The sequence below is a fragment of the Clostridium sp. MCC328 genome, from assembly GCF_018785465.1.
GTDB lineage: Bacteria > Bacillota > Clostridia > Lachnospirales > Lachnospiraceae > Pilosibacter > Pilosibacter fragilis.
The window spans coordinates 1-86,640 of record NZ_WQPW01000016.1 but is presented as its reverse complement, the minus strand read 5'-3'; the positions used below and the strand labels follow the sequence as shown (position 1 = coordinate 86,640).

Genomic DNA, 86,640 nt, shown 5'->3' with positions numbered 1-86,640 from the left:
CTCGCCATCAACCATCATCCAGGTTCCCTTGGAAGCTGCGAAAGATGTCATGGAAGCGCCTAATGCTAACAGAGCTGCTGCGGATACTACTGCAGCAATTTTAGTCTGCTTTCTCATAATTAATGCACTCTCCTTTTGTTTTTTTGAAACGCTTTTTGAAATTCCTAATTGCATTACGAAGCCATTATACTTCCGATAAGTAAAATTATCAATAGTTTTTTTACAAAAAATGAAGATTTTTTAATAAAGGGAACTATCTTACTTCGCTTCCAGAAATACTCTGTACCTCGAATACACTGGTATTATAGTATATTTTCTTAAGAATTTCCATATCTTTTTTGTTTTTATTTTCTTACGAAACTCTTACACGAATGCTGTTTTTAGCTGATATTGTATATATATTAATACAATATGCCCATTTTTACACTTTGTGGCAGCTTTGTGGCAAGGATGTGTCATTACGCAGCGTTCATTTTGATATGATTTTTAAGATATTTTGAACGTGATAATTCCATGTTCAAAATATCTTCTTGTATTATCAGAAGTACGTGTTATAATGTTCATATATATCTATTTATTTTTTCGTTTTGAACATGTTCATTTTTATCAGTTTCTTCCTTATTATTAAACAGTAATAATAAGCGATGCAAACATCTTTGATTCGGAGGACGACTATGGATCGTTTGGGATTACTCTGCAGGAATATTTATGAGAACAACAAGATGACACAGCGGGAGCTGGCGGCGGCGATGGATATTTCCCTTGGGACCTGCAACCATCTCGTGAAAGAAGGTCTGGACCAGGAGCTTTTTTCTTTTGATCCGGTGGACGGATCTTATTCCTTATTAAAAGGCGGTGTGGATCTTTTAAGAAATTACCGGATGGACAGCGCCGTGATCCTCGCGGCGGGATTCGGGTCCAGATTTGTACCGCTGACCTTCGAGACGCCGAAGGGACTTCTTGAGGTCTACGGCGAGCGTATGATCGAGCGGCAGATCAAGCAGCTGCATGAAGCGGGCGTCACGGATATCACCATCGTTGTGGGATATCTGAAGGAGAAGTTCGAGTATCTGATCGACAAGTTCGGCGTGAAGCTTCTCTACAATCCGGAATATCACAATAAGAATACGCTGACGACACTCTACCGTGCCCGGGAGTGTTTTATCGGAAGGAACACTTATCTTCTCTCTTCCGACAACTGGATGCGCAACAATATGTACCACACCTACGAGTGCGGCGCATGGTACTCTTCTGTATATATGAAGGGCGAGACTTCCGAGTGGTGTCTTGAGACAAGCAAAAAGGGGCTGCTCACCGGCGTGAAGGTCGGCGGCGAGGACTCCTGGGTCATGTACGGACCAGTATTCTTCTCGAAGGAGTTTTCGGAAAAGTTCTTCCCTGTCCTCGAGGAGTATTACCATACTCCCGGAACGGAGCAGATGTACTGGGAGCAGGTTCTGGCGGACCTCTTAAACGGCGAGGTCGACAGTCATCTTCCCGGAAAGCACCATTTCCCGGTTCCTGAGATGTATATCAACAGACAGCCGGACAACCAGGTATACGAGTTCGAGAATCTTGAGGAGCTCCGCCTCTTCGATGAGCGCTACCAGAACCATTCCGACAATATCGCCATGGAGCTGATCTCCGAGGTGCTGCAGGTTCCGGAGTCTGAGATCACGGGCATTAAATGCCTGAAGACCGGCATGACGAACAAGTCTTTCCTGTTTAAGGTTCACGGCAAGTCCTATATCTGCCGGATTCCTGGTCCGGGAACCGAGCTTCTGATCAACCGGAAGCAGGAAAAGGCGGTCTATGACGCAGTACAGGATTACGGCATCACCGAACATGTTGTATACATGAACGGGGAGACCGGCTACAAGATTTCCGAGTATTATGAGGGGGCGCGCAACAGCGATCCGCGCGACTGGGATGATGTGGCACGGTGCATGGCACTTGTGGAGAAGCTCCATGATTCGAAGCTCCATGTGGACTATTCTTTTGATATCCGGGAGCGGATCACCTTCTATGAGGCACTGTGCCGTGGATACGAGAAGAAGCTTTTTGAGGATTATCCGGAAGTAAAGTCCCATATGATGACACTGCTTGACCGCCTCGACCACCTGAACCGGCCGAAGGTCCTGTCCCATATCGACAGCGTGTGCGACAACTTCCTGTTCCTGCCGGACGGGGATCTCCGCCTGATCGACTGGGAGTACTCCGGCATGTCTGATCCGCTGATCGATGTGAGCATGTGCGCGATCTATTCCTATTATAATGATTTTGAGGTCGAGAAACTGATCAAGCTCTACCTGCACCGGGAGCCGACTTCCGAGGAGCGGTTCGTTTACTACGCTTATATTGCCCTCGGCGGATTCTTGTGGTGTTTGTGGGCGGTGTATAAGAGCAGTGTCGGCGAGGAGTTTGGCGATTATACGATCGTGATGTACCGGTATGCGAAGCGGTTTTATAAGAAGATTATTACCTCGCCGGAATTTCTTGGAATCGGAGACGGCGGGACACTGAGATAACCGTACTGGCGGTCTGCGGCTTTCCTGGTGCGGCATTCGGAAGAACGCAGGTCAGGGAACTGGTCCGGAAAAGCCGAATAATCGCCACATTTTCAATTGAATTTTTGCAAGACGTATGTGTATTTTTATGCTATACTGAAAATACGCAGATAACGTCCATAGAGTCCCGGGATGAAGCTGTGACAGAAATACAGTTATCCCGGGATCTTTTTTATAGCTGGTCGACGGTTTCGGAAGTACAGCGCTGCCTGGTACCGGCAGCTACATCCGGCATCAGGTCTGTCAGCTTGTAAGATAAGAATTTTAATGTACAACTTTTAAAGGGGGATTTCCATGAGACAAAAGAAACGGGCGGCGGCGGTTCTTTTAAGTGCCGTCATGGCTTTTTCCGCGGTAAGTCCGGCGGTTCCGGTATGGGCGGCTTCCTGGCAGAAGAACGCGTCCGGCTCCTATATTGGAAGTGATGGTTCCGTGCTTACCGGTATCCTGTCCCGGGGCATCGATGTTTCCCAGTGGCAGCAGAATATCAACTGGTCCGCGGTCGCCGATGATGATATCCAGTTCGCGATGATCGGAACGCGGTACAACAATGCGGTGGATCCGTATTTTGATACGAATGTGCGTGGGGCAGCGGCGGCGGGACTCCGCGTCGGTGTTTACCTTTATTCCTACGCGACGACTACAGCGATGGCGGAATCCGACGCGGATTTTGTCCTGAATCTCATCAAGGATTATCCAATCTCCTACCCGGTGGTCCTCGATGTGGAAGCGCAAGAAATGAACGGGCTGACGCCGTCCCAGATCGCGGATATCATAAACGCGTTCTGTAAGAAGGTTGAGACGGCCGGATATTATCCGATGGTGTATACCAACGACTACTGGATCAGCAATAAGATCGATATGACGAAGGTCCACTATGATGTCTGGATTGCCCGTTATAACTCGAAGCCGACTTATCAGGGTGCTGCCCTCTGGCAGGCATCAAATCAGGGTACTGTAAACGGCATCAACGGAAATGTGGATATCAACTTTACCTTTAAGGATCTGAGCAGCAAGCTTCCGGCGAACCGCTGGCGTCTCATCGGGGACAAGTGGTACTATTACAAAAACTATGTAAAGCAGACCGGTTGGATCAACGATGGCCAGAGCTGGTATTATCTGAACGCGGACGGAACCCAGTTTAAGGGCTGGCTGCTCCTTGACAACCAGTATTATTATCTTCTCCCGACTACCGGTCAGATGAAGACCGGCTGGCTGAAGGCGGAGGATGCGTGGTATTACTTAAACTCCGACGGCACGATGGCGAAGGACTGGATCCAGGTCGACGGAACGTACTATTATCTGTTGAACGGCGCGATGGTGACCGGTTGGCTGCGGATCGGAAACGATTATTACTATATGCGCGGCAACGGCTCTATGGTGACCGGTTGGCGGAAGATGGACGGGAAGTATTACTACTTTAACGGCAGCGGAAAGCTTGTCCGTGGATGGGCGGATATCGATGGAAAGCGGTATTTCCTCCAGCAGGACGGGACTATGGTGACCGGATGGCAGACGATCGACGGACTGCTGTACTACTTTGATGCCAGCGGCGCGATGGCGGCCGGGTGGACGAAGCTTGACGGTTACTGGTATTACTTCAATAACGAAGGAAAGCTGATGACCGGATGGATGCAGCTTGACGGAAAGTTCTACTATCTCCACACTGACGGGCGGATGGTCATCGGATGGCAGAGTGACGGAACGAACAAGTATTATATGGACACCGTGTCCGGTGTGATGGCGGTGGGCTGGAAGCAGATCGATAAGAGCTGGTATTATTTCAATCAGGCCGGACATATGATCACGGGCTGGCTGAATGACGGCGGAAAATATTATTATCTGAATCCGGCAGATGGAAAGATGATCGCCAACGGATCGTTTGTTGTAAATAATGTAAACTATACCTTCAATCAGAGCGGTGTGTGCCTGAGCGAGACATCCGCGATCGACGGTGGTTCCGCGGGAAGTGTTTATACGCCGGGAACGGGCGGAACTGTGGCAAACGGAAATTATACCGGTACTCCGGCGGCTGGGAATGCGCAGAATGGGATTACTACGGGTAATAGCGGAAGCGGAAATGCTGCGGCTGGATCCGCGCCGGGTGGTTCGACAACCACTGCGACCGGAGCCACGACCCCTGGATCTTCCCAGACGAATACGGGTATGTCGGCTGGTAATTACCAGACCGGCGGTCCGGGAACTTCAAACAGTGCATCTACTTCCACTTCCAACAGCGGAACAAGTACCTCCGGCAGTTACCAGACCGGCGGTCCGGGATACTCCAACAGCAGCTCAGGTTCCGGAAGCTCCAGCTCTGGCTCTGCATCAACTACAGCGCCGGGCGGCAATACAGCAGGCAGCAAGAACAATTATTATACAGACACCGGCAGCGTGACCGGACCGGGAAGCGCCAATGCGTACTATAACTATGGTTCCGGTTCTTCCAGTACGACTGTGCCGGGAAGTTCAAATTCTTCTTCTACTTCTTCGAATCTGTCTGAGTATCAGACTGCTGGACCGAAGTAAAACTGTAATATCAGACTCTGTGTCAGTAAAAAACACGCCGCCCCGCAGGATCTTCTCCCGCAGGGCGGTGCTTTTATTCTCATACTATGTATTCTTATCTATTCTCTCTTACACCTCAAAAATCATATCCCCATAGCTCGGAATCGGCCAGTATTCCTTATCTACGATCATTTCCAGCTGATCTGCCGGGTCACGCAGAGCCTGCATCGCCGGGATGATCTCGTCGTAGCAGAAGTGGGCGCGTTTTTCCATGCTGTCGATGTGCTGGTACTCTTCTACGAGATCCTCGAGCTTCGCGCGGGCAACCTTCATGTCGGAGAGGAGGTCGGAAACTTCGATGAGAAGCTCTGTCTGAACGCTGTTATCAGCTTCCGGGCATGCAGCCTTCACGGCGCTTAAGGACTGGGCGAGGACGGTTGTGTAGCGGACAACAGCCGGGATCAGCTGCTTTCCTGCGATATTGATCATCGCCTTCGCCTCGATATTTACGGATTTCGCGTAGGACTCATACTCGATCTCCGCTCTTGCCACCAGCTCTTCCTTCGTGTATACACCAAAGTCACCGAACAGCTTGAACGCTTTCTCGGTAACGAGGGACGGGATCGCGTCTACCATGCACTTTAAGTTCGGGAGTCCGCGGCGCTCTGCCTCTTCTACCCATGCCTCGCTGTAGCCGTTGCCGTTGAAGATGATGCGGCGGTGATCAGCGAGAAGCTTCTTGATCATATCATGGACAGCGAGATCAAAATCTTCTGCCTTTTCAAGCTCGTCAGCCGCCTCCTTGAATGCCTCAGCGACGATGGTATTTAATACAACGTTTGCGGAGGAAACAGAGTCGGAGGAGCCGACCATACGGAACTCGAACTTATTTCCGGTGAACGCAAACGGTGATGTACGGTTTCTGTCGGTTGCGTCCTTATCAAAGTCCGGAAGCGTGGTAACACCGGTCTTTAAGGTACCGCCGGTCTTGGAGTGGGTCGCGGAACCTGTGGAGATCAGCTGGTCGATCACGTCCTCAAGCTGCTCGCCGACGAAGATGGAGATGATCGCAGGCGGCGCCTCCTGAGCGCCAAGGCGGAAATCATTTCCCGGAACAGCCGCAGACTGACGGAGCAGATCCGCATGGCGGTCAACTGCTTTCATAATGCAGGCAAGAACCAGAAGGAACTGGATATTCTCATGCGGTGTTACACCCGGATCCAGCATATTGATGCCGGTGTCGGAAGCCAGGGACCAGTTGTTATGTTTACCGGAACCGTTGACGCCCTGGAACGGTTTCTCGTGGAGCAGGCATGCCATACCGTGACGGTTTGCAACCTTTTTCATTGTCTCCATAACAATCTGGTTGTGGTCAACAGCAAGGTTTGCCTTTGTGTAGATCGTTGCCAGCTCGTGCTGTGCCGGAGCAACCTCGTTGTGCTGGGTCTTTGCGGTAACTCCCAGCTTCCAGAGCTCTTCATTTAACTCTTTCATATAGGAACCGATCCGCTCGCGGATAACGCCGTAGTAGTGGTCATCCATCTCCTGTCCCTTCGGCGGCATTGCGCCGAACAGGGTACGTCCGGTGTAGATCAGGTCTTTTCTCTTTAAATATTTGTCGCGGTCGATCAGGAAGTACTCCTGCTCCGGTCCTACGGACGGGGTGACACGCTTTACTTCTGTGTGTCCGAAGAGGTGGAAGATTCTTGTCGCCTCTTTATCGATGGCCTGCATGGAACGGAGAAGCGGGGTCTTTTTATCGAGTGCTTCGCCTCTGTAGGAGCAGAACGCGGTCGGGATACAGAGTGTTACGCCAGTTGCGTCTTTCTTTAAGAACGCCGGGGAAGTGCAGTCCCAGGCAGTATATCCGCGGGCCTCGAATGTGGCGCGCAGGCCGCCGGACGGGAAAGAAGAACCGTCGGTCTCACCTTTGATCAGCTCTTTTCCTGAGAGATCCATTAAGACTTTGCCCTGGGAATCGAAGTTTCCGATAAAGGAATCGTGTTTCTCAGCGGTCACGCCGGTAAGGGGCTGGAACCAGTGGGTATAGTGGGTCGCGCCGTTGTCGACTGCCCAGTCCTTCATCGCGTGGGCAACCACGTCCGCGATCGTCGGGTCCAGCTCACTGCCATCCTCGATGGTCTGCTTTAATTTCTTGTAGACGCTTTTCGGAAGGCGTTCCTTCATCACGGAGTCATTAAAGACATTCTCTCCGAAGATTGCCTCCACATTGATAGTTTCGCTCATAGTTTTCCTCCTCAATTCTGTATAAGCTGCCCGTTATGGCATGGGGTGAAATCGTACTTTAAAAAGTATGAGAATTACCTGTAAATATTCAGCCTGTTCCAATCATGGTCTGCCAGGGTATTTCGGCTGAATTTCAATTTTAGCTTGAAAAAATGTTCTCCCTGATACTAGGGAGAACATTTTTAACTGCATGATAATGCAAGCTAAACGGCTTAGTCAGCTTTGCCGACAGAACCGAATAACTCCATTTTTGTCTTTACGGTCGCCTTGATCGCTTCTGCACCCGGCGCAAGGAGTTTTCTCGGGTCGAATCCCTTTCCTTCAAGGTCTTTTCCTGCTTCGATGTACTTTCTTGTAGCGTCTGCGAACGCGAGCTGGCACTCGGTGTTAACATTGATCTTTGCTACGCCGAGGGAGATCGCTTTCTTGATCATGTCTTCCGGAATACCGGTACCGCCGTGGAGAACGAGCGGCATATCGCCTACAGCCTCTTTGACAGCTGCAAGTGTCTCAAAGCTTAAGCCCTTCCAGTTTGCCGGATATTTTCCATGGATATTTCCAATACCTGCTGCTAACATATCAACTCCGAGGTCAGCGATCATCTTGCACTCGTTCGGGTCTGCACACTCGCCCATACCGATAACGCCATCTTCCTCGCCGCCGATCGCTCCAACCTCTGCCTCGAGGGACATTCCCTTTTCACGGCAGATACGGATCAGTTCTTTTGTCTTCTCAACGTTCTCTTCGATCGGGTAGTGAGAACCGTCGAACATGATGGAGGAGAATCCAGCATCGATGCACTTTAGGCATCCCTCGTAGGTACCATGGTCTAAGTGAAGAGCTACCGGAACAGTGATCTTCATCTCTTCCAGCATACCGTTTACCATACCTACTACGGTCTTAAAGCCTGTCATGTATTTTCCTGCGCCCTCTGAAACACCCAGGATAACCGGGGATCTCAGTTCCTCTGCTGTCTGCAGGATCGCTTTTGTCCACTCAAGGTTGTTGATGTTGAAATGTCCTACTGCGTACTTGCCGTCTCTTGCTTTCTCAAGCATTTCTTTCGCTGTTACTAACATATAGGCCTCCATTTGAATCGTTATTTTGACAGAACAGCCTGTCCCGCCGGATCTGCCGTCTGTTTCCATTTATATGCGGAGCAGACGCCATCTATTCCCAACAGGTACTGTTGTCATGATAATTTTATTATAACCGATTTACCCTACTTTGAAAAGGTTTGTTTCACAGTTTCTTCCATTTCCTCCGGCTTGCACTGACGGTTGTGGAGGATCTTCGCGTCGCGGATCTCCTCGATGGCCTGCGGGATCTTCACGCCGGAAATGCGCTCCATCTCATCGATCAGGGCGAACTCATCGGCATCCTCTTTCTTTCCGAGGACTGCCTCCATAACGCTTCTGGAGAACTTGTACGGGCTTGCTGTGGACGCGATCACAGTCTTTGTGGTATCGCCGGTCTTCGCCTTATACTGCTCGTAGACGGCTGCTGCAACGCCTGTATGGGTGTCGATCAGGTATCCGGTATCATCGAACACTTTCCGGATCTCCTTCGCATTCTCTTCCATATCTGCGTAGCCTGCGGCAAAGTCCTTCATGAATTCCTTCATGTCCTCAGTGATCTCGTATTTTCCGTTTGTGGAGAGCTGCTCCATCATCGCCTTTGTCTTTGCGGCATCTCTTCCGCAGCTTAAGTAGAGCAGGCGCTCTAAGTTGCTGGAGACGAGGATGTCCATGGACGGGGATGTGGTCAGGATGAACTCACGGTTCTTATCGTATGTGCCTGTCCGGAAGAAGTCATACAGGACCTTATTGTCATTGGACGCGCAGATCAGCTTACCGAACGGAACACCCATCTGTTTTGCGAAGTACGCTGCCAGGATGTTTCCGAAGTTTCCGGTCGGAACTACGACGTTGACCTTCTCATTTTTTTCGATCTCACCGTTTGCGAGAAGCTTCGCGTAGGCGTATACATAGTAAACGACCTGTGGAACAAGGCGGCCGATGTTTATGGAATTTGCAGAGGAAAGCTGGAATCCCATAGCATCCAGTTCTTTCGCGAATTCTTTATCGCCAAAGATCTTCTTTACACCTGTCTGGGCATCATCAAAGTTTCCTTCGATTCCGACTACAGATGTGTTTGCGCCCTTCTGGGTCAGCATCTGAAGCTCCTGAACACGGCTTACTCCGTTCTTCGGATAGAAGACGATGATTCTTGTTCCCGGAACGTCAGCGAATCCGGCCATAGCTGCCTTTCCGGTATCTCCGGATGTAGCGGTCAGGATCACGATTTCGTTCTTCGCATGGTTCTTCTTTGCAGCCGTTGTCATAAGGTACGGCAGAATGGAGAGTGCCATATCCTTGAAAGCGATCGTCTTTCCGTGGAACAGCTCCAGGAAATACATGCCGTCCGCCTTTGCGAGCGGTGCAATCTCCTCTGTGTCGAATTTCTCATCGTATGCATGGGAAATACAGTATTTCAGTTCTTCTTCCGTGTAATCGGTCAGGAACTGTTTCATAACTGCGTATGCCGTCTCCTGATATGTCATTCCGGCAAGCTCGTCCATCGTCACGTCCAACGTCGGGATGCGCTCCGGAACGTAGAGACCGCCGTCATCTGCAAGTCCTTTTAACACTGCCTGGGATGCTGTCACGCCAGTCTCCCCGCCGCGGGTACTTCCATATAATAATTCCATCGTTTTTCCTTCCTCTCTTTACGCAGATACAGTGGTAAACTTTACGGAAAGTGTAGCATACTTTAATGTCGCTTGCAAGATAAAATCAATGAAAACAGGGATCTCCTCATACACAAATATTCCTCACAAAAGTCTATTTTTTATCTCTGTTTTATACTGGAGTAACTATCAATTTTCTCCTGCCTATGATATACTCGTCTCGTTACCCACTCCAATCTGGTGACAGAAAGGAGGTGTAAATTTGGATTATGTTTTTTCTTTTATAGTTGCTGTCATGGCTGGTGTGGTGTGTCACTACATCATCAAATGGTTAGACAGTAAACTGGATCGGTAACTAACCTGTAGATGCTCAACTACATAAAACGAGAAGAAACCCCTCAGAGATGCCGCTCTGAGGGGTTTCATTTTGTGTAAATTTGAACTATGTTCTATTTCTTTCTTAGCCATTATATCATATGCAAATTTCCTTTGCAATATACTCCGATATAACTTTCATCCATTTCTTCTATGCCACAGCCGCTTTCTTCTTTTTCATCATCTGCAGTGCCGCGGAGACACCAACAAGGACGATACCGACAAGGTCTGTCACGGTTCCCGGAATGATCAGGCAGAGACCTCCGACGATGGATAAGAGTCTCTCGATCACATTCAGGTTCGCGAACATATAGCCTTCAAGACCGGCTGCAACGCCGAACAGACCGATCAGGGATGTTACGATGATCGTTACAACACCGAGAACGCCTGTATCGATAAATAACATTGCCGGGTTAAACGCGAAGATATACGGTACGATGAACGCTGCGATCGCAAGACGGGATGCGTTTAACGCGGTCTTCATCGGGTTGGATTTCGCGATCGCGGATCCTGCGTAAGCTGCAAGAGCAACCGGCGGTGTGATATCTGCTACGATACCGAAGTAGAATACGAACATGTTGGCAGCGATCTTGTTGATTCCCATACCGTTTACGAGGATCGGTGCACATGTGGTAGCCATAATGATGTAGTTTGCAGTTGTCGGAACGCCCATACCAAGAACGATACAGGTTAACATAGTAAGGAATAATGCTACGATCACGCGGTCACCGGCAACGCCGACAATTGCGGAGATCAGGAGCTGTCCAAGACCGGTCATTGTTACGACACCGGCGATGATTCCGGCAACGCCGCAGGCAACAGCTACGGAAAGTGTATTCTTACCGCCTGCCTCCAACGCGTTGATGAATCTTGTCGGGTTCATTCTTGTTTCTTTATTCGGCATGCTGACAAGGATTGCAAGGGCGGTAGCGATGATCGCTGCACGGGACATCGTGTAGCCCATCATAACCATTGCAACAAGGGCAACTAACGGAATAAGAAGATAACCCTGACGGACAAATAACGGTCCGAATTTCGGAAGCTCATCCTTCGGGATACCCTTTAAGCCAAGTCTCTTTGCCTCAAGGTGTACAGTAATGAAGATACCTGTGAAGTAGAGGAGTGCCGGGAAGATCGCTCTCATCGCGATCTCGCCGTACTGAACGCCTACCATCTCAGCCATTAAGAATGCGGCGGCGCCCATGATCGGCGGCATGATCTGTCCACCGGTGGAGGAAGCTGCCTCAACGGCACCTGCGAATTCACCCTGATAACCGGTCTTCTTCATTAACGGGATCGTTACGGAACCGGTCGTTACTGTATTACCAACGGAGCTTCCGGATACCATACCGCAGAGAGCAGAGGAGATAACCGCTACCTTTGCCGGTCCGCCTGTGGAAGCGCCTGCCAGAGAGTTTGCCAGCTGGATAAAGAATTCAGAAATACCGGTCGCCTCAAGGAAAGCGCCGAACAGGATAAACAGTGCGATATACGTGGAGCAGACACCAATCGGAGTACCGATAACACCACTCGTCGTATAGAACAGGTTGTAAACGATGGACTTTAAGACTACCGCGAAGGCTCTGCCCTGTCCAAGTCCGTTATAAAACGCGTAACCCACAAAGAATGTCGCCACACAGAGGATCGGAATACCTACAACGCGGCGGCATGTTTCTGCTAAGATCAGGATACCGATCACGCCAACGATAACCTCTGTCTGGCTGATTCGTGTCGCGTGGCCGATAATTGTTTTAAAGTTAAATACGAAATAGAAGTAAGCACCGGCTCCGAGTACCATAAGGATAATATCGTAGATCGGAACGGAATTCTTTTTTGAGCTTCCCTTTTTCATCGGATATACCAGGAATGAAAGGATAATTACAAAACCGACAAACAGGGAACGTCTTACACGCTCATCCCAGTTTGCAAACAGGTTCATATAGAGCATTAAAACTGAAAACGCTGCCAGAAGGAAACGAATGACCTGCTTCGGGGTGCCTTCCCAGATTCGGGTATTCGATTCACGGTCGTACTTTTTCATGATGGCTTCGACATCTTCGGCGGTACCGGTCTCCACATCAGCCACCGGAGATGTGTTGACTTTCATGTTGTCTTTCTCTGCCATACCAATCCCTCCTTTATATTTCGTTTCCGGCGCTGCCCCTGTATACCCCCTATACAAACAGGCGCCGGATATGTCCGAAACTCTTTTAACGCTTAGAATCCTTTATGTTCACAGGAGAACTCTACTTTGCTGTTTCGTCCGCAGAGATCCCTCAAACTGATTTCTTTTCCGTGAAGTGTGAGTGTGTGGTCCGAGACCGTACCCACAATATATGAGAGATACGGCATTTCCTTGTCAAACCCGGAAACAACCATCTCCCCGTTTTCATCATACGTAAGCGTCTGCCCATCCTCGATCTCTGTCTGCACGCCCGCACCGAAATTATTGTAGATCGTGCGGATCACGTAGATCTTGTGGTCGCGGATCTCGTAAACGTCCGTCAACGGATACTTATTTACCGAGTGGATGAACGTTACAGAAAACTCATCCCCCTCTTTTACCCGGAAGCGGGCATATTCTGCGTTTGTGTCTCCGTTCCTCAGGACCAGATAGTCTCCGCTTCGTAAGGTATAGGCAAGAGTGGCAGCAATAATTGCCGTGATTATTGCTGCCACTGTAAAGAATCTTACTTTCCTGTTTTTCAAGGTAATTACTTGATTGCTCCTACTTCCTTGAAGTACTTCTCAGCACCCGGATGGAACGGAACAGAAATACCGGAAACCGCATATTCGAGATCAAGCTCTTCGCCCTTTGCATGTGTGGAAGCGATCTCATCTTTGTTATCGAAAATAGCCTTTGTGAGGTTATAAACTGTTTCTTCGGAAAGCTTCGGGGATGCGATCAGAGTAGCTTTGATAGCAACTGTCTGAACATCATCGTCAACGCCCTTATAGGAGCCGCCCGGGATTGCGTATGTTGTGTAGAACGGATGTGCATCCGCAAGCTTCTTCGCATGCTCGTCATCGATCTCAAGAAGGTTGATCGCGTTTGTTGTAGCGAGCTCTACGATCGCTGTTGTCGGTGCGCCTGCTGTACAGAAGAAAGCATCGATCTTGCCGTCTTTTAACGCATCTGCGGAATCACCGAATCCGAGGTTGTTGACCTGGATATCATCGAAGGAGATGTCATAAGCCTCGAGGATCTGACGTGCGTTGAACTCAACACCAGAGCCTGCGTCACCAACGGATACTCTCTTGCCCTTTAAGTCAGCGACAGATTTGATATCGCCGGAGGATACGATCTGGCAAACCTCAGCGTAGAGGGCTGCAACTGTTGTGAAATCTTTTGCTGCGCCTTCTTCTGCGAAGAGGTCAGTTCCGTTGTAAGCATAATCCATAACGTCGTTCTGTACGATCGCGAGGTCTGCTTCACCGTCGTTTACAAGGTAGATATTTGCTTTGGAAGCACCAGTAGACTGAACGTTAATGTTCACTCCGATGTCTTTGCTGTTTAATACATTCGCGATTACACCACCGAATGCGTAATATGTACCGGTGGTTCCGCCAGTACCCATTGTTAACTTCTGGGCATCACCACTCGGGGCTGCTGCTGCGGCTGCTGTTGTTTCAGCTGCTGCCGCGGTAGTGTCGGCTGCTGCTGCGGCTGTGGTCTCTGCCGGTTTGCTGCCGCCGGAACAAGCGGTCAGTACCATTGCACAGGATAATGCGAGTGCCATTGCTGCGGAAAATCTCTTTCTCATATCTTTCTACCTCCTTTTTCTGTTCCTTTGCACAATGTTTCAGCAAAGGAAGCTTACGAACATATTATACATCTCTATTGTTACTTTTGCAACAAATATTAGTAATTTTTGTAAACGTCTGAAATCTTTCAGCTATTCGTTGCTTTTCTCATAATTGCAGTTGTTCACTTCCGTGATGTAAAGTTTTGACGCACAATTGCTTGAAATTCAAAAATTGTATCAGCTATTTTGTGTCTCTTTTATCAGTATATGCGTCATTTTTTCGCTAAATTCCTTGATCCTGTCTTCGATACCCGGAAGCTTCATGGCAGCACCGGCGTTGTTGGCTGTCTCCATCATGCAGAAATTGCCCGGGAGGTAGAAGGTCTTGTTCATATTGAGGGCTGTTACGAGCTGCCCAGCGAGAAGGTCACTGCCGGAATAGCCGGATACGATAATTCCGAACAGGGCTTTGTCGTAGAACCGTGTGGTCCGGAACAGGGCTGTCAGGCGGTTGATAAACGCCGTCATATTCGCGGACAGGGCATCGTTGTAGTTTGGACAGAGGAGCAGGATCGCGTCAGCCCACTTGACCGCCGGGTAGATATTTTCCACCATGGCTCCGCCGTAGAAGCATTTTCCCTGCTCACCAAAGTGCAGGCACATCTGGTATGGACATCCCGAACAGTCCACGAGAGTGCCGTTTCGCAGGTTGATCTCCTGAATCCTGATCCGTTCATCCAGGCACTCCTTTACTTTCTGCCAAATCGCCAGGGTATTGGAGGTCCTGTGGTTTGAGGCGTGAAGGACCAGAAGGTGCGATTCTTCTTTCGGCTGCCATGTTTCTTCCAGAATTTGATGTGCCAGGATCGCAGCGCTCTTTTTATAAGCGCCGAACCGATCGGTGTTCATATTGGCAGCCTGGATCAGGTAGTTATCGAGGGAGGCGGTTCCTTCCACCAGCGGGCGGCCGACAAAGGCACATCCGGCGCGGTTTGCCGCCACCGCAAGCTCTCTTGCCGTCGCTTTCGTGTAGAATTCGCTCTCCGCGTCGATGATCATCCCAGCAGTCGCCCCCGCGAGGACCTGGTCACCGCCCCGCAGCCAGGCGAGAACTTCGTAGTAACCGCGGTTGATGCCATTTCTCCCAAGTGGAACTGCAAACAGGAGTCTGCGTCCACGATATTTGAAGGGATCCTGCTCCAAAATTTCCATATCTTCCACGATCTCGGTATCGATCCCGTCAAGCGCCGCCCTCAAAACCTCGTCCATACGCGACCGTTCTTTCTCCGGGCCTCGTTTTTGCGGATATAGAACTAACAATCTGTCACTCTCCATGATGTATCACTCTCCCTGATAAATCTGCTTCACTCAATATACATGATCACTGATATTTTTATAACAACGGCTTTCCATCCTCAACACGGCACGTATAAAAATCCCGGCAGTTCTCCCCGACATACGGGAAACCTGCCGGGACAAATCAGATCAGCATTTTTCTATATTCTAGCCTTCGCCGCAGAAACAACCTCTACACGATCTTCGCAAGATTTTCAGCCGCGAACACGATCCTCTCATACAAAGCGTCCGGCAGCGCCAGTGCCTCCGTCTCGAGGCCCTGTTCTGTATAGCGGTTCTTCACGCCCATGTAAACGCCGCCGAGAAACACGGAACCGCAGTGCCACTGCTTTCTGAGCGTCATCAGGATCGAGATCGCGCCGGATGAGAACGCCGGGGCAACGAACGGTTTGTAGCCGATGGCGCGCATGTGGAGGTTTGCGGTGACGGTGAGGTTTGTCAGTTCTTTTGAGAGCTCATCGTTGTAGTTTTCGATGGAATCCGCGATAACGAGATCCTGTCCGTGCGGTCCGAAGGAACGGCCTTCCGTCAAAAACTGCTTAAACCTCGGATCACGTTTTGCATAATATGCAGCTCTCGCATTCATAACACCGAGGCCGAATCCCTGTATCTGCTCCGGGAGAAGCCCCATCCAGTCGTACTCTCCTGCCTCATTCTTGTTGCTCTCAAGGAACGCGGTCTTCGCAAGCGGGTCCACCGGATCGGAGACGGCGCAGAATAAGCCCTTAAAGTTCTTTTCTCTCGCCATCTTCGCGTAATGTCCGATGATCTTTGAGTTGTTCTCGAACTGGTACATGCGGACATCCTTGACACCGGAACCGACCGGCGGGATTCCCTTTGAGGCCACGAATACGAACACATCACAGTCAAAGAGGTGATCCTGGTCCACAACGTCCACCTCCGGCATCGCGTCATAGTCCCACGGATAGGCGATCTGGTTCTCCTCAAACTCCCAGCGGGCAGTCACCTTGTCGGAGATATCACAGATTCCGATGGAGGAGATCACATCTCCGCCGAGAAGATGGAGACCTGTTAAGAGCATGCTGCCCACATCGCCGATCGCCAGAACATGGACACGCTTTTTGCCCTCTTTCGGCTTATATGCCAGGATCTCCTCAAATTTCGGGTGGGACGCGTTTACCGCGCGGAGTGTTCCGGCATCGAGCTGCGCGAGGAGATCCGCCGGGAGTTCCCTGGTCTGTCCGTCGTATGCGGACGCATTTAATCTGTTTGTGTTTAACCAGCTGACATCCTCTTTCTCCATGAAGAGTTCTGCCGGATGGTTTACAAGAAATGAGGCGCGGCGGCTGCCAGGTCCGCCGGTAAAGAGCCAGGTGAGCTTTGTTCCTGCTGCCGGTTTCTCTGTTTTCTCATATGGCAGATCACCGTGCGCGGACGCGCAAAACATGTCTCCGATTTTATAATAGGTTACCATAATTTCATTCCCCCTGATTTCCATATTTTACTGCCATGCACCAAAGCCATTCAGGTCTGCCGACCTTACGGCTTTGATACACAGCCCACGATTATCGCAGATCTTCCTTTTAAGCCCTCAGCCTCTCGAAATTCCAGACGGCGTTCAGCATTTTATCCCTTGATCAGAAACTCTTTCATCCTCCACAGCGTCTCCAGATCATTCTCCAGATATACTGACGCCGCCAGGTTCTCATCATACTCCATACAGCTTCCCTTATCCGGGCAGAGCGGCAGGATGACGGCCTCGGAGAGGCGTGAAAGGGTAAGGTTTTTCGCGTACATTTTCCGGTATTCCGCTTCAAGGACCTGGAAAAGATCCCTGGAATTCTCGATACAGCAGGCCGAGAACTCCACAAGCGCCTCCCGGCTGCAGCCGGAAAGTCTCGGCGTCGCGTAGGGCAGAATCATGTTGATGGACGGCTGAAGTCCCGCAACCTTCATCTCCTCACGGCGCACGGTATCGCCACCGATAAACGGATACAGTGTAGACTCCACGAACCACTGGCGCAGGTTCGGCATCGAGTAGATGCTCTCCACCGGCACCTTCAGGCACTGCATCAGGTCGCGGCCGTAGCCGGACAGGACGCCCACGACGACCTTCTTGATGGGGATCCCGTCTTCCCTGAGCTGCGGAACGAGCACCTGGAGCCGGTTCGCCGTGTGGACGAGGTCATCCACCAGGATCACCGGCCGATCGAAGGACTTGATGGTCTCGATCTGGCTTTTTAACGGTGAGTAGTACGGGAACGGCTCGATCGTAAAGCTGTTCAGATCCGGCTCATAGACCTTATCGGTATGCAGCGTCTTCGTCACCGTATTCGGCACAACCTTTCCACGCAGGATCTTACCGAACGGAACGCACATGTTCTTTCCGAGTCTTCTCGGCACCAGCGGCTCTCTCGGAACATCGTTGAGCGCCGTGATCCGGTCCACAAGACGATGATACATGATGCCGGATGACAAGGACAGTACAAGATTTCCCGGATACAGCTTCGTCATAGCGATCTGAAGCTTTTTGTGGTTTTTCTCCACAGCATCCAGAACCGCCGGATTGCTGGCAAACGGCTCCTTGATCGTAGTATCCAGGTTATGCAGGAACATTAACGGCTCATGCATGTCGACCATGTAGATCGTCCGCTTGTCGTTCTCGTCCGCCATATGCGGACGGATAAAGCCCTGTCTCTCCAGCACGTACACGACCTCTTTCGTCGCTGTGCCGCGCTCCGCGACAAACAATGCGAAACTGTAGTTTTTCTCCAACTCTTTCGCCAGCACTTCAACGAGAAGCTGCTGCGGGGCATCGCGGATCACCCCGCTGTCCCCGGTGCCGTCCTCTCTCGCATAGATGCCTGTGATCAGAAGGATCTCCCGGCTGCTCTTTCCGCGGACCAGGTTTGCCAGCTCCATGTCCTTTAAGACGCCGAACAGATCCTCGTTTCCGATCTCCCGGTAGCTCACAAAGCCCGCCGGGCGCTCACCTTCCACGGTATTTCTTAAGATCAGCAGGCGGTCATTCTCCACCTGGATCTTTGTCAGGATCGCCTGGGCGTCCGGATGTCCGTAGAGAACGGTGTTTCCAAGCTCGTCCAGTACCTCACGGTCCCTGCCCGCCGCGTTCTCGAAGGCGATAGCTTTCGCCCGTAAGATCGGCTTGAATTCCGGCTCGCGCAGGTACATGCCCTTGTGGTAAATGTATTCTTGGACTACCGGGTCGATGAGGCTGGAAATATCGCGGTGGTTATCAATATTTTCACGGATCTTCGTGGAGCTGATATCCTCCAGCTCCTGCGGGAGCTCCAACTGCACGACTTTTCCGGTGATCTGCTCGTAAACCTCCGTCGGATGTGCCTCACCAGGGCGCCGGAAGACGATGTGGTTGAAGGAATGGATGGAATTCTCCTCCGGATCCTTCTTGTAGGAGCTCGCGTTGTGGATCACGTCGGATCCCACAACGATATAGAGTTCTTCCGTCGGGAACATCTCCCTCAGGCGGCGCAGATCCGCCGGGTTCGCGATGTTGACCGGCGTGTTGTCCGGGAACAGATGAACATAAAACTCATCCGCGATGGACATGTTTACGATCTGTCGGCGCACCAGATGCGGCTGGGTCTTCTTCGACCAGGAAAACTCATCAATGGCAAGAAATACGGTAAATCCGAGCTCCTGGATCTTCTTTGCGATCTCCTTGTGGGATAAGGTAAACGGGTCAAAGGTTCCCGGGAAAAATGCGATCTTCTCCCGCGTCCTGGTCTCCACCAGACCGCCGAACAACTGGTAGTGGGCGATAAAACGGTCGATATGGGACAGGGTCGCGGCACGGTAGTAGAGACTCAGCTCGCCGCCCTTATTCTCATTTAACAGGAACAGGAGTTTCTTTGCGCAAAGGGAGAACATTCTGCTCTTGTCCCGCTCCGCAAGGATCTGGGAGCCGAAAATATGCTGTCCGATGACAAGCAGTGCTTCCTGACGGACCTGCTCCCGGTAGTTTGCAAGACAGCTTAAAATCAGGCCGAGAAGCTTCATGCGGCGTTCTTCCGATACTTCCTCGGACTCATGGAAACGGACGGTATACCGCGAATAGCACTCCAAAAGGACTCCTAACGTATCGAGGGCAACGGACACGATCCGTTCATTTCCGTTCGCCAGCAGGATGTGCAGTCGCTCGATCATGTCATCAAGCTGTTCCGGCGGCAGCCATAAGGCGAACTCGCCGAGGTATTCCGGAATGTATTTGGAGAACTCGTACTCTCCCACTTCCAGTCCCTTTAAGAGTTCCACCGCGATCTCGTTTCTCTGGTCTGTTGCCAGCAAATGGGCAAGACGCAGGAGCGCGCGGCCCGCGTCATGGCGGACACCGACCTGCTCGCTGACCTTAATAAGGTTCGAAAAGTGCGCGCAGATGTGGAGCAGGTGATCCCTCTTTCCGTGATCGACCTGATCCGCAAGAAGCTTGATATTTACGGACTTCAAGATCCACGGGGTCGCGGATTTTAAGTTTTCAAGGAAGATATCGCTGACCACATCGTGTCCATAGAGAACTTCCCGTTGGGCAGTGGTGTCCAGGCGCAGGTTCGTATAGATCCGGTACTGTAAAAACAGCAGCGTGATCGTCCTCGGATTGATCCGGTGCGCCGCGTCGCAGACGATCTCGTAGCAGGCGCTTTCCGGCGGCACCGCCTGGGTCAGAACCTTTAAGACGCGGACGGCCGCGATCTGCACCTTCTCATCCGGGTCGTCCATATGGCTGATGGCAAAGCAGATCAAACGTTCCAGACGACTCCCCTTGCTGCAAAGATCCAGAGGCAGGGAGAATATACAGTCTAATAGGTAGAATACCGGATCACCCACAAGGCGGTGGTGTCCGTCAAACCACTTCATGAAGACTTCGAACAGCTCTTCCCGGACCTTCTCCGAACTCCGTTCCATGGCGGATACCATGACAAATTTCAGAGAATTCTGAATTCGGTTCTTCTGCTGCAGTGTCAGGCGATAATCCGGGCATATGAGCTGTCCAAGATACTCCTCCCAGAGCGTCAGTGCCGTCTTAGCGTCCGGATCCGGCATATTTTTCGGCAGCTCTTTCCGGTATCCGGCGTTGAAATCTGCGAACATTTTTCCGATGAGCGCCGCCGCCTGTCTCCGGATATCGCCCTCGCGGTTTAAGAGGAGCTCATACAGGAAGCTGATGGTCTGCTCTTTCTGGCGGTGGTTCAGGTGGATCGAATATTCGTTGAACATATTTAAGTACGCGCGGACATTCTTCCAGTCTTTTTCGCTTCTCGCCGCCTCCAGGATATTTCCGAACTGGCGCTCGGTTCCGAGACGATGCATCACGTCGATGTTATGCTCGATTCCCCAGAATACGAAGGAGCGGACCACCTGTTTTCCGGTCTGTACGACAATATCTACCGGCTGCTCCGCCGGATCCGGGTTTCCTGTCAGATCCACATCCACGCCTTTGGAACGCATGTAACGCTCGAATTCGTAGAGGCGGGAGTAGACGACACGGTAGCGGTTCCGTTTTGCCTCATCCACATTGTCAAGCTTTGACAGGATCACATCAAAGGAATCTTTTAACGTGTAGATCTTCGTGATCTCGCGGCCATCCTCGCCGCGCATCTGTTTTACGCGGAAATCGGCGTAAATCAGAACCAGGGACTCCACAGAGATATTGTCGAGCTCCAGATCCCAGGTGGAATGGTTCGCGGCGATGTGGCCGATTCCTTCCATATTGTAGGCGGTAAACCACTGGTTCGTATAAAAATAGTGAAGGTACGGAACCCGCTCATCCGGCTTACAGCCAAATTTTCCGAGGTCATGTCCCGCTGCTGCGCCCGACGCCAACGCCAGGTCAATTGGCACCCCCGCCTCATAAAGCCCCCGGGCTGCCACCATCGCAACATAGTGGACACCCGCGATATGTCCCAGCGTCTCGAACGGGGTCGCCTCACGGTTTAACCGCATCATCTCGTATATGTACTGATCACGGAACTCACGGATAAAGTGGGCATACTCACCGGCACGCTCAAAACCGGCATATTCTTCTTCTGTCAGAAAGCGGAAATCATCATATGGATCGAACGGCAGAACCTTCCGTTCTTCATCAAAGAAGTACTGGAGAACATTCAGGAAATAGAGCGCAGACGGCGCATAAGGAGCTGCGGACACAGCGAAATCCGCATCCGGGTACAGAATGTGGGTCGAATATTTATAAGCGAAGGAAAGCCATCCCTCCTCCGGTTCATTGCTGAGTTTTTCCATATCTACGCGGCAGAATTCCAGAATCTCCGCGCAGGAAAAACGTCTTGTTACCGGGAATGCCTTCTCGAAGATCACTTCCCAGCGGTCTTTATCAAAGAGCTGCTGCATGCTGCGGCGGCTGAGACCGATCTTTTTTAAAAATTCTTTGTCTGACAGACGGTTTCCAAGCTCTGTCACAAGGTGGCGGATGTGTCTGTTATACATGGATATACCTCCGTTTCGAGGATGTTAAGGGCGGGCTGCGCGGAAATTTCTGTCCTGCCGCTGTATCGGTTTCCGGATTAATCCGGGAACATCGGACGGGCTGGGGAGAGTTTTCCGGCTGTCCACAATTATAAGACCAGTATAAACATTTCCTGAGGTGTTTTCAAGAAATTTTCTTTTCAGATCGTGCACCGATGATTTTTCTTTTCAGATCGTGCTTGGATCGTTTCTTTTCACATCATACTCGAACCGCGGCTGGTAAAAGAATCTGTCACTTTGCACTTGACAGTTGATGTATCTGATGGTATTATTTCAGTAACAATTATCATTATTATTGTTTATTTGATCTCTACACTCCGGAAAGGAGGTGCACCATGAAAGCATTAAAATTCAGCCGCCAGCGTGAATCTATCCGGGAATGTCTGAAAAACCGCAAGGATCATCCTACCGCGGATGCCGTCTATGTGACGATCAGCAAAGATTACCCGAAGATCAGTCTGGGAACTGTATACCGCAACTTAAATCTTCTGGCAGATATGGGCGAGATCCAGCGTTTTTCCAGCGGAGACGGATCGGAACATTTCGATTATAATATCGATCCCCATTACCACTTTGTGTGCAAGGCCTGCGGGGCGATCATCGATATGCCTCTGGATCTGGTCTGTGACACTTCGGACCTTCTCACCGCTCCGTTCCCGGGACGGGTTGATTCCCACACGGTTTTCTTTTACGGTGAATGCGAGGACTGCCTGAAAAAGAAAAACGAAAAAGTTTAAAATTCTATTGACATTCGTTGTCAATTAGAATATAATAACGATAACAGTTACTATTATTTAGATCAACTGACCGGATTACGATCCGTCAGTGACTATCTTTCAAAAGAACTGTGATCCATATTACAACCGTCAATTGATCAGGGATCTCTATATTTCAAGATCCCTGACCCCTGATAAAATTTTAAAAAGGAGAAAAATACTATGAAGAAATTTGTATGTTCTGTATGTGGTTATGTATACGAGGGCGAGGCTGCTCCGGAGAAATGTCCGCAGTGCGGCGCACCGGCTTCCAAATTCGTTGAGCAGAGCGGCGAGATGAACTGGGCTGCTGAGCATGTAGTTGGTGTTGCACAGGGCGTTAGCGAAGATATCCTTGCTGATTTAAGAGCTAATTTCCAGGGTGAATGTTCTGAGGTTGGTATGTACCTCGCTATGGCAAGAGTTGCTCACAGAGAAGGTTATCCGGAGATCGGTCTTTACTGGGAGAAGGCAGCTTACGAAGAAGCTGAGCACGCTGCTAAATTCGCAGAGCTCCTCGGCGAAGTTGTTACAGACAGCACAAAGAAGAACCTCGAGATGAGAGTTGAGGCTGAGAACGGCGCTACTGCCGGTAAGACAGACCTCGCTAAGAGAGCAAAAGCTGCTGGTCTTGATGCGATCCATGACACCGTTCACGAGATGGCAAGAGACGAGGCTAGACATGGTAAGGCATTTGCTGGTCTCTTAAAGAGATATTTCGGCTAATTTTTGAAGAAAATAGTTAAAATTAAACTGGAGCGGCTTGTTTTTTCAGGCCGCTCCAGTTATAATGAAGTCAGAAAGGTACTCGGATATACGTTCGATGCCCTCAGTATGTTATAGTATAAAAAGAACTAGCAAGTTACTGTGGTAGGTAGGATGCTAGTTCTTTTTGTCTCTATGGTTATCGATGTATGACAATGCTGAAAATATAACTAGTAATAATGTTAGGACTTCCATTGTATTCATACGCCATCACCCCCTTTACGATCAGAGGGCACCAGACATCAGAAACGCATCCCCGCTTTCCGCTCCATTACAGGATAATTTTACCATATAAGTCGACGGATGTCGATTGAACTATTTGGTCACTTTCTAATCGCGTTCTTCTTGCGCATATTTCACATAATCTTCAAAGAATTCCCTCACATGTCCATTTTGGTTCTCTTTATGGCATAAGGCATAAAAACATCTGGAGATATACGGCGGAGCAAATTCTTTCATCTTAATTTTCTCATATCGCACCAGACGCACAAATGCCGGTACAAGTCCAAATCCGAGATTTGCGTTGACCATCATAAGCTTTGTATTATAAGAATTCACATGAATGATATCCCTGAATTTAAACGCTGTTCGGAAATGATCCGCAATCTGTGAAACACTTCCCTCGTACATGGTGATCATAATCTCATTCTTCAGATCTTCCGATGTTACAGCAGTTCGTTCTGCCAACGGATGTTCACGATTCAAAATAATCTTCCATGGCTTATCATAAATCAACTCCATGTCAACATTTTCCACCGGATATCCCGACAGGAACTGATCACTTGTCACAATAATATCGAGCAGTCCCTGCTCAAACCGTTTCAGCAATTCCCGATAACTATACTGCAGACAGGTAATCCGCACATCCGGATGTGCCATAACATACTGGCCAAGAAATGTATCTAAAAGCTCATCTTCATAGATTCCAACACCAATTTTCAATGATCTCGCATATCCCTGCTCCACATTCTGCACCAACCGCACCGTCGATTCATAAACATCCAGAAGTTTCTGCGCCTGAACATAGAACTCACTTCCCGCATCTGTAAGAATTACCTGATGATTGTCGCGATAAAAGAGCCGTACCCCGAGTTCTTCCTCAAGTCCACTAATCTTCCGGCTCATGGATGTCTGCGTCATGTGCTCTTTTTCAGCAGCTTTCGTAAAATTCAGGCATTCCGCCAGACTGATAAAGCATTTTACATTGTCTAAATTCAAACTTCCACCTCCGTTAGACAAACTTTTTTTTGCATAACGCGACACTTTTCTTTCATTTCCATTTTGTGCACTCTGATGCTACAATAATTTCATCGAAAGCCGGCCGGTTTGCAAGTGAAAACATATGTATTTGTAAAGGAGACTGAATTTATGACAAATTATATCAGAAAAATGAGTGGAAAGCAATATATGAAGCGCCTTGCCGAGAACCCAACCGTCATCATCCCGACTGGTGCATGTGAGATCTATGGACCGCAGCTCCCAATGGGAAGTGACCTGATCGCAGCTAAAAGAATTGCTGAACTTGTGGCTGAAAAGACCGGTGCGCTGATTGCTCCGACGATTGAAGCCGGCGAATCCTCCGCACTCGCTTCTTTCCCATGCACATTCGCAATGCCAAGAAAGATCCTGGAAGACTGGCTTGACTGGCTTGTCGGAAAACTGATCAAAGACGGGGCCAAGAATTTCGTTTTCATCACAGGTCATGCAGGAAATGTTGATACTGTAAACTACATCGGTAAGAAATATATGAATGAGCATGATATCAAGCTCGTCCAGATCGACTGGTGGAGATTTACAAATGCAAACGGAAGTGATATCTTCCAGTACAGCGGCCAGATGGCTCACGGACACGCAAGTGAGTGCGGCACATCCGTATTTATGTACCTTTTCCCGGAATTAGTAGACATGGACGAACTCTCCAGAGTAGAACCGCTTCCGGCGAGCGAATTCCCGGATTTCATTGGTTTCCAGAGATTCACTGAGAAAACACCGAACGGAACCATCGGCGATGCTACCGTCGCTACAAAAGAAAAAGGTGAAAAGATTGTCACCCGCTGTGTAGACCGAATCGTTTCCTATATGGAGAAAAAATTCTAAGCTTACCCAAAATCACACGCCTTACCTTACAAGGGGGATACTACTATGGCAGAAACCATGACTCTAACAACTGTTTTAATCGATATTTCGACTATCAGTACGCTGCTTTTTGTGGGCTTTCTGATCCGTCAGAAAATACCATTCTTTTACAAATACTATATTCCAACTTCTTTAATCGCAGGTATTTTAGGACTGCTCCTCGGTCCTCAGGTCCTCGGACAGTTCTCCCCGATCCACCTACACTTCAGCCAGTGGATTTCACAGTGGACAAATTTCCTGTTCGCATTTATCTTTACGACATCGTTCCTTGGAACTTCCACCGGAAAATTCGGACGTGATGTACTTTCTACCACCTGTGTAACTCAACATCATAAACTTAAGGAAAAAATGGAAAGGAATCTGTTCGCAGGTTCCTTTCATTGTGTTAAAATATAGGCAGGGGTGTATATGATTAAATCTTATAAAACAAGATTTCAAAAGTTTTCTGCATTATTATCTGATCCGGAAATTGCAAAATATGCGAGACAGAATGGAAAACATGCTTTTTCGAGAAAGCGAAAAATGCCCCTAAAAGACATGTTGCTATGCTGTCTTTCAAAAAAGGGGCTTACCACGACATTTGAACTTAGAAACTATTTCAAAGAAAAAGGAGACTTGTCTATGCAGTTATCTGTCCAGGGATATCTACAACAGAGAAAACGTCTAAATCCGGAAATTTTTCCCTATCTGAATCGTAAATATCTTATGGATTTTTATCGTTCTGACGAACCCAGACTGTGGAAAGGATATTTGTTAATCGCGATTGATGGGAGCAAGGCGGAAGTTCCAAACTCAAAGGATAACAGGGAAGCATTTGGAAACAGCGGCAACCAGCATTCCGGGAAAGGGCAGGTACGGGCACTGGTAAGCGGAATGTATGATGTTTTGAATCATTTTTACCTGGATATTGAAATTGAACATATTTGCATCAGTGAAAACGAACTGGCAAAAAGAAACTTAAAACAATTAAAAAAAATGGGAATCAGGAAGCCGGTTGTTGCAGTTTTTGACCGCGGTTATCCTTCCTTAGAGTTTATTGACTTTCTGGAAACGGAAGGGATTCATTATCTGATCCGTCTTTCATCCAACGATTATATGGCAGAACGTAAACGGATGCAGTCGGCAGATGAAAAAGTCATTTTAAAACATTCATCTGCACGCCTACAAAAAATACGAAAAAAACATCCGGAACGATATGAACAGATGCAAAAGAAAGGGAGCACGCTGGTAAGAATATCAAAATTGACTCTTCCCTCCGGGAATGAACTTGCGCTGATGACAGATCTTCCGGATACAATTACCGCAGAAGAATTAGCGGATTTATATTACCAAAGATGGGAAATTGAGAAAAAATACAATACTCTAAAAAACAAAATGAAATTTGAAAGTGTAACAGGGAAAGCCACAGTATATGTGCACCAGGATTTTTGGGCGCAGGTTTTAGTATATAACATGGTTCAGGACATTCGAAACAGTGCGGACGAAGAGACCGCAGCAGCAGGACGAGAAAACAGGAATAAATATCCCATGCATACCAATGAAAATGTAGCCATCGGTCTTTTCAAAGAGACTATGCTAAAAATCCTTTTGGAGCCGGAGGAAAAGAAGCGGATCAAAAAACTTGGAGAACTACAGGAAGAAATGGAGCGCTATGTACTTCCCATAAGGGAACTACCTGGAAAAGAGCGTAGAAAAAACATCTCAAATAAATATAAAAACAATCAAAAGAGTAGCTTTTAAAATGCCCATTCTCCGTTTAAAGGGAGATTATGGGCATTTTTAAGTTGTTAAAGTATACAGAAGGAGCTCTGTGAAGATTTCTCTTCGTTTTAATCTGCTCTTTTGAAATGAGTTTTTAGCAGGATAATATAAATGTGTAATATCTAATCTTAAGTTTATGATGTTGTGTGTAACTGGCGCTGTATTTATGGCACAGGTTCTCGCAGGACTTGGAATCGCTTTTCTCCTCTCCAAGTTCATGAGCAATGTTCCTTACGCAATGGGATTCCTTCCGGTATCCGGTTTCTATGGCGGACACGGTTCTGCCGGTATCATGGGCGGCTGCTTCGCTACTGAAGGCTGGGAGGACGCTACCGGTATCGCTCTGACATACGCAACCATCGGTATGTTCATGGCGGTGATCGGCGGTATGTGGATTATCAACTGGGGCGCTAAAAAAGGTTATACAAGAAAGCAAATGAGTTCCGTCAACCTCGACCAGAAAGATATCACCGGTATCGTACCGAAGGAAGAGCGCAAATCCATGGCAACTGCAATTTCCAGTTCCTCCGTTATCGATCCTCTGGCATTCCAGATGATGATTGTCGGAACAATTATTGCAATTTCCCATATTCTCCGCGAGGCGATCATTAAAGTATTCCCGTTCTGGAGCAAAATCCCGCTCTACACCATGTGCCTGATCATGGGTGCGATTATTGGTATTGCTTTAAGCAAGACAAAATATAGCCAGTATATTGACCGTGGAAGCATGAAACGTATTTCCGGTGTCGCTCTTGAATACGTAATCGCTATGAATGTTGCGACCATCAAATTAAGTGTTCTGGCTTCCTTCCTGGTTCCAATCCTCGTTACTTCTATCGCAATCACCATTCTCACAGCGGTCATCTGTATCATTCTTGCCAAGAAGTGGTATGGAAAGGACTGGTTTGAAATGGCAATGGGCGCTTACGGACAGTGTACAGGAAGTCTGGCTACCGGTCTTCTCTTAATCAAGGTTCTTGACCCGAACGGTGATACACTTGCCGCAGAGAGTGTTTCCGGTTCCAGTACTCTCGGTTCCTTCTGGCAGCAGCCGTATAACACGATCGGCCCTATGCTGATCCTCTCCAGCCCGCTGCTCACGACTCTCGGAACCGCTGGATTCCTCGTCGCATTTCTGATCGTCGGCACCGTATTATTTGGACGCACTGTAAAGAAGGCATAAGTTATGAGTAAAGTAAACGAACTGATCCAACAATATACAAGTGATGCCCTCGAGATCCGGCGTCATATCCACCGCCATCCGGAGCTGTCCATGGAGGAAAAAAACACAACGGAATTCATAAGTCAGCAGCTTCTCAAATATGGCATTGAAATTTCCGATATCCCGTTTAAATCTGGTGTTCTCGGTATTTTAAAAGGCGGGGAGAATGGACATACCATTCTTCTCCGTGCCGACATTGATGCACTTCCGATGGTCGAAAAATCAGGACTTCCCTTTACTTCAGAAAATACCGGAGTCTGCCACAGTTGCGGACATGACATCCATACGACCGCCCTACTGTTGGCTGCACGGGTTTTAACTTCCCTTCGCGATGAACTTAAAGGAACGGTTCTGTTCCTGTTCCAGCCTGCCGAAGAACGCTTAAGCGGATCTCAGATGGTTATTGATTCCGGCGTTTTTGAAAATTATCACCCGGATTTCGCTGTCGGTCTTCATTGCTGGCCGGACATTCCGGCGGGAACCATCGGCATCCGCCGCGGCTCCTTTATGGCTTCCTCTGACACAGTAAAGCTCACGATCCGCGGAAAAGGCGGACACGGCGCACACCCCCACAAGAGCATCGATCCGGTCATGACATCCGCATACATTCTAACGGAGTTACAGACCATTATTTCGAGAACAATCGCACCTCTCGATTCAGCAGTCCTCACCATCGGAAAGATCACCGGCGGTACTGCAGCCAACATTATTCCTGACGAAGTCGTTATGGAAGGAACTGTGCGCACTGTCAGCAACGAGACCCGTGCCCTGATGGAAGAAAAGATCCGGCAGATCGTTTCCCACGGCGCTGCAGCCATGGGGGGAGAATGCGACATTGTTTACCAGAAAGGCGTCCCTGCCGTTGTCTGCGACAACCATGTTGTGGATCTCATTGAGCAGGCGGCTACTGAAGAACTCGGCGCTGACCATGTAGTCACTCTCGCCACTCCATCCATGGGATCTGAGGATTTCTCCAGATACCTTGAAAAAGTTCCGGGCGCTATGTTCCGGATTGGAACAAGAAATGATGATCCGGCATCTTCCCGCCCACTGCACAATGCCGGAATCGTATTTGATGAACAGGCAATTACCTCCGGTGCATCCGTTTTCGCAGGACTTGCGCTGAGATACCTGCATTGACATACCATCTCATACCCCTCCTTCCTCCGGGGCACGGGTGTACGCCAGAAGTTCAGAATTATCCGGACTTTACCTGATACCCCTATAGACGAAGAAGAGCGATCCGCCAGGGTTGCTCTTCTTCGTCTTATTATATTCTATTTACCAATCAGTTTTTTCGCATCCTCTAACGACATCCCCTGCTCTCTCGCGATCTTTGCAAGGTCTTCGTACTCCAGTTTTCCGCGGCATACGCCGTAGCCTTCAGAAACCTTCTCATGGACCACGCCATACGGGGTCTCGTGTTCTTTCATGGTTCTTGTCAGGGTATAGCGTTTGCTGATACTCTCACGAATGCCAAGCGTTGTTGTGTGCTTAAAGAGCAGAGATACCATCTTTTCTTTGTCATTGCAGCGGCACATGCAGGTTAAAAGGATTCCCGGGCGGCTCTTCTTCATGCCGATCGGGATCGTGTAGACCTCAAGGGCACCTGCGGCAAAGAGGATCTCCTGAACGAAGCCGAGGGCTTCCGGAGTCATATCATCGAGATTACAGGAGAGCTCTGCCACTTCACTTCCTGTCTCCTCCGTTTCACCAAGGAGAACACGGACACAGTTGGCACGTTCAAAGTCTTTCTTTCCCATACCGTAACCGATCGCTGAGGTCCGCATGACCGGCATTTCCTTAAATTCTGTCACAAAGTGCTTTAACAGTGCCGCTCCGGTCGGGGTGCAGAGTTCTCCTTTGATGACTCCGCTGTAAATCGGAAGTCCCTGTAAAATAAAGGCTGTCGCAGGTGCCGGAACCGGAAGGATTCCGTGGGCACAATGGACATTTCCGCTTCCGACATGGATCGGGGATGCGATAACCTTTTTCGGAGCGATCATGTGCATTAAGAGGCAGACTCCGGCGATGTCCGCGATCGCGTCGGCGGTGCCGACCTCGTGAAAGTGGATCTCCTCGACAGTCTTTCCATGGACGTGGGATTCCGCCTCGGCGATCAACTGATAAACGGCTACAACATCCGCTTTAACCTCTTCCGGAAGGTTTAAGTGCTCGATAATGTGAGAGATGCCCGCCATGCTGGCGTGATGGTGGTGGGTGTGACCATGATCGTGGGTATGGTCATGTCCGCAATCATGATCGTGGTCATGGGGGTGGGTGTGCTCGTGAATGGTCTGCTCTGCTGCTAATTCTGCCAGTTCATGGGAATGGTGATGTGCTTCATGGCTATGGTCATGATGGTCACCTTCATGGTCGTGGTGATGATCATGGGTATGATGACTGTCTTCATGGTCATGAGTATGATGGTGATCTTCATCATGATCGTGGTGATGCTCATGCCCCTGCAGGTCGACGTCTACACTCTCCTCTTCTTCCCCATGGATCGTCACTTTCATATGCGTCCCGGTGATCCCACACTTTACTGACGGTTCTGCTTCGACGGAAAGCCCCGGAATCCCCATCCCATTCATCATCTTTAAAAACTTCTCTTTATCCGGGCAGATTTCGTAGAGAGATGCCATCAGCATATCTCCGGCAGCGCCCATTCCGCAGTCAAAATATAATGTTTTCATATCAGTTCCACCTCATTTAAAAATTACGCAAATTATTTTCTTGCATTTCGCCCGCTGCTGGCATCTTCCTCCAGCTGCACAGCAGCGCGGACTGATTTTCAAGCTTTTATCCACGCATATGGTTCATCATGCTCGCCAGATACCCGGCTCCAAAGCCGTTATCGATATTCACCACACTGACACCGCTGGCGCAGGAATTCAGCATGGAGAGCAGCGCTGATACACCGCCGAAGGACGCGCCGTATCCGATGCTGGTCGGCACCGCGATCACCGGGCAGTCGGCGAGACCACCGATGACGCTGGCAAGAGCGCCTTCCATACCCGCGATGGCGATGATCACTCGGGCGTTCATGATGGAGTCCATGTGGGAGATCAGGCGGTGAAGTCCCGCGACACCCACGTCATAAAGACGTTCCACCTGATTCCCCAGAGCCTCCGCCGTGAGTGCCGCCTCCTCCGCAACCGGAATATCACTGGTTCCGCCGGTCGCCACCACGATCGTCCCAACGCCGTCTTTTTCCGGGAAGCTTCCGCAGATCGCAACCTTCGCTTCCTTAAAATATTGATATCCGCTGCCGGTCGGATACAGTTCTGCCAACAGCTGCTCCGTCTCCCGGCTCTTTTCCTCGTCAACACGCGTGATCAGGATCGTCTCCTGCTTCCGCTTTTTCATTGCCTCCACGATTCCGGCGATCTGTCCCGGAGTTTTTCCCGCGCCGTAGATCACTTCCGCCGCACCCTGACGCAGCTTCCGGTGGGTATCCAGCTTCGCGAATCCCAGATCATCGTATCCTGCTGCTGTAAACGGCTCTTTCTTCAGCTCCAGAACAGCGTTATCCACAGACAGCTCTCCCGCCGCTACCTTTTTCAACATTTCGCGTATATCTTCCATGTATAATAAAATTCTCCTTTTTCTAAAAAGTGCCGCTGCTCATGTCCGCACCGGCGCAGCCGTCTGCCTCCATCTGAATTTTCAGCCGCTGAAAGCTTCCTTGAATTCCAGGTGCGCGGTACACGGCAACAAAAAGCCATGAAAAGAGCAGCCCGTCCTTCTGACCGGCTTTCTGCTCCCTTCATGGCAACTATTCTGATCTTATCTTATTTTTGCGGCACAGCTCCTCCATGTCTATATCCTGTATCGCATACCGCCCGATCATTTATTCTCCGACCGTATTTCTAAGTGTACCGATTCCTTCAATAATACACTCCACAACGTCCCCGGTCTCAAGGAATTTCGGCGGAACGAATCCCATGCCGACTCCTGCCGGTGTTCCTGTTGCGATGATCGTTCCTGCTTTTAATGTCATGCCCTGTGTAAGTTCACAGATCACTTCCTTGATTCCATGGATAAAGAGCCCTGTATTGGAATTCTGGCGGAGTTCTCCGTTTACCTTTGACTGGATCTTTAACACCGGTGGAAACGCAGTGGTATCCGCAGTCATAATACACGGGCCGAGCGGTGTAAATCCGTCCAGACTCTTTCCGAAATACCACTGCTTATGTTCCGTCTGCACCTCTCTGGCGCTGACATCATTCATGATCGTATAGCCGAAAATATAGTCCTTTACTTCGCCAGGTTTTACGTCTTTTGCGTCTTTTTTGATAATAACGGCAAGCTCTGCCTCATAATCCAGCTGATTTGTCAGATTCTTATGTGCCGGAATGATTCCATCGGGATCATTCGTGCGGTTCACGCGTTTTGAGAAATAGATCGCTTTCTCCGGTTTCTCAAATGCACGTTTTTCAAATCTCGCAGATTCCTCCGCGTGATCCATATAGTTGATTCCCAGGCAGATAATATCCTGATCCGGCTCCGCGATCGGAGATACGACCCGGATCTCGTCCACCGGGGCCGCTCCCATAACATCACCCGGGGCTTTCTTTGAAATATAATCCAGCATTTCCATCTCAGACGGTCCCGCTTCACGGATCAGGTCCTTCATGGACCGATATTCCATTCCCGCAGCAGAAACCGGATAAACCCAGGTTTCATCCTCATTTAATACACCTAAAAAAGATCTTTTGTCTACTTCATATGCCAATAATTTCATAACCGCTCCTTATGGGATATATTTCAGTTCAAAAATCCCGTTACACGTTATTATAGTACAAATCAAAAAGTGAGACAAGAATAAATTGACAATTGAAGGGGCAGAACTGCTGAACAGGTACTGACAATTTACAAATTTCATCTTGTAACCACACGGTATCCCCTTTATAATAAAAGTTGATACAGTCAGACGGCATCTGCCTCTGTATTGTACAGAATTTTCAGTTCGGAAAATTCCAACCTGTGTCCAACAACAAACAGCAAAACTCACGAAAGGGTGTATCTGATTATGGAAAAGATCACAAGCTTCACTGTCAATCATCTGAAACTGATTCCCGGTGTTTATGTTTCCCGAAGGGACATTGCCGGAGACAGCCATGTTACGACCTTCGATATCCGTATGACCCGTCCGAACTTTGAGCCGGTTATGAACACTGCCGAGGTCCATACGATCGAACATCTCGGCGCAACCTTCTTAAGAAATCATCGTCTTTACAAAGATAAAGTTCTCTACTTCGGTCCGATGGGATGTCGCACCGGATTCTACCTGCTTCTCTCCGGCGATTATGAGTCTGCGGACATCATCCCGCTGCTTCAGGAGATGTTCCTCTTTATCCGCGATTACGAAGGTGAAGTTCCGGGTGCCGCTGCCCGCGACTGCGGAAACTACCTTGACATGAACCTCCCGATGGCAAAATATCTTGCCGGAAAGTTCTATGATGAGGTACTTGAGGATATCCGCGAGGAACAGCTTGTTTATCCGGAATAATCAACACCGGGCGCAGATTCCGACAAGCGCAGATTCTGGCAGACACTGATCCCGACAGGAACAAAACAAATATGTGTAATTTTCTTATATCATGCAAAATCCCCATCCTTCAGGCCGATGTCTCTATCTTCTGACCTGTGATGGGGATTTTTTCAGCTATTTTTCCGAAAAGCTCTCAAGAATCACGATCCCGCGCGGCGGTACCGCCAGCATCATCTGGTTTTTCGGAACTTTACCGGTTCCATCCGTTGGAAGGTCGGCCGCATCCGGGGCGCCCGTATTGCAGATCACACGCCACTTTGCTCCCTTCGGGAGATGCGGAAGTCCAAACATATGCGGCTCCCAGTGCATGTTATAGGCTACATAGAAGTTCGCGTCATCACTCCCGTCCGGGCGTTTCGCGTAGGCACCCCAGTAGAGGATCCCGAACTGGCGGCGGAAATTTTCAAACTCCGGCTTCCAGGCGTTTTCCCCGTGATAGGACACATCCGGTCGTCCACAGGACTTATAATCCATGATCCGCGGTTCCCGGTCCATATGGAACATCTTGTGGGCTTTCCGGAAGGCAATGAGGCGTTTCACAAAGTCTACCTGATCCTTGTGGGTCTCCAGAAGCTTCCAGTTTAACCAGGAGACCGCATTGTCCTGACAGTAGGCGTTGTTGTTTCCGTCCTGACTGTTCCCGAACTCGTCGCCCGCCATGAGAAGCGGAACACCCTGACTTAAAAACAGGAGCAGATACGCATTCTTTAAGAGCTGTTTCCTCAGCTCCACGATTTTTTTCTTTCTCGTCGGACCTTCCGCGCCGCAGTTCCAGGAATAGTTGTAGTCGCTTCCGTCCCGGTTCTCCTCGCCGTTTTTTTCGTTGTGCTTCCGGTCATAGGAGACGGTATCCATCAGCGTAAAGCCGTTGGTGTTCGCCATGTAGTCGATCACAGCATACTCCGCCGGGTTTCTGCGGTTCCGGAACTCAAAGGCCGACAACATTCCCTCATCGCCCTTCAGGAACCGGCGCATGTCCTCCATGAACTGCATATTGTATTCCGCGAGATTCTTTTCCTCCACCGATACCGCGCCATCTCCCGGAGTCACATAGCCCTGTTTCGGCCGGCGGTTCATGACCTCATTCCAGTTTTCCGCAAAAAGCTTCGTCCGCTTTAAAAACGGATCCTCCGCTGCCAGAGAAAGATCCGGGAATCCGGTCAGATGGAAACCATCCACATGATACTCTTCCACCCAGTACCGGAGCACGGAAAGGATCTCCCCCGGAAGCTCTTTTCCTGTAAAGTACATCTCCGGGATACACTCGATCCCGGCCTTATGCAATTCTTTGACTAATGTTTTGAACTCACCTTCCGCCGACATTGTCTCACGGGAGGCATACGCCGTCTTCACCGCGTAGAGATAGGACGGACCATATCCCCAGTAATTTAAGTATCCTGTCGGCTCCTGTTTCGCGTTATGGAAGCTGCTTCCGGAGGATGACATCATGATCTCATCGAACTCTGTCACCGGCATCAGCTCCACCGCCGTGATCCCGAGTTCTTTTAAATATGGGATTTTCTCCATGACACCGGCATACGTTCCTCGGGCAGATACCCCGGAGGACGCATGCGCCGTAAATCCCCTGACATGGAGTTTGTAGAGGATCGTTTCTGCATAAGGGGTTTCCGGGTTTACATCATCCTCCCAGTCAAACTCCTCCGACAGTATCCTGCCACGCACCGGTTTTCCGGCACGTTTCCGGTCTGCCCATTTCTCCCGGCCTGTGATGACGCGCGCATTAGGATCTGTCACAATTTTTCCATCTATCATGAAATTATATTCAAATGATGCAAAATCTGTCCGATCCAGCGCCAGCTCCCACACATCTCCCATCCGGTATTTCGGATCAAACGAGATCTCCTCGCATGGCTTTTTCTCTCCTGGCCTGTACAAGAGCAGCCGAACCTCCCCGGCACGTCCCTGTACAAGGATGTGGACGCCGTTCTCTTCCTGCGTGACACCAAGTGGATACAGGATTCTGTTTCTGTTTCGATATTCTGCCATTCTAAAATCCCCCGTTTTCCCCGACATGTTCTATTTACTGATTTCAGCAACGGTTACCTGCGGTCCTGAGTTTCCGATAATCAACATCAGTAAAAATATATTTTTGAACAACTGCCGCTCTGGCCTTTTCCTGCTGCTAGGTCTCGCATAACTGGCACAACAAATACACAAGTCCGCTGACAGTTATCATATTACCTGTTCTTCTGCGCCTCGATCTGCTCCGCCAGATCGTTTAAGTAGACCCAACGATCCATCTTTTCTTCGAGCTGCGCTTCCTTCTCTTCTTTTTCTTTCATAAGCTCATTGAGCTTTGTAAAGTTCGTCGCAGAGGCCGCGATCTCCTTCTCAAGGTTCTCTACTGCCTCTTCCAGAGCGGCGATGTCATCTTCGATGGTATCCCACTCTCTCTGCTCTTTGTAGCTGAATTTCAGTTTTTTCTCCCTTGGCTTCGCGTTCCCGCGGGATGCGCTGTCTGTCTCAGCCGCGTCATTTCCCTTATCCGCAGACTTCTTCACTGCCGCCGGATTCTCCGCCGTGCTCTCCGCAAGCTTCGCTTCCCGCTCCGCCTTCGCTACCTGGTAATCCGTAAATCCGCCCTCGTACTGCTGAAGCTTTCCATCTCCCTCGAAGGCGAAAATCCTGCCGACCACGCGGTCCAGGAAATACCGGTCATGGGATACCGTGATGACGATTCCCTGGAAGCTGTCAAGATAGTCTTCCAGGATCATCAGCGTCTGAATATCAAGGTCATTCGTCGGCTCGTCCAGGATCAGGACATTCGGTGCACTCATGAGGATCTTCAAAAGGTAAAGGCGTCTTCTCTCGCCGCCGGACAGCTTCTCGATCACGGTGTACTGGACAGACGGCGGGAATAAAAACCGCTCCAGCATCTGGGACGCGCTGATGCTGCCGTCCTTTGTCTTCACATACTCCGCAACATTCTTAATATAGTCGATGACCTTGAGGCTCGTGTCCATGTCCTCATTTTCCTGAGAAAAATATCCAAGCTTTACGGTCTGTCCGATCTCGATCGTTCCGGAATCCGGTTTGACCCAGCCGGCAATCATCTTCATCAGCGTCGATTTTCCGCTTCCGTTGGGACCAATATAGCCGATGCGGTCATCTTTCAGGAAGAAGTAGGTGTAGTCTTTCACAAGCACCTTGTCCCCGTAGGATTTGCAGAGATCCGAAATCTCAATGGTAGTCCGCCCGAGGCGGCTGGAGATGGACTCCATCTCGACTTTTCCATCCTCCACCGGTCCCTTTTTGTCCCGCAGTGCCTCGAAACGCTGGATCCGGCCTTTCTGCTTCGTGGAACGGGCTCTCGCGCCGCGCTGCATCCAGGCAAGCTCGGTCCGTAAAATGGACTGGCGCTTGCGCTCGGATGCCTTTTCCATGTCCACGCGCTCTGCCTTCAGCTCCAGGAATCCCTCGTAGTTTGCCTGATAGCTGTAAAGCTTTCCGTTGTCCAGCTCCACGATCCGGTTTGTCACGCTGTCAAGGAAATACCGGTCATGGGTGATCATAAGGAGTGCGCCCTTAAATTTCTTTAAATAATCTTCCAGCCAGTCCGCCATCTCACTGTCCAGATGGTTTGTCGGCTCGTCTAAGATCAGAAGCTCCGCCGTCGATAATAGCACGGATGCCAACGCCGCACGTTTCTTCTGTCCGCCGGATAAATGCTCCACCTTCTCGTTGAAATCCGGGATTCCGAGGCGGTTTAACATGGATTTTGCCTGACTTTCGATATCCCAGACATGTTCATGCCCCTCATTTTCCCTTAAAACGCTCTCCAGTACGGTCTCACCCGGGTGGAATACCGGGTTCTGCGGAAGATAGCGGATATCAAGATTTCTTCCGCGGACGATCCGTCCGGAGTCCGGCTCCTCGAGTCCCGCTACCAGTTTCAATAAAGTGGATTTTCCCGTTCCGTTGATTCCGATAAGGCCGATCTTGTCACCCTCGTTGATGGAAAAATCGGTATCGTCAAAGAGCAGCCGCTCCGTATATGATTTCGTCAGATGTTCTGCCGTCACTAAATTCATGTTATGTCAACCTACTATCTCTTTCTAAAATTAATATCTGCACCAGGTATGTTCCAGGCACATTGATTTTCTAAATCTGAAAATACGTATTTTTGTGCAGATAACTGCACAAGGCTTTTACCCATATATACAATTTTGCCTTAAGCCGATCACTGCACAAAATCTATTCTACTGGATATCTAATTCCACCGGACAATGATCGCTGCCTAATACTTCCATATGGATCTTCGCGTCCACAAGCCTGTCCTTCAGACTTTCTGAGACACAGAAGTAGTCGATCCGCCACCCCGCATTCTTCGCTCTTGCCGAGAACCGGTAAGACCACCAGGAGTAGATCCCTTCCTGATCCGGGTAAAAATACCGGAACGTATCAACAAATCCCGCCTCTAAAAGCTCCGTAAATTTCGCTCTTTCCTCATCAGAGAAGCCTGCATTCTTCCGGTTCGTCTTCGGATTCTTTAAGTCGATCTCCTGATGTGCCACGTTCAGATCACCGCAGAAAATTACCGGTTTCTTCGTCTCCAGCGCTTTTAAGTACGCCCGGAACGCGTCCTCCCACTGCATCCGGTAATCGAGACGCTTTAAGCCGTCCTGGGAATTCGGGGTATAGCAGGTAACCACATAATACTCCGGGAATTCCGCCGTGATCACCCGGCCTTCATGGTCATGCTCCTCAATCCCAAGACCATAGGTCACCGCGATCGGCTCTTCCTTTGTGAACATCGCCGTTCCGGAATATCCCTTTTTCTCCGCGTAATTCCAGTACTGGTGATATCCCGGAAGCTCCAGCTCTACCTGCCCTTCCTGACACTTGCTTTCCTGAATACAGAAAATATCTGCATCCGATTCCTTCACATATTCTAAAAATCCTTTTCCCAGGCAGGCACGAAGCCCGTTTACATTCCAGGAAATCATTTTTTTCATAGACAACTTCTCCGTTTCTATCGCACTTTTTCGGCCACTGGACTGCTCCGGATTTTCTTCGATAAATGTCGGAACATTCAGAAAATGTGTGGCCCGCATATAGGTTCAGTATAACATTATTCCTAATGTTTTACCATCGAAAAAATAATTCCACATTCCTGTTACATAAAAAAACAGGTCCCCACACAGCATACTGCCATATGAGGACCTGTCTATCTTCAGCCTACCACACTCTTATCGATCACTTTCCAGTAAAGCGCCTTCTTCTCGATCAGCTCCGAGATCAGGTAAAGCGCCAGACCGATCACACTTAAAAGAATGACCGCATTCAGGATCATCTTGATATCGTATGTCTCACTGCCCAGCGTAAGCAGATATCCAAGACCTGCTTTCGCTCCGATCATCTCACCGATGACCGCGCCTGTCATCGCCTGCGTTAAGGCAAGCTTAATTCCAGATAACATCATCTCGATCGAATACGGAACTTCGATCTTACAGAAGGTCTGCCATTTGCTGGCCTTTAACACCTTCATCAGATTGTATACATTATCCTCTATGGAGCGGATCGCCGATACCTCATTGATCATGATCGGGAACGATACGACCAGAATAACTAACGCCGCCTTGGATTCGATTCCGAGTCCCATCCAGAGGATGAAAAGCGGTGCCAGAGAGATCTTCGGGGCTGTCTGGATAATGATGACGAACGGCATGATCAGACGCTCAATAAAGCGGATCTTCGCCATAATATAGCCGAGGACCAGTCCGATCACGATACCGATCACCGTTCCCACCAGGATCTCTTCCATTGTAACGCGGATATGTTTCATCACATCACCGCTCACAAACAGCTTTACCATCGAGTTCGCCAACTCTGCCGGACCGGGAAGCAGGTAGTTCGGTACATGAAAGATCCGGATATACAGTTCCCACACGATCAGAAACAGCGGCAGAAACAGTCCCGGAAGAATGGTTTTTCTATATTTTCTGTAAAACATCTCTCACCTCATAGCTCTTCCCGTCCGAAGCGGGGAAAATTCTTTATTTTGCCGGTGTGTAAAGGAGTTCAGATGCATCGAAGGTCTCGTCGATATTGCCAATCTCCTTGGACTCATCGATCAGTGCCTGCCACTTCTCCGGGTTGGACGCGCCGATTCCGTTTTCCTTCGTGTAATCGCTCTGCCATAAGGTCTTTACGAATACATCGTTTAAGATCTGGACAACAACATCTCTCTTCTCAGCGAAGGTCGGTGCATATTTCTCGATGGACATATCAACAGCTTCCTCAACGTGACCGTCGATGATGTACTCGATCGCTTTGTTTAACGCGCGGCAGAATCCGTCAACAGTCTCCGGATCCTCTGCTACTAACTTGTCGCCTGCAACTAATACGTTGCCGAAGGACGGAAGGAACTGGTCGCATGTGATCTCGCTTGCTGCGTAACCGGAGTTGTTTAACTCGATGGTTCTGAGTTTGGAGAACACGATCGCGTCAACCTGACCCTCTGTGAGTGCTGTCAGAATTGCGCCTGTACCAACGATCTCAACCTGTACATCGTCGATCGTAAGGCCTGCAGACTCCATAGCTGCCTGAAGCTGGAAGTAGTTTGCGCTTCCAAGGCTTGTAACTGCTACTTTTTTGCCCTTTAAGTCAGCCGGTGTGCTGATTCCGGAATCGCTTCCGAAGATGATCGCGCCGAGACCTTCCTGATAGGTTGTATGAACAACTTTAACCGGGATACCCTGTGCCTTTGCCGCTACAACTGCATCTGCGTTCGGGAAACCGAACTCAACATTGCCTGCTGCAACGTTCTTTACGATATCGGCGGCTGCTGCATAATAGAATTCAACATTCAGTCCCTCTTCCGCAAAATATCCGTTCTCCTGTGCAAGGTATAACGGTGCGTAATACGGAACTGCGGAACCATCGATCTGAATGGAAACCGTCTTTAAATCGCCTGTGTCCTTTGCTTCTGCCGCCGTTGTCTCCTCAGCCTTTGTCTCCTCTGCGGCTGTCGTTGCCTCTGCGGTCGTTGCTGCTGCTTCGCTTGCTTTGCTTGCGCTCTCAGAGCTGCATCCTGCGAGCATGGACACTGCCATTGCCGCTGTCAGTACGGTTGCAAGAATTTTTTTCTTCATGGTACTCTCCTTCTCCTTTTTATAAATACATTGGTTCTTTGTCTTACCGGAACTGCATTTCCGGCATCTATAATTTCCCTCGCCATTTTTGGCCGGGTCATTATCTATATTTTATTTGATCGCGGTCAGCGGGCGGGCCTGCAGGCCTTACAATCCGTTACTTTCTGTGCAGATATTCCTTATAAAGCTTTTCTCCCGCGGCAAGAGCCGTTCTGCACATTTCCTTCTGGGCCGGTTCAAAATCCACCAGCCACTGGTCCGTGATCCGGTTGCAGTGTACTGCACAGATACTTCCGGAAAGAACATTGTTTAACGATGCCAGCGTAAAGATCGTCTCCGCCTCCATTTCCATGTTCAGAATGTTCCATTTTTCATACTGTTCCAGAACAGCATTTTCATCATATCCTGTCTCAAACGGCATCTGACGTCCCTGTCCGTGATAGAAGGAACCGACCGACATACAGATTCCCATGGAATATTCGTTCTTTCTCTCCTCACACGCACGCTTTAAGCAATCCAGCACTTCAAATGAGGCTAATGCCGGATACTCAGACGGAGCGTAGAAGCAGGAAGCACCGCCTTTCCGGACAGCACCCGTGTTCAAGACCATCGCCCCGCACGGTACATCTTCTTTCAGCACGCCGGTCCCGCCGATGCGGATCAGAGCTTTCGCGCCGAGAGCGATCAGCTGGAGCACAGCGATCTCCGTTGACGGACCACCGATTCCAGTCGAGCACACTGTAACTTTGATTCCGTTGTAATATCCGGTTCCAACCACATATTCCCGGTAGTTGCTGACGATCTTATAATCCTCTAAAAGATCCTCGAACATGGCAACGCGCCCCGGATCACCCGGAAGCAGTACGATCTCTCCGATCTCCTCAGCCGTACACTGGATATGCGGCATTTTTCCATTCATCGTCGGTGATGAAGCCGATGTAAAATTCACACTCATTTCCTCCCAAAATCTTTCTCTCATTCAGCACACCGCATTTTTGTCAGAAGCGGCGGGCTGAGCACTAATTTTTCGATTCGTGCCAGTACAGGAACTTATCCTCCAGCACACTGATCACCTGATACGTCGCGATTCCCAGAATGATCGTGACGATGATGCCCGCGAGCAGCATCGGGGTGTCATAGGTTGATGACGCGTAAGTCAGGATATATCCGAGACCCTGTTTTCCGGACATCCATTCGGCAACGATCGCACCGATGACTGCCTGAACGATACCGACCTTCAGACTTGCAAACAGCGCCGGTAATGAATACTGCATTTCAACCTGTGAAAACACCTGCCATTTTGACGCTTTTAAGATCTTCATCAGGTTTCTGACATCCGGCGGGATCGATTCCAGACCCAGCATCATTCCCGACAATACCGGGAACAGGACCATGGATATGATCAAAACAACCTTTGATACGAGTCCGATTCCGAACCATACGACGAATAACGGGACAAGTGCGATCTTCGGTGCCGTCTGAAGGAAGATCAGGTACGGCATCAGCATCGTTTTTAAGGCATCGATCTTGATAAACACATATCCCAGAACAATTCCTAAAAAGGCGCCGATCATAAATCCGAGAATGACCTCATAAGTCGTCGTCCAGAGATGTGCGTATACAGTTCCTTTTACAAACATTTTGACAAGGCTGCTCCAGACCTTCGGCGGAGACGGCAGGATGTACGCCGGGACATGCTTTACCGCAACGTAGATCCACCAGAGCGCGATAAACACGCCGACGGAAAGCGCGTATTCCCCGATGGTTCTCAGGAGTCCCTGAAGTTTTCCGTTCTTTTTCATCCGATGATCCCCCTCAGATACTTATTGTATTCCGTGAACTTCGGATCATTTCTCGTTGCCTCTCCCCTTGGACGCGGCAGATCGATTTCCACCATCTCCTTGACTCTTCCCGGTCTCGCAGACATGACGAGAACGCGGTCCGACAGGAAGGTGGCTTCCTCGATGCTGTGGGTAACGAAAATAACCGTCTTTTTCGTCTTCTGCCAGATCTTTAAAAGCTCCTCATTTAAGTGGTCACGGGTCAGGGCATCCAAAGCTCCGAAGGGCTCATCCATCAGAAGTAACGGAGCGTCATAGGAAAGCGCCCGGACGATGGACACACGCTGTTTCATACCGCCGGAAAGCTCTCTCGGAAGCGCAGTCTTAAACTCCGAAAGCCCTGCAAGTTCCAGGAGCTCGTCAAGTTTCTCTTCATTCTCTTTCGTCTGCTTTTTCTGGATCACTAACGGAAATTCTGCATTCTGTCTCACATTTTTCCACGGGAGAAGAACGGAATCCTGAAATACGAATCCCATCTGCTGGTCTGCCCCGTCGCGATACTCGATCGTACCGGAGGTCGGTTTATCAAGGTTTCCAATGATCCGCAAAAGTGTCGATTTTCCACAGCCGGACGGGCCGATGATAGAAATAAACTCCCCCGGACGGATCTGGAGGTTGATATCCTTCAGTGCGATCGTATCCTCTTTTAGCAGGTTACTGTACACCTTATTTAAGCCCTTTAACTCTACACTATACTCGCTCATAACAAATCTCCTTTTTTCTATCGGATTGCCTCGGAAATTTCTTTCGCACATTCCTTAAGCTGACAGATCCTCTGGAACATTTTTTCCGTATCCCCATCCTTCATGGACGTAAACGCGATCGCAGCCGCCAGCTCTCCGTTTCTGTCAAATACCGGGCACGCTGTGCCGAGGATCCCCATCTGTAATTCCTCGTCAATGACCGCATACCCCTGATTATGAATACGGTCCAGCTCTTCATTCAGCTCCTTCAGATCCGTTTTCGTATTCGGCGTCGTTTTCGTGCGTTTCTCACGATCAAGAATATCCAATGCCTCGCTCCGGTTCATGTAAGCCATAAAAACACGGCCAGCCGACGTGGAATAGAACGGGATCTCATGTCCGATCTTAACCATATACATATTGGAATCGCCGCGTTCGCTGCATGCCACATTCATCACTGCTCCATGCTCCATGACGCAGAGGACCACATTCCGGTCGATCTTTTCCGCCAGTCTCCGCATAGGCATCTGTGCCGCCTGCGTCAGCGCACTTCCCTTTACGACCCCGGTAGCGATTGCGCAGATCTTATATCCAAGACGATATTTTTTCGTATGTTCGTCCTGAACGACAAAATGATTTCCCTTTAAGCTTGAAAGGATCCTGTGAGTGGAGCTTGCCGGGATCCCAAGCTGCTCCGCCAGATCCGTCACCGACATTCCATTCATATTCTGGCTCAGTATTTCCAGGGCATTCAATGCCCGGTCGATCAATTGCATAGTCTCCTCCAATTTCTGTAATGTGCGCAGCCACAGGATCCGTGGCTGTCTTATGTCAATGAGTTATCGTTTCTATGCTATTCCGTGTATCGGAATACTGTTCCGTTTATCGAAATATTGCAATTTCATTTTAGCATTATCCAATCTTCAATGCAAAGCTTTTGCTTCATTGAGCTGGAGTTTTGGCATATGCTACAATTCCCCTTTTTTTTTTCGTATAATTTCACGGAAACATGTTCCAGCCAGCGGAAAATCAGGTTTTTGTCATTCCGCAGCATGGAAAAAGGAGGCAATACTCTGCCCCCTTGCATTCTCACGTTTTTATCTTATGATTCTTTGATTCCGGATTGCTATATGCTTTTCGCTCCGATATCCTATTATTTTAAAAAACGCGCTTCCCAAGCATACTCCTGCATCTTCTCGATCTCCTCATCGGTGAAACCAAGTTCCTCCTTCAGCACTTCCTTCTCTTTCTGAAGTGTCGTTCTGGAACATGTCCGGTTGTCGGAGTTTACGGTTACATGGACACCTGCCTCAAGAAGCTTGTGGATCGGATGCATGTTGATCGCCAGAACTACTTTTGTGTGGTAATTGCTTGTAACGCAGACCTCGAGGGTCACATTCTCGTCGATGAGTCTCTTTATCAACTCCGGATCATTGATGGCCGCAACGCCATGTCCGATTCTCTTTGTTCCGAAGGATAATGCCGTCTTCATGCTGTCCGGACCGGCCGCCTCCCCGGCATGGAGCGTCATCGGAACGCCGTACTCACGGACTTTCGCAAATACCGGGGCGAAATTCTCAGTCGGGAACAGGCCTTCCGCGCCTGCGATGTCCACCGCGCAGACCACATCCCCAAGATATTTCTTCGCAGTTTCTACTGTCTGCATGTTCAGCTCCTCATTATCCGCTCCACGCATACAGCAGAGAATCAGACCCACACGAATCTGTGGATACATCTTCATGCCGCGTTCTGCTCCGCGGATGGCTGCCTCGACGACCTCATCCTGAGTCAGTCCGTCTTTGATGGAAAACTGCGGTGCAAATCGAAGCTCCGCATACTCCACGCCCTCTTTCGCAAGATCCTCCACCAGCTCAAAGGTCACACGCTCGATGGCATCTGCCTTCTGTAAGACGAGTAACGGAAGATCGAAACGTTCCAAATATTCTTCCAGAGTCTTACAATCCTCCGGGACTTCCATCATATATTTTACTTCCTCCGCGCTCTTTGCCGGAAGCTCCACGCCCTGCTCTTTTGCAAGCTCCCAGACGGTCTCCGGGCGGAGCGATCCGTCCAGATGTAAGTGAAGTTCTACGATATGGCTCATATCTGACAATATTCTCCCTTCTAAACTATTCAGTGTCTTCTATATTGTGTCTTCTATGTTGTGTTTTCGTACAGTCAGCACAATCGCTGCATAAATCCTCTAAATTACTACAAAGCAGCCCCTATGTCAGGAGCTGCTTGCATCAATTCTTTCCGACCGCACTCTGCTGCCGTTTTTTATCTCAGTCGAGAAGACTCCCACCTCTTTAGGTGGTGAGTAATAGCAAATTTATTTCCCGGCCGCCGCCTTCATCTGTTTTTTCTTCTTATTATGCTCCACCATCGCGCAGTAAACCGTATATGCAATAATGATGATCAGATACGGCATCATCTGGATAAACTGCAGCGGGATCGAAGAGTTCTGGAGATAGTTCGCAAGACTCTGGCAGAATCCGAATAACAGGGATGCCAGCATGCCGATCACGGCATTTCCCGCCGCGATAGCCTGAGTTGCCAGGGCGATATAACCACGACCCGCTGTCATACCGGAGGAGAAGAGTCCCACATATCCCATGGACAGGAACGCGCCAGCCATACCGGTCATCATTCCGCTCAGGCAGAGAGCGATGTACTTGATCTTCTTCACCGGAATTCCGACGGATTCCGCCGCATCCGGGGACTCACCGACCGCACGGATATGCATGCCGAGTCTCGTGTACTTGAACATGTACCAGACAACTGCCACCAGGATCAGCGCCGCGTAGGTCAGCACATGATGACCGGAAAGCACTGCGCCGATCACCGGGATATCCTTGACGACCGGGATCGTCACACTCGGGAGCTTTAAAGACGGCAGGGATGTGGACGCACCCTTTTCGCCTGTGATCAGGTACAGGACAAAGATCGTTCCGCCGGAGGCGAAGGTGTTTAACGCGATACCGGAGATGACCGCGTTGGAGTTTAATTTCAGGATAAAGTAGGCAAGGATGTTGCTGACGATAAAGCCTGCAAGCACCGCGCCCAAAAATCCAACCCATGCGCTCTGGGAGAATGCACTGACGACAACGCCAACAAAGGCGGAGATCAGCATCGTTCCCTCAAGGGCGATGTTGCTGGTTCCGGACCTCGAGGAGATCATAGCCCCCAGTGTCGTTAAAAGCACCGGTGTCGCGCTTCGAAACATTGCGAAATAGAACTCCGGGAGACTCAATGTTTTTAAAATTTCCTGTAAGATTCCCATCTGTTACGCCTCCCCTTTCAGTGCTTTTTTCGCTTCCTCGCGCTGTTTCCAGCCTGCCATGAACCGCTCAGCCGTCACAAACAGGATCAGAACCGCCTGGATGATGGATACCAGCTCGTTCTGGACATCGGAACGTCTGGACATCAGGTCCGCGCCGACACGGATGTATGCCAGGAAAAATGCCGCGAACGGCACCATCTTCGGGTTGTTGCCGGACAGGATCGCGATGATAACACCGTCCCAAGCGTAGGACGGGGAATCCTGCCAGTTGAAACGCTGGTACATTCCCATCTGCTCGACTGCACCGCCAAGCCCCGCAACGGCACCCGCAATGACCTGGGTCATGATGATGACACGGCTGGTGCGGATTCCGGAATACTTCGCGAACTCCGGGTTGCTTCCGGAGATGCGCACCTCATATCCGAATTTTGTCTTGTATACAAGAATGTATAACAGGATCACCGCCGCGATAGCGATGAGATATCCCACATGGAAGTTCGTTCCGGAGATCAGCTTTCCGAGAGACGCTGTCGCCTGGTATTTCTTCGATGCAAAGGTTCCCGCCTCACGGTCAGCAAGGAACTTCGTCACGTTGTAGATCCCAAGGTAGAAGAACACATAGTTGAACATTAAGGAAGTTACCAGCTCATTCGTGTGGAAATACACCTTTAAGAGTGCTGGGATACTTCCAATGAGTCCGCCCACAGCCGCGGCCGCGATCATGATCACGATCGGGTGTACCGCGAACGGCAGGGATGTCTTGATGGCGAGAGCCGCTGTCACAACAGCGCCCGTATAGAGACATGCGTCCGCGATCATGGAGAAGTTTCCGGACTTGAATACAAGTCCCAGGGCAAGCCCCGTAAAGATCAACGGCACGCTGCTGGCAAACACTTCAAAAAAGTGACGTTTGGACTGCAGCGGTCCTAAAAACAGGTTGTAAATCGCGGTCACCGGCTCCTCGCTGACTGCAAAGATCACCGCCACCGACAAGGCGATGGCAATGCCGAACGCGCAGAGAAGTCTTACGATCGTAAATTTTTTATTCACAGTAAGCACCTCCGATCTGCTCCTTGGAGTCTTCTTTTACGCCCAGCATATAAAGACCAAGCTCATTCTCTGACGTATTCTTTACATCGGAGATATGTCCGACGATGCGGCCCTCATGCATGACAAGGATCGTATCACTTAAGGAAAGGATCTCGCTTAAGTCCGCGGATACAAGTAAGATTGCTTTCTTTCTGCTCCTCATGTCCACGATCTTCTTACGGATAAACTCGATGGCGCCGACATCGATACCTCTGGTCGGCTGGTTCATGATCAGAAGATCCGGCTCATAGTCAAATTCACGTCCCACAACTACCTTCTGGACGTTACCGCCGGAAAGCTCCGCGATGGACTGTTTGGAGTTATCATATTTTACAAGGAACTCTTTTAAGATCCGGTTTGTAAACTCGCTGATCTTTTTGCTGTCTAAGAGTCCGTGGGTCTTTAATTTATCGGTATAGTAGACCTTGGAGATCGCGTTGTCCTCCAGGGAAAGCTTCGGAGCCGTACCGAATTTCATACGGTCCTCGGAAACGTGGGAGATTCCTGCCTCCTGACGCACAAGCACCGGGGCATTGGAGATATCTTTTCCGTTCATGGTGATGGTTCCCTGCTGTTGCTTTAAGGTTCCGACGATGGCCTCGACGAGCTCCGACTGGCCGTTTCCGTCAATTCCGGCGATACCTAAGATCTGTCCTTCTTTGATCGTGAAGGAAACATGGTCCAGTCTTGTCTTTCCAAACTGGTCTGCGTAGACAAGGTCTTTGACGGAGAATACATTCTTTCCGAACTCCATCTCCTCTTTCTCAATATTCAGGCTGACATCGCGGCCGACCATCAGGCGGGAGATCTCCTGTTCATCAAGATCGGAGATCTCGTATGTTCCCATGGTCTTTCCGTCCCGGAGGATCGTCATACGGTTGCAGAGTGCCTTGACTTCGTTTAATTTGTGGGAGATAAAGATGATCGTGTGGCCGTTTTCTCTTAAAAGTTTTAACTGTTCAAATAATTCTTCTGTTTCCTGTGGTGTCAGCACGGCTGTCGGCTCGTCCAGGATCAGAATATGGGCACCCCGGTAGAGTGCCTTTAAGATCTCAAGCTTCTGACGCATGGCAAGAGAAATATCCTCGACTTTTTCCTTCGCCTCTACCTTCAGATTGTATTTGTCGGAAAGCTCCGTGGTGATCCGCACCGCCTCTTTCCGGTCTACTTTAAATGCAGTTCCTGTCTCCGCGCCGAGAATCAGGTTCTCCGCAACGGTCATGGACGGAACCTGCATAAAATGCTGGTGTACCATGCCGAGTCCGGCCGCGATCGCATCGCTGGATGATGAGAAGTGTACCTCTTTTCCATCCACGAAGATCTGGCCTTCCGTCGGTGCCAGCATGCCAAACAGCATCTTCATTAAGGTGGATTTTCCCGCGCCGTTTTCACCGACGAGGGCATGGATCTCACCCTTTTTGATCTGCAGATTGACATTATGGTTTGCCACAACGCCGCCCGGATAGACTTTTGTGATGTTCCGGGCCTCTAAAATGATCTCCTGCTCCATTGTTTCCTCCAAGTAAGGCATCTTTGTCTGCCTGTGAAAGTGGTTCCTGTTCGTAACTGCCTGAATCGCAAATATATTGCAAATGTGGGCATTGGACTGCGCCCACGTAAATGTAAAAATCTCCTGCGATTCGCGGAGCCGTGATACGGCGTCCTGCCCAGCCCCAGATGTTCCGGGAACCGGGCAAAAACATCATATCACGGTTTTCTCCGCATGAATACAGGAGATAAATGCTCGCTGCCCCGACATGCCTCTTCTTGTTTTCATTGACATGAAAACAAGAAGCTATGGGCGTTTACTGAGCTCCGTTGATGATTCCCTTCAGAGTTGCCTCATCCATACCATAAGCGGAATCAACGGTAACCTCGCCTGCGAGCAGCTTCTCTTTTGCATCCTCAACGGCTTTCTTTGCATCCTCAGATACTGCAGACTGATAAATATCGTTGTCAGCAAGGCCTACAACGCCGTCCTCGATACCAAGGATCTGGTACTCACCATACGGAAGTGTTCCATCAACTGCCTTCTCAACTGCATTGTAGATGCTGTCGCCAACGCCCTTGATCGCGGAAGAGATGATGAAGTTTGCCTCATCCTTGCCCTCGTAAGCAAGCGCCTGGTCGGAGTCAACGCCGATGCAGTACTTCTTGCTTTCTGCTGCTGCCTCGATAACACCTACGGATGCCGGACCTGCTGCTACGAATACAACGTCAGCGCCGTTGGAGTACTGAGTGATCGCAAGCTCTTTTGCTGTTGCGGAGTCAACATAGGAACCAACGTAGGAAACAAGTACCTTCACATCCGGATCTACGAACTGAGCGCCCTCGATAAAGCCTACTGCAGAGTCGTTGATAACGGCTGCTGTATCCTTTGCGCCTACAAAACCGATGACGTTTTCCTCGTTTGCGTATTCCATATCGGACTTTGTCGCACTTGCTGCAAGAACGCCTGCAAGGAATGCGCCCTCGTTCTGCTTGTAGCTCATGGAGTATACGTTGCTTAAATCACCAAGTGTGTAGTCAACATCTGTATCGAAGATGATGAACTTCTTCTCCGGAAACTCCTGAGCGACCTTCTCTGTGATCTCCTTCATATCCCAGAGACCTGTAATGATAAGGTCTGCATCGGACTCACAAGCGTCTAACATGGAACCTTCGAACTTTGTCTTGTCGCTGCCCATCTCGACCATGTTTACTTCAACCTTGTCGCCAAGCTCAGCCTCAAGCTTTTCCATACCGGCCTGTGCGGAGTCGTTGAATGCCTTATCGCCGAAGGAACCGGTAACAAGAAGTGTTACTTTTAACTTCTCGCCGTTTGTCTCAGCCTTTGCTGCCTCTGCAGTTGTCTCAGCAGCTGCTGCGGTTGTCTCGCCTGCTGCTGCAGTTGTCTCGGTCTTGCTCTCGCTTGCGCATCCGAACAGCATGGAAGCTGTCATAGCCATTGCAAGTGTGCTGCATAAGAATTTCTTTTTCATAATTAGTTGTTCTCCTTTTCGTAAAAAGTTGATTTATTCAAACTATCCAGAGTTTCCAGATAATTTTTCTTGTTCATCACCGGCTTGAACGCCTCTTTGATCTTCCACGCGGACGCACCGCCGTCGGATAAGAGATCTGCCACGGTATCTGCAAAATAATGAGCCGGGACACAGTATGCCTGCTCCGGATCCGCCGTCTTAAAATCTTTTCCGTGGATGCTGCCCTCAAATCCGGCAACACCGATCTCAACGATCGGCCACATAAGGGATAAGTCTCCCATATCTCCGGAAGCGAAGCCGTGGGTTCCCTGGGCGATCATGCTCTCGTCGATATAATCTAAAATGTGTTTCTTCACAAGCTCTGTCAGGTTCTCGTCCTGATGGAGCGGGAAATATCCCGGTGTATCCTGGATCTCAAGATCACAGTTGATCGCAAGTGCTCCGGCGCGGATCGCGCGGGTCACTTTCGCGTTTGTCTCAAAGATCGCCGGAACTGTCTTCGCCCGGACATACATCTCAAGCTGTGTTCTTCCCGGAACCGTATTGACGGACTGACCACCTTCCGGCACATAGAAATGGACGCGGATCGCGTCATCTGCTCGGAAAGTCTCTCTCAGAAAGTTGATCCCTGTCATGGCAAGGTTTACCGCGTTGAGCGCATTCACACCGCCTTCCGGGTTTGCGCCTGCGTGGGACGCCTTTCCTGTAAAGATTGCCCGCTTCATGATAAAGCCGTTTAAGCTGGAACCGATCTCCGCATGATACTTTGTCATATCGATCCCCATAGCGTGGCAGGATAACATGATGTCCACATCATCAAAGATGCCTGTTGCGATCATCTCCTGTTTTCCTGACGGGTGGGAGATCTTTCCTTCCTTAATAAGTTCCTTGCGGTAATCCATGTCGCAGAATTCCTCCGCCGGCGTCACGAGAAGTGTGACCTTTCCGCAGAGATCCTTTAACATACCGGATTCCCTGATGGCTAAAAATAAGCTCATCATAACGCCAAGCTGACCGTAGTGGCCGCAGGTATGAGCCGCGCAGCTGTCCTCACTGGCGTACGGATGTCCGAAGGTCGGAACCGCGTCGAATTCCGTGATCAGGCCGATATTCGGCCCCGGCTTTCCGGAATCTAAGACTGCCCGGATTCCCGTGTATGCGACATCTTCATGCGGAATCCCCGCCTTGTCGAGTGCCTCGATCGCCTTTTTTCTTGTTCTGAACTCCTTAAATCCAAGCTCCGGATGACAGTAAATATCTTCGCTCATTGCGATGATCTCCGGAAGGATCTGATCTAATGCTTCATGAACTGATTTCATGGTGTTTCCTCCTTCACTATACCTGTGCGGGCCGGATGCAGAGCCCTTCACGACAGTCTGCCTGAAATTCCTTAGAAGTCCCCATTACACAAAAAAGGTCTGCAAATGCAGACTTTTTTACGGGTTACTCAGGCAACTAATGAGTCAGTATAGTGCAGAAAATATCATAACGAGTTTTATGGGCAGATGTCAAGATTTTTCTTTGTTTTTTCTATGTTTTTCTATGTTTTTTCGGCAGCTTCAGACCATATTCCGTCTCTCAGAATAGAACGCGCCAACTCCGTAACCGGAATCGGCGCGTTCTGCATATCAGGTATATGAGAGGGATTTAGTAGATGATATTTACAAGTCCGGTTGAGCAAATCGGGATAAATGTAAGGATCAGAAGGCAGCCGAATAACAGTGCATAAAACGGAACGGCTTCCTTGATGAAATCCTTTGTGGAACACTTTGTAACACCGCAGGTTACAAACATTAATGTTCCCATCGGCGGTGTGAAAGCACCGATGGCGTTTGCGAAAATAAATACCATTGCGAAGTGAATCGGATCGATTCCGTATGCTGTCGCAGCCGGCGCAAATAACGGCACGAGAACAATCATGCTGGCATTTCCTTCTACGAACATGCCGACAAAGATCAGGAAGATATCAACAGCAACAAGGAAAATCCATTTATTATGGATCACAGAGATCATCCACTGGGTAAACATCTGCGGGATCATCTCTTTTGTGAGGATCCAGGAGAATGTGGATGCCGCAGCAACGATCAGCATGATGGATGACGTTGTCATAAGAGTCTCTTTTAAGCCCTGACGAATTTCATTCGGTCCCAACTCTCTGTAGCCGAATCCGAGGACAGCAGCATATACGATCGCAACAGCACCGGCCTCTGTGGCCGTAAATATACCGAGACGAACGCCGCCGATGATGATGATCGGAAGGCATAACGGGAGAATTGCCGGCTTAAAGGATGTCCAGAACATGGATCCTGTCATTTTCTCCTTGCGAAGCGGAAGATATCCGCGCTTCTTGGAGATCTTTGATACCATGAACATCATGATCGCGCAGAGGAGAATCCCCGGTCCGAAACCTGCGATAAACAATTTACCGATGGACACGTTCGCAATACATCCATAAAGGATCAGTCCGATTCCCGGCGGAATCAGCGGTGTGATCATGCTGGAGGCCGCGGTAACTACTGTGGAGAATGCGCGTCCGATTCCTTTTGCTTCCATCTCAGGAACAAGCATTTTAGCCTCCATCGCCGCATCCGCAAGCGCGGAACCGGAAAGTCCGCCCATCAATGTACTTAATAAGATATTTACCTGAGAAAGCCCACCGTACATTCTTCCGGTCAGTACGGAACAGAAGTCCATGATCCGTTTCGTAACGCCCGTGTAGTTCATCAGAACACCAGCACATACAAAGAACGGAATTGCGAGAAGTGTCACACTCTCGGATCCAGTGATCGCCTGCTGGGCAAATACCGCCGGATTGATTCCCGGAGTCATAATAAAATAAACGACTGAAGCTCCTAATACAGCCACGAATACCGGAATTTTCAAAAACAGCAGCACTAGGAGGATCAATGACATAATTCCAACAGATGAATTCATTACTTTTCCTCCTTTCCTTTGAAAAGTTCTTTTAACTCGTAATATTTTTCTTCCGTATAGCTGATCAGCATCAGCACAATGGAGGCTGGGGCAATCGCATAGATCCATGCATATGGGATCATAAGGATCGGGGTCTTACGGTTTGTACGCAGCATTACATTGATATAATCTTTGCTTCTAAATAAGAAATAAACAAGTACTGCATATACGATTACTGGAATCAGAAGTTCTATAATCTTGCGAATATTTTTCGGAAGTGCATCTACTAAAATCTCAATCGCCACATGGCTCTTTGTGCGGAACGCAGCTGGCGCTGCCAGGAATGTGATCCATACCATGCATGCAAGCTGAAACTCTTCCTCCCAGGTAAATGGCTGGCTGAAGATATAACGCATCGGCACACCGACAAATGTCACGCCGATCAAAACCGCCAGTACCAGAGATGCCACAGCGACTTCAATTCTGTCCAGAATATCCAGAATTTTTTTCATCGTTTATCACCATCCTTATCTATGGGAGCTACCGCAAGCGGTAGCCCCCTGACAGACTTTTTCTTACTGGATTGCAGCTTTTACGGTATCATACAGACCATCGCTCCATCCGAACTGAGAACCTTTTTCATAGAAGGAAAGGCTTGCTTCCTTCCACTGAGCTCTCTCATCGTCGGTAAGCTCTGTGAATGTTACACCAGCATCTTCCAGTTTCTTTTTGTAATCATCGTTGGCTGCTGCCTGAAGATCGTTGTTATAGAGACCAGCCTCCTCACATGTCTTGAATAACAGGTCCTGCTGCTCCTGTGTTAAGGTGTTGAGGTAATCTGTTCCGATACACCAGGTCGTGAAGTTTAAGATATGTCCTGTCATAAGGATGTTTTTCGTAACTTCCTGGAAACTCTGTCCGTATAATGTGGAAAGTGGGTTCTCAACGCCATCAAGAGTACCATTCTGTAAGGATGTATATACATCGCCAAGCGCCATCGGCACTGCAGTTGCTCCAAGCGCATTAAATCCCTCTACATATATCTGGCTGTTCGCAAGACGGATCTTTTTACCTTTGATATCTGCTGGTACAACGACTTTGTCTTTTGTCATAAGTTCACGCTCGCCGTATACCCAGTTGGATCCGAGAACAGTAAGTCCCTTATTCGCGAGTTTTCCGCACTGCTCTTTATACCAATCACTGTCAATCAGTTTCCAAACCTCATCCCAATCGTCAAAGAAGAATGGTCCATAGAGAATTCCAAGATCCGGTACACCGTAATCTGCATAGTACGCGCCATCTGCAATCGTGATAACATTCTCGCCCATAACCATCTGGTCGATCAGTTTACTCTTATTGCCGAGTGCACTGTTGGCGAATACCTTGAGTTCCATGGTTCCGTTACTTTCTTCTTTTAAGAGTTCAGCCCATTTCTCAACGGCCTGTCCGATCGGCTCTTCTGTTGTATTTTCAAAGCCGATATTGATCGTTACAACATCACCAGGTGCTGCCGACTCTGATGCTGCGGTTGTTCCTTCTGCTTTTGCTTCAGCTGCGGTTGTCTCTGCCGATGCTGCTGTTGTACTTGTGGATGCGCTGCTACCACAAGCGCTGAGTAACATAGATGCGCATACTGCTGCGGATACGGCCGCCATTGCTTTTTTCTTCATAAGTATATTCCTCCCATTTATAAATACATTTTTTGTTTCTTGGATCAAAACTGAAATTCAGCTTTTACGATCTCCCCATAGTTCCTATCCAGATCTTCAAATGCTTCCCCGGCATGATCTACGGAATATGTTCTGGAAATAAGTTTTGTGAGATCCACAAATCCTTCACGGACAAGCTTTAAAACTGACCGGAAATCATCGGAGGTTGCGCCCCTGGATCCGTACATATTTAACTCTTTTCTCTGAACTTCCAGGAAATTGAAATCTGCATTATGTTTTGCGACACCGATCACAACCATCTTACCGTGGCTTGCAACTGCCTTTACGCAGGCCAGAAAGGTGGACGAAGCACCGACTGCCTCTACGGTCGCGTCAAAACCGTCCCCGTTTGTGATCGTCTTAATAAATTCTTCCAGTTTTTCCGGACTGTCATTGACAAATCCACCATCAAGGCCAAAATCCTCAACTGCTTTCTTTACCTTTTCCTCAGCGATATCCGTGATGTAAGCTTTCGCCCCGTAGCTCTTTGCCGCTACACCTGCGAGGATTCCGATTGCTCCTGCACCAAAGATCAGTACCTTATCATCAGGTTTTAACTGTGCTCTGGAAACACCGTGATAGCTGATACAAAACGGTTCTACGAGAGCCAGTTCCTTCGAATCAATTCCTGTTCCATCAAACAATCGCTCCACCGGCATTGTAAAGTAGTCGCTGAACGCCCCTTCTCTCTGTACGCCCATGGTCTCGTTGTGGATACAGGCATTTACATATCCGCGCCTGCAGGAATAGCAGGTTCCGCAGTTGAAGTACGGGTTTCCGGTTACCAGCATTCCTTTTTTGATTCCATATGGATTCTCGCCAACCTCTACGACTTCCGCTGCGAATTCATGTCCGATGGTTCTCGGATAGCTGACGTATGCGGATTGTCCGCGATAGGAAGCGAGATCACTTCCGCAGATACCGCCGCAAACCATTTTTAACAGTACCTCTCCCTGTTTCGGGACCGGAACCTCTCTTTCTGCTGTGACAGCTTTCCAGGGTTCCGGAATGACGATTGCTCTCATTTTAAGATCACCTCTGATTATTTAACTTCTGTCATAAACTCATGTAAGAAGCGGAAGCCCCAGCCTTCACCCTCACGTGGGCGAGCGAAACCGTTGTCGATCACCATCGGATTATCGATGATCGCATCGATCCAGTCGAAGCTCTCTGCGCCGTATGGGTTCGCAACTGTGCAGAGGAGCGGAACATCGTAGTCTTTGTAATAGTGCGGAAGTACCGGGATGTTGTAAGCGTTTGCAAGTGCTGCGCTGTCTCTCCATGCCTCTACACCGCCAAGGCGGATCAGATCCGGCTGCCATAAGTCAAGGGCACGTCTTCCGATCAGCTCACGGAGAGCAACTGTGGAATACTCTCTCTCTCCCATCGCAAGACTGATCTTTGTCTTTGCATGGATCGTCGCGTATCCTTCAAAATCTGTATTTACCACCGGTTCCTCAAACCAGAAGATTCCGAGATGTTCCACATTGCTGATCAGCTTGATCGCGGACGGAACATCCATACCCTGATTTGCGTCCATCATGATCTTCATATTCGGGCCGGTCGCCTCTCTCACGAGGTTTAATCTGCGGATATCGCGCTCCATATCCGGGCTTCCTACTTTGATCTTAACTGCTGTAAATCCGCGTTTCTGGTAGTTTACTACCTCGTCAACAAGCTCTTCGTCGCTATAGCTGATCCATCCGCCGCTTCCGTATACCGGGATCGGTTTTCTATGGCAGCCAAACATGCGGTAGATCGGCTGTCCCATAGTTCTTGCCCATGCGTCCCACATTGCTACGTTTAATGTGGCGAGTGCCCATCTCTGAAGTCCTACGATTCCGAAGTATTCACTCTCGATCTCATAGTCTTTCTGGGCCTGTGCGGTCTCATATACATGATAATCTCTCTCAAGAACGAATTTCTTCATATCTTTTAAAGCGCCCTCGATTGCGTTCGGACTGTAGTGGAAGCTTAAAAGATAGCCCTGGCCGATCACTCCGCCTTTCGTCTCGACCTCGAGAACGTAGAAAGCAATCTTGCTGATATCATGTGTGGAATCTGCGATCGGATGACTCAGCTTGCTGACAGCCTGATAAATACGTATATCTTTAATGTGTGTTTCGTTTTCGTTCATTTTTTGCTTCCTCCTGTTATTTTACTGGCATGTTTTTTGGCTATGTGATATATCTAACTGTATATTACATCAATAGTTGATATATTTCAATGCTTTTTTTTGAATTTTATATTGCAATTTGTCACAAACTTATATATGCTTATTACAGCACATTTACCAAATGGGAGGATCATAATGGCAGAAGCATTGACAAATCAAGCATATGAATATCTCTATCAAAAGATCGTTTCCTGCGAATATCTGCCCGGTCAGGAATTAAATGAAAAGCAGTTGTTGGAGGAGACCTCTTTCGGAAGGACTCCGCTTCGTGAAGCACTACTCATGCTGCAGGCTGAAAATTTAATCGATATCTTTCCTCGAAAAGGTATGCGGATCACGCCTTTTACAGAGAAAAATATCGATGATCTTTATCAAACACGCAAACTGATCGAGCCGACAGTCTGCCGGAAATATCTTACAATGTATTCCAAAAACAAATTGCTGGAATTCCAGAAGCAGTTTGAAAAGGCGGAGAATGGTCCTGATTTCGATGAATTTAAGATTGATACCTCCTTCCATTCGTATCTGATTGACATTACAGAAAACAGCATTCTGATCAATATGTACCATTCTGTTATGGTCCAGCAGATGCGTCTTGCCATGTACGCTGCACTTAAAGATGACCGAAATCGCGTCGGGAACCTTGAACAGCACCGCGCAATCATTGATGCGCTCTTGAGGGAAAACGGAGAAGACGTACAGGATGCCATTATTCTGCATATCAATCACTCTTTAATCAAATCTCTAAAAATGATTAAAAACGAAGATTGACCGTTGTATATATGTCAAATAAAACAGATCTGGCACATATATGGAAAGACTGCTGTGATCCGCCTCTGTCCGGGGTTAGTGATCACAACAGCCTTTTTCATCCATGTATAATGTTGTTTCTATAAAATTTCGAACTTCTTAAACGCGTCCGTTGCGCTCATTCCGCCCTCGATGGCAGCGCGGACTTTCTTTTCTCCGGCCGCCTTTTCCAGCGCTTTTTCAATGCACTCTGTCGCTATTTCCTTTGGAATGATCAATACACCATCCATATCACCGAATACAATATCGCCGTCATGGATCGTCACCTGACCGATTTCAATCGCGCAGCGGAAGTCCACCACATTTGTCCGGATCGAAGAATCCTGCGCCCAGCGTCCTCTCGCAAAAACCGGAAAGTTCTGCGCAAGTACCTGCGGCGTATCTCTCGTGTAACCGTCAAGAACTGCTCCCACAGCCCCCCTCGTTCTCGCTGTCGCAGTGAGAAGTTCTCCCCAAAGCGCGCTGTTTCCCGCGCCGGTAGCAATATAGATCTCATCCTCCTTCAGCTGATCCAGAGCCTCTGTCAGAAGTCCGAACGGTTTTTTCTGCGCTTCATATACATTATGTTCCAGGATTGTACACGCTCTTCCGGCTAATTTCATGTCATCCTTTAACGGCATGATCTCCGGCGGCAGGAACTGATGATTATAACCCATTGTATCCAGAATATCGCCTACTACCGGAGTGTACAGTTTCTCTTTCATGAGCCCAAAAAGCTCTTTGTCATCGGTCCACATACTCATTGTGCATTTTCTCCTTTATTTTTAATATATTATTTGTATTATAGTGCAACTTGTGATATAATTCAATCATATTTTTAGGTATTGTGATATATCTATGATTCTATCAACCTTTTACCTCAGGAGAATGGCTATGATTATTACGAAATTTGAGACATGGTGGGTAACTCGTGACAAGTGTCTGTTCGATGAAAAACGTCAGGGCGGAGCAAAAATGGGCTGGGATGTTTTCGCAATTAAGCTGACTGCCGATGACGGCACAGAGGGGATTGCAACCTGTATGGCTGCCCGCAGCGGCGGTGTCACCGAAAGCTATCTTCATGACAGCATCGCCCCGATCCTGCTCGGGCGCGATCCCCATGACCGGGAAGCACTCTTCTATGAATTATGGAATGTGGATCGCCATGAAGCGTTCTTCCCGGTATTTCTTCCGGGACCGGTGGATGTAGCGCTCTGGGACATGTGCGCGAAGGCTACCGGTCTTCCGCTTTACAAGTACATCGGCGCTTACCGTACCAAACTTCCAGTGTATGCCAGCGGAAATTTCCATGCTATTGTACAGGAATATGTGGACGAAGCTCTCTACTACAAGAACAAAGGAATTTTAGGATACAAGGCTCATCCGGGCGGACCTGTCGAATTTGATATGAAGGTTCACGAGGCTGTACGGGAGGCTGTAGGGCCGGGTTACACTTTGATGAGTGATCCGGTAGGCGAATATACCTTAGATGATGCGGTACGCGTCGCAAGACAGTTAGAGCGTCTTGGTTACGAATGGTTCGAAGAGCCATTCCGCGATTTCGAACTCTACAAATACACGGAACTCTGCAAAACTGTCGATATTCCGATCGCGGCCACAGAGACAACCCGCGGCTGCCACTGGGGTGTTGCTCAAAGTGTTGCTCAGCATGCCGCCGATATCGTACGCGCGGATGTGAGCTGGAAGGATGGTGTCACCGGTACATTAAAGATCGCCCATATGGCCGACAGTTTCGGGTTAAACTGTGAGATCCATACAACGACTATGAACTACATGGATCTTGCCAATGTCCATGTAAGCTGCAGTATCAGAAACTGCAAATATTTTGAATACTTTGTTCCTGAGGACAATTACAGACTTCCGATGAAGGGAGATCTGCCGATCAGGGACGGCTATATCTATGTCCCGGATAAACCAGGCGTCGGTGCCGAGCTTGACTGGGATCTGATCAACGCAAACTGCCACAGCTATCGCTGTCAGAGTTTATAGTTACTGATTTTTCAGGAGGATCATCATCATGAAAGAATTAGAAGGACGCGTCGGCATCGTTACCGGCGGAAGCAGTGGAATCGGGTACGCGATTGCAAATGTACTGGCTGAAAATGGTGCTGCTGTATATGTTATCAGCCGCACCGGAAAAGTCAAAGACGGCATTGCGCCGTCCGCCCCGGGTGTCACACACCTCAAAGGTGACGTCACCGATTATGATGGGATGAAACGAATTGTGGATGAGATTGCCGGAAAGTCCGGCCTCGATTTTCTTGTAAATAACGCCGGTATTACAAAAAAAGCCCGGGCCGAGGTATTTCCGCTGGATGATTTTAAGCACATTCTTGATGTGGATGTGACAAGTCTGTTCGCTCTGAGCCAGATCTGCTACCCATATTTAAAAGAGAGTAAACACAAAGGACGTATCATCAACATCAGCAGCATGGCGGCACATCTCGGCTTCTCTGAGGTCGTTCCCTACTGCGTCAGCAAATCTGCCGTATGCGGCCTGACCCGCGGTCTTGCCGTTGAATGGGCAAATGACAACATCTGTGTCAACAGCATCGCCCCGGGCTGGTTCCCGAGCGAGATGAATAAACAGGTCATGACTCCCGAAAGAAAGGCTGCGATCCTTGGCAGAATGCCGGTTCACGCTTTCGGTGACACAAGAGATCTGGGTGCTATGGCGAAGTTTTTGATCAGCGACGGTGCTACATATATCACAGGACAGGATTTTGCAGTTGATGGCGGCGCACTGGCTTATGGATTCTAATTTTTCTCGGATAAGATAATAAAATTTATATTGGCAGGACTTTTTCCGGGCGCATTCTTTGTATACACGTCTCCGCAAAAGGCCCTGCCTTTTGAAAAACGCGCACCGCATTCTCGTTACTTCAGTGATGAGTTAGGTGCGCTATTTATTTACAATAGCATCGAACATATGTTTACATGATGAGTTCCATATGGTATAATATCCATATGGATATCCATATGGAAAAAGATATATTTACTATTAAAGAAAATTCTCTTTCGTATGGTAGAGGATATGTGTACTCGCTTCAATATCATCTGGTCTGATGCACGAAATACCGGAAGAAAGTTCTGGCCAATGGTGTAGATCAGGAGTGCAAAGAAATGTTGCAGGAAATCGCACAAGAATATCAATTTCGGCTCCTTGCGATGGAAGTAATGCCGGACCATATCCACCTGTTACTGGATTGTAAACCGCAGTTCTTTATTTCGGATATGATCAAGATCATGAAAGGAAATCTTGCGAGACAGTTGTTTCTTGTACATCCGGAACTGAAAAGGGAACTGTGGGGCGGACATCTCTGGAACCCATCTTACTGTGCTGTGACCGTCAGTGACCGAAGCCGGGAACAGATCATGGCTTATATCGAAGGACAGAAAGAAAAAGAGAACAGAAAGTAGAGGAAACTTATGCAGGTCGTATCCAGCTATGGCGCAGAAATTAAAAATAAGAATATCCCGATCCGCCATACGCTGGCGCTTTACCGGGAGGCGGTCCGCTGTCTGACGGAGATATATGAGACTGTATGGACAGAGTTATCCATGATCGATCAGATAAAACGGAGATTTAACGAGGCGGAACATCTGGTACATGAAACAAAGAAGAATCATGCAAGATTTGACTTCGATGCCCGTTTCCCGAAAATGCCGTCATATCTGAGAAGAGCGGCGATCCAGCATGCGCTCGGGAGTGTTTCCTCGTACCATACAAGGTTGGAACAGTGGAAAAATGGAGCGCTTTCCGGAAAACCGAAGCTTGTATATGAAAACCATGCGATGCCGGTATTTTATCGGAATGTCATGTACAAACCAGGAGAAGAGAGTGAAGATGCGGCCTGTCTGAAACTTTATGATGGCCATGACTGGAAATGGTTCCGCACAGGTCTGCTTCATACGGATGTGGAGTACCTGCGCAGGCACTGGTCCGGAAAAAAGTCTTCTGCTCCGGTTTTGGAAAAACGACATCAGAAATATTTTCTCCGCTTTTCTTATACGGAAGAAGTTACATTATCAAAAACACCTGTAAAGGATCAGCTCATCTGCAGTGTGGATCTCGGGATCAATACGGATGCAGTCTGCAGTATCATGCGGTCAGACGGAACTGTCCTGGACCGGAAATTTATCAATTTCCCCAGTGAAAAAGACCGGCTGTCCCATGTACTCGGAAGGATCCGGAGATTCCAGAAGGAACACGGTTCCAAGCAGATCGGAAGCCGATGGGCGTATGCGAAACGTCTGAATACAGAACTTGCCAGAAAGACTGCCCGTTCGATCGCAGAATATGCTCATGAGAATCATGCGGATGTGATCGTGTTTGAGTACCTGGAAATGAAGGGAAAGATTTCAGGAAAGAAACGACAGAAACTGCATCTTTGGAAGAAACGGGAGATCCAGACTATGTGTGAACACAAAGCACACCGGTATGGGATCCGTGTGTCCCGTGTCTGCGCATGGAATACCAGTCGCCTGGCGTATGATGGAAGCGGACCGGTCAGCCGTGATCCGAAGAACCACAGCCTGTGTGTTTTCCAATCTGGAAAACAGTATAACTGTGATCTGTCAGCATCCTACAATATCGGAGCGAGATACTGGATCCGGGAAATCATAAAAACCTTACCGGAAACGGAAAGGTCTTCACTGGAGGCAAAAGTACCTGCGGTGAAGCGCAGAACCTCATGCGTTTATGCAGACCTGCTCATCATTCAGAATGAGTATGGATGTTCGAAAGCTGCATAAACACAGGCAGATATCCGGAGGACTACCTGTTATGTGGAACCCAGCCGTATCCGGCATGGAAGATGCGCATATCTGCGCAGTTCTAAGTTTCAGGCGTATCCGCCGATATCCGGTCTTGCCGTTTAAAACGGCTGAGAAGCACGTGACTTTAGTCATGTGAGGTTCACAAAGAAAAATCTGCGGTCAATTTCTCTCTCGAGTTATCTGACCACAGATTTTTTAGAGGATGTATCGTATAGTTTTTATGAAATACCTTATTTATATTTTCCAGCTTACATGAATCTGGAAACCGCCTTGCGGATCTGCGGACCCGCGATGATCGCAATGATGATCTTCGCTGTGTCGCCCGGAAGATACGGGATAACGCCGATGCCGAGAGCTGCCACGAAGCTCATTCCGAGCTGTCCCGCAAGCCATGCGGTTCCGAAGATATAGCAGATCGCCATTCCGATGATCATTCCGACTACATGCATGTAGATCTTTGCCGGAAACTTCTCAACGAAGAAGCCTGCGATCGCTGCCAGAAAGATAAATCCGATCAGGTAGCCGCCGGTCGGTCCGAGAAGCTTACCGACACCGCCACTAAATCCGGAGAATACCGGAAGTCCTACTGTTCCTAAGAGCAGGTATAATACATAGCTCGCTACGGAAAGCTTCATTCCGAGAATATACGCCATAAAGAAGATGACAAGGTTTGTCAGGCTGATCGGTACCGGGCTGATCGGAATCGGAAGTGCCATCGGTGCCAGGATACAGGTAATCGCTGTCATAAGTGCTGTCACCGTCATCTGCGCGGTGGACATGTGTTTTGCTGTTGTCTTTTCCATCTTTGTTTTCCTCCCAACATCCATCATTTCTGCCGCCGGATCTTAAATTCTATCGTTCTTAAATTCTACATTCCGGTACGCATATCACAAAATGGAATTGTTCTGATCGATTCTTTTCCTATCATACGCAGATTCCGTGCATTTGTCAACCCGCTTTTATTATTTGGTTTACATTTTTCCCCTTTTCTTTTTTGCCTATAATCTTCCTGTGTGCCATTTACCCGCCCAGGAAAACGTGCTATACTCTATGTACTTGTCCTCCCACCGCCAACTGGGAGAATTTAGCAGTTACCAGTTATCAGTACAGAGCAGTGTCCGCATGCATCACCGATGCGCTGCACGCGTTTTATATGCCGGACATAAGGAGATTCACTATGAAAATGAAAAGCGGAAACGAACGAAAAAAAATCATCCGGGAACTCCTGAACAGGACTGATCAGGAATTTACAGATGAAGAGCTGATCCATCAGCTGATCATGACAAACATCACAGAAAATTCCAATGAGACAGAAAAGCTGTCCTTCGGCCAGAGAGCATCCGACGCAGTAGCGAAATTTGCCGGAAGCTGGGCATTTATCTTCAGCTTTATCGCTGTCATGGTCGGATGGATGGCTGTCAACGTTATCCTTGGAACGAAGGCCTTTGATGCCTACCCGTTTATCCTTTTAAATCTGGTACTTTCCTGCATTGCTGCCATTCAGGCTCCCCTTATCATGATGAGCCAGAACCGACAGGAGGCAAAGGACAGACAACGCGCGGAAAACGACTTTAAGGTCAATTTAAAGAGTGAACTCATTATCGATGACCTGCACAAAAAAATGGATCTGATCATCGAAAACCAGAAAAAGATCAACCATCGTCTGGATATGCTGGAACAGACCGGCAAGGCTATAGACACGCCAAAATCTGGATCCCCTATCCACAATGCTTAATACAAAATAAGAATGTGCCTTGGCACATTCGCGCGGTCACTTGCGACAATCTACATCTTCACGCAAGTACACAAATATTCCGCAGTACAGTTTTTCTGTACTGCGGATTTTATACAGGAGAGTTTTATTATGGCTGCTGAAAATGATCTCGGCCGTGACGACATAAAAAAACTCGTCGTCCGGATCGCAATTCCCAGTATGCTGGCACAGTTTGTCAGCGTCCTTTACAGTATCGTAGACCGCATGTATATCGGAAATATCCCCGGCTCCGGCGACATGGCACTGGCGGGGGCCGGTGTCTGCGGTCCGGTAGTCACTATGGTCGGCTCCGTCGCGTTTCTCGTGGGAATCGGCGGTGCCCCGCTTATGAGCATGAAGATGGGACAGGGCGATAAAGAGGCCGCCGAGCGGATCCTCGCCAACTGTTTCCTCATGCTGGCAGTATGTTCCATCCTCATGGTGGCCTGCATCTACCCGATCCGCATTCCGATGCTGCGGTATTTCGGTGCCAGCGATATCACACTGCCCTACGCAAACGCATATTTTACGATATATCTGACCGGAACTGTATTCGCCCTAATGTCCACAGGTATGAACCAGTTTATCATCTGTCAGGGCTTTGCAAAAACCGGCATGTACTCCGTCATCCTCGGCGCGGTGCTGAACATCATTCTGGATCCAATCTTCATCTTCGGCCTCCACATGGGCGTCTCCGGTGCCGCCGTCGCAACCGTCATCTCCCAGATGGCGAGCTGCGCTTTCGTCCTGAGGACACTGTTCGGGAAAAATATGCCGGTGCGCATCACCTTCGGCGGTTACAGCTGGCGGCTGATCCGCAGAGTGCTCACCATCGGCTTTACCCCATTTATCATCATCGCCATGGATAACGTCATGATCATCACCATGAACGCGATCCTGCAAAAATACGGCGGTGCGGAGCGCGGAGACCTTCTGATCACCTGCGCAACCATTGCCCAGAGCTTCATGCTCGTAGTCACCATGCCTCTCGGCGGTATCACCAGCGGAACTCAGGCTGTTCTTGCCTACAATTTCGGAGCCGGAAAGACCGACCGCGTAAAAAATGCGCAGAAGTACATCTTTAGCCTTGCTGCGGCATACACCGCTCTGCTCTTCGTCCTTGCGCGTACCATCGGCGGCCTGTTTGTCCGTCTCTTTACAGCAGACCCGGTCGTTGCCGCAGAAGCGCTCCGGGCGATCCGGATCTTCACTCTGGCGATCATCCCGCTGGCATTCCAGTATGAGATCGTCGACGGTTTCACCGGTCTTGGTCAGGTACAGGTTGCCCTGCCGCTTTCCTTCTTCCGAAAAGGCGCATACTTTGTATCCCTGTTCCTGCTTCCCGCGATGTTCGGAGCTGAAGCGGCGTTTTACGCAGAACCGGTATCTGATATCCTTGGACCGATTGCTTCGGTGATCGTGTATCTCACTTCGATGAAGAAGGTTCTGGCGAAAGCCGGGGCTAATTAACCGGTTCCGCCAAAACTAAGTGTAAATACGCAAAAACAGAGCATATATCTTCGCATGCCAATGTTTTACATAGGTTATGGTTGAATATATGCTCTGTTTTTTATGTCTGCAGACAGTTTACACTGCCATTTTCTATCTCAATTCAGGCGGCAGCAGAATCAGTCATCATTCTCTTCACTCTCAGTGATCGTATATGTGAATCTCTTTCTCGCCATCTCATCGCTCTCAAGGTACTCGTCGTAGGTCGTGATCTTATCGATCAGCTGGCCGTTGATGATCTCCATGATACGGTTTGCAGTCGTCTCTACGACCTGATGGTCACGGGAGGAGAAGATGATCACGCCCGGGAACTTCTTCATTCCGTTGTTCAGGGCTGTGATGGACTCCATGTCCAGATGGTCAGTCGGCTCATCAAACATCAGTACGTTCGCGCCGGAGATCATCATCTTGGAGAGCATGCAGCGCACCTTCTCACCACCGGAGAGAACTTTTACCTTTTTTACGCCGTCTTCACCGGCAAACAGCATTCTTCCGAGGAATCCGCGGACATATGTGACATCTTTTTCCGGGGAGTACTGGGTCAGCCAGTCTACGATCGTATCATCATTGTTGAACTCTGCGCTGTTATCCTTCGGGAAGTACGCCTGAGTCGTTGTGAGGCCCCATTTGTAGCTTCCGGAATCCGGCTCCATCTCACCGGAGAGGATCTTGAAGAGTGTGGTCTTCGCAAGCTCGTTCGGTCCTACAAGGGCAACCTTGTCCTCTCTTCCCAGGGTAAAGGAAATATTGTCGAGAACCTTTACGCCGTCGATGGTCTTTGTAAGTCCCTCAACGGAGAGAACCTCGTTTCCGATCTCACGGGCCGGACGGAAGTCGATATACGGGTATTTTCTGCTGGACGGGCGGATCTCGTCAAGCTCGATCTTCTCTAACGCACGTTTTCTGGATGTCGCCTGCTTGGACTTGGAAGCGTTGGCGGAGAATCTCTGGATGAACTCCTGCAACTCTTTGATCTTCTCCTCTTTCTTTCTGTTTGCTTCCTTCATCTGCTTGATCATCAACTGGCTGGACTCGAACCAGAAATCATAGTTTCCGGCATAGAGCTGGATCTTGCCGTAGTCGATATCAGCGATCTGCGTGCAGACTTTATTTAAGAAATAACGGTCATGGGATACCACGATAACAGTATTCTCAAAGTTGATCAGGAACTCCTCAAGCCATGCGATCGCGTCGAGATCCAGATGGTTCGTCGGCTCATCGAGGAGCAGGATATCCGGGTTTCCGAATAATGCCTGGGCGAGGAGAACTTTAACCTTCTGCGGTCCGAGAAGGTCTTTCATCGTTTTATAGTGGAGGTCTGTCTCGATACCAAGACCGTTTAACAGGTTCTCAGCGTCGGACTCCGCTTCCCATCCGTTCATGGTTGCGAACTCGCCTTCGAGCTCTGCAGCCTTGATTCCATCTTCGTCTGTGAACTCTTCCTTCATGTAGATCGCGTCTTTTTCCTTCATAATGTCATAAAGGCGCTTATTTCCCATGATAACGGTATCGAGAACTGTGTACTCGTCGTATTTAAAGTGGTCCTGCTGTAAGAAGGAAAGACGCTGACCCGGAGTGATCGCAACTTCACCGTTTGTCGGCTCGAGCTGACCGGATAAGATCTTTAAAAATGTGGACTTTCCGGCACCGTTGGCACCGATCAGACCATAACAGTTTCCTTCTGTGAATTTAATGTTTACGTCTTCAAATAAAGCTTTTTTTCCGACACGGAGTGTCACATTATTTGCACTAATCATTTTCTAAATCTCCTTTTAACTGACAAGGGGTATCTGTGAAATGCGCCTTAGCGCATCCCCCGCGCCGGGCACAAACAGCCTGCCTCGGATCTAAACCCTGGCAGAACTTAAAACGATAACCTTCCGCAAATGTCTCCAGCCTGCCGGTCAGTTATCAAAGTCCTTCTTATTCTATTAAAGAACACAAGTTTTTGCAAGGCTTTTCGCGAAAAAAGCCTGTTTTTCAAGGAAAAATCCTATCCAACAAAAGAACTGCCGCTCCAAGTACAACTCGGAACGGCAGTTCTCTTAGTTTCTCTTCTATTCGAATTAGAGTTTAACTACGTTAACAGCGCGAAGCTTCTTGCTGTTCTTCGGATCCTGCTCTGTGTCGAAAGTAACCTTCTGGCCCTCTTCAAGAGTCTTGAAGCCGTCGCCTACGATTGCGGAAAAGTGTACGAATACGTCGTCGCCGCCATTATCGTTGGAGATGAATCCGTAGCCTTTCTCAGAATTGAACCACTTAACTGTACCGTTGTTCATTTTGGTACCTCCATAAAAAATTGAATTTTTCCGTACTAAGACTATTGGAAATCCCCACACATCGCTGTTGGTCTTTATTTCAAAAAACTCACATGCTTTTGTAATTCATCGTATCGCGCAAATGACTTACAAAAACATGTGAGTTCAATAGTGCATCGGAATTAACTTAACAATATCACACTTCTGGTCTTGTGTCAATCGAATTTCCAAGAAACGGGCGGTCTGTTTTATCCTTACGAACCGCCCGTTTTTCCTTATTTCTCGGCACTGTGCCGCGTACCGCAAACATCTGTTTTTCTCGACAAAAATTGACTTTTCCCTTCGGTAATTCTACCGTGATTTTTGTATTTTTTTCGATCTAAAACCGTCCGAATGTATCGACCAGCCATGACAGATGGTTGATATGATCCTGCGTCAGCTCGCCCGGTTTCATTCTCCATCTCCAGTTGTTTCCCACCGTACCCGGCGTGTTCATTCTCGCCCAGCTATCGAGCTTTAAGACATCCTGCGCCTGGAAGATCACAACGCTGGCTACAGACGCGTAGGCGGTCTTTAAGACCTTGTCTACGACCTCATGCTGATGGGAGACACCCATGTAGTCTGCGATATACTGCAACTCCCACCACTGGCGCGCCTCCGGCTTAAAGTAGCCCACCAGAGTCTCGTTGTCATGGGTTCCGCCGTAAACGACGGAATTCGGGGAGTACATATGCGGCAGGTGCTCGTTGAAGCGGTCGCCGCTGAAGGCGAACTCGATGATCTTCATTCCCGGATATCCTGTCTCCTCAAGAAGCTCCTTGACCTCCGGAACAAAGATTCCAAGATCCTCCGCGATGATCTTCGTGTCACCGATGACCATGTTGATGGCATCTGTGAGCTTCTTTCCAGGTCCCTTTAACCACTCGCCTGTCTTTCCGTCCTCGGAACCCGCCGGAATCGCGTAGTACTGGGTTACACCGATAAAGTGGTCGATACGGACCACGTCATACAGGCGGGCAGACGCTTTCATGCGCTCCTTCCACCATGCGAAATCGGTCTTTTCCTGAACATCCCAGCGGTAAAGCGGATTGCCCCAGAGCTGTCCCGTCTCGCTGAATGCGTCCGGCGGAACTCCGGCAACCTTGATCGGAGTCAGGTTCTCCTCATCCAAAAGGAATAACTCCGGGTGGGTCCAGACATCCGCGCTGTCAAGTGCCACGTAGATCGGAATATCACCGATGATGGAGATTCCCTGCTCATTCGCATATGCGCGGAGCTTTCCCCACTGCTGGTAGAATTTATACTGTAAAAACTTCCAGAAGTCGATCTCGTCCTTCAATTCCTCGCGGTAGGACTCCACCGCTTCTTTCTTCCGGAACCGGATATCTTCCGGCCATGCCAGCCATTCTTTATTATCAAAATGGAACTTTAACGCCATGTAAAATGCGTAATCATTCAGCCAGAACCAGCTGTCCATACAGAACTTCTCGTAGCCCTGTTCCTCGCGGTACTCACTTCTCGCGTACGCCTTTTTCAACAGTGGAAACCGGTACCAGAACACCGCGTCGTACGCCACCTGGGTCGGATTATCCCCCCAGTAACAGGCGTTGATCTCGTCCTGTGTGAGAAGTCCCTCCTTCACCAGGGTATCCAGATCGATAAAGTACGGATTTCCCGCAAAAGCGGAAAATGACTGGTACGGGCTGTCCCCGTAGCTTGTCGGTCCCACCGGCAGAACCTGCCAGTATTTCTGTCTTGCTTTCTTTAAGAAGTCCACGAAATCATAGGCCGCACTGCCAAATGTACCGATTCCGTATGGTGACGGCAGGCTTGACACCGGCATCAGAATTCCGGCTCCGCGCTCCAGCATTGTCTTCATATTTGTATCCCCTTCTGTCCGGCAGATCCCCGCCTGTTTGTCTTTTACCATTCAGCATTTTACCGTCCATAACGGCTCACAGCCCGGCACATATTATGCGCAGGGCTGTTGCTGATTTCTTCTGTATCGTCCACCTTCTACACTCCGCTGTTCATGCCATGCGCAGACAGCAACAGAAACTTTCTGGTGAATTAACGATTCTTCTTGATTCTCTCGTCGTTTTCAAGGACTTTCTTCGCGATCATGATAAAGTGGAGCTTGAAGTTATCCTCTGTATCGTTTACGTCAAGTCCGGTATTGATGCGGACCATATTTAAGCTTGTCTTTACATCATCCTCAGACATTCCGAGCTGTCTTGCAGTCTCAGCGATGTCCTCTTTGCATTTGTAGTATTTCGCGAGAACCCGCTTCTCAGTCTCACCGAGCTGTTTTAAAACGGTTCTGGTAAGGCGGTCACCGAAGTTTACAACCATCTGGTTGATGCTGCTGTAAATCTCCATACCCATGTATTCAAGGATCACACGGTCTTTCTTGAAGATCTCGCCGGCCTTTACCGCATCCTGGGCATTGATGTATGTATGCTTGATTCCCTTGATTCCGCTCTCGATCGTACCGATGCCGACGCGGATCTTTCTGTCAGAATTGATCTTTTCTACCTGCTCAAGGGCTGTCTCCTTGATCTGCGGGATCAGGTCACGCATTGCGGATTTGTCGTTCATGATCAGGATCACGCATACGCCGCTGTCGCAGGTGATAATCTGCTTTCCACCGATCTTCTTGTTGATATCGGAGAGAGCGATGATCGCGTTTGCCGCGTCTGTGAGCTTCTCACGGTCTTCCGGTTTTACATTCATATCAGACGGATACTGGAAAGAGACCGCCATAAAGGTGTCCATATCCACGTCGAAACCAAGCTGTCTTCCAAACTGTTTTACCAGATCCTCGTCCTCGTAGTATCCGATTACGATGTCATTAAAATAAGCCGATAATGTGATATCTGTCGTGTTCTTGTTCATGAAATACACCCCTCATTTCTATATATTCGCCGCCGCTCTTTCTGTCCCTTCACCGGATCCGTATGCGGCGGACAATGCTCTCCGGGAAAGCTTAATTATAAGAAAAATCTTCTTATTTGTCAAGATGTCTGACAATATTTCTCAGTATTGCTATGACTTTTTGCAATTTTGAAAGATACCAGCAGTAAAACCAGCCTTCAAAATGATTTTCCATGGATTTTATCTCATTCCAGATGCATTTAGTTTACATAACTTTTCAGAGAAATTGCCTGATGCTGTCGTTCTGAAATTAACTCAGCATCTCACCTATCTTTTCCAACGTATCCGCCTCGTAATCCACATGCACCCCGGCTGTATTCTCCTGATGGTGCGGGTTGTACCACAGGGTATCGATTCCGGCATTGTTTCCTCCACGGATGTCAGAAGTCAGGGAGTCACCGATGATCAGCATGTTCTCCACGTCATTTCTGCCCATCTTTTTAAAGCAGTAATCGAAGTACTCCTGCTGCGGCTTCTGGTATCCGGACTCCTCTGAAACATAGATTCCCTGAAACAGTTTATCCAGTCCTGCTGCCGCGAGGCGTTTATACTGGGTCTCAGCGACGCCGTTTGTAACGATATGAAGCTCATAGCGATTCTTTAAGCCATTAAGGAGGTCCATGACTCCGTCTAAAAGAAACGCACTCTCATTTAATGTCTGGCGGTACAATCCATCGACCTCAGCGCCATTTACCTTGATTCCGAAGTCACTGAAGAAATCCTCAAATCGCAGGCTTAACACCTGCTCTCTCGTAAGTTCCCCGCGCTCCAACTTCTGCCAGTAGCTTTTGTTCAGATGGTGGTACTTCTGCATGTTCTCCTCTGTAGCCGGTACGCCAAAGTGGGTGAGTACCCGCTCGATGCCGATCTTCTCCGCCTTGTCGAAATCCAGAAGTGTTCCATCCACATCAAAAAGAAGCACCTGGTATTTTTTCATAACTTGTTTGCTCCTGTTCTTTATTTCTCACAATTCTCAGCTTTGCCTCCTCCTGCATTGCTGAAAACCGCTGCACTCCCCGGATCCAGCTCCAACCGGACTCTCTGAGTCTTATCAGCCCGATGCCAGGGAGCTCTGCTGTATGTTCTTAATCCTTGTATACAATCTTTCCACCGCAGATCGTATACTTCACACGACCGAAAAGCTTTGTTCCGATAAACGGCGTGTTGTGGGACTTGGACGCGATCTCATCATCTGTAACGATCCATTCCTCGTTCTCATTGAAGATCACGATATCCGCATCTTTGCCCTCCGCGAGATATCCCTTATCAAAATGGTATAATTTCGCCGGATTCACGCACATCTTCTCCACAAGCTGCATGGTAGTCAAGTGGCCTTTCTTCACAAGCTCTGTCACCGCAAGGCCGAGAGCAGTCTCAAGACCAATGATTCCACTCGGTGCTTTCCATACCGGAAGAACTGCCTTTTCCTCCGCGCTGTGCGGAGCGTGGTCGGTGGCGATCATATCGATGGAGCCGTCCTTGATTCCTTCAATAATTCTCTCGCGGTCCTTCGCGGTTCTAAGGGGCGGGTTCATCTTCGCCATTGCGCCATGTTCTAAAACAGCAGTCTCATCTAATGTGAAATGGTGAGGTGTGACCTCCGCTGTCACGTTTGCTCCAAGCTCTTTCGCAAGCTTCACAGCCTTTACGGATGTGGCGGAGCTGATATGCTGGATATTGACTGACGCGCCTGTGTGCAGGGCGATCATGCAGTCACGGGCCACGAGAGAATCCTCAGCAAGTGCCGGGGAACCTGTGATTCCAAGCTCTTTTGCGACTGCACCTGCGTTGATTCCGTTCTCGGAGATGAATGCCGGGTCTTCCTCATGGAAGCTCAGCGGTACATTTAACTCTTTCGCCTTCTTCATGGCCTCGTAGACGAGTTTCTCGTTCATCAGCGGGATTCCATCGTCCGTAAATCCAACAGCTCCTGCTGCCTTTAAGGCGTCCATATCCGTGAGCTCCTGCCCCTTCATTCCAACAGAAACGCATGCGGCCGGAAGAACATTGATACCTGTCTTCTCTCCTTCTGCGATGATATATTTTACGGTCTCCACATTGTCTACCGGCGGTTTTGTATTTGCCATGGTGACAACCGTTGTGTATCCGCCCTTTTTCGCTGCGGCGGAGCCTGTCTGGATATCCTCTTTGTATGTAAGTCCCGGATCGCGGAAGTGAACATGGACGTCAATGAGGCCCGGCGCTACGACACAGCCGTCTGCGTCGATCACCTGCTCATAGCTTCCATCATCTTCCACTTTTCCGATGGTCTTTATCTTTCCCCCCTCAAGGACAACGTCCAGGATCTCGTCGGTATTGCTCTTTGCATCCACTACACGCCCGTTTTTAATCAGAATCATTTTAACTCCTCCTGTTTTATCTGTTTCTATGTTTCCTATCTCTGACCGGCTGCTGTTTTTCTTTTCAGCAAGAATGTTTTCCTTCATCTCTGCCTGATGTGTGAATTTTCATATGTCTGGCCGTCGGACCTTTTTATCACTTTCTTGTCGGCACGATCTCCAGCCAGTAATTATCCGGATCTGTGATAAAGTAGATCCCCATTTTCTCATTTTCAAAGCAGATGCATCCCATCTCTTTGTGCTTTGCGTGAGCCGCCTCAAAATCATCTACCCGGAATGCAAGATGGAACTCATTGTCTCCAAGATCATAGTGATCCTTCTCCCAGTCCCTGAGCCATGTGAGCTCTAACTGGTGCGGTGTCACGCCGTCTCCGAGGTATACCAGGATAAAGCTCCCGTCCGCCGCTTCTTTTCTTCTTACTTCCTTTAATCCAAGCGCTTCCTCATAGAATTTTAAGGACTTGTCAAGATCTGTAACGTTAAAATTGTTGTGCGCAAATGTGAATTTCATGGTGTTCTCCTCTCAATTTATATTTGTTTCACATTACGATGTCGGGGACAAAAGAATCCCTGTATAATTATGTAAAATATCATCCGGCTGGATTGCGTCCGATACCATAGAAATTTCAAGCTTATACTCTGTTCCCTCTTCGCCAATCGAGCCATGTACCGGTACATACCGGTCAAAGCAGACATTTTGTTTTTTCTTTGTTGTGACAATTAACGAAACGTACTCTTCCGTTGTCAGAAGCTTGTAGTAAACATCTTCTTCCGGAAATGTATTTCTCGCCCGGTCGATCATATCTGCATAGTTGTAATCTTCTGATCCATCATCCGAACCGGACCTTTTTCCGTTGATCGCAGCCTGCAGCTTTTCTAAAACAGCTGCCGTCCTTGCCTCATTTTTCCTTTGTTCGATTTCTGACGCAATACTCACCTGCAGTGAAATGATCAGTACGATTCCTGTCATGCCAGCTATAGTCGTCAACCATACAGCGATTATCTTTGATTTCTTTTTCTTCTCGTCCTCTCTTGTAAGCCGGGTACAAGAAAATTCTTTTACAAAGGATGGCTGATTTTTATTTCCGTAAGCAATAATGGCATCTATCGTGTCATATCCCTCTTCAACACTGTACTTTCTCCAGACAGCATGCTCTGAATAAAACTTTTCCAGCCTATCGTAGAAACGCGGGAACCATCCCGTGTACCGCTTCCTTCGAATGAAAAATACGCTGATTCCGCCAATAAGAATCGTAAAATATCCGACTCCTATCACCCCGTAATAAAGGCCTTCTATTTTCGATACCTGTTTTTCCGGCAGTATGGCAAGGAAATGATACTCACCATCCGTTTCCTTCTCCCAGTATGTCTGAAGCCTGTTTCCGTAAGAATACTGTACCGGATCCATTCCAAGTTCGGCAAGTGTATACTGTACATGCTCACCTTTATTTGGATCTTTCAGACGCAATGACTGTCCATCTTCCTGTACAACTGCGATGACATTCTTTTTTCCTGTGAGTTTATAGCCCGTTATGCTCTGAAAAGGATCATACAGCCCAGCACCGAAAAACCATGTCAATGATAAGATCATATAAATAACGAATAGTGTTATGAGTTCTTTCCACACGTTATATTTCAATGACTTCTCTATCATTTCTTTTTCGTACTCAGGAATTCCAGGTAATGTAATGTACCAGGAAGCAAACCGTTCTCTTTTCGCTTCTTCATCCATCACTTTTCCGATATTTATTGAGGTCGCAAGCTGCATTTTATTCCCCCTCTCAGATTTCCCAGCCTTCTCCCTCTTCATGGATCTCAACGATCCTGTCACGGTATCCCGCCGAACACGGCATTTTTTTCAGCCGCTCCGCCACATCGTATTCCCCCCAGAAGTGCATCGGGAAAATATGTTTCACGTCGACTTCCTTCACGAAATCATCGATTCCCAAGTAAAAATATTCACCGAGTCTCGGATCCAGCGGTAAAAACGCAATATCCGCCTTCCTGCCATGCATCTTTGCGATCTCCTCCCGGTAAGCCTTCGTCATATTCTTATTCCACTGCGGATCTTCCCCATCCCAGTACCAGTGGTTTAAATCTCCGGCATGGTAGATCTCCAGGCCATCCACACTGCACCAGAACGCGACGCCCTCATCCGTGGACTTAAATCCCTCGACCTTCAGCGTTCCGTCATCCAGTATCTGCCCCGGATTTAAAAATTCTGTCTTTCCTTTACAAGATTCCGGAACCCGCTTGCTCCAGATATCAAATGCCAGAATATAATGGATCTTCGGATGTTTCTCCTCCAGTTCAAAGATCACCTTTGAAAAATGATCCGGATGTCTGTGACTGGCGAACACATAGAGCGGTTTTTCCTCCGAAAACTCCGGCAGCTTCCCCTGGAAATAGTCAAACAGCAGGTACGCCGACTCCGTCTCCACGAGAAACGCGCTGTGATGAATGTATGTGATCTTCATGTCTTAAAACCTCTTTCCGCACTTCGGGCAGTATTCAAAGTTTTCCTTCGTCTCATAACCGCAGTTCGAACACCGCTTCAACGGCACATCCCAGGCCGGGGCATCATGTCCCTCTGAGACGAGCGTCAGATCTTCCTCCCGGATCGAAACATCCTCTCCCGCGGCGATCCGCTTTCCGACTTCCTCATTCAGCTGGTAGACAGTCCCGCAGCAGCTTGTCTTCACATAATATTTCCGTCCCCATTTAAAGATCGGAATAAAGAAAAAGGACAGGCACATATAGGTCATAAACACCTGATACCGTCCATATCTCCCGCAGCGGCCACAGATCATCGCCGCCGCGTTATAAACCAGCTCTTTTGTCCCCTGAGTAATTCCGCCAATAAAAAACATTGGGTTCCTCCAGTAATCTTATTTTAGTAGCCTAAATTTTCCCCAACGATCACAACCTTGATCCGTCCGTCATATCGGGATCTCCGTGTGACAACAATCGAGCAGCACATGCAGTCCGGGGACTGACAATCCATGCAGACTCCCTTTACACCACATGGCGTTTTCCGGCCGGTAGCATCTGCAATGATCGGACAAGCCTGCGTCTGGATCCGGTCGATCCCATCCTCAATACTCCGCACTATCTTATTCATTCCGACAACAATGATCACCTGTCTGGGTCCATGGATCAGACAGGCCACACGGTTTCCCGCACCGTCAATATTGACCAGTTCGCCTTTTACGGTGATCGCATTCGTTCCCATAAGGAAACAGTCCGCACTGCAGGAGCCGAGATATGAAGGATTTCCCATCGTCTCTTTATCTTTCATCGGATAATCCCGCATCTCATGTCCGGATTTCTCCAATTCAGCCAGAATCCCCAGCTCCCGGACCGATGCCGAGCCGCCCCAGCCGATGGAAGCACCGGGTTCGATCAGCGAGAGTACCGTTTCCACTGCCTCTTTCTTATCCCGGCAATAGATTCCCTCCATATTTCTTTTTTTCAAATTACAAATGACATTTTCTGCCATCCGTTTTTTTGCATCCTCCAACATCGTACCTCTCTCCTTTATAACTGCCTGACCATCGTTTTTCCGATGCTTCGCATTTCAAATCGACAAAATTCACCATTACCACTGTATTGTACGGAATTTTCAATTCAGAAAATTTCGATCCGTATACAGTAACCACTTTCTCAGTGCTAATTGTAGCATACTCTTCCCATATCTTGCAATTCCTGCTCAAATATTTTATACTGGAATCCATCAGCATGTTACTGTTCGTGCCTTGCGCAAACAGTGGCATCGGCGTCCATCCGACCCGCTGCGTGACTACCTGAAACACAATTTTATAAAAGAGGAAAATATTTTGAGTATAAACCCAATGATGTTTCTGCAGTTCAAAAACTCCTGGCAGACCTTTACAAGAAACCACCCGAAATTCCCGGCTTTCTGGCGTGCGGTCTACAAACATGGCATTCAGGAAAACATGATCATCGAATTTAAGGTTACAGAACCGGACGGCAAAGAACTCGCCTCCAACATCCGCGTGACCAAATCCGATCTGGAACTTTTTGAGAATCTGAAAAAAATGATCACAGACCAGTAAGTCTTTTTCTTGCAATTCGTGTACGAGTATTCTATACTTTATATGTCAGTGTCAGGCGGGAAAACGCCGCGCTGATCACACTTCCCCGGTTTAAATCCCGGATCTTTGCTGTCACTGTCAGGATCTCCGGTATTGTAAACTGTGGTATTCAGTAACTATTCAGTAGGTCTGCGCATTTACTGCGCTGATCGTAAGAAAACTTAGACTAGAAGGCAAAAATCATATCGGTACAGCCGATTTAGAATGGATTTTTGCGCGTAACTGTGAGGGTACTGAACAGTTACGGTATTCATTTAATCATGGAGGACAAACTTATGCTGGAAACTGGAATAAAAGGAAGACAGGAGGTTGTTGTCTCTGACGCAAACTCCGCAAAAACAATGGGAAGCGGCACACTCGACGTGTTCGCGACACCGGCTATGACCGCTTTAATGGAAAAGACCGCCTGGATGAGCGTTGCTGATCAGCTCGACGAGGGCTGCGGTACTGTGGGTACACTCTTAAACGTAACACACGACGCACCGACACCGCTTGGAATGACCGTATGGTGCGAGACTGAACTTGTCGAGGTAGACGGACGTCGTCTCGTATTCGATGTTGCCGCTTACGACGCCAAAGGAAAGATCGGCGGAGGCCGCCACGAGCGCTTCATTATCCAGAACGAAAAGTTCCAGGCGAAAGCGAACAAGAAGGCACTTGCTGAATAATTTTTTGTCTCCCGCCATCTCTAAATTTGGCGGGAGACAACTTTCTTTTTTATTTCATAAATATTCTTCTGATGTTCAATTCGTTTTAATCTGGTTCTTTTAATCTTTATCAAATCTTTTGATTCATGATTTATTAACCTTTTTTATTTCTAAATTACAATTCTATTGACTTATTGATATATATCTCATATCATATAAGGAGACACACAAAACACCAAAGAAAGAATTATTGACCGCACTTTTGAGAAAAAGAAACTATATTCAGAGGAGGGAACATGCATGACACTTCAGGAATATAAAAAACAGAAAATGCAAAATCCAGATTTTTCCGCCGCATATGACGAGATTCAACCGGAAATGGATATCATCCGGGCAATTATCGATGCCAGAATCAGTCAGAACATGACGCAAAAAGAACTTTCCGAAAGAACAGGAATCAACCAGACTGAGATCAGCCGTCTGGAAAACGGAAGTCGAAATCCATCCATCAAACTGCTTCAGCGCCTTGCCGAAGGAATGGGAATGACTTTAAAAATTTCTTTTGTTCCTAGGCAGACCCGCTGACCAGCCAGGAGGTACTCTATGATTTCAAAAAACTTAAAGAACTTCAACCTCCGCCAGATCGCCGACTCCGGTCAGTGTTTCCGTATGATTCCCTGTGCCCCGAATGATCCACAGACGGCTTACCGGGTCATCAGCGGCGGACATTTTCTTATTGTGGATCAGAATAGAGATGAGGTGATTTTTCACTGTCCCAATGACGAGTTTGCATTCTGGGATCATTATTTTGATCTTGGGACGGATTATGGTGCTTATATCCGCGCTGTTGACCCTGCGGATGAATATCTTTCAAAAGCGGCGGCTTTCGGCAGTGGAATACGGATCCTGAACCAGGATCTCTGGGAGATGATCATCACCTTTATTATCTCACAGCAAAAGACAATTCCGGCGATCCGAGCGCTAGTGGAGGCGCTGAGTGAGAAATATGGAACGCGGTATGAGTTGTCTTCCGGATATTATTATGCGTTTCCAACTCCTGAAGAGTTAAACCACGCCTCCCTGGATGATCTCCTCGCCTTAAAACTCGGTTACCGTGCCAAGTATATCAAGCGGACCTGCGAAGACGTCTGCTCCGGAAAGATGGATCTTGACCGTCTGCGGGGACTGAATTATTCCGACTCCATGGAAGCTCTTCTCTCCTGCTACGGAATAGGCGTCAAAGTTGCCAACTGCATCTGCCTCTTCGGTCTGCACCATATCGGTGCCTTCCCGGTGGACACCTGGATCAAAAAGATCCTGCTGCGGGAGTATGCCCCGAAAAGCCGCTGCACCAGTCATGTTCCCGAATCACGGCTCTGCGAGGCGCTGATCGAAGAAAATTTCTCGAAATATCCGGGGTTCGCCGGTGTACTGCAGCAGTATATCTTCTTTTATGAGAGAGAGTTCTCATCAAAAGCAGTCCAGACTGCTAACGTCTAGGACCTGCTGCCGGCAGCTTCTTCCAGATGCACGACTATAAAAAGCCACCGGAATGATAATTTTCACTTTCATCCCGATGGCTTAATATTTACTCTATTTCCCGTTCCAGCACACATTTCATGTGCCGGCACCGGCAATTTCTATCTCTTATTTGATCTCATCCGCAATGTCATAGATCAGCTTCTCCGTATCATCCCATCCAAGACATGGATCCGTGATGGATTTTCCGTAAATATGCTCGCCGATCTTCTGACTGCCCGGCTCTAAGTAGCTCTCAACCATAACGCCCTTGATGAAGTTGTGGATCTCCTCCGAGTGACGGCGGCTGTGAAGAACTTCCTTCACGATACGGATCTGCTCCATGTAACGCTTGTTGGAGTTGGAGTGGTTAGCGTCAACAATGCAGGCCGGATTCAACAGCTCCCGCTCCTGATACAGGCTGTAGAGAAGCTCCAGATCCTCATAATGATAGTTCGGCAGGCACTGACCGTGCTTGCTGACTGCGCCTCTTAAGATCGTGTGCGCCAGCGGATTACCCTTTGTCTCAACTTCCCATGTGCGGTAGATAAAATCATGACCATGCTGTGCAGCGTAAACGGCATTTAACATAACACCGAGGTCGCCGCTGGTCGGGTTCTTCATTCCAACCGGAACGTCCATACCGCTGGATACAAGGCGGTGCTGCTGGTTCTCAACAGAACGCGCACCGATCGCGACATAGGAAAGTACATCGGAAAGGTAGCTGTAGTTTTCCGGATACAGCATCTCATCGGCTGTCGTGAATCCATAATCCTCGATCACGCGCATATGAAGCTTACGGATCGCTACAAGTCCTTCGTACATATTCGGCTTCTTCTCCGGATCCGGCTGATGAAGCATTCCCTTGTATCCGCCGCCTGTGGTACGCGGCTTATTTGTGTATACACGCGGTACGATAACCAGCTTATCCTTAACCTGCTCATTTACCTTGGCGAGGCGGCTCATGTACTCACATACAGCGTCCTCGCGGTCCGCGGAGCACGGTCCAATGATCACGAGGAACTTTTTGCTCTTTCCCGTGATAACATCCGCAACCTCTTTATCTCTTGCCGCTTTTAACTCCACGCACTCCGGTGTCAGCGGAAATTCCGCCTTGATCTGCGCCGGTGTCGGAAGTAAACTTTTGTAATTGAATGACATAATTTTCTCCCCCAAAATATTATTTTCATGTAGATTCAGCCCTGCCTTTCTATATCGAATATGAACCGCGAACCAACTGTTCCAGACTGCATCATTCAATATCCAAATGCTGGCAAAACCAAATCATCACCTTTTAAGCACGTATTTTATTTTTAAGCACTTTATCGCTTTTAACTGCTGATGTGTCCATTTCTAAAAATGTCCCGCGCTGCACATATGTCAGTGCGGGACATTTATTATTATAGTACACTTTTTTTAGGACTTCAAGTACTTATGTCTCTATATTCCTTTTTTTCGATGCTCCTTCCTCAATCTGCTTGCGTCCCGCTTGCCCGCATATATTTTGCATACTTTTTCTGGTAAAACAAAAACCTCAGAATCCTTATAAACAAAGGCTTCTGAGGCTCTCATAAGAGAGGCGGCAACCAGATTTGAACCTCCTGTCATCTCTCGAAACCCAGATAAAGAAAGGAGTTTACATGCCGATTGATGCTTGTGTTTGCGGGCGCAAACAGTGCGCAAACACATAAATCTCACCTTTTCTGGCTCTAAGTTCATTTTTTCTGATTTAATATACCGGTACATTGTAATGGTGCGTTGTTTATAAAAATGTCTCAAAAAGATATAAATTTATGTAATCGGAGGGTCACAGTCCCTACGCAGAGGGGCAAACCGCCTGCCATGTTGCGCAATTAGACGGTGCTGCTTGAGACGGATATCTAAGCGGACATTTTGTACTGGGCATATTTCTAGCAAAACTTGCAACCCATTTTATGGACCAAATACAACGAGGCTGTCGCATTAGCAATATTTTTGCTAGGCGACAGCCCCATTTATTATTACATTTGTAATGTAGCGGCCTCTTCAGAGTGCACGGATGGAAATGGAATGACATTTTCTGGAAGATGCTGTTCAGCTTCCCATAGTGTCAATTTCTGTTGCATATTCATCCAGCTCTCTGGAGAAGTATTCGTTGCTTTCGCGATGCGAATTGCCATATCAGGGCTTAGCATTGCTTTTTCATTTACAAACTCTGACAATGTCTTTCGACTGACCCCAAGCATTTTGGCAGCCTCTGTGATGGTAAGACCCAGCGGCTTTATAACATCTTCCAGGAGGACAGCTCCCGGATGTGTTGGTTTTCTATTGGTCATACATGTTCCTCCTTCTAATGATAATCTTGGTAATCTAGGAGATACGCATCCTGTCCTTCAAAATAAAATGTTAATCTCCAGTTGCCATTAACAGTAACAGCCCACATATCCTGTTTATCTCCTTTCAGAGGATGTAATCGATATCCTGGTAAATTCATATCCTGTGGACTTATACTTGCATCAAGACGATCAAGCATTCTTCCTAGTTTTGGCGCATGCTCTGGTTGGATTCCCTTCTTGGAACCACTTTCATAAAATTCCCTTAAGCCTTTGTGTGCAAATGATTTAATCATATTTATATTATACCGTGTAACGTTATGGGTGTCAAATAAGAAAATATAGTTCAGAAAAAATAAGATTCAGAAATTTTCCAGTTACCGTTTACTTGATAAGCATATCTGATGAACGAATGTGCGGAAGGTTCCTGGGAGCATCAGTATCCCGGACAGCATCCACGCCTGGTTCAGGCCGGGGAGATCAATCCATCCTGTAACCACAAAATAGAAAAACCCCGGAGTTGCAACCTCCGGGATTTTTCACATATTACTTGAGCACTTTTGTCGTTTTTGCCTAACGGCAGCCTAACATTAGTATAACATGTATGTTTTTTTCTGTATACCTAATAGTTTCCTTTTTTAATTTAATTTCTCGTATAATTAAAATAATCGCGCCATTCGAATTCTGTACGGTATCATTGTATTGCGATTATTACGGAAATGGTGCATTCGCATGTTACCCAGGCGCGCACTGGAAAGAGCTGTGCTTTCCGCATGCAGGGGGGGGAAAATCTCCCATGTTTATTTGCTCCCCGATATGCATCCTGTTAATGAAATTTTTTATGGTATGATTTCTTTATATAACAGAAAAAAAGCCATGAGGTGATCAACGATGAAAGAAAAATTTTTAATGGACCTGATCGGTTGCTATCGGGAGTATTTTCCGGAAAACATACCTGTTGAATGCCGAAAAACAGCGGCATTGATAGTATTCCGCTTTGCAATTCCAGATGAGGAATTAGATCATATATGTAAGTTGCTTATAGAGACTGAACTGGGAGAGCTGGAGTCGGCCGTGTATCAGGCATATCGCTTTTATATCAGCGAACCGTTCTGAGCGGCACTTGCATATATTTTACTGCACCAGGATCTTCCACTGTCAGAGGTCAGATATGGATTAACTGATGCCAGGCAACAATCCAGAACCAGAATCCGGAATACAAAAAAGGGAGAACAGTTCGTTGCAGAGCAGATGCAACGAATTGAGCGGATTAACCGGAATCTGCTTTTACTTAGTGAGGAAATACAGGCGGGCGAAGATTCCCACAATATTTAAAGCCGGATGACTACACGTAATCATCCGGCTTCTTTAACTGCTTAAAATAAATCGGTTGTAAAAAACATTTTCTGAGATGCGGATATTCTGGACTTCAGATCTGAAGGTATTTGAAAACTTTCCCCCTTTACTCTATGCCTAACGCTAAAGATATAAAACAAACAATATAGTTAAGCGAATAGTATTACTACATACACATATAAAAATGAATAATCCCTTACATTTTAGCCAAAAACTTACAGCGTTTTTATGATTTATTTACAAATATTGCATATTCAAAATAATTATGATAAAATTTACACACAATAAATGATGCGCCTAATTTTGAAATATTTAAACGTGAAAGGAATGATGCCAATGAATAAATGAACTTTTTTGAAGGAATTACTAATGACGGTGTTCCGGGATGGAATGTGGGACCTGTTTATACAAAATTGTCATAAGTATAAGAGGGTGAATACTGATGAACAAAAAATTGCATATATTTTTTTCTTTAACATCCTTTGCTTATATGCTATCTGTTAGCGTATATTTGCTTAATAGCTTTATAATGTTAAATGATACTATTTTTGCGGTTACCAGAATTTTAATGATATGTTGTTTGCTTATATTTTTACTGTTTGGATTAAAATTAAAAACAATTGCAAAAATAGAAGGGAATAATCAAACGCTAACCAAATTTCAACATATTCAAAAAGTATGGAGCATAGTCATAATAACTAGCCTAATAATTCTTGTTTTTAGAGATTTTGTATGAATATTATAGGGGCTGTTGCATTAACAAATATTTTTGCTAGGCAACAGCCCCTGTTCTGTAATGGAGCGGTTTCACCAGAATAACTTTTAACTTGGCACTTCACTACAAATAGAGATGATTCATCCAGCCTTGAGAATGGCAGATCCGGAAGCTTGAGCTAATTTCCGTTAGCATTAATTATAAGCAGTTCGATTTTAAGCCTGTAAATACGCAAATAACCCCTTACACAGAGGCAGATCGGCTACGGATCATTGAGCATTTATCCGGTGAGACTGACTTCTACTCCCTGGCCATTCTCTTTGATTTTCACATGGTACTGCGAATCGGAGAACTAAAGGGATTAAAATGGTCCGACATTGATGGGGATTTCATACGTATACAGCGCTTTATAGATGACAAGAACCGTGTCATCAATTCCATTAAGGGCAACACAGCAGATGGAATTCGCTCTATGCCGCTGACACCTGCAACAAAAGCGATTCTTAGCCAGGTCCGGAAGTTACAGCCTGACGATCAGGAATTTATTTTCTATCGTGGCGACAGCCCTTTGGCAACCGTTACCTTCAATCGGCATTTGAAAAAATGTTGTGACGAATTAGGGATTGAATACCGTTCCTCTCATAAGCTGCGTTTCTCGACAGCATCTATCATGTATAAGAACGGTATGGAAGACACCGAATTACAAAAACTGCTTGGACATACGACGCTTTCCATGACACGACACTATTTATGCAATATCACTTCCAACGAAGAGACTGCAAATAAAATGGCCGCTATCCTTGGTTAAAGGTATAGCGACCATTTTACTAACCTAATGAGAGAGTTATGAATGGCTGTTTGCGCAAAAAACTACTCTTCAAAATATTTTTTACGAGAGATAACTGAGACAAAGGATCTTATTGATCCGCAAATTTTTTATATGTATGAGCGGATCAATAATATTCATTGCCATTGATAGGCCCGCTTGCGCAAACGATATATAGTCTCTTTAATGCATTGGAAATGTGCCATATTCAAGATCAAATCAATTTATTGTATGAATATAGATAAATAACTGCCCATACAACACATTGTTTTCAGACCGCAAACACGCGCAAACATCAAAATTATAAGGCAAAAACCCCAGAACCCTTATAAATAAAGGATTCTGAGGCTCTCATAAGAGAGGCGACAACCAGATTTGAACTGGTGATCAGGGTGTTGCAGACCCACGCCTTACCACTTGGCTATGTCGCCATATTTAGTTAAATGACCCCAACGAGGTTCGAACTCGTGTTACCGCCGTGAAAGGGCGATGTCTTAACCGCTTGACCATGGGGCCTTAAATATATACTACCATATTTACATGCCTCTGTCAACCGGGTAGTATTACCAGTCATCAGGTTCATCGGATAGTACGAAAAAAGCTCCCCGAGTAGGACTCGAACCTACGACAGCGCGGTTAACAGCCGCGTGCTCTACCGACTGAGCTATCGAGGAATACTGAAGGAACATACCTTCAAAACCACATATTGAAATCCATCTTCACCGTTTCATCAACCAACCAGACCTTCCTGGATAAGCCCTCGACCGATTAGTAACAGTCAGCTCCGTACATTA

The 86,640-nt window shown here is 48.3% G+C and carries 71 protein-coding genes, 3 tRNA genes and 1 pseudogene; 23 read left to right on the top strand and 52 right to left on the bottom strand.

The genetic code is table 11. The features are described from left to right. Positions 1-674 precede the first annotated feature (674 nt). Together GPK83_RS03110 and GPK83_RS03105 are read left to right on the top strand one after the other, a co-directional pair. Positions 675-2,528, top strand: coding sequence for a sugar phosphate nucleotidyltransferase (locus GPK83_RS03110; RefSeq protein ID WP_215703975.1), 1,854 nt, complete (start codon positions 675-677; stop codon positions 2,526-2,528). A 333-nt stretch (positions 2,529-2,861) separates the two neighbouring features. After that, positions 2,862-5,096 carry a GH25 family lysozyme gene (locus tag GPK83_RS03105; RefSeq protein ID WP_215703974.1) on the top strand — a complete coding sequence of 745 codons (2,235 nt, stop codon included), beginning with the start codon at positions 2,862-2,864 and terminating at the stop codon, positions 5,094-5,096. 108 nt (positions 5,097-5,204) lie between these two features. Here the strand turns inward: GPK83_RS03105 and GPK83_RS03100 are convergent, their stop codons facing one another. The 9 genes from GPK83_RS03100 to GPK83_RS03060 form a co-directional block, all read right to left on the bottom strand. Beyond that, a complete protein-coding gene (locus GPK83_RS03100; RefSeq protein ID WP_215703973.1) occupies positions 5,205-7,322 on the bottom strand; it encodes a glutamine synthetase III in 2,118 nt (705 codons plus the stop codon). 212 nt (positions 7,323-7,534) lie between these two features. After that, positions 7,535-8,401, bottom strand: a complete 867-nt coding sequence (fba, locus tag GPK83_RS03095; protein WP_015552276.1) for a class II fructose-1,6-bisphosphate aldolase — start codon at positions 8,399-8,401, stop codon at positions 7,535-7,537. A gap of 143 nt (positions 8,402-8,544) precedes the next feature. Continuing rightward, a complete protein-coding gene (gene thrC / locus GPK83_RS03090; RefSeq protein ID WP_015552275.1) occupies positions 8,545-10,032 on the bottom strand; it encodes a threonine synthase in 1,488 nt (495 codons plus the stop codon). Between the two features lie 505 nt (positions 10,033-10,537). Further along, positions 10,538-12,511, bottom strand: coding sequence for a TRAP transporter permease (locus GPK83_RS03085; protein WP_215703972.1), 1,974 nt, complete (start codon positions 12,509-12,511; stop codon positions 10,538-10,540). A 92-nt stretch (positions 12,512-12,603) separates the two neighbouring features. Further along, positions 12,604-13,065, bottom strand: coding sequence for a DUF1850 domain-containing protein (locus GPK83_RS17100; RefSeq protein WP_158553043.1), 462 nt, complete (start codon positions 13,063-13,065; stop codon positions 12,604-12,606). Positions 13,066-13,100: 35 nt separating this feature from the next. Continuing rightward, positions 13,101-14,150: a TAXI family TRAP transporter solute-binding subunit gene (locus GPK83_RS03075; RefSeq protein ID WP_117503722.1), complete on the bottom strand. Its 1,050-nt coding sequence runs from the start codon at positions 14,148-14,150 to the stop codon at positions 13,101-13,103. Positions 14,151-14,369: 219 nt separating this feature from the next. Continuing rightward, positions 14,370-15,467, bottom strand: coding sequence for an NAD(P)H-dependent oxidoreductase (locus GPK83_RS03070; RefSeq protein ID WP_117470540.1), 1,098 nt, complete (start codon positions 15,465-15,467; stop codon positions 14,370-14,372). 193 nt (positions 15,468-15,660) lie between these two features. Next, positions 15,661-16,923: a Malate/lactate dehydrogenase gene (locus GPK83_RS03065; RefSeq protein ID WP_015552271.1), complete on the bottom strand. Its 1,263-nt coding sequence runs from the start codon at positions 16,921-16,923 to the stop codon at positions 15,661-15,663. A gap of 152 nt (positions 16,924-17,075) precedes the next feature. Continuing rightward, positions 17,076-21,929, bottom strand: coding sequence for a cytidyltransferase-related domain protein (locus GPK83_RS03060; protein ID WP_215703971.1), 4,854 nt, complete (start codon positions 21,927-21,929; stop codon positions 17,076-17,078). Between the two features lie 374 nt (positions 21,930-22,303). On the opposite strand from GPK83_RS03060, the gene GPK83_RS03055 reads away from it, so the two are divergent. Next, positions 22,304-22,705: a transcriptional repressor gene (locus tag GPK83_RS03055; protein WP_215703970.1), complete on the top strand. Its 402-nt coding sequence runs from the start codon at positions 22,304-22,306 to the stop codon at positions 22,703-22,705. A gap of 201 nt (positions 22,706-22,906) precedes the next feature. Next, the gene (locus tag GPK83_RS03050; RefSeq protein ID WP_015552268.1) at positions 22,907-23,449 is read left to right on the top strand and encodes an NADH peroxidase; all 543 of its coding nucleotides are present in this window, start codon (positions 22,907-22,909) and stop codon (positions 23,447-23,449) included. A 369-nt stretch (positions 23,450-23,818) separates the two neighbouring features. Here the strand turns inward: GPK83_RS03050 and GPK83_RS03045 are convergent, their stop codons facing one another. Then, a complete protein-coding gene (locus tag GPK83_RS03045) occupies positions 23,819-24,706 on the bottom strand; it encodes a LysR family transcriptional regulator (RefSeq protein ID WP_215703969.1) in 888 nt (295 codons plus the stop codon). Between the two features lie 150 nt (positions 24,707-24,856). On the opposite strand from GPK83_RS03045, the gene GPK83_RS03040 reads away from it, so the two are divergent. The 5 genes from GPK83_RS03040 to GPK83_RS03020 all read left to right on the top strand — a co-directional run bounded on the left by GPK83_RS03040 (position 24,857) and on the right by GPK83_RS03020 (position 29,747). Next, positions 24,857-25,585, top strand: coding sequence for a creatininase family protein (locus GPK83_RS03040; protein WP_015552267.1), 729 nt, complete (start codon positions 24,857-24,859; stop codon positions 25,583-25,585). Between the two features lie 45 nt (positions 25,586-25,630). Then, complete coding sequence (locus tag GPK83_RS03035; protein WP_252196214.1) at positions 25,631-26,020, top strand: hypothetical protein; 390 nt, start codon at positions 25,631-25,633, stop codon at positions 26,018-26,020. 12 nt (positions 26,021-26,032) lie between these two features. Beyond that, on the top strand, positions 26,033-27,364 hold the full coding sequence (locus GPK83_RS03030) for an IS4 family transposase (protein WP_215703968.1): 1,332 nt from the start codon (positions 26,033-26,035) through the stop codon (positions 27,362-27,364). A 157-nt stretch (positions 27,365-27,521) separates the two neighbouring features. Then, positions 27,522-28,568, top strand: coding sequence for a sodium/glutamate symporter (locus GPK83_RS03025; RefSeq protein ID WP_252196213.1), 1,047 nt, complete (start codon positions 27,522-27,524; stop codon positions 28,566-28,568). Between the two features lie 3 nt (positions 28,569-28,571). After that, positions 28,572-29,747, top strand: coding sequence for a M20 family metallopeptidase (locus GPK83_RS03020; RefSeq protein WP_117483811.1), 1,176 nt, complete (start codon positions 28,572-28,574; stop codon positions 29,745-29,747). Between the two features lie 137 nt (positions 29,748-29,884). On the opposite strand, the gene larC is transcribed toward GPK83_RS03020, so the two are convergent. From larC to GPK83_RS03005, 3 genes are all read right to left on the bottom strand, one after another. Beyond that, on the bottom strand, positions 29,885-31,303 hold the full coding sequence (gene larC, locus GPK83_RS03015; protein WP_120041051.1) for a nickel pincer cofactor biosynthesis protein LarC: 1,419 nt from the start codon (positions 31,301-31,303) through the stop codon (positions 29,885-29,887). A 106-nt stretch (positions 31,304-31,409) separates the two neighbouring features. After that, positions 31,410-32,195: a nickel pincer cofactor biosynthesis protein LarB gene (gene larB, locus GPK83_RS03010; RefSeq protein WP_117566889.1), complete on the bottom strand. Its 786-nt coding sequence runs from the start codon at positions 32,193-32,195 to the stop codon at positions 31,410-31,412. Between the two features lie 265 nt (positions 32,196-32,460). Beyond that, positions 32,461-33,354 (bottom strand): fumarylacetoacetate hydrolase family protein, encoded by an 894-nt coding sequence (locus GPK83_RS03005; RefSeq protein WP_117483808.1) that lies wholly within the window; start codon positions 33,352-33,354, stop codon positions 32,461-32,463. A gap of 288 nt (positions 33,355-33,642) precedes the next feature. Between GPK83_RS03005 and GPK83_RS03000 the strand changes: the two genes are divergently transcribed. Continuing rightward, positions 33,643-34,122 carry an S-ribosylhomocysteine lyase gene (locus GPK83_RS03000; protein WP_015552261.1) on the top strand — a complete coding sequence of 160 codons (480 nt, stop codon included), beginning with the start codon at positions 33,643-33,645 and terminating at the stop codon, positions 34,120-34,122. Between the two features lie 156 nt (positions 34,123-34,278). Here GPK83_RS03000 and GPK83_RS02995 read toward each other — a convergent pair whose 3' ends face one another. The 20 genes from GPK83_RS02995 to GPK83_RS02900 all read right to left on the bottom strand — a co-directional run bounded on the left by GPK83_RS02995 (position 34,279) and on the right by GPK83_RS02900 (position 57,915). Further along, a complete protein-coding gene (locus GPK83_RS02995) occupies positions 34,279-36,171 on the bottom strand; it encodes an alpha-amylase family glycosyl hydrolase (RefSeq protein WP_120041049.1) in 1,893 nt (630 codons plus the stop codon). A 191-nt stretch (positions 36,172-36,362) separates the two neighbouring features. After that, complete coding sequence (locus GPK83_RS02990) at positions 36,363-38,216, bottom strand: ABC-F family ATP-binding cassette domain-containing protein (protein ID WP_215703967.1); 1,854 nt, start codon at positions 38,214-38,216, stop codon at positions 36,363-36,365. Positions 38,217-38,384: 168 nt separating this feature from the next. Beyond that, on the bottom strand, positions 38,385-39,140 hold the full coding sequence (locus tag GPK83_RS02985) for an exodeoxyribonuclease III (protein WP_215703966.1): 756 nt from the start codon (positions 39,138-39,140) through the stop codon (positions 38,385-38,387). Between the two features lie 218 nt (positions 39,141-39,358). Continuing rightward, positions 39,359-40,138, bottom strand: a complete 780-nt coding sequence (locus tag GPK83_RS02980) for an ABC transporter permease (RefSeq protein WP_215703965.1) — start codon at positions 40,136-40,138, stop codon at positions 39,359-39,361. A gap of 43 nt (positions 40,139-40,181) precedes the next feature. Continuing rightward, complete coding sequence (locus GPK83_RS02975; RefSeq protein WP_117470512.1) at positions 40,182-41,279, bottom strand: ABC transporter substrate-binding protein; 1,098 nt, start codon at positions 41,277-41,279, stop codon at positions 40,182-40,184. 157 nt (positions 41,280-41,436) lie between these two features. Then, complete coding sequence (locus GPK83_RS02970; RefSeq protein WP_242992135.1) at positions 41,437-42,228, bottom strand: nucleoside phosphorylase; 792 nt, start codon at positions 42,226-42,228, stop codon at positions 41,437-41,439. 70 nt (positions 42,229-42,298) lie between these two features. Next, positions 42,299-43,081 (bottom strand): ABC transporter permease, encoded by a 783-nt coding sequence (locus GPK83_RS02965; protein ID WP_215703964.1) that lies wholly within the window; start codon positions 43,079-43,081, stop codon positions 42,299-42,301. Beyond that, positions 43,078-43,824, bottom strand: a complete 747-nt coding sequence (locus tag GPK83_RS02960; protein WP_015552253.1) for an ABC transporter ATP-binding protein — start codon at positions 43,822-43,824, stop codon at positions 43,078-43,080. The genes GPK83_RS02965 and GPK83_RS02960 overlap by 4 nt, the downstream gene beginning before the upstream one ends. A gap of 17 nt (positions 43,825-43,841) precedes the next feature. Continuing rightward, positions 43,842-44,579, bottom strand: a complete 738-nt coding sequence (locus tag GPK83_RS02955; RefSeq protein ID WP_215703963.1) for an IclR family transcriptional regulator — start codon at positions 44,577-44,579, stop codon at positions 43,842-43,844. Positions 44,580-44,956: 377 nt separating this feature from the next. Then, positions 44,957-45,907, bottom strand: coding sequence for an adenosine deaminase (gene add / locus GPK83_RS02950; RefSeq protein WP_215703962.1), 951 nt, complete (start codon positions 45,905-45,907; stop codon positions 44,957-44,959). A gap of 228 nt (positions 45,908-46,135) precedes the next feature. Beyond that, on the bottom strand, positions 46,136-47,086 hold the full coding sequence (locus GPK83_RS02945) for an ABC transporter permease (RefSeq protein WP_117483801.1): 951 nt from the start codon (positions 47,084-47,086) through the stop codon (positions 46,136-46,138). Between the two features lie 3 nt (positions 47,087-47,089). Further along, on the bottom strand, positions 47,090-48,136 hold the full coding sequence (locus tag GPK83_RS02940) for an ABC transporter permease (protein ID WP_021904441.1): 1,047 nt from the start codon (positions 48,134-48,136) through the stop codon (positions 47,090-47,092). Then, complete coding sequence (locus GPK83_RS02935; RefSeq protein ID WP_345941760.1) at positions 48,129-49,697, bottom strand: ABC transporter ATP-binding protein; 1,569 nt, start codon at positions 49,695-49,697, stop codon at positions 48,129-48,131. Before GPK83_RS02935 ends, GPK83_RS02940 begins: the two co-directional genes overlap by 8 nt. 283 nt (positions 49,698-49,980) lie before the next feature. Further along, a complete protein-coding gene (locus tag GPK83_RS02930; RefSeq protein ID WP_117514727.1) occupies positions 49,981-51,156 on the bottom strand; it encodes a BMP family ABC transporter substrate-binding protein in 1,176 nt (391 codons plus the stop codon). A gap of 2 nt (positions 51,157-51,158) precedes the next feature. After that, entirely contained in the window at positions 51,159-52,475 is a 1,317-nt protein-coding gene (locus GPK83_RS02925) for an amidohydrolase (RefSeq protein ID WP_215703961.1), read from the bottom strand. Positions 52,476-52,803: 328 nt separating this feature from the next. Then, positions 52,804-54,090 carry a TRAP transporter large permease gene (locus tag GPK83_RS02920; protein WP_215703960.1) on the bottom strand — a complete coding sequence of 429 codons (1,287 nt, stop codon included), beginning with the start codon at positions 54,088-54,090 and terminating at the stop codon, positions 52,804-52,806. Next, positions 54,090-54,581 (bottom strand): TRAP transporter small permease, encoded by a 492-nt coding sequence (locus tag GPK83_RS02915; protein ID WP_117503703.1) that lies wholly within the window; start codon positions 54,579-54,581, stop codon positions 54,090-54,092. Before GPK83_RS02915 ends, GPK83_RS02920 begins: the two co-directional genes overlap by 1 nt. A gap of 63 nt (positions 54,582-54,644) precedes the next feature. After that, complete coding sequence (locus tag GPK83_RS02910; protein ID WP_120041041.1) at positions 54,645-55,739, bottom strand: C4-dicarboxylate TRAP transporter substrate-binding protein; 1,095 nt, start codon at positions 55,737-55,739, stop codon at positions 54,645-54,647. A gap of 44 nt (positions 55,740-55,783) precedes the next feature. Next, positions 55,784-56,803 carry an alcohol dehydrogenase catalytic domain-containing protein gene (locus GPK83_RS02905; RefSeq protein ID WP_120041039.1) on the bottom strand — a complete coding sequence of 340 codons (1,020 nt, stop codon included), beginning with the start codon at positions 56,801-56,803 and terminating at the stop codon, positions 55,784-55,786. A 17-nt stretch (positions 56,804-56,820) separates the two neighbouring features. After that, a complete protein-coding gene (locus GPK83_RS02900; RefSeq protein WP_117503700.1) occupies positions 56,821-57,915 on the bottom strand; it encodes a mandelate racemase/muconate lactonizing enzyme family protein in 1,095 nt (364 codons plus the stop codon). Positions 57,916-58,014: 99 nt separating this feature from the next. Here GPK83_RS02900 and GPK83_RS02895 point away from each other — a divergent pair, with 99 nt between their 5' ends. Further along, entirely contained in the window at positions 58,015-58,725 is a 711-nt protein-coding gene (locus tag GPK83_RS02895) for a GntR family transcriptional regulator (RefSeq protein ID WP_252196212.1), read from the top strand. A gap of 119 nt (positions 58,726-58,844) precedes the next feature. Here the strand turns inward: GPK83_RS02895 and GPK83_RS02890 are convergent, their stop codons facing one another. Beyond that, positions 58,845-59,507 carry an RraA family protein gene (locus GPK83_RS02890; protein ID WP_117503698.1) on the bottom strand — a complete coding sequence of 221 codons (663 nt, stop codon included), beginning with the start codon at positions 59,505-59,507 and terminating at the stop codon, positions 58,845-58,847. A 130-nt stretch (positions 59,508-59,637) separates the two neighbouring features. Between GPK83_RS02890 and GPK83_RS02885 the strand changes: the two genes are divergently transcribed. The 4 genes and pseudogenes from GPK83_RS02885 to GPK83_RS02870 all read left to right on the top strand — a co-directional run bounded on the left by GPK83_RS02885 (position 59,638) and on the right by GPK83_RS02870 (position 63,519). Then, complete coding sequence (locus GPK83_RS02885; protein WP_215703959.1) at positions 59,638-60,753, top strand: enolase C-terminal domain-like protein; 1,116 nt, start codon at positions 59,638-59,640, stop codon at positions 60,751-60,753. Between the two features lie 28 nt (positions 60,754-60,781). Next, positions 60,782-61,525, top strand: coding sequence for an SDR family oxidoreductase (locus GPK83_RS02880; RefSeq protein WP_215703958.1), 744 nt, complete (start codon positions 60,782-60,784; stop codon positions 61,523-61,525). Between the two features lie 218 nt (positions 61,526-61,743). Further along, positions 61,744-62,184 (top strand): annotated as a pseudogene (gene tnpA / locus GPK83_RS02875) (IS200/IS605 family transposase). Positions 62,185-62,193: 9 nt separating this feature from the next. Beyond that, on the top strand, positions 62,194-63,519 hold the full coding sequence (locus GPK83_RS02870) for an IS200/IS605 family accessory protein TnpB-related protein (protein WP_215703957.1): 1,326 nt from the start codon (positions 62,194-62,196) through the stop codon (positions 63,517-63,519). A gap of 272 nt (positions 63,520-63,791) precedes the next feature. On the opposite strand, the gene GPK83_RS02865 is transcribed toward GPK83_RS02870, so the two are convergent. Next, the gene (locus GPK83_RS02865; RefSeq protein ID WP_117470503.1) at positions 63,792-64,346 is read right to left on the bottom strand and encodes a biotin transporter BioY; all 555 of its coding nucleotides are present in this window, start codon (positions 64,344-64,346) and stop codon (positions 63,792-63,794) included. 374 nt (positions 64,347-64,720) lie between these two features. Between GPK83_RS02865 and GPK83_RS02860 the strand changes: the two genes are divergently transcribed. Continuing rightward, complete coding sequence (locus GPK83_RS02860) at positions 64,721-65,278, top strand: DUF1003 domain-containing protein (protein WP_117503695.1); 558 nt, start codon at positions 64,721-64,723, stop codon at positions 65,276-65,278. A gap of 129 nt (positions 65,279-65,407) precedes the next feature. Continuing rightward, positions 65,408-66,766 carry an MATE family efflux transporter gene (locus GPK83_RS02855; RefSeq protein ID WP_215703956.1) on the top strand — a complete coding sequence of 453 codons (1,359 nt, stop codon included), beginning with the start codon at positions 65,408-65,410 and terminating at the stop codon, positions 66,764-66,766. 158 nt (positions 66,767-66,924) lie between these two features. Here the strand turns inward: GPK83_RS02855 and GPK83_RS02850 are convergent, their stop codons facing one another. The 11 genes from GPK83_RS02850 to GPK83_RS02800 form a co-directional block, all read right to left on the bottom strand. Next, positions 66,925-68,562, bottom strand: coding sequence for an ATP-binding cassette domain-containing protein (locus GPK83_RS02850; RefSeq protein WP_117470501.1), 1,638 nt, complete (start codon positions 68,560-68,562; stop codon positions 66,925-66,927). A gap of 309 nt (positions 68,563-68,871) precedes the next feature. Beyond that, positions 68,872-69,084, bottom strand: a complete 213-nt coding sequence (locus GPK83_RS02845; protein ID WP_015552243.1) for a cold-shock protein — start codon at positions 69,082-69,084, stop codon at positions 68,872-68,874. Between the two features lie 358 nt (positions 69,085-69,442). Then, complete coding sequence (gene malQ, locus GPK83_RS02840; RefSeq protein ID WP_117470581.1) at positions 69,443-70,942, bottom strand: 4-alpha-glucanotransferase; 1,500 nt, start codon at positions 70,940-70,942, stop codon at positions 69,443-69,445. A gap of 191 nt (positions 70,943-71,133) precedes the next feature. Further along, entirely contained in the window at positions 71,134-71,958 is an 825-nt protein-coding gene (locus tag GPK83_RS02835) for a hypothetical protein (RefSeq protein ID WP_117470500.1), read from the bottom strand. Between the two features lie 289 nt (positions 71,959-72,247). After that, entirely contained in the window at positions 72,248-72,934 is a 687-nt protein-coding gene (locus GPK83_RS02830) for a YjjG family noncanonical pyrimidine nucleotidase (RefSeq protein WP_117503693.1), read from the bottom strand. Between the two features lie 148 nt (positions 72,935-73,082). Beyond that, positions 73,083-74,357, bottom strand: a complete 1,275-nt coding sequence (locus GPK83_RS02825) for a dihydroorotase (RefSeq protein WP_215703955.1) — start codon at positions 74,355-74,357, stop codon at positions 73,083-73,085. Positions 74,358-74,493: 136 nt separating this feature from the next. Next, positions 74,494-74,868 (bottom strand): VOC family protein, encoded by a 375-nt coding sequence (locus GPK83_RS02820; protein WP_015552238.1) that lies wholly within the window; start codon positions 74,866-74,868, stop codon positions 74,494-74,496. A gap of 33 nt (positions 74,869-74,901) precedes the next feature. Next, positions 74,902-75,948 carry a hypothetical protein gene (locus GPK83_RS02815; protein WP_215703954.1) on the bottom strand — a complete coding sequence of 349 codons (1,047 nt, stop codon included), beginning with the start codon at positions 75,946-75,948 and terminating at the stop codon, positions 74,902-74,904. A gap of 190 nt (positions 75,949-76,138) precedes the next feature. Beyond that, the gene (locus GPK83_RS02810; RefSeq protein ID WP_117470496.1) at positions 76,139-76,834 is read right to left on the bottom strand and encodes an MBL fold metallo-hydrolase; all 696 of its coding nucleotides are present in this window, start codon (positions 76,832-76,834) and stop codon (positions 76,139-76,141) included. Positions 76,835-76,837: 3 nt separating this feature from the next. Beyond that, positions 76,838-77,227, bottom strand: coding sequence for a zinc ribbon domain-containing protein (locus GPK83_RS02805; protein ID WP_117552473.1), 390 nt, complete (start codon positions 77,225-77,227; stop codon positions 76,838-76,840). Positions 77,228-77,250: 23 nt separating this feature from the next. After that, entirely contained in the window at positions 77,251-77,880 is a 630-nt protein-coding gene (locus GPK83_RS02800; RefSeq protein ID WP_117552472.1) for a lactate utilization protein, read from the bottom strand. Between the two features lie 313 nt (positions 77,881-78,193). Here GPK83_RS02800 and GPK83_RS02795 point away from each other — a divergent pair, with 313 nt between their 5' ends. The 4 genes from GPK83_RS02795 (at position 78,194) to GPK83_RS02780 (ending at position 80,619) form a co-directional block, all read left to right on the top strand. Further along, a complete protein-coding gene (locus tag GPK83_RS02795) occupies positions 78,194-78,433 on the top strand; it encodes a hypothetical protein (protein ID WP_242994064.1) in 240 nt (79 codons plus the stop codon). A gap of 314 nt (positions 78,434-78,747) precedes the next feature. Then, positions 78,748-79,140 carry a thioesterase family protein gene (locus tag GPK83_RS02790; RefSeq protein WP_117470492.1) on the top strand — a complete coding sequence of 131 codons (393 nt, stop codon included), beginning with the start codon at positions 78,748-78,750 and terminating at the stop codon, positions 79,138-79,140. Between the two features lie 279 nt (positions 79,141-79,419). After that, on the top strand, positions 79,420-79,704 hold the full coding sequence (locus GPK83_RS02785) for a helix-turn-helix transcriptional regulator (RefSeq protein ID WP_015552232.1): 285 nt from the start codon (positions 79,420-79,422) through the stop codon (positions 79,702-79,704). An 18-nt stretch (positions 79,705-79,722) separates the two neighbouring features. Next, the gene (locus tag GPK83_RS02780) at positions 79,723-80,619 is read left to right on the top strand and encodes a DNA glycosylase (protein ID WP_215703953.1); all 897 of its coding nucleotides are present in this window, start codon (positions 79,723-79,725) and stop codon (positions 80,617-80,619) included. 147 nt (positions 80,620-80,766) lie between these two features. Here the strand turns inward: GPK83_RS02780 and GPK83_RS02775 are convergent, their stop codons facing one another. The 3 genes from GPK83_RS02775 to GPK83_RS02765 form a co-directional block, all read right to left on the bottom strand. Continuing rightward, positions 80,767-81,798 carry a 3-deoxy-7-phosphoheptulonate synthase gene (locus GPK83_RS02775; RefSeq protein ID WP_015552230.1) on the bottom strand — a complete coding sequence of 344 codons (1,032 nt, stop codon included), beginning with the start codon at positions 81,796-81,798 and terminating at the stop codon, positions 80,767-80,769. Between the two features lie 839 nt (positions 81,799-82,637). Then, positions 82,638-82,952, bottom strand: coding sequence for a HigA family addiction module antitoxin (locus GPK83_RS02770; protein WP_015552229.1), 315 nt, complete (start codon positions 82,950-82,952; stop codon positions 82,638-82,640). 14 nt (positions 82,953-82,966) lie between these two features. Beyond that, on the bottom strand, positions 82,967-83,245 hold the full coding sequence (locus GPK83_RS02765) for a type II toxin-antitoxin system RelE/ParE family toxin (RefSeq protein ID WP_015552228.1): 279 nt from the start codon (positions 83,243-83,245) through the stop codon (positions 82,967-82,969). 595 nt (positions 83,246-83,840) lie between these two features. Here GPK83_RS02765 and GPK83_RS02760 point away from each other — a divergent pair. Together GPK83_RS02760 and GPK83_RS02755 are read left to right on the top strand one after the other, a co-directional pair. Then, entirely contained in the window at positions 83,841-84,065 is a 225-nt protein-coding gene (locus GPK83_RS02760) for a hypothetical protein (RefSeq protein WP_117515968.1), read from the top strand. A 1,118-nt stretch (positions 84,066-85,183) separates the two neighbouring features. Continuing rightward, positions 85,184-85,828 (top strand): site-specific integrase, encoded by a 645-nt coding sequence (locus GPK83_RS02755; RefSeq protein ID WP_345941762.1) that lies wholly within the window; start codon positions 85,184-85,186, stop codon positions 85,826-85,828. Positions 85,829-86,206: 378 nt separating this feature from the next. Here the strand turns inward: GPK83_RS02755 and GPK83_RS02750 are convergent. From GPK83_RS02750 to GPK83_RS02740, 3 genes are all read right to left on the bottom strand, one after another. Beyond that, a tRNA-Cys gene (locus GPK83_RS02750) sits at positions 86,207-86,277 on the bottom strand. A gap of 13 nt (positions 86,278-86,290) precedes the next feature. Continuing rightward, positions 86,291-86,362, bottom strand: a tRNA-Glu gene (locus tag GPK83_RS02745). Between the two features lie 85 nt (positions 86,363-86,447). After that, a tRNA-Asn gene (locus GPK83_RS02740) sits at positions 86,448-86,520 on the bottom strand. Positions 86,521-86,640: the final 120 nt, after the last annotated feature.

What these genes read in the sequence shown, in the direction of transcription:
- GPK83_RS02885 (WP_215703959.1), top strand. Translation starts at nt 59,638, where the DNA reads ATGATTATTACGAAATTTGAGACATGGTGGGTAACTCGTGACAAGTGT.
- GPK83_RS02910 (WP_120041041.1), bottom strand. Translation starts at nt 55,739, where the DNA reads ATGAAGAAAAAAGCAATGGCGGCCGTATCCGCAGCAGTATGCGCATCT.
- GPK83_RS03000 (WP_015552261.1), top strand. Translation starts at nt 33,643, where the DNA reads ATGGAAAAGATCACAAGCTTCACTGTCAATCATCTGAAACTGATTCCC.
- GPK83_RS03050 (WP_015552268.1), top strand. Translation starts at nt 22,907, where the DNA reads ATGAAGAAATTTGTATGTTCTGTATGTGGTTATGTATACGAGGGCGAG.
- GPK83_RS02905 (WP_120041039.1), bottom strand. Translation starts at nt 56,803, where the DNA reads ATGAGAGCAATCGTCATTCCGGAACCCTGGAAAGCTGTCACAGCAGAA.
- GPK83_RS02830 (WP_117503693.1), bottom strand. Translation starts at nt 72,934, where the DNA reads ATGAAAAAATACCAGGTGCTTCTTTTTGATGTGGATGGAACACTTCTG.
- GPK83_RS02820 (WP_015552238.1), bottom strand. Translation starts at nt 74,868, where the DNA reads ATGAAATTCACATTTGCGCACAACAATTTTAACGTTACAGATCTTGAC.
- GPK83_RS02765 (WP_015552228.1), bottom strand. Translation starts at nt 83,245, where the DNA reads ATGATTAAATCATTTGCACACAAAGGCTTAAGGGAATTTTATGAAAGT.
- fba (WP_015552276.1), bottom strand. Translation starts at nt 8,401, where the DNA reads ATGTTAGTAACAGCGAAAGAAATGCTTGAGAAAGCAAGAGACGGCAAG.
- GPK83_RS02945 (WP_117483801.1), bottom strand. Translation starts at nt 47,086, where the DNA reads ATGGGAATCTTACAGGAAATTTTAAAAACATTGAGTCTCCCGGAGTTC.
- GPK83_RS02835 (WP_117470500.1), bottom strand. Translation starts at nt 71,958, where the DNA reads ATGAACAAGAACACGACAGATATCACATTATCGGCTTATTTTAATGAC.
- GPK83_RS03065 (WP_015552271.1), bottom strand. Translation starts at nt 16,923, where the DNA reads ATGGTAACCTATTATAAAATCGGAGACATGTTTTGCGCGTCCGCGCAC.
- GPK83_RS02900 (WP_117503700.1), bottom strand. Translation starts at nt 57,915, where the DNA reads ATGAACGAAAACGAAACACACATTAAAGATATACGTATTTATCAGGCT.
- GPK83_RS03085 (WP_215703972.1), bottom strand. Translation starts at nt 12,511, where the DNA reads ATGGCAGAGAAAGACAACATGAAAGTCAACACATCTCCGGTGGCTGAT.
- GPK83_RS02810 (WP_117470496.1), bottom strand. Translation starts at nt 76,834, where the DNA reads ATGAAGATCACATACATTCATCACAGCGCGTTTCTCGTGGAGACGGAG.
- GPK83_RS02800 (WP_117552472.1), bottom strand. Translation starts at nt 77,880, where the DNA reads ATGTTGGAGGATGCAAAAAAACGGATGGCAGAAAATGTCATTTGTAAT.
- GPK83_RS02855 (WP_215703956.1), top strand. Translation starts at nt 65,408, where the DNA reads ATGGCTGCTGAAAATGATCTCGGCCGTGACGACATAAAAAAACTCGTC.
- GPK83_RS03035 (WP_252196214.1), top strand. Translation starts at nt 25,631, where the DNA reads ATGGCAGAAACCATGACTCTAACAACTGTTTTAATCGATATTTCGACT.
- GPK83_RS02815 (WP_215703954.1), bottom strand. Translation starts at nt 75,948, where the DNA reads ATGATCTTATCATTGACATGGTTTTTCGGTGCTGGGCTGTATGATCCT.
- GPK83_RS02845 (WP_015552243.1), bottom strand. Translation starts at nt 69,084, where the DNA reads ATGAACAACGGTACAGTTAAGTGGTTCAATTCTGAGAAAGGCTACGGA.
- GPK83_RS02975 (WP_117470512.1), bottom strand. Translation starts at nt 41,279, where the DNA reads ATGAAGAAAAAAATTCTTGCAACCGTACTGACAGCGGCAATGGCAGTG.
- GPK83_RS02860 (WP_117503695.1), top strand. Translation starts at nt 64,721, where the DNA reads ATGAAAATGAAAAGCGGAAACGAACGAAAAAAAATCATCCGGGAACTC.
- GPK83_RS02990 (WP_215703967.1), bottom strand. Translation starts at nt 38,216, where the DNA reads ATGAATTTAGTGACGGCAGAACATCTGACGAAATCATATACGGAGCGG.
- larC (WP_120041051.1), bottom strand. Translation starts at nt 31,303, where the DNA reads ATGAAAACATTATATTTTGACTGCGGAATGGGCGCTGCCGGAGATATG.
- GPK83_RS02880 (WP_215703958.1), top strand. Translation starts at nt 60,782, where the DNA reads ATGAAAGAATTAGAAGGACGCGTCGGCATCGTTACCGGCGGAAGCAGT.
- GPK83_RS03060 (WP_215703971.1), bottom strand. Translation starts at nt 21,929, where the DNA reads ATGTATAACAGACACATCCGCCACCTTGTGACAGAGCTTGGAAACCGT.
- GPK83_RS02955 (WP_215703963.1), bottom strand. Translation starts at nt 44,579, where the DNA reads ATGCAATTGATCGACCGGGCATTGAATGCCCTGGAAATACTGAGCCAG.
- GPK83_RS03005 (WP_117483808.1), bottom strand. Translation starts at nt 33,354, where the DNA reads ATGAAATTATTGGCATATGAAGTAGACAAAAGATCTTTTTTAGGTGTA.
- GPK83_RS02985 (WP_215703966.1), bottom strand. Translation starts at nt 39,140, where the DNA reads ATGAAAAAAATGATTTCCTGGAATGTAAACGGGCTTCGTGCCTGCCTG.
- GPK83_RS02930 (WP_117514727.1), bottom strand. Translation starts at nt 51,156, where the DNA reads ATGAAAAAGAAATTCTTATGCAGCACACTTGCAATGGCTATGACAGCT.
- GPK83_RS02770 (WP_015552229.1), bottom strand. Translation starts at nt 82,952, where the DNA reads ATGACCAATAGAAAACCAACACATCCGGGAGCTGTCCTCCTGGAAGAT.
- GPK83_RS03055 (WP_215703970.1), top strand. Translation starts at nt 22,304, where the DNA reads ATGAAAGCATTAAAATTCAGCCGCCAGCGTGAATCTATCCGGGAATGT.
- GPK83_RS02760 (WP_117515968.1), top strand. Translation starts at nt 83,841, where the DNA reads ATGAAAGAAAAATTTTTAATGGACCTGATCGGTTGCTATCGGGAGTAT.
- GPK83_RS02780 (WP_215703953.1), top strand. Translation starts at nt 79,723, where the DNA reads ATGATTTCAAAAAACTTAAAGAACTTCAACCTCCGCCAGATCGCCGAC.
- GPK83_RS02790 (WP_117470492.1), top strand. Translation starts at nt 78,748, where the DNA reads ATGCTGGAAACTGGAATAAAAGGAAGACAGGAGGTTGTTGTCTCTGAC.
- GPK83_RS03030 (WP_215703968.1), top strand. Translation starts at nt 26,033, where the DNA reads ATGATTAAATCTTATAAAACAAGATTTCAAAAGTTTTCTGCATTATTA.
- GPK83_RS03025 (WP_252196213.1), top strand. Translation starts at nt 27,522, where the DNA reads ATGATGTTGTGTGTAACTGGCGCTGTATTTATGGCACAGGTTCTCGCA.
- GPK83_RS02920 (WP_215703960.1), bottom strand. Translation starts at nt 54,090, where the DNA reads ATGAATTCATCTGTTGGAATTATGTCATTGATCCTCCTAGTGCTGCTG.
- GPK83_RS02785 (WP_015552232.1), top strand. Translation starts at nt 79,420, where the DNA reads ATGACACTTCAGGAATATAAAAAACAGAAAATGCAAAATCCAGATTTT.
- GPK83_RS02850 (WP_117470501.1), bottom strand. Translation starts at nt 68,562, where the DNA reads ATGATTAGTGCAAATAATGTGACACTCCGTGTCGGAAAAAAAGCTTTA.
- malQ (WP_117470581.1), bottom strand. Translation starts at nt 70,942, where the DNA reads ATGAAGACAATGCTGGAGCGCGGAGCCGGAATTCTGATGCCGGTGTCA.
- GPK83_RS02915 (WP_117503703.1), bottom strand. Translation starts at nt 54,581, where the DNA reads ATGAAAAAAATTCTGGATATTCTGGACAGAATTGAAGTCGCTGTGGCA.
- GPK83_RS03100 (WP_215703973.1), bottom strand. Translation starts at nt 7,322, where the DNA reads ATGAGCGAAACTATCAATGTGGAGGCAATCTTCGGAGAGAATGTCTTT.
- GPK83_RS03020 (WP_117483811.1), top strand. Translation starts at nt 28,572, where the DNA reads ATGAGTAAAGTAAACGAACTGATCCAACAATATACAAGTGATGCCCTC.
- GPK83_RS02775 (WP_015552230.1), bottom strand. Translation starts at nt 81,798, where the DNA reads ATGTCATTCAATTACAAAAGTTTACTTCCGACACCGGCGCAGATCAAG.
- GPK83_RS02980 (WP_215703965.1), bottom strand. Translation starts at nt 40,138, where the DNA reads ATGTTTTACAGAAAATATAGAAAAACCATTCTTCCGGGACTGTTTCTG.
- GPK83_RS02865 (WP_117470503.1), bottom strand. Translation starts at nt 64,346, where the DNA reads ATGGAAAAGACAACAGCAAAACACATGTCCACCGCGCAGATGACGGTG.
- GPK83_RS02995 (WP_120041049.1), bottom strand. Translation starts at nt 36,171, where the DNA reads ATGGCAGAATATCGAAACAGAAACAGAATCCTGTATCCACTTGGTGTC.
- add (WP_215703962.1), bottom strand. Translation starts at nt 45,907, where the DNA reads ATGAGCCATATCGTAGAACTTCACTTACATCTGGACGGATCGCTCCGC.
- GPK83_RS02960 (WP_015552253.1), bottom strand. Translation starts at nt 43,824, where the DNA reads ATGAGCGAGTATAGTGTAGAGTTAAAGGGCTTAAATAAGGTGTACAGT.
- GPK83_RS03105 (WP_215703974.1), top strand. Translation starts at nt 2,862, where the DNA reads ATGAGACAAAAGAAACGGGCGGCGGCGGTTCTTTTAAGTGCCGTCATG.
- GPK83_RS02825 (WP_215703955.1), bottom strand. Translation starts at nt 74,357, where the DNA reads ATGATTCTGATTAAAAACGGGCGTGTAGTGGATGCAAAGAGCAATACC.
- GPK83_RS03075 (WP_117503722.1), bottom strand. Translation starts at nt 14,150, where the DNA reads ATGAGAAAGAGATTTTCCGCAGCAATGGCACTCGCATTATCCTGTGCA.
- GPK83_RS02925 (WP_215703961.1), bottom strand. Translation starts at nt 52,475, where the DNA reads ATGAAATCAGTTCATGAAGCATTAGATCAGATCCTTCCGGAGATCATC.
- GPK83_RS02805 (WP_117552473.1), bottom strand. Translation starts at nt 77,227, where the DNA reads ATGTTTTTTATTGGCGGAATTACTCAGGGGACAAAAGAGCTGGTTTAT.
- GPK83_RS03070 (WP_117470540.1), bottom strand. Translation starts at nt 15,467, where the DNA reads ATGGAGAGTGACAGATTGTTAGTTCTATATCCGCAAAAACGAGGCCCG.
- GPK83_RS02870 (WP_215703957.1), top strand. Translation starts at nt 62,194, where the DNA reads ATGCAGGTCGTATCCAGCTATGGCGCAGAAATTAAAAATAAGAATATC.
- larB (WP_117566889.1), bottom strand. Translation starts at nt 32,195, where the DNA reads ATGGAAGATATACGCGAAATGTTGAAAAAGGTAGCGGCGGGAGAGCTG.
- GPK83_RS02890 (WP_117503698.1), bottom strand. Translation starts at nt 59,507, where the DNA reads ATGAGTATGTGGACCGATGACAAAGAGCTTTTTGGGCTCATGAAAGAG.
- thrC (WP_015552275.1), bottom strand. Translation starts at nt 10,032, where the DNA reads ATGGAATTATTATATGGAAGTACCCGCGGCGGGGAGACTGGCGTGACA.
- GPK83_RS02965 (WP_215703964.1), bottom strand. Translation starts at nt 43,081, where the DNA reads ATGAAAAAGAACGGAAAACTTCAGGGACTCCTGAGAACCATCGGGGAA.
- GPK83_RS03040 (WP_015552267.1), top strand. Translation starts at nt 24,857, where the DNA reads ATGACAAATTATATCAGAAAAATGAGTGGAAAGCAATATATGAAGCGC.
- GPK83_RS03110 (WP_215703975.1), top strand. Translation starts at nt 675, where the DNA reads ATGGATCGTTTGGGATTACTCTGCAGGAATATTTATGAGAACAACAAG.